This is a genomic window from Streptomyces sp. NPDC052301 (assembly GCF_044593395.1).
Lineage (GTDB): Bacteria > Actinomycetota > Actinomycetes > Streptomycetales > Streptomycetaceae > Streptomyces.
Map to the genome: position 1 here is coordinate 57,672 of NZ_JBIUBE010000017.1, position 107,513 is coordinate 165,184.

The following is a 107,513-nucleotide window of genomic DNA, read 5'->3' on the forward strand; positions in this document are numbered from 1 at the left end:
CGGGAATCCGGCGATGCGCTCGGCGAGGCGCTCGACGTAGGGGATCAGCTCCTCGCCCGGCAGCGTTTTGTTGACGACGCCTATGCGCTCGGCCTCACGTGCGTCGAGGTCGTCGGATCCCAGGATCACCTGCATGGCCTGGCCGCGGCCGGCGAGCCGGACGAGTTGCTGGACGGCTCCCGCGCCCGGGAAAAGGCCGCTGCCCACTTCGATCTGGCCGATCACGGCGTGTTCCAGGGACGCGAACCGCATGTCGCACGCGTAGAGGAATTCCGCCCCCGCACCGCGCGCCCGCCCCTCCAGGACGGCGATCGTGACGGGGCGCGCCTCGCTGAGCCGGCGGTAGAGCGCGCCGAGGCTCATGTCGTCGGGCCCGCCGGAGGTCGCCGCCACCGCCGTGTACTCGGCGATCCGGCGGACATCCACGTGCGGGATGAAGAAGTCGGGATCCGCACTGCGGAACACCACGACCCGTGCGCCGCCGTCGGCCTCCGTGTCGTCGAGCAGTGCGATCAGGTCCGCGACGAACTGTTCGGTGATCAGGTTGAGGGGCGGGTTGTCGATCGTGGCCCACAGGACATTTTTGATCAGTTTCGTTTTGATCGTGCCGTAATTCCGCATCTGGCACCACTCTTCCTGAAACACCGGTTGCAGCCTGAAACACCGGTTGCAGTACGCAAGCTGTCTGCCTTATCGTGACAGCACTGGTTTAAAGTTGCAACTAGAACGGGGAGTGGCCGAAACCACTCGCTGCCATCCAGGACCGTTGCACCGAGCCGTTCGCTGAGGCCATCACCTCTGCGGTCGTCCTCGCCGTCGTGGTGAGGAACCCTGCGCCGACACTCGACCGGCGCGCACCCGGGAGGGCACTGCGCCCTCGATATGACGGTCGACTACGCCAGGTCGACTGTCACCCAGCGTGACGGTCGGCACCCGCGCCAACCGCCGTCAGCCCGTCCCAAGACATCGCCCCCTAATAGGAGAACCACCATGGCCGAACGCACCGACGAGCTCATCCGCCATCCCGACGGCACCGTGCTGCATGCATGGCTGTTCCTGCCGGGCGGCCCCGGACCGCACCCCACCATCACCATGGCGCACGGCTTCGGTGGCACCAAGTACCACAGCATCGAACCCATCGCCCGCAAGCTCGCGGAAGCCGGATTTGCGGTCTCGCTCCACGACCACCGCGGCTTCGGCGACAGTGGCGGCGAACCCCGCCACGACATCGACCCTTACCAGCAGATAGAGGACTGGCGGCGCGTCATCTCCCATCTCCAGACCCTCAGCACCGTCGACGCCAACCGCATCGGCTTGTGGGGCTCCAGCTACTCCGGCGGACACGCCTTCGTTCTGGCCGCCACCGACCGGAGGATCAAGGCGGTCTACTCCCAGGTCCCCACCGTCAGCGGCTCCGAGACCGGCCGACGACGTGTGCCGCCGCACCTCACCCGCCAACTGGAGGAGTCTTTCGCTGCCGACGAACTCGCCCAGGCCAAGGGCGCTCCCCCGGCCACCCAGGCGTTCGTCAGTGACGACCGGTCCACGACCGCGTCCTACCGCGCCACCGACGCCATCGACTTCTACCTCGGACACAGCGCACCCGAAGGACTGTGGGAAAACTGCGTAACCGTCCAGTCTAACCGGCGCTTCAGGTCGTACGACCCCGGCCACTGGATCGACCGGATCTCCCCCACGCCACTGATGATGCTGATCGCGACCGACGACACCGTGGCCCCCACCGACCTGGCCCTGCGGGCCTACGAACGCGCCCTCGAGCCCAAGGAACTCGTCCTCATACCCGGCGGCCACTTCGATCCCTACCTGGACGGCTTCGAGGAAAGCACCGGCGCGGCCATCCGCTTCTTCCGCACCCATCTCCAGGCGCACTAGCCGGCTGGTGCGGCACGCCGGAGACCCCCCTTGACGTTTACATGCGACGGGGGGCTCGGCGGATCGCCCGCCCCGTGCCACCAAGGGCAGGCCAGCGTGTGCGGGGGGCGTCGCTGGACCCTCGTGGCTGGGACGGGCGCCGAACGACTGCCGCCGTAAGTCAACCGCAAGCGGAAGTCGACAGACGGATACGGGGCCGACTGCCGGGATCACCCACGGGATCGAGCCGATCATTCCGTCTTCGCGTCGAAGGGCCATAGCCTTGGTTCGTCGAGGACCTCGGGCGGGGGGCTCTCAAAACGCGCGACGCCGCCAAGAACGCCACCAATCACTGATCGACTCTCGGCCCCGAACAGCGCGCCGGGGAGACACGGCATCCGATGACGCAGGCGAAGGAGCCAGAATGCAGGTAGCAGTAGTCACCTACGACGGGTTCAACGAGCTCGACAGCTTCATCGCCTCCGCGCTGATCAACCGATGCCGCAAGGACGGCCTCGAGGCCTTCATCACGACGCCCACGCCGGTTGTCACCTCGATGAACGGCGTCGAGGTGACCGGGCAGCGCCCGATGGGATTCGTGACCGAGGCCGACGTCGTGCTGATCGGCAGCGGTGTGAAGACGATCGACGTGGTCGGCGACGACCGGCTGCTCTCCAGGCTGGTGCTCGACCCCTCGCGGCAGCTGATCGGTTCGCAGTGCTCCGGCGCACTGGTGCTGGCTCGTCTCGGGCTGCTGAGCAACATGCCGGCGTGCACGGACATGAAGAGCCGACCTTTCGTCGAGGCCTGCGGCGTCACCGTGCTGGACGAACCGTTCCACGCCGAGGGGAACATCGCCACGGCGGGCGGCTGCCTGGCATCCCAGTATCTCGCCGCCTGGGTGATCACCCGAATGCTCGGGGAGAGCGCCGCACGTGACGTCCTGGACTACGTGGCTCCGGTCGGTGAGAACCAGGAGACTGTCGAGCGCGCCATGCGTGCCGTCCACAACGCCGAGACTGCCCTCCGCTGACGACGCCGCGCCATCCACGTCAGCCGTGCTCGCACGACCTGGACTCAGTCGTCGCCCCGTGCTTGATCACGCCCGGGATCCACTCCATCCCGGGCCCGGCGGCCTGGTCTGCGCGTGGTTCCCGAGCAAGGCCCGTGGCCGAGGGTCGACCAACCGACCCGAGGCGGATATTCGTCGTGACGGCTCCCGATGCCTGCAGTTGGCACCACTTGTTCTCAGCTGCCGAGCCCGAGGACGTCCAGCGCGGCCACGACGTCCCGGCGCGCTGATGTGTCCAGGCCGCGCAGCGGACGCGGCAGATTCGGCTCCTTCGCCAGGCCCAGGTGAGACGCGACGGCGGACATGACGCGCAGGGCGCCATGACGGCGGAAGAGTACCCACAGCGGCTCGAGTTGGTCGGAGAGATCCGTGGCCGGAGCCGCGTGACCGGCCTGGGCGGCGCGGGTGAGCGCGAGGGCGGTCTCGGGGAACATGCCGCCGAGGACCGAGTACCAGATGTCGGAGCCGGCGTTCAGGCCGCGGACGGCCGCCCAGTCGCCGCTCACACCGATGGTGACCGTGTCCGGGATCAGCGCCCGCAGCGCGTCGATACGGGCCTTGGCCCGGGCGGGTTCGTCGGGCACAGCCGGAATCTTGATCGAGCCTACGTTCGGCAGGCTCGCGATACGGCCGTGCAGCTCGTCGGTGAAGTGCACTTGGGTGGTGCGGGGGTTGTCGTACACGCACAGCGGCACGGACAGCTCACGGGTGACGTCCTCGTACAGGCCGAACACCTCGTCTTCCGTGAGCGGCTGATATGTCATGGGGGCGAGCAACACCGCGTCGGCACCGGCCTTCTGCGCATCCTCGGCCAGTGCGAGGACGTGCGAGGTGCGCAGCGCACCGATACCGACCATGACGGGGACGCCGTCGGCCGCCTCGACAGCGATCCTCGCGACGCGGGCGCGCTGTTCACGGGTGAGATAGGCATAGCCACCCGTGGAGCCGAGCGCCCCGATGGAGTCCACACCGGCGGCCGCCAGGCGGGCGACAAGCGCGGCGTACGACGTGTAGTCGATGCCCTGCTCGTCGGTGGGCGTGAGGGGGAAGGCGCTGAGGCCGCGGAACATGACGGCTCCTGGAAAGCAAGGAGAACGGGCGGTGGTCATCCGGCAGCCGTGTGCCGCCTTCGGTGTGGCGCGTGCAGGCGTGACGGGAACCAGGATGCTTGGGCCTCGTGGCATCCACCTCAGTGTGTCTGACCGCGGCATTGCCGGGCGGCACAGCGGCATCCGTGGATCGGGGTGTCGCCGCCTCCCGGTGGATCGAGGGGTGAGTACAGCTTGTTTAATATTGAACCTAGCATCACGTCAACCTTGCCGGTTCAAGCCAGGTGACCACGGACACGCACCGGCCCTACGTGGTTTAATAGTGCAACTGAATACTTAGGGAGGAGGGCGACCATGCGCAAGACGGACCTCAGCGGGGCTTCCTGCCCTATCGCTCGCTCATTGAGTGACATCGGTGACTGGTGGTCGCTGCTCATCGTCCGGGACGCTCTGGCCGGCATGACCCGGTTCAGCGAGTTCCAGCGCAGCCTCGGCTGCGCCAAGAACATCCTCAGCGCCCGCCTGGCCAAGCTCGTCGAACGCGATGTGCTGACCCTTGCTCCGGCGTCCGACGGCAGCGCCTACACCGAGTACCGTCTGACGGACAAAGGGAAGGCCCTACGAGTCCCGCTCGTCGCACTGCGGCAATGGAGCGAGGACTACCTGTTCGACACCGACGAGGAACGACTCGACCTCGTCGACAAGCGTGACGGCCGACCAGTGGCTCGCCTCGAACTGCACGCCCACGACGGACGGGTCCTGACCCCCGACGACATCGAGACCCGCACCTCCACCGACTGACCCAGCCACTGCCTAGCCTCGCGCTCTCACGTGGCAGGATGTCCGGCGATCGGTACTCCGGTGGCCTTCGAGGCCGCCTACGGCTGGGGGTGGCTGGCGGAACCGCTGGAGGACTACGGCTACCAGCCGCACCTCGTGCATCCGCTGCATGGCGCCGACCACACCGGCCAGACACCGAATGGGTGCATGTGAACCCCACGCCGACCACGCCGCCTCGAGAGCCACCCCCAACGCGAACGACCACTGGCCCACCACAACTTCACCCCAGGAACGCCCGATGCTCTCGGGCTGACGCCCACACACCCAGAACCCGAGGCCAGGGACCCACTACGCGCTTGACAAGCCCGGCCCTCATGGGTGCAACGATGGGACTTGTCTAACGACCTCGTGCATGGTTGGCCGTGGCTCGGCGCCTGGGTAGCTCGTTGAACTGTCCATGATGGGGGCTGGGGCGCGTGAGTTGATCGTGGCGGAGTACCGGGTCACGGGACTGTCGCCCGTGGTGATCGCTGAACTCATCGCCGAGGTGGGGCCGTTGTGGCATGAGCAGCATCAGGCTCGGCTCGCGGCTCGGCCGCGGCAGCGGGCTGTAGGAGCGGGGGCGAAGCACAGGTTCGTCTTCCTCGACCGCCTGCTGGCCACTCTGGTGAGCCTGCGCCATGGCACCACACACGACGTGCCGGCCTGCTGGTTCGGTGTGGACCGCTCCACCATCACGCGCGCGATCGGCGAGGTCCGGCCGCTGCCGGCGCAACGAGGGTGCACTGTCGCACGAGGCATCAGGTTGCGCACTCTCGCCGAAGTCCTCGAGCACCTGGGCGCGAGTGATCAGAGCGGGATCATCGACGGTACGGAGATCAGGGTGCGACGCCCGACCGCAGGCCGGAAGGACCGGGACAAGTTCGTTTCCGGAAAGACCAAGCAGAATGCCGTGAAGTCGATGGTCCTGACGGATGCGGAGGGGCGAGTGCTGTTCTGCAGCCCGGTCCGGCCGGGCAGCTGCGCGGACATCACTCAAGCCCGGCAGCTTGGTCTGGTCAAGCTCCTGTCCGAGGGCCCGTTCGTGGAGATCCTGGCAGACGCCGGCTACCAGGGAATGGGCGCGCAGACGGGCGGACGGGTGGTGACACCTCCACACTGCAAGTTCAAGAAGGACGCTCCCGCCTGGTACGAGGAGATGCACGAACGACAGCGCAAGACGCATTCCTCACGGCGCATCCGCGTCGAGCACGGCATCGCCCATTTGACGAACTGGAGGGCGCTTTCCCGTCACCTCGGCCGCCGCGAGCACATGAGCGACATCGTCCAAGCCGTTGCCGGACTGCTCTCACATCAGCAGACCGCCACCCTCCCCGGCAGCCGTCCAGCGTGAAAGTGTGCTGGCACTGCAGTTCTCGACGGGCCACGGCCAACCATGCACGAGGTCGTATGTGCTGCACGCCTTCGCGAGGGCCGCCGAGCGCGGTGTCCTGGTGCTCGGGCCGAACACGCGGTTCCTCGACTCCAACTCCCAGGTGCCGCTCGCGGGTGCGCTGTCTGACCAACCGGGTCCCGCGCGTTGGCGGGGTAGCGCGAAAGGTCAGACCGCTGTGGCGAGTGCCCGGGCGGGCTGCGTCTGCTCGTAGGCGTGGCCTATCCGCAGGAGGGTGGGCTCACCGAGGGGCCGGCCGAGCAGCTGCATGCCGATGGGCATGCCCCCCGAGTCGTGGCCGACCGGAACAGTCAGAGCGGGCACTCCGGTGATGTTGGCAGGGGCGGAGAGGCGAACGTAGGCATCAGAGACGCCCTCGACCGTGCCGTCGGGCCAGGTGACCGTCTCCTCGTCGGCCCCGACCGCGGGCATCGGGACGCTCGGGGCGGCGACCACGTCGACCTCCTCCAGCATCCGGGCCCACTCGGCGCGCATGAGCGTGCGGGAGCGTTGAGCGCGCACGTAGTCACCGGCGCTCATCAACTCGCTTGCCTCCAGGAGGATGCGGACGTCCTCCTGGTACAGCTCGGGCACCGTTCGCAGGCTGCCCTCGTGGTAAGCGCCGGCCTCCGGCACCATCAGGCCCCACTGGGTGGCCTGAACGTAGCGGGTCATCGGGATGTCGACCTCGACGAGCTGTGCGCCCAGGGCTTCCAGCTGCCCGATGGCGTGCCGGACGGCGCTCTCCACCTGCGGCTGGACGTTGTCGAAGTAGTACGTGCGCGGCAGGCCGATGCGCAGCCCCGTCAGGTCCGTGTCGGCACAGGGCCGGTAGTCCACGACGGGAACGGACAGCGAGGCGGGGTCGCGCGGATCGTGTCCGGCCAGCGCGGTCAGGACCAGGGCGGCATCCCCGACGCTGCGGGTGACCGGACCGACGTGGTCCAGCGACCAGGACAGGGAGGTGACGCCGTGACGGGGCACGAGACCGTAGGTCGGCTTGAGACCGACGACCCCGTTGAGCGCGGCGGGCACCCGGATCGACCCGCCGGTGTCGGTGCCCAGGGCGAAGGTCGCGGTGCCCGACGCGACGGCGACCGCCGAGCCGCCGCTGGAACCACCTGCGACCCGGCTGCGGTCCCAGGCATTACGGGTCTGCGGAGTGGTCAGGCCAAACGCGAACTCGTGGGTGTGGGTCTTGCCGATCAGGATCGCGCCGGCTGCGCTCAGCCGCTCGGCGACCGTGCTGTCCGCTGTCGCGCGATGGCCGGCGCGGACCCGGGAGCTGGCCGTGGTGGCCATCCCACCGACATCGATCAGGTCCTTGAGCCCCATCGGGATGCCGTGCAGGGGTCCCCGGTAACGGCCTTGTGCCACTTCGTGTCCGGCTGCCCTCGCCGCCCGGCGCGCCTGCTCCGCGGCGACCGTGACGTAGGCGCCGAGGTGCGGCTCCACCTTCTCGATACGGTCGAGGACGGAGTCGACCAGTTCGACGGGGGACAGTCGCCGGCAACGTATCGCGTCCGACGCGGCGTCGAGGGACAGCTCATACGGCTGCATCGTGCTTCTCCTCTCCGGCGCGGTAGGCGGCGGCGGGCGGGACGTCCGCGAAGTCCAGCTCTCGCAGTACCGCGACGACACTGTGGATGTGGTTGGCGACCGCGGCGACCGCGGCGTGGCGCTCGGCGGGCAGCACAAGTCCGGCGCGGGCGGCCCAGCGGGCGGCCTCCGGCGGTGTGAGTTCGGCGGCGGACATGGATGTTCTTCCTTTCGGTGGACGGGGGAGCGGCGGAGTGGACCGACGCACTGAAGGCCAAGAGTTCGCTTGGGACAGCTGCAGACGCCGCGGCAGCCCGGCGGCCCGTGCAGGAGCGGCCGAGCGGGGCCGGTCGCGCGGTCAGGCCGTGGGGGCCGGGATCTCGACGCCGTGCTCGGCGAGGAGCCGGTAGCGGCCAGTCTCCCGGCGGACGGTGCCGGCCGTGGGCCGCGGGAAGTGGGTGCCGAGGAGCAGCGCGTCGGTGTCCGCCAAGGCGTCGAGCAGCCGGGCGCGGGTACGGATCGCCTGCGCGGGGTCGATGTCGACGCAGCTGCTCACGTGCGGGTGGGACAGCTGCACGGGGTGGTGGATGCTGTCGCCGGTGATCAGGGCGCGGCGGTCGCTGCCGCGCAGTTCCACGGCGACCTGTCCCGGGGTGTGGCCCGGGGCAGGGATCAGGAGGACGCCTTGCGCCACCTCGTACCCTTGCGCGTGCACGTCCACCAGGTCGTACTGTCCGGCGTCGCGGATGGGGGTGACGGAGTCGCGGAACATCTGGCGGCGGGCCTCGTCCAGATCGGTGGCGGCCCAGTGGTCCCATTCGGTGCGGCTGGTGAGGTAGCGGGCGTTGGGGAAGGTGGGAACCCAGTCCTCACCTGCGAGGCGGGTGTTCCAGCCGACGTGGTCGGTGTGCAGGTGCGTGGTGATCACCAGGTCCACGGACTCGGGCGGGAAGCCGGCCGCCGCCAGGCGCCCAAGGAAGTCGGTGTCGAGACCGTTCCAGGCCGGGTTGGCGCGCGGCTTGGCGTTGCCGATGCCGGTGTCCACGACGATCCGCAGCCCGCCCGCCTCCACCGCGAAACCATGGCTCGCCAAGCGGGGAACGTCGGCGTCGGCGAAGTCGGGACGCAGCCACGATGCCTCGTCCAGCACCTCCCTGGTGGCGTCCGGCAGCAGCCAGGGTCCGGTCTGGCGCGGCAGTTCGATCTCCTCGACGCGGCGTACGGTGATGTCGCCGAGGCTCCATCCCGTGCTTGTGGAGAAAGTGGCCTGACGGGGCGTGGCCGTGCTCATCGGTGGGTCCTTTCGGATGGGGCGGGGCGGTGCGGGAAGACGGGACTCGGTCAGCCGGTGCTCGGCTGCCGCACGGCGCGGGCGAGGCCGATCAGGGTCAGCAGGACGACCGTCACCGCGTAGAGCGAGACGGCGGTCTGCAGGCCGTACAGGTTGGTCAGCAGGCCGGCGAGGACAGCGGGGATGCTCATGGCCAGGTAGCTGAGGACGTAGTAGGCGGCGAGCGTGCCGGCGTGTTCGCCCGGGGCGGCCGGGGACATCAGCAGGCGCAGGGCGCCCTGGGTGACGGCGCCGAAGCCGGTGCCCGCCAGGGCGGTGCCGGCGAACAGGGCGAGCAGGCTGTGCAGGTGGGGCCCGCTCAGGGTCAGCAGGGCCCCCGGGATGAGGACCGCGGTGCCGGCGGAGCTCGCGGTGTGGGCGGGCAGTGGCCGAGCGGCGTGGACGGCTAGGCCGGCTGCGGCCGTGAGGGTGAAGAAGACCAGGCCGCCGGTGGCACGGGCCGTGTGCGGGGCGATGAGCCGGGCGAGCGAGGGACCGAGGGAGGAGTAGAACCCGCCCAGACCCCATGCGGCGACGACGCCGGGGGCGAGAAGCCTCATGGCCGGGCGGGAGGCGGGGGCGACGGCGATGCCGGGACGCAGGGACCGCCACGCGCCGGCGTGGGGATGTGCGGTCTCGGTGGTGAGAAGCACTGCGGCCGCCTGCGCGGTGAACAGCAGGAGCAGCAGGAGGTAGACGGTACGGGTGGGAGCGGGGGTGTACTGCACGAGGACGGTGGAGGCCAGCACGCCGGCCGCCATGCCGGCCACTGGGGTGATGCCGTTGGCGAGCATCGCCCGCCCCGGGCGGTCGGGGTCCTCGAAGTCGAGCAGGGCAGCTCCGGCGGCGCTGGTGGCCACGCCGGTGGCCAGACCCTGCAGGATCCGGGCGGTGATCAGCGCCGCCACGCCCTGGGCGGTGGCGAAGACGGCCATCGCTGCTGCCTCCGCGAACAGCGCACCGGTGAGGACCGGGCGCCGGCCCAGGTGGTCCGAGAGAGTGCCCGCAGTCAGCAGTGCCCCGAGCAGGGTGAGCGCGTAAGCGCTGAAGACGACGGTGACCGTCATCGCCGATAAGTGCCATTCGGCCTGGTAGAGGGCGTAGAGCGGGGTCGGCGCACTTGAGGCGGCCAACAGGCCGACGAGGACGGTGGCGTGAAGGAGGAAGGCGCTGCGGCGGCCCAGCACGGGCAGGCGACGGGGCGGGGACGGCGGGGCTACGACGCTGAGCACGGAGCACCTCTCATACCTAAAGGCAAACGCTTTGCGTTAGGCAGATTAGACCCCACGCCCCCCAAAACGCAAACTCTTAGCTTTTAGGGGTGGGGGGAGCGGGACTCCGGCCGAGCACCGTCGCCACAAGGCGGTCGGTGTAGGCCGCCGACAGATCCGAGGGGCGGAACAGGATGCGGTACATCAGCGGGGCGACGACGACGTCCAGCAGGGTCTCCACGTCGGGCACGGCCTCCCCGCGCCCGGCCGCGCGCACCCCGATGGCCTTCAACTGCTCGGCGGCGTAGTCGGAGCAGCGAACCGCATTGCCCTGCTCGGGGTCGCCCAGCAGGGCGTCGCGGATGTACGTGCGGCCCGCCGTCGAGGACATCTCCTCCGCGAACTGCACTGCCCACGCCTCCAGGTCCGCCCGCAGGCTGCCGTGGTCGGCCGGGGCGCCATCGGGGCGCAGCCGTTCGACGGCCACGTCGGACAGCAGTTCCCGCAGGTCCCCCCAGCGCCGGTAGACGGTGGACGGCGTCACTCCCGCGCGGGCGGCGATCAGCGGCACGGTGAGGGCATCTCGCCCCACCTCCGACTCCAGATCGCGGACGGCCTGGTGCACGGACTGCTGGACGCGGGCGCTGCGCCCGCCGGGGCGTGTGGTCGCTCGGGCACTCATGCACACAGCTTAATGCGAAGAAGTTGCGTCTCGCCCGACCAGGTCCCCAGAGCTCTGTCCGTGCAGAACACAGGTCGGTATGGCGAACTCTCTCCATACACCCGAGTTCGCTCCGAAGCGTGATCGTCGAGCGCGAGTGGCTGACAGTGTTCCCGCCCACGCGGTGCGGAACCGCCTTCCCTGCCGTCTGCGCGCTGTCTTCGCCGATGTGCCGCTGGTGTCACCTGCCTCCGTCTGCGTACCTCACACACCACGATGTACAGCCAATCCCCGTCCAGAAGTTCAGCGAACATCACCCTGACGAGCCGAAGTCAGTAACCGTCGTCCTCGCCCTGTACCACCCGGCGCTCGGAGCAGCGATCGGCATCGGCGTCGTCGTTGTCACCCTGCTCAACGAGCTGATGGGCAGGTAGCCGTCGGCCATACCCTGCGGACACGGGAGCGAGGCCCTGACCAGCTCTGGTCCGGGCCCCACGAGTGTTCGGGCGCGGCTGCTACAGGTCGAACTCGAGGTGCTCGATGTCCGTGAAGCGGACTTCCTCCAACTGGCCGGCGCGGCGGCCGCTGTCCTGGAAGTACACCTCCTTGAGCCCTTCGGCGGCGACCTCCCGCAGACGCTGCTCGGTGGCGCCCTGCTCCTGGGCCTCGAAGAGGCGGGCGGCGTAGCGGGGCGGCAGCGCGACGGTCAGGTGCCGGAGGCGGTCCTCGTCGGTGGAGCCGATCGGCGCGATGTAACCGGGGCGTTGAACCGCTCGCGGACCCCTTCGTCACCGAGGCCGCGCTGCAGCGCTACGGTCTGCCGGTCGCCCTCATGGAGGATTGCAGCAGGCGCTCGCCTCGCACGCGGTCCTCGACCAGGCCATCAACGTGCCCGTCCACCGGGCCCGGAACATCAGGCGCGCGCCGACTGGAAGCTGACGAAGCGCGGGTTCGGGCCGTGGGCGCGGGCGTAATTCATGCCCGAATGCCGGGGCCCGGATTTCATATCCAGGGCCCCGGCATTCCGGCATGCTAGGTGTTCGGGCAGGTTGTGGGTTCAGCTGCAGACCGAGGCGATGCAGACATTGATGTTCTTGATCGTGACGGTGGGGTTGAAGGACTTGTAGGTGTTGACCGTCACGTTCTTCAGAGCTGTCGCGTTGACGGAGGCGTTGTTGAGGTTGTTCTCCAGCACGCTGAGCTCGTTGTTGGTCAGCGTCCGGTTCCCCGTGATCTTCACGATCACCGGGCCGACGTCCGTGGCGTTGCAGGTGACCACGTTGGCGAGGCCGTTGCTGCAGCTGTAGTGGCCCGTGGCGGACGCAGTGGAGGCACCACCCAGCAGAACGGCCGGGATCAGGCCAATGAACACAGCGGCGGGGACAAGCAGCTTCTTCATGACGGGTAACTTCCTCTCGTACTTACCGCCCTCCCCCGGAGCGCCCCGTCCCTTGCCTGCACTCACGCAGACGGGACGTAAGAGAACCCCAGGGGCTTCCAGGGCTTGGTCTTGCCAACCGCGCGCCACTCACACCCCGACCCGGAAGGCGCCACTCAGATAGGTGACTTCAATTCGCCCTGTTCGAAAAGGAATTGCTGGCGTTTCGTCATCCCGTTCGTAGAACCCGAGGCCGCTCCCGGCTGAGTCGGCTCCCGGGCTCCGCTTCCGCTGCTCTCCTCCGGTCGTGTGTATGACCTGCGGATGCCGATGTAGGCGCGCTGCCGTCGGCCCGTGGCAGGCCGGCAGCGTGCAGGAATCAGGGGAGGGAAGCATCATGACGACAGTGACTGCGGCGAAGACGGACACGAACGTAGCCGGTCTGCCGGAGATCGCCGACCCCTCCCAGGTGGCGCCCAAGGACGCCCGGCAGCTGGCACGCCTGTTCTTCGACCAGCTCGCGGTGCTGGAGGAGGGCACGCCCGAGCACAGTTACGCGCGCAACACGCTGATCGAGATGAACATGTCCCTGGTCCGCTTCGCGGCCGGCCGGTTCCGCAGCCGTGGGCCGGAGGAGATGGAGGACATCGTCCAGGTCGGCATGATCGGTCTGATCAGCTCGTCGGCCTCGACCAGATCATCGACTGCTACCCCACCCTCCGCCACGCCCTTGACGCCTGACGTCCCTCTGCGCACGCAGCGCCCGCTCTTGCTGGCGTAGGCGGGGCCCGAGATGGTTACCCGGGGGCATGGCGAAGCTGCATCTCCCAGGGCGGAAAGCGGATCACAGGAGCGACGAGGCGCAGGAACGCGCGATGCCCACGCCCGAGGAGGCCTGGCCCGGGCCCGAGGTGGAGCGCCGGGCGCCGGACGCACCGACGAAGCTGACCAAGCAGGCCTGGGGCGCCGTGCTCAAGGGCGCGCTGCGCGAGTTCAAGGACGACGAGCTGACCGACCGCGCGGCGGCTCTCACGTACTACGGAGTGCTGTCGTTGTTCCCGGCCCTGCTGGTGCTGGTGTCACTGCTGGGCATCACCGGCAAGTCGGCCACCGACTCGGTGCTGGCCAACATCAAGAAGTTCGCCCCCGGCTCGGCCAGGGACATCATCACCCGGGCGGTGGAGCAGCTGCAGAGCAACGCCGGCGTCGGCTCGATCATGGCGATCGTCGGCATCGCGCTGGCGGTGTGGTCCGCCTCCGGCTATGTGGCTGCGTTCATCCGCGCGGCGAACGCCGTCTACGACATGCCCGAGGGCCGCCCGGTGTGGAAGATCCTTCCGGTGCGCATCGGCGTGACGGTCGTGCTGATGGTGCTGGCCGTGGTCAGTGCGCTGATCGTGGTGTTCACCGGCAGCCTGGCCCGCCAGGCCGGCACCGCTCTGGGCATCGGGGACACGGCGCTCACGGTGTGGTCGATCGCCAAATGGCCCGTTCTCGTGGTCCTGGTCACCGTCATGATCGCGATCCTGTACTGGGCGAGCCCGAACGCGAAGGTGAAGGGCTTCAGGTGGATCACCCCGGGCAGCTTCCTCGCCCTGGTCATCTGGATGATCGCCTCAGCCGCCTTCGCGTTCTACGTCGCGAACTTCGCCTCCTACAACAAGACCTACGGCACCATGGCCGGCGTCATCGTCTTCCTCCTGTGGCTGTGGATCACCAACCTGGCCATCCTGCTGGGGCTGGAGTTCGACGCCGAGACCGTACGCCAGCGGGCCATCGCGGGCGGCCATCCGGCCGAGGCGGAGCCGTACACCCAGCCCCGCGACACCCAAAAGTGGGACGAGGAGGACCGGCGCCGCCTGGAGGAGACGTGACCCGCCACCTGATGATCTTGGGTGTGGGTCGGTGACCTCGGGATACTTGCCTCCCATGAGGCTTCTGGCGGGGTTGCGTGACGCTGATCGGTCGTTGACCAAACACGCGGCCTCCCGCATCCCGCCCGGCGTCGGCAAGGTGCTCTCAGCGGTGGAGGAGAGCGCCGAGAACACGAAGCTGTGGTGTGGCGCCGCCGCCGCGATGGCGTGGGTGGGAGGGTGGCGCGGCCGTAAGGCGGCGGTGGCCGGACTGGGTGCCCTGGTGATGGCACAGCTGATCTCGAACGGCTTGTGCAAGCAGCTGGCCGACCGGCCCCGGCCACCGAAGGCGTGGTTCCCCCACGACGAGGTCGAGGACCGCCCCGACTCCTCCTCCTTCCCCTCCGGACACACCGCCGCCGCAGTGGCATTCACCGCCGCTGTCGCACCCGCGTGGCCGGCCGCCGGAGCAGTGTGCGCAGTACCCGCCGCCATGGTGGCGCTCGAGCGGGTGCAAAGCGGCGCCCACTACCCAAGTGACGTGGCCGCCGGCGCCGCCATCGGCCTGGCCAGCGCCTGGCTCACCCGCCACGCCCCACGCCTGATCCGGCGTCACTGGCTCCTACGCTGAGGGGAACGGCCGCATCTCCAACGATCAGCAGGCCGTACATCCGAAAGCGTTTCAGCAAGCCGAACCGATGCGCCTCGTCGATGACGTCGCCGTAGAACACCGTCTGTCTGCCGATCATCACAGCCTTCAGCTCGGGGAACGCTTCGGCGGCGGCCTCCCGGACGCAGTCGACGACACGGAACTCGTATCGTGCCGCACTTGTACCGGGCATAGCTTCACGTTGAGCCGGGCCGGGCCCGACAGACATCACCCGCAGCGGTTGGGCCCGCCCCTCCTGTGAGGCTCCGCGGCTCCTTACCCGTCCGGCTGGGCTGCCGCGGCTCCGAACGCTTCCGCGGTGCCGCCTTCGGCCTGCTGGGAGGAGGGGGTGTCGACGAAGCTGTAGGGCGGCAGCGGGCCGTTGACGCGCAGCTCGAGATGCGGATGCTCCCGGCGGAATTTGTCGACCGCGGCCAGGAATCGCTCCGCTGAACCGCGCTCCACCAGGAAGGAGAGGTTGGCCAGCCAGCCACTGCTCTGCGGACCGGCGCTGACTTCCTCGGCCAACGGCTCCAGCGCCTGGTGGAGCAGCTCCGCGTCAGCCGCCTCGCGTGCCTGGACGGCAGCGACGATCATCTCCCCGAGCCGGATCTTCTCCTCCTGTGTGCCGCCGCCGGCCTCGCGGTTCGCTTCCGCCACAGACCGGATGTCGTCGTGGTCGGCCATGATCAGGCGGAGCACGCCCTCTTCATCGTGATTGGCCTTGATGTTGTACTCCGCTGTGCCGTCCAGCGCCCGTAGTCGCTCGAGCAAGTGCTCCGCACGCTAGGCGAGCACCTCGGTCACCGTGTCGTCGTCCGGCGAGGCGCTGGCGAACCGCATCGGCAGGACCACGCCGCCCGCTCCGGCTTCGTCCAGTACACGCTGGTGGGCCAGCAGGTCACGGCGCTTGGGCCGCATCTGATCGGGGGCGTCGCTGACGATCGCGGCCAGATCGCCTTGGCGCAGCACGCGTACCGACCGCGGGGGCTCTCCGATGCCGGCCAGGTCCTCACGGAGGGGGGAGTGCTTGGCCCGGATGATTCCGTAGACGTAGGTGCTCATCTCTCATTCCCCTCTCCGCCGCCCGGCCCGCTCGCCCTGACGCTCCCGGCCGTCGTCACGTGTCTGCTGGAAGACGCCGGAGATCGTCTCCTCGGCGCCGGGCAGGATTCCCTTGGTCTTGCCGGGGGCGCCGGACTGCGTGAGCTCCGTGAGCCCGGCCGGTTTCCCCGGCCCCGCTTCCAGGTCGAGGCGGTTGCACGCTTCGGCGAAACGAAGGTAGGTGTCGACGCTGGCGACGACGATCCGTATGTCGATCTTGAGTATCTCGATACCGAGAAGGGAGACCCTCACGTAAGCGTCGATCACCAGCCCGCGGTCGAGAATGAGTTCCAAAACGTCGTAGAGGCCGCTGGAACCGCCTCCGCCGCCCTGCTGCGTCGCGACGGTCATCGCGACCAACCCCTTGTTCGTCTGCCTTTGCGCGGTCCCGTCGACGCAGTCCCTCGCTGCGACGCAGGCTTCCGGGGCCGAGTAGCCGCCACCACCTGCGACCAAACACACGTACGAGCGAGTCAAATCCCGCAGCACCGCGTCCGTCCAGGCTGCGATCAGACCACCCCCGCCCGCCCTGAACTCGTCCGCTCGGGGTACTCGCGTGCCCATCGGATGGCCGGGCCCATGAGACAGCCCGGCCTGCAGGAACGCACAGGGACGGGAGGTGACCGCCGTGTCGAGCACGCAGTCGCACTATGCCGAATCCGAACACAGCACGGACCGCTCCGGCCAGGAGCCGGTGAGCGAGCTGGTGCAGCGCGCCTCGCAGCAGCTGACCGAGCTGGTACGCGGCGAGCTGAGGCTGGCCCAGGCGGAGATGAAGGAGAAGGGCAAGCGCTACGGAAAGGGCGGTGGCCTGTTCGGCGGCGCCGGAGTCGTCGGCTTCCTGATGCTGCAGGCGCTGGTCGCCACCGCGATCGCCGCGCTGGCGGTGCCGCTGCCGGTGTGGGCGGCGGCGCTGATCGTCACCGCGGTGCTGGGTGTGATCGCCGCGATCATGGCCATGAGTGGAAAGAAGCAGGTCGATCAGGCCGCGCCGCCCGCACCTGAGCAGACGATCGAGAACGTGAAGGCCGACGTGGCCGAGATCAAGGAGAGTGCCCACCGATGACCCAGCCGCCTCACGACGAGCCCACCGCCGCCGGCCCCGACGAGCTGCGCGAGCAGGTCGAGCAGACCCGCGAAGAGCTCGGGCAGACGGTCGAGGCGCTGGCGGCCAAGACCGACGTCAAGGCGCGCGCCCAGGACAAGGCCGCCGAGGTCAAGGAGCAGGTCGGCACGAAGGCCGGCGAACTGAAGGAGCAGGCCGCGGTCAAAGCCGGGGAACTGAAGGCAAAGGCCGCCGACCTGGCACACCAGGCGCAGGACAGGCTGCCCGACCCGGTCAAGGACAAAGCCGTCCAGGCCGCCGGGCAGGCCCGAGCGAAGGCGGCCCAGGCCGGGCAGGTGTGGCAGGAGAAGGCGCCTGATCCGGTGCGGCAGAAGACGGCCCAAGGGGCGCAGCTGGCGCGGGACAACCGCACGGTGCTGCTGGCGGCCGCGGGCGTGGCCCTCGTGGCGTGGCTGGCCTGCCGCCGCCGGAAGGGGTGAGCCGGGTGAAGGCATCAAAGATCGCCTACAAGCCGGTCGGTCTGGCGCTCCGGGCCGTCAGCGGAATCGACGCAGGATCGCTGTTCAGGCAGGTGTGGAAGATGCTGGGCCACGACGAGAACGCCCCGGACGCCACCGACGAAGAACGCTCCTGGCGCGAGGTGCTGCTCGCTGCCACGCTGCAAGGGGCGTCTTCGCCGGTGTCAAAGCCGCCGTCGACCGCGCCGGCGCCACCGCCACCCGCCGCTTGACCGGCACCTGGCCCGGCTGACGTATGAGGAGGAGCAAGGGCCGGTACGACACGGACCGGCCCTCTCATCGCCCCCGGCACGTACCCGCACGAAGGACGCCCACAGTCATGTCCGATCAGCATGCGGCCACCGCGCTGACCGCCGCCGCAGTCATCGCCACGGTCTTGGTCGCCCGTGCCGTCGTCCTTCACCAGGGCGACCGAAGGCGTGTCGCGCGCGTAGCAAACCTCGTGCGCCGTCGCACCGCACCTCGCGCGGACAAATCCGCGTCATCTGCGGCCGCAGTGTCGGACGCCTCCTCCTGCGCCGTACGAGAGGCTGAGCAGCACGTCCACCACTGCTGGCGGCAACTCCAAACGCGCGCCGACCCATCCGAGTGACCCGCCCGTGGGCGCAGTCGGCGATGCCCCGGCGCAAGCACGCAGCGGTCGGCGGTCGGCGGCACGTGCGGGCGAGAGCACGGGCGGGGGCTTACCGGTGTAGCGTCAGAGTCAGCTGTCATGGTTCCGAAGTACCGGTCGCCCGTGAGCGTGCGCACAGGCGTTTCTGCTGTTCAGAGTGTCTGAGGACCAAGGCGATCACCTCCCGGTTCCCGCGCGGTGCAGGAACCGATTCCCAGTCCCCTTGGAGGACAGAATGGCCAGCGGAACCGTCAAGTGGTTCAACTCGGAAAAGGGCTTCGGCTTCATCGAGCAGGACGGCGGTGGCCCCGACGTCTTCGCTCACTACTCCAACATCGCCAGCTCCGGCTTCCGTGAGCTCCAGGAAGGCCAGAAGGTGAACTTCGACGTCACCCAGGGCCAGAAGGGCCCGCAGGCGGAGAACATCACCCCCGCCTGAACGGCTTGATCCTCCACGGCACCCGCCCGTCACCTCGTTGGCGGGTGGGTGCCGTGCGCTCTGCAGCGGCAGAGCACCAGCTGCACCCCCGGGCGGACGGTTGCCGTCGCGCGCTCGCCGTGCACCGTGGGTTCGCGCCGCCGTGGCCCTGGCTGCTGCCCATCCCGACGACGCTGCCCTGTACTGCGACGTACTCCTCAACATCGACCCCGAGGCGCTCAGGAAGCCTACGCGCAGCTGGCGCAACGCCGGCACGACCAAGGTCAGCACCACGTGGGGTTGTCTCGCGCCGGAGGTCACCTCCACCTGCGTCGTCTTGTACCGGATGTTTGACACAAGATCGCAGCTAGGGCATCTTGTGCTTGCCACTTGGTACAAGATGATGCGAGGGGGACCCTCTATGCTCGACGCCGCCCCGTTCCAGCGCCGCTTTCTCGATCACGCGAACTACTACGCCCGCTGGTCCGGGCTGGCCATCGGTATCGTGGCCGCACAGGCGCTGTCCACGCTGGGGCACATCGAGTTCGAGCAGCGCTTGGTCTTCTGCATCACGGCCTTCGGTCTGTGCGCGGTGGCGGGCGTGCTTCTTGCCGACGCGCTGACCCTGCTACCTCAAGACCCGGTACGCACCGCAAGTCTCGCCCCGCGCCTGGTCAGAGACCATGTGCCACCCCGCATGGGCCCCCTGATCGCTCTTCAGGGGGTTTCGCTCGCAGTGCTGCTGGCCATCACATCTGTCATGGCCTCCGTCGACCCGCACCGCATTTTCAGCACGGGCAAGGTCATCGCCGTCACCTGCGACGGGGTGCCGGCAACGCTGGGCCCCTGGCCAGGGATGTACTACAGCCTTCCGACGTTCGGCGCCCTGGCCATAGCCACCCCGACCTGCATGTGGGCTCTGCGCCGCATCGTTCACGGGCCGGGCGGGGCGCAGCAGCGTCGTGACCGCGCGTGGGCGGTCACTGGGGCCTGGGGCCTGCTGGTGTCGAGCCAGCAGCTGTACGCCGTGCTGATGATCTCCGTCTCGCTCACGGAGACGGGCTGCACCGGTGCGATGGGCGCGCTCACCTTCTGGGTGTTCTATCCCTTGGCCCTGCTGAACCTGTTCACGGTCGTCTGGTCGCTGATCACCGTGGTGGCCCCCCGGGCCGTCGATGACGATGCGGTGAGGGGGCCCCTCGACGATGAATGAGCCCGCCGTCCGCGTCGATACTGCCAGCCAGGTACCGCCATACGCGCAGATCCGCGCCCAACTCGGCGCGCTGATCGTCACCGGCCGGCTGGCCGAGGGCGACCGGCTGCCGACCGTCCGCCAACTGGCCACGGACCTCGGCCTCGCACCAGGCACCGTGGCCCGCGCCTACCGCGAACTGGAGACCGCTGGGCTGATCCGCACCCGCCGCGGGGCGGGCTCCCGGGTCGCGGCACCCCCAGCCGGCCCGACCCGTCCATACGCCTCCGAACTCGCCACCCTTGCCCGCGACTTCACCTCTTCCGCCCGCGCGCTGGGCGCCGATGCCGAGGCCGTCATGGCCGCCGTCCGCGACGCCCTGGGTCCGGACCGTCCCTAGCTACTTGCTCCTGCGGAACTTCGCACGTACCTCTGGGCAGAGCTGGTGGGGGGGCGTATGGCCACAGTCGCTCAGCCGCCCGCATTCGGCCCGCTGCTCTTCTCGCGGAGCGTGAACGACTTGGGTGCGCCGCACGGTTGCGGCTTACGTGCTCTTGGCGTGCTTGCCGCGTGCGGCGGGCTCGTGCCAGCCGTTGATGATGACCGGGAAGTGCATGTCCCCGCGGTTGCTCAATCCTGCCCCCTCACTGGCCGGTGGTAGCCCCCCTTCCCGCCCTCATCCAGGCCGGCGGGGGACTACGGCCACCCTTCGAGACCCCTGGCGAGTCAGTCCTTCAGCGAGCGCCCGCAGGCCGCGGCGCGGGCCCGGACAGAGAAGGCGCTCTCGCCGCCCCGCAGGCGATGCTTGACACGCAACCCGTCCAGGACGACGCCCATCGCTGACAGGGCGATGCCGGCCCTGCGGCAATCCCGGACGACAGTGGCACCGTCCACGCCGACGGCAGCGATCCACGCCCGACTCTCCACGGGCCGCAACCCCACCCGGGCCCAGGCCCGCGCCCGATTCCTCAGCTCGGAGGTGCCCAGGTGCGGGGCCTGACGGCTGACCAGGGTGAAGGCGTGGGACTCCAGCGAGCGTCCATCGCCGCGGCGGCCTGACCGGTCCGAGCTCCGCCGGGCAGTGGCGGCGCGGGCGGTGCGCCGGCGGACCGCGGCGAGGTCGCCCGCCAGGTCAAGGCCCTCGCGGGCGGCGATGGCCCGCCGGCAGCTGCGCGAGGGCCGCCGCCCGGATCTCGGGAAATGACGTCCTTCAGCTGGGTCTTGAGCAGCCACAAGTGAGTACGTCTACGCGCTTGGATGAGTAGAGCGCCTCATGAAGTGCACGAGTGCTGGCGACGATCATCAGCTCATGAATCCTCAGACCTATGCGAAACTCTACGGCCCGTGGAAGCCGGTACCGTCGGCCAGACCCCATCCAGGGGTCACGTTGCTGACGGCTCTGCTCGGCGTTGCCACGGGCTTGTCGATGGCATGGCTGACTTTCCTGGTCAGCATGGTCGCACTGTGGGGTGCGGCGGAAGGGGCGGCCGTCGGGGGTCTTCTCGCGGAGTACGCGGCGGGCGTGGCTGTCGGTGCCGCACTGCTCGCCGCGCTCGCTTTCGTGCCCGGGGTACGTCGCATGGCGCCGGCTGAACGGCGGCTGTTGCTGACCGTGGTGGCGTGTCCTGTCCCACTTGTTCTGGCTGTCGTGACCTGGTTGGGCGTTGGCTGACCCCCTCTCCTGCCTGGCATCGAACGATCGTGGGGCGGATCACCTTGCACAAGGTGATTCCTCCGGCGCGAGACGGGCTGCGGTACGTCAGCAGCGCCCGGTTGTGGGCGTCGTCGCAGGATCTCCGAGGCCTCCAGGTCGATACAGGCGCTTCTACGGCCGCGCCGTCCTGCTCAGGCAGCTTGGCCAAGCCGGTGCGCCTCCCTAGGAGCGCCGGCGCTCACCCGGAGGGGCCACCAAGCAGGCACGATTACAGGCTGTGCCCTAGCGTCGGAGTGCCTTGCGCTACTGACAGGACGGGCAGGGCATGGGCGGCCCCACGCCTCGCGCCCTGGTCGAGGGGCCGCCCGTCCGTCTCAGCTCCATGACAGCCAGCTTGGCCAACTCGACACGGCGGCCAATACGGAGGCCGGCGGTGGGGACGGTCGGAACACCCTCGCGTCGGCAGGGAGGGCTGGGTCGGCGAGAAGGTGGCTTCGTTCACGAGAACGGGCAGCAGATGTTCACCACTTCGGGAGGCGCCACAGCACACCGAGAATTCGAACACTGAGTGAGTCGCTTGCCGTAGTCAGAGGCGGCGGCTGGCACTTGCCCACGCCTCGTTGATACTCCACGACGGCGGCAGGTGCCGTTGCCGCAATGGATGCGAAAACATGTTGGCGCCAGACCCTCGACCTCCCAAAGTGGTCGACATCTGGTGTCCAATCTCATGAACAAAGCCAACCCGGCCATCGCCGAAGCGGTGGAGCGGCAGACCGCCGCGCTGCGGGAGCTGAGCCGCTGCGCGTTTCCCGAGCCGGACGCCGTCCCGGACGACGCGCCGGCCCCGATCGAGGCGATCCGGAACACGGCCTGAGGGGGGTACAGCTCCCTGTTACTGGTGGCGGGAATCCGGCAGCGTGTGGAGCCGAAGGCTCATCCGTCGGCTTGGCAGCCGTCAGGTGGGCCGCCGACGGGCTTGAAGGCCCCATGGCGTGGCGTGGCCTAAGGTTCTACAGTCCCGAAGGAGTTGTCGCAGAGGGGCATATGGCCAAGAGGAAGTACGTCAACGCCACACTCGCCGGGCTGATGACCCAGCCCGCGTGATCATCGGTTGGTGTGTGGACAAACGAAGATCGTGATCCGCCGCAACCGCACCAGTGGTGAACTCGGGGGCCGCGCCAGCCATCCCCGACCGGTCCACCCTGCAGGCTGGGCACTCCACCCCCAAGCTCGCGCACGAAGCGCGCCCCGCCGAGTAGCGTCGTACTGGCAAAAGCTGCTCGGACTATCCCTGGCCTTGGCACCGGTGCCCTGCCTGGCCGAAGCCGCAACGTCATCAAGGACTCGGCAGGCCAAGGCCCCTTCTGCGGACTGCTGAACGTGACACGCGCTCAGAGCCGAACCGCGTCTGTCCAGGTCGTCGAATTCTCCGATTGTGTCGGCGAGCTGGTCGCCGACGATGTGCTGCTGGCCGACTCGCCCGAATGTCTCAACGCACTGGTCGCGCTGAACCCACCAGTCCACCGGGGATGTGTTTGAGTCCCTTGAGCTGGGTGTCAGTGCGACGTTCCGCCTGTTCACAGCCCCTGCCCTGGATGTGGGCGAATCGTTCGGGTACCCAGGCGTGGCCCTCCTCCCGGGAGGCGAGGGGCTGCTGCGCGGGACCTCGTCCAGACCGCCGAACTGGCTTGCTTCGACGCACGCTGCTCGGGACGACGCCCTGGCGTGTGGCGGAGCTCACCAAGCGGTCGCCCGGTACGCGGCGTAACCCGCCAGCTCAAACGCTCACCCGCCAACTGCAGCGTTGGAGATGAGGCGGTCGATGCGGCCGGCCGTCGGATCCGCAGCCGGGGCCCGGGACCAGTCCAGGTCCGTCCGCCGGAGCTTTCGTCGCCGGCCGGCTGTATGCCGGTGACCGCCGTTGGCGGCAGCGCGACATCGAGGGGTAATCTCACGCTCGCATTGATCACGTTCCGCCACTCAACGACGGGGATCCGCAGGCATGTCGACACCTCCGCCGCAGTACCAGAATCAGCCGCCGTACGGGCAGCCGCAGCAGCCCTACGGGTACCCGCAGCAGCCACAGGCCCCCCATGGTCACCCGCAGCAACCGCAGCCTCCCCGTGGGGCGCAGCGACCGCAGCCGGGCGGTCTGGGGCGGATGCTGCGGTCCGCCGTCATCGTCATAGCCGTGTTCGGCGCCCTCGGCTACTGGGTCTGGGACTACAACACCGACCCCAACGGCGGCAAGGCGAAGAAGGAGGCCGAGGCGGCATCGCACAATCCGTCCATCGGCGACTGCGTCAAGGTGGAGGACCCTCAGGGCAGTCCGGTACCGACGGTCGTCGACTGCGACTCTCCCGAGGCTGAGTACAAGATGGGCGACCTGGTGGTCGCGGGCCAGCGGTGCGGGTCCGAGTACGACTACGGCATCAAGGTAACCCGCCGGGGCCTGGGCCACACGATGTGCTTCACCAAGCTCTGAGCCTCTGATCCCGTTCGCGGCCGCCGCTCCCAGGAGCGGGCGTCGGCCGCGCGGGCACCTCGGGCCAACCGGGCGCTGATGTCGGCGGCCGTCGGCACCGCGCCAGGAACCACCACGGCCAAGGCCGACGCCGCACCCGTGCTTCGGCCAGGCGGGCCACCCGCTGGACGGCGGTGGCGAAGGCAACCCGGTGGCCGGTCTGACGGGCCCGGTTGCCGAGCCCTGCGGCCAGGTGGGTCTTGCCGGTGACGGGCGGCCCCCAAGGAAGAATGCGGCAGCATCCAGGTGCTGGTCGGGTCGGCCACCCCGGCCCCCGTCAAACGGCGCAGGGCGTCGGCGTGGGTCAGTCGGCGGTGCAGGAGTTGCGGACAGGTGCGCGACAGGCACCTGTCAGTACGTCACCGCAGGGGTCCCGGTCAGGACCCGCCGGGACATGAGCGTCGACTCCGCAGAGCAGGCCGCCCTCGCGGATGAGGTCAGCCGCTGCCCGGACGCCCCTGTCGCCGTCACACCGGCCCGCTGACCAGCTCGCAGCACCCGTGTCCGCCGTGCGCCGTCGCAAGCAGTGCTCATGACACCGAGGCCGAGCTGCCGACGTTGCGCGAGTCTCCCGCTGAGTCATGGATCCGCCTGCAGACGACGAACCCATCGAGTCGACCTGCGTGACCGTCCGGCTGCCGACCGAGGTCACCAACGGGGCCGACTCCCGCGCTGCCGCCCTCGCGATTGTCTTCAAGCTCGTCGAGTACGCCCAGCCGCGGCGGAGGGCCGTGAACGCACCCCGCCTCGTCGCCCTCGTCCGAGCCGGAGCCCGCTTCGAACGAGGACACTTCGTTGTGCGGCGGCCCGGCTGCGCGACGGACCGCCGCCCTCGTGGCATGAGTGATCCCAGGACCACTGAGCCTGCATTCCCGAATGATCGTTCGTCAGGCAGCTCGTATGCGCAGTCCCCCTGCATGACGAGATCGGTCTCCGCCACCCGACGGAGGCGAACGCTCCCCATGGCTGACGTACTCGGGCAGGGGATGTCCGAGGCTGGGGTTCCACTGAGGAAAGGACATCCACGTGGAACGCTGGGACCGGGTCGGCCGGTGCGCTGGATACGGGGCGGCCCTGGCCGTGTCGCCCTATTTGTTGATCAAGGTGTCGTGGGTCGTCGGCTCGCTACTGGGACTGGCGCCGATCGGCGAGGGCTTCAACCTGGCCGGTTGGGTCCTCCTCAATACCGTGACCATCGCCATGGCGGGCATCGGGATCTCCCTGGCGCTCGCCCTGGTGCGCCCGTGGGGCATGCTGATACCGGGGCGGCTGGTGGCCTTCTGCGCCTGGACGGGGGCAGGGTTCCTGGTGTCGATACTGCCGTACGCGGTGGTCAGCACGGTGCTGGATGCTGCGCGCAGCGGCGCGTCGAACAGCGGGGACGACCACTCCGCCATGCCTGGCTGGGAAGGCGCGCTGATCCAGTTCAGCTTCATCGGGATGGGGCTGGGGCTGGCCCTCGCGCTCCCCGCCTACCTGCGGCGTCGCTGGCCGGAAGCCTTCACCGCGAGAGTCGCGGACGGTACCCGTACCGCTGTGCCATGGGCTGCTGCTGTCGCAGCCGTCATCGGTCTTGCCTGGCTGTACTGGGCAGTTGGCGGCACCCTCGGAGTCGCACACCCGGCGGAGCGGGACATCAAGGGATACCTGCTGACGGGGCTGGGTGCGCTGTGGGCGCTCGCCGGATCCGCCGCCGTCTGGATGCTTGCCCGACGGCGTCCTGTCCGAATCCCCCACCACCTTCTGCTGGCGCTCGGCTGGCTCGGGTCGGGCTCGCTCTTCGCGTGGAGCGGCTGGAAACTGCCCCTCACGCTGTTCGTGGCACTGGCCCACCCCCGCGACGCCGCCTTGCCGGAAAACCTCGCCGTCGCTGCGGTGCTGCACGCAGCCGCCGTTGTGGCGGGGGTCGGCATGTTGAGAACACTGGTCGGCTCACGTCCGCGCACCCGCGCCGGCACCCCCGCCGGCCCCAGCCCGGCACCCCTGCACACGTAGAGCTGGGCGATACGGAGGGGGCGAAGCCCCCCAACGCAGGCATCCAGTCGCACCCACCGGTCGACAGGAATCGACGGTCACTCGCCGTCGCGCCTCAGGCGCTGACTGGTCCGGCGCAAGGGGCCTTCGCTGCGATCGCTGTCGCAGCCAGAGCCCCTTCGGCCGAGGCCACGGTGCGAGCATCAGTTCCAGGGCGCTGCAGTCGTGGTCCCGGGTGTCGGTGACGCAATGCCGTGGAACTGCCACACGGGCGGGCCGCCAGGACCGCCAAGCCACGTAGCCGTCGGGCAGGAGGCGCGATGGGCGCTGTCCTCGGTGATGGCGCCGGGCACTCACCGTGGAACAGGACCTGCCCGCCGCGCAGTCGGTTTCTGCAGCCTGAACACGCTGACCAGCCGGCCACGTCACAGCGGTTCGTGGTCGGTCCGTCGTGCCGATCTCCTCAGCACGAAGGGCAGGAGAACGCGGTTCTGTATGCGGAAGTACAACGTGAGGAGCCTAATCTGCCGGCCGTAGGCCATTTCGCGGATGTCTGTTTCCAGTCTGAGGCGGTCCTCCTCCGAGCGCACCCGAAGCGGGATCCCCTTGTGGATCATGGACCGGATGATCTTCGCGCGACGACGGTAGTAGCGATGAACCTGCGCGTTCTGCGCCAGTGAACGCAAGAGCTCCGGTGCGCGCTTGTCGTCATGTTCGGCGAGAACTCTGGCTGCTTTGACGTGGACGAAGGACTTGATCAGACGACTGCAGTCCGAGCAGCTGGCAGGATTGGCCAGTTCCCGAAGAACGGTCCGGGCCCGCGAATCCCCCAGCCTGGACAGCGAGTGTGCGGCGTTGACACGCGATACGGGATCGAGGCCCCGGTCGCGGGTCATGGCCACGAGTATCGCGCGGGCGCGCGGGTCGTCGAACCGGACCCCCAGCAGGCGGGCCGCAAGGGCACGCCCGGAGCCCTCGAAGCGGCTGTCCCTGGCCAGGGACAACAACAGCTCCTGGGCGTTGTCGTGACCGAGTTGGGAAAGGCCGCCCGCCGCGAAGACCCGGGCGAGCGGATGGAGACCGTCTCCGTGCACCAGTTCCAGCAGAATCTTCGTCCCGCGCTCGTCCCCGCCTTCGGCGACCCTGAACGCCGCCTGGACTCTGGCCAGGCCGTTGAACAGACGCATGAGGTTCCCGGCTGCCTCGTTGGACCGGATGACGGGCAGGGGTGAGAGGCCGCCCGCGTTCGTGTCCCGGGCGATGCCGAGGAGGATCGACTGTGCACGAGCGTCATTGAGGTCGGCCAGCGCCAGGGCCGCCCGGAGCGACGAGTCCTGCAGGAGATTCGGCCCACCGGCTCTCGAGGCGAGCGCTTCGGTCGCCGTCGTCACGGTTTCTCGCCTCAGCCGGGTCCCCAGCCGTGCCTGGGCCGCGATCAACTCCAGGTCCGAGAGCTCTCCGTCGCGGGCCAGCCGGTGCAGCGTACGGCTGCCGCTCCCGTCCGCCGCTTCAGCGTCCAGCAGGAACCCGATGTACGACATGTGAGCGGTGCGACGGGCCGTTCGGGCTCGGCGACCACCCGGCAGCTCAGGAAGGAGGCCGGGGCCGAGGAACGCGCGGAGCTCCTTCTTCCATTGCCGCGCGGATCGGGTGGCGGCTTCGGCCGCGAGGTAGTCGGCGAGTGTCTGGTGGAGAAAACGGAACCCGGATTCGTCCTCCGTGAACAGGCCGCTGTGTCTGAGGAGATCGCCCAGGAACTGCAGCCAGGTCTCCTCCGGGACCGGGTCGGGCCGTGCCGCCTCCGGGCGCCCGCGTACGGCGTCCAGGACGCTGAAGTCTCTGCGGACCGGGGCGGCCGGCGCGATGAGGCCGGCGGACATGGCGATCTGCCTGGAGGCGACCTCGGCCACCATCACGAAGAAGCTGTCGACGGTCAGTTGTGCCCGGTGCAGTACCTCGTCTCCATAGCGGCCGAGCGCCTGCCGTGTCTGCTCCTTGATGCCCGCGAGCCCGGCGGCATGATGGCGGTCGGCGAGAGCGCCGACGAAACGCCGGAAGAGGTCGCCTCGGTCAGCCGGCAGAGGTCCGTCCGGTGCTGCCTGGCGAAGAGCACACAGGAGGGCGCCCATGAGGGGGACCGTACCCATACCGTCCGTGGCCCCGGGGAACGGTGCCCGTCCTCGCGGCATCGGCTCGGTACTGACACGGCTGGAAGCGCGGAACCAGTTCGCCGCGAGCTGGTGGAGTTCCATCGCGTCGAAGGGGAGCAGTTCGAAAGCTTGAGTGTCCGCTCCCAGGATGCTCACTTGGTCTTCCGGGAGAGGCCTGGTGGTGACAAGGAATCGGAAGGGACTGGTGCCGTGTTCGGCCCGGCAGCCGAAAGCGGCGATGGTCTGCAGTGCTTCGCGCCGGTGTTCCGGCAACAGGATCTCATCCAGGGCGTCCACCATCACCAGCCACGGAACGCCACGTTCCGGTTCGGTGCGGAAGACGTCCGGGGATGGCTCCTCCAGCAACCCGAACCTGCTCAGGTCTCGGGTGACGGCCCGGCAGATGGCCTGCGGTAACGACTCCTTCCTCACCAGGTCGCTGGCTCGGAGGAGAACCGGCAGCACATGCACGTCCTCACCTGCGAGACGTCGTGCGGCCAGGGACGCCAGCACCATCCGCAGCAAGGTGGACTTTCCGCCTCCTGGGCCGGCCGTCAGCAGCGTCACACCCTTGGCCCGGTGGAGCAGGCGATGCATCAGCTCGTCCGCGGACAGTTCGGCCGCCACGATGGCAGCGGCCCCTGATCCGCGCGGGCGGGCTCGCTGGCCGACATGGATGTCGGCCAGCGGTGGTGCCTCGCCCAGGATGCTGCCGACGTAGGGGTGTTCCCTCGTCGAAGCGAGCGCCGCAGACAGGTAGGCGTGAATACGCTGTGCCCGCGGGTCGGTGTCCGTCAGCCTGCCGGGGTGGCGAGGCAGGCCGATCAGGGTGTGGAGCGTGTCGCGTTCCTCGCGGGAGAGCTTCTGATGCCACCGGTCGATCCGGCTCGCGGTCAGAGTCCCCGCCCCGTCGGTGGCGCGGTGCTCACTGACGACACCGATCAGGCACCCCCCGCTCCACACCGCGGCCCCGGACATGCCCTCCCAGGGCGAATGACGGCCGGAGTCCGGGATGTCGCCGGGAGGTTCGACGGTGATCTCGAGCGTGCCTTCGCGTCGCCCCGACAGACCTGCTGCGTGCCCGTACGCTTGCCGGGTGTCGCGGTACTCCATCCCGCCGGCGCGCGTGCCTCCTTCACGACGGAGCTTGAAGAGGGGAAAGCCCATCGCTTCGCACGGCACGGCACCGCTCAGCCGCCCGTACCGCGTAGTCCCCTGCACCCGCGGGGGGACATCGTCACCGCCGGCGCCCGACACCGGACGAAGCTTCAAGACGGCGACATCAAGCCCGAAGTGCAGAAATTCCGTGTCCGCGTCGATGTCGCCGGGGGCGCCACCGTCGTCTAGAAAACGAACCCGGACATGGCGAGCACCGTCAAGGACATGCGCAGCGGTGAGCACCCGGCCCGATGCGACCTGATAGCCGGATCCCCGTCTGCCGCCACCGTCTTCGCTCACCGTGACGATCTGGACGACCTGACGATCGTCCAGTCCGCTCGGAGCGAGGAGTCCGCCGTCACTGCTCATGGGAGCCGGCCGTACCGGACACGAAGGGACGCGTTCTGACACCACCCGACTCGACCGTGGGCTGCAGGGACAACTTCACCCGCTGGACGGCATTGTGGTTGAGCGAGCCGTCCACGCCGAGATCCACGACCCAGAACTTCACCTTCGCAGAGGTTCCGGCTTTCCTCTCCAGCGCGAGCGACACCTCCAGTTCGACCGATCCCAGTTCGAATTTGAGGGCCTGGCCGTTGGCTGCTGCGATGGACTGCTCAAGCTCTTCCCGCAGATCTCTCAGAACCGCCGACAGCTCGATCATGGCTCTTCCCCCTTGGACCGGCTTGAACTCCGCGCACTGAAACGGTACGCACTACGCGCGCGGCATGCCGACGGTTTCGGCACAACGCGGTAGGTTCCCGCAGATTCTTCCAGTCGCTCAGTTCGCCGCCGGGGTGACGGTGCGGGATGCCCAGCCCGGTGGTCTGGTGGCCGCCGTCGGCGATGTGGGTCGTCCTGCCCACCGCTGCGGCGGCACCCGGGGTCGGCACCTGCAATCATTACCCTGTACCGCAGCGGCACCCTTCCAGCAGCCGCCCGCCGGGAACGAGCAAGGGATTCACCTGCCGGCGGCTGGGATCAGCCCTGGGGCGAACCTGTATGAGATCGACTCCATCAATGGCTTTCGCTTGGTGTTGTGAAAGGCCGTGATGCGCCACTTGCCGTCGTCCTGCCGGACCAAGGTGTAAGTCTGCAGCTTGGTCAGTTTGCGCGGCTGCTTCTTCTTGTACGTGTCTCCACGGCCGTTCACCACGGCGACGTCCGGGCCAGTGAAACGGATCGAGATCACCTGGTCGGCGAGTCTGGTGCCTTTGAGGAAGCTCGCGAACAGCACGCGGTGACAGTTCACGATGTCCTGGCGGCCCTGGTACAGGGTGCCGACGTAGGTGACGTACGTGGCGTCCTCGGTGAAGAGTTCACCGTACGCGTCTGCGTCGTGCCGCTCCCATGCGGCCACGAGTTCGTCCAGGACGCCGGTGACTGCGGCGACGTCACGGGTGACTGTCGACATGGTGGATGCCCCCTCAACTGACTACACTGATGCAGATTCTGCTCACATGCAATATCTGCTTCGATGCAGCTAATCTAGGAGAGGACTCTCGACGATGGCAACCCCTTCGGGCGGCGGGAACGAGCACGTGATCTTCCGTCAGTACCTGAACGCGGTCGGACTTCAGGGCCTGGCCAGCGCCGAGGCCGCCGGTCTGCATACCTCCGAGTGGTACGCACTCAGCCTGATCTCTCTGGAAGGGGGGCTCACCTCGGGCGAACTCGCCGTGAGGACCGGACTCACCACTGGTGCCACCACACGCCTGATCGACCGTCTTGAGCGGGCCGGCTACGCACGCCGCACCGCGGACCCCAAGGACCGCAGACGCGTGATCGTCGAGCCGATCCCCGACGCACTCGACCGTGTTCAACAGGTCGTGCAGGCCGCCCGCCACCACGTCGCCGAGGTCCTGGACCGCTACACCCCGCAGCAGCGCGAACTGCTCTTCGACTACTTCCAACACGCCGCACCAGCCTTCCGTGCGGCAACGGAGGAAATCCGGAGGACGACGCCCCCACGGCGCAAGAGGGTCACCGGCAGCCAGGACGGCGAGTGAACACGAACGCCCGGCTCTGACCGATGCACCCACGCGGCGGGGACGGTCGGTACGGAGCAAGCGGCGACGGTGGTGGGGTGGCGGAGAGCAACCAGATCCAGCTCGCCCTGTGGGCTGGGCCGCACGTCCGCACGCCCTCACCCTCCTCGGAGAATCGGAAGGGGTGCAGCGGGGCCGGCCGCTCGGCCCTGCTGCAGACGGCGCTCCTGAAGCGCTCGGTGGCGTACAGCCTCCGCACCGTCATGGCCTTCCACCGAAGGTCGAGGCAGCGGCGGCATTCGCAGAGACGATGCCGAAAGACTCCTGCGCAGCAGTACGTCAACGGCGCCTCCGGCGAGGACCCGACGGTCGCGGACCGGCTGGCGAAACCGTGTCAGGACCGGTCGACCTCAGCGCGCAGGGCGTTGTAGTCCGCGAACGCGGACTCCACGTCGCCGTGGGTGAGGCCGTAGCGGGCCAGGTCGTAACGGTGCGGCCGGCTGCTGTGGGGACGGGAGACGATGTCGGGGAGGCGGGCGGCGTCGGGTTCGGTCCAGCGGGCGCCGACGGCCGCGTAAAGCTTCGGCGCGCCCGCGGCGGGGTCGGCGCCGAGCCAGGAGTAGGGAACGTCCACCAGCGACTCCGGGGGGATCGCGGGACGGGCGGCGAGGCCGCGGGACACGGAGCGGCTCAGCAGTTCCAGCCAGGTCGCGCCGATGCCGTGCAGGTCCACAGGACAGGTGCTCACTTGCATGCCGTGCTCGACGAGGCTGCAGAACGAGGCCACCGCGACGGCCGGGTCGCGGTGCGTCCACACGATCGTGGCGTCCGGGAAGACCGTCCGAAGCGCGTCCAGGTTCTCCAGGTGCAGGGGGGACTTCAGCACCCAGCGGCGGCGGGGGCGGCCGTACTGCAACACTTGGTAGACCTGCTTGAGATGGCCGTAGTCGGGCACGAAGTCCCGACCGTCGTGCCACGCCAGGTACTGCGGGATGCGTGCCTGCGACAGCGGCATCACGGTGTGCGGAAGCGCGAACGTGCACTCCTCGGGGCCCTCAGGCCGCAGCGGGTGGATGTCCCGGAAGCGCGGCGAGAAACGGTCGATCGAGCCGGTCAGCGTCCGGGCCGTCCGGATCGACTTCGCGCGCCCCTCCGGGCCTCTGTCGAGGTCGGGGGTGAGCAACTCCCAGAGCAGCGGACAGCGGTGCTCCGCGGACAGCGACAGCACCCCGTGGGTGAGCGTGGTGGCGGTGCGCGGCAGACCCACCACGAACACCGGGCGCTCTACCGGCTCGGCCGCGATCTGCGGGTGCTCGGCCAGGATCCGCCGTATCCTGGCCCGGTTGGCCAGATGCCGGGCCACATGCCCGCGGGCGGACACCCAGCCCACCGGGGTGAGGTTCTCCGCGCCGGCCCACCAGCGCAGCACGGTCCGGAAGTCGTCCGCGAACTGTTCGTCACCTTCGCGGTACCCCGCCTTGGCGAGCAGCCGGTCGAATGCCCGGACGGTGGGATCGGAAATCCAGCCGGAGCAGCAGATTGGCGAGCGCGAGGGAAAGAGGGCCGGAGGACACGAGGGGTCCCTTCTGCGGACGGCGGGGAGACGGAAACTACCTCGCTGGCCCCGGTAATTGACCCTCCGTACCGGCCAGTTGAGCGACCCGGCCGACGGCTACCGGAACGCCCTCCGCTCTGGACCCGACGGCCCGCCCCGTCATCCCGTCGCCGCCCGTTCGGCTCAACCGGCCCCACCTGTCCCGCCCGAGTCGTTCTGGCGGACCACCCCGGCCGAGGGAGTGTCGTGCGACTCAACTTTGCTTATTGCGTTGCTCGTTCGAGCTGTGTCGTGGTGAAGTCTCGTGCCGGCCTCGGGTGTCGAGGCTCGCACACCGCGCCTCTGTTGACCCTGGGGCGCGCCGATTCACAGGGGGAACTCTTGGGTTTCGATACGTCTCGCACGGTCAAGACGGCACTGACCGCTGTCCTCGCCTCATCCGCTCTGCTCCTACCGGCGGCTGGTGCCGCGTCCGCTGCCACCACGGCACCGGCCCCCGCGCGTGTCACGGCCAATGCGGTAGGCCCCAACGCCGTCAGCGCCACTGCCGTGAGCGCCGACACCATCGACGCAACGTGCCGGCACCACAGCCGCACCTACATCGTCCGCACCTACTACCGGGGGCCCTCGAAGTACACGCTTCGCTGCGGCACCAAGACCTGGGGATGGCGGCACATCAAACTGGGCCACGGATGGAACAGCACCATGGACCGGCGGATCAGTGCCGCGATCTGGTCCGGACAGCCCAACGGCCGTGGCGGGTTCTCCACCTACAACGCTGCCTGCCCGCCGGTCGAGAAGTTCCGCACCATCATCGGTACCCCGGCGGGTCGGAACGATCTCCTGACCGCGTACAACGTCGACTGACCAGATCGCGTCGAGGCACCGACGGTTAAGCTGGCTCGGGGCTCGGGAGTAATCCCGGGCCCCTCCCATGAGCTAGCGATCCGTGAAGGGGTACGTGGCGCACATGACCGCTCGCACGCCTGCCGAGCAGGAACTTGCTCGCTCCTACACGACCGGTGACGGCGCGATCAGGTTCGTCATCTCCGACCTGGCGGTCGATCACCGTGCGGACCGCAGTGCGACCTTGACGTACTGGCTCACCGCCGTCCGACCGGGCCAGGAGGACGAACGCTGGGTGGTCACCCTGCCCTGGGACGACAAGTCCTTCGCGGACGTACTCACCTCGCCGACCCCCGATCCCGAGCGGCTTGCCATGCTCGTGCATCTGGTCCACGCGCTGCTCGAGGAGTGGTGGGACACCAAGAAGCACAACCGGCACTCGGCACGGATGGGGCGGCGGCGCCCCTGACCAGAGGGCCTCGCCCAAGGGGCGGAGTTCCAGGGGATGCGCTCGTCCGGATTCGAGGCACGGCCCGGTCCAGGGCGCTGCGCTCAGGAGCAATTGTCATTATGCGTGGACGAGCGGCCGGCTGATCCTGTTCCCACCGCGGAGTCGGCCCGACCCGCAGGACGGGTCAGCCAGTGCGCGAGGACAGGCAGACTCCGACTGCGGGTGAGCGTGCACGGCAGTCATCCGGGAGTGGGCGGACAAGGGCAGCTCATACGCCCCTCCCGTTCGTCGGCCGGCTACCGCCGTTCCCGCCACGACGTCCGAGACCCCCGAGAAGGATGCTCCCGGAGGCCTCGGCAAGGCACGCTGCCGACGCCTGCGACAGGCGGCTGCCATGCGAGCCACAGGTTCCGGACCCGTCAGACGTGCAAGGCTGGGACAAGGGGATCAGGCCGATCCCCTCGCCTGTCCAGCGACGACAGCACCCACTCGGTTGCGGACGGGAAGTATCCCGGAGCAGCCGCCGGCCGGCTGGGGCCGCTGTCCCTGGCGTGCCCCGCCACCGACAGCCAACTGCCGGGCACCGCCCCGACGTCACCCATTCGCGGGTCGCGTGTGGGCTTACAGGTGCGATGCCAAGGCGGCATAGACCCGCTGCCAGGCGTCCGCGCCGGCCTCGGGGTCGTAGTCGGCCGGGCGGTCTGCGCAGGCGAAACCGTGCCGGGCATTCGGATAGGTCACCAGTTCATGCGGCACCTTGGCCTCGGTGAGTCGCTGCTCGGCTTGCTCCCACTCCTCGGCCGCAATGATGTGGTCCAGCTCGCCGCGAAATCCCAGCACGAAGGCGCCGCCCGCGGCGATCCGCTCGCTGGTCTCCAGCGGCGGCACCGGGCCCACCAGCGGGAAGCCGCTGTTCAGCAGCCAGCCAGGGTAGAAGACGGCGGCCAGCTCGAAGCTCAGCTCGGTCGCCGCCCGCACCGCGATGTGCCCGCCCATGCTGAGCCCGAGGAAGGCCACGCCCCGCTCCCTGGCCTCGGCACGCGCCGCCGCGAGAGCCACGGAAGCGTCGGCCACCAGTTCGTCCCGGTCCAGGGCGCGCATCAGCACCAGACCGTCCTCGCGTTCCTCCGCCGAGTACCCGAGCTGGGTGCGGCGAGCGTTGCGCCAGTAGAAGTCGGGCGCCAACGCGACGTACCCGGCCGCCGCCAAGTTCGCGCAGGTGTCGCGCACATACGCGTTCACGCCGTACAGCTCGGAACAGACCACTACAGAGCCTTGCACCTGACCCGCCGGGCGGTGAACGTAAGCCTCGATGCCGCCCGGTTCACCGAGCGTCTGCCACTGTCCAGTCACACCAATCCCCCGTGCCTCGATCGCTGAGTGTCGCCTCAACTGTAGGGCCTCACAAGTGATTTCCCTTCAGCCGTGACTCACGCAGGTCGTCCGGTACCGGTCACCCGGTCGGTGCCCGGGTGGCCGGAGCGCGGATCGGGTGCAGCACGGCGGCCAGGGTGCCGTGCTCGGCGCTCCTGCTGCCCACGCCTTTCCCCGGCCCGCAGCCCGCAGCCCATCAGCCCGCAGGCACACCTTCACCGTCCCGGCCGACGAACGCAGTGCCATCCGGCGACTTCGCTCAGTCGGTGCTCTCGATGCGCTGCGGGGGCAATACCCGGGGATCAGCTTCTCCAGCGAGCCCGGGCCGGAACGAGTGAGGCCACCCAGGTCGCGACCGGCGACTGCCCGACGCTCCAGCCGGGCCGGCGCCACGCCGGCCAGGAGCGTCAGCTCCCGTCGCTCTCCTCCGGGTCTCGGTATCGCTCCCGCACTCGCGAAGCGGGCTGGTAGTTCGGCCCTGCGGTCTCGTCCACGCGTGCGAGCAATAGTTCGCAGGGGGGTTCGAGGCGCTCCGCGAACCTGTGGGAGACATCCCTGCCGAGCAACTGCCACGGCAGGGCCGTCAGTTCGTCAGTGAGGTCCTCCAGTTGCTGACGCAGCCGCAGAGCCACGGGAAGGAGTCTGCGCTGTGCCGCGAGTCCCTTCCGTGACAGCGCGTCCCAGCCTTCGTCGATCTCCTGCTCGCTCTGGCCCCGCGATCTGCTCAGCCAGTCGTCCTCGTATCCCAACCATTCGTTGTGAACGATCGACGCCTCGGAAGATGTCAGACCGGCCGAGGCCAGCAACGCCCAATGCGTGTCGCCCCGCCATTCACGGATCGCGTTCACGGCGTGCCAGCCCGACAGCAGAGGGTTCTGTGGACGAGGCATGGACACGGTCGCACTGAACAACACGCGGCCCAGCCTCGGGAGGCGGTCGACGGCGGACCACAGTGCCGGCCCCATCTCGACGAGCGGGTCGATGATGCCGGGCGCGTACCGGCGCAGCCCCTCGTCGACGGCCTCGTCGCGCACCTGCCAGAGTTCATGGAAGGCGGCCGCATCTCCCTTCATGAGGTCAAAGGTGAGGGCGATGCCGGCCGAGCTGATGGAGCCGAACGCGGCCGTCAGTGCCTCCGGCCCGGCAGGCGCGAGTGGCGCGCCCCGGGAAGCGATGTATCCCAGCGGTCCGGGGAGGCCACGCGCCTCGAAGCGCGCCACGGCTCCGGGATCCCAGAAGATCCATCCGATGGTGGTCTGCACGGAGCGCGCGTTGCGACGGCTTGTCTCGCGCCAACCGCCGTCGGTCTTCCGGCCGTGCCATCGATCGTGGATTGTCGTCATTTCCTGACCTGTCAGCAGTTCCGGGGCCAGAGGGTGTATGCGCCAGGTGTGTTCATCCAGTCGAAGGTGGTGGCGCTGGAGTGTCCTTGCTGGGCCAGGTACTGGACCCGTTGGGCTGCGGCGGTGGGGTCGGGGTTGGTGTCGTCGAGTGCGGGGGCGACGCTTTCCGCCGAGCCCTCGACGGTGAGGTAGTGGCTTCGGCAGTACCACGACATGGCGTACCCGTCGTTCAGCCAGTGGGTGGCTTGGGTGTCGAAGATGACGAACCAGGGACGCAGGGCGTCCGCATAGACGAGACGGGGGTCGCCGGTCGGACTCGGTTTGGTCATGGCGGGCCACATCGAGGCTTCTTCGAGCCGGCCGCCTGCCGAAAGGTCGGCCACGTGCTGGGCGTATTCCTGTTCGGTGGAGAGGTTGTCCAAGTCGTAGCCTGCGAGCTTGTTCTCTATGGTGCCGGTGATCGGGAAGACGATGAACTTTCCTCGGAGCTGGTTCCAGGTGGGCCAACTGCCGGCCCGCGCGGCGGCGTCGAGGGTCTGGTACGTGGTTCCCAGCATGTCTGCGGGTGTGAAGAGGTGGTCGGCACCGAGGTGTTTGGCCACCAGCTGGTCCAGCTGGGCCGGTCCCATTCCCGCACGGGAGCGGAAGCCCCATTTGAGTTCGAGTTTGAGGTAGACGGGATCGTGACGGGGGTGTGCGTCGCTCCAGGCCCTGAGGTCGTCGAGGCAGGTTCTGAGGCTGCCGTTCCGCCACGTGGTCTTGAATGCGCCCGATCCGGTGGTGTAGGTGCAGTTGTTGTCGTTGACCAAGGGATCGGAATGGCTGACGACCCAACCGCCGGGATTGCCGTACGTGCTGTACGCGTCGATCTCCAGGAGGTGCGCTCCGCGATCGAGCCCCGTGGTGATCGACTTTGACTTGCTCTTGTCGTAGGCGTTGTGCAGTCCCGAGACGGAGATCTGATTCAAGGCGGCATTGTCGAAGACCGATGTGTCTCCGGTCGGTTCGGCGGCCGCGGCGGCGTGGCCGGGGGTTGTGGAGATCCAAGGCGTGGCCAGGCCGAGCAGGGCGGTGGCGGCGAGCGCGCAGACCCTGCGCCGCCGTGGACGGACTTTTCCGTGGTCGGGGGACATCGGGGCTCCTTACGTCTGGGAGAGTCGTCGCCGGCATGGCCCGGCCGCAAGGCGGATCCGCCCCCCGGCCGGCCACGCACGGGTCACGGTTTGTCGGTGCACCGTTCGCGTGACTCGTTGGCGGCCCAGGTGAAGATGGACTGGGCCATCAGGGAGGACTCGAACCGGGCACGCGCCTGGTTGACGTCCGCGCGTACGGCGTGCAGGGCGGCGTCGTCGGGGGCGGCCTGTACGGCGAACTCCGCGAGGTGCCCGGCGATGCGCAGCTCGCCCGCGTCGGCGTAGCGTCGAGCTGCTTCCGACAGGGCGGCGGCACCCCCCGCGAGCTCCGCCAGCGCGGTCGCGAGTCTGTCCTCGGGAGCCGGTTTGAGGTGCGCGGGGTTTCCGTCGTACCACCCGGCATACCGCCGCCACAGGTTGCGCACGATGAACTCGGGTTCGTCGTAATTGGCTCGCAGGTAGACACGATCGGCCAGATGGGCGGGCGGACGCACGGAGTGGATGAGATCGTCCAGCCGCGCACCTGAGTTGAGTCCGTCCAGCGTCTGCTGGACCAGACTCTCCAGCCACTCCGCGGTCTCGGTGAGTGCCTGGCGGATCCGGTCGGCGCCGAAGACCGGTGCTCCGTGCGAGGGCAGCATGATCTGCGCGCCCAGGGCCGCCATGCGGCGCAGCGCGAGCGCCCACTCGCGTGGGTAGCGCTGCACCTTCTGCGGATTGCCGCAGTTGGGGCTCGACCAGATGAACATGTCACCGGGACACAGGATGCGGTGTTCGGGGATCCAGGCGACGGTCGCGTCGTCGGTCTCGCCCTCCACGTGGAAGAGCTCGAAGGTCAGCCCTCCGCGGGTCAGGGTGAGCGCCTCGCGGTACGTGAGGTCGGGCCTGCGGTACTGGCGCGGCCAGGTCAGGTCCGGTGCCTGGAACTGCCGTTGGTTGATGACCGCGTTGTAGCCCCTTGTCAGTAGGTAGCGGTCGAACCTTTCACCGATCCTTTCGTGGGCGAGCACGGTCGGGCGTGGCGCGTCCTCCGCGTCGAAGGGACCCATCCCGAAGACATGGTCGATGTGACCGTGGGAGAAGACGGCTGTGGTCACCGGCAGTCGGCTCCAGGCACGAACGGCCTGGTGGAGTGTGTCGGCGGCCAGCGGGTTGCCGGTGTCCACCAGGATGATCTCGTCGTCGGTGCGGAAGGTGATGACGTTACCGAAGCCGGGGTGCCAGCCCACGCCGTCGACCACCTCGATGACGCCGGAGTCCGCTTGTCCGGCATGGACGATGCTGTCGTCGACGGCGCCGTGCCAGACCTGGTCTGCGTAGTCGGTGAGGGAGAAGCGCATGGTGCCCATGGCACCGTGAACGCAGGCACGCAGCAATCGGGCGCGGGGCCACCGAAGGCTGCCTACTGTTGTGACATGTCACAACCAGAAGCTGCGCGGGACGGGGCGGTGCGGCTGGCCGCACGCCTCGAACCGCGGGTCAACCACCTGGCCAGGGCCATCGTGGAACGCCAGCGGGCCATGGTGCCCGGCTTCGATCTCCTGCCTGAGGAGATGCGGGACGTGGAGATCGCGGCAACAGCGCGCCATGCGATACGTGAATTCCTCCGCCATGTGCAAGGCCTGCCGGACGTCGACATCGGGCCGTTCCGGGAACGCGCCGCCGAGCGCGCCGAGGAAGGCCTGCCCCTGGTGCAGTTGCTCAGGGGGTACCACGTCGGCGCCGAGGTGCTGCTGGACGCGCTGAGCGAGTTGGCCCGTCCCGGCGAGGAAGCGGCACTGCAGTCCTTGACCCGGATGCAGCTCAGAGCGCTCCAGGCCATAGTCGAGAACGTCACCGAGGCCTACCTCGTGGGCGTCGCCGACCAGCAGGGGGCGGCACGGGAGCTGGCCCGTGCATTGATACGTGGTGACGAGCCCGCCGAGGTCGCCGCCCGCTACGGGCTGTCCCTGGAATCCGGCTACCTCGTGCTCAGCGTGCGGGCCCCCGAGCCGCAGACACCGGTGGCGGCACGCAGGCTGCTGCGTTGGGCGCTCGCCCGGCTCGCGCCGCTGACCGAGGGCCGCGTTCTCAGCCTGCCGGAGGAATGCGGCGGCTGCGTCCTGTTGCCCTCCGGGATCGCATTCGACGCCGTGGCCGAAAGACTCTCCTCCCGTCTCCCGGCAGCGCCGATCGTGGGCGCCGCAACCGCAGACTCCCCGGAGGAGGTTCCGGCAGCGGCCGAGCGAGCACGCCGCATCGCAGCCGTGGCGGACACACCGGGGCTGCACCGGTTGCGGGACGTGCTGCTCGAGTACCACGTGGCGGCAGCCGCGGACAGCGCATCCGAACTGGGCGCCCTGCTGGAACCGCTGGTCCGCCAACCCGGTCTGGTCGCGACCGTGGCCGCCTTCCTCGACTGCGACTTCGACCGGCGCCGTACGGCTCAAGCACTTGACGTGCACCCCAATACGGTCGACAACCGCCTCGGGCGCGTAGCCGAGTTGACCGGCCTCGATCCGCGCACCGCCCGCGGCGTCCAGCTGCTCGGCGCTGCCCTGACCCTGCACCGGCTGGCCGGCCGGGACCACCGGTAGCAGGGTGACCTCGTGCTCGCGGGCGATCCTGAGGATCAAGGAGGGGCTGGTGCTCGTCGTTGCCACGATGACCGGGACCAGCAAGTCCGGTGACCGGTACGCCTTTGAGGCGAACTCCTGCACGCAGAAACGCGGGGCGGAAGCCCGCCGCCGTCCCCGACCGGTCCCGTGACCCCGTCGGCCGTTCGTCGTGGAGCTTCCCGGTGTACGGCTTGCCGGTCTCGGGCGCGTTACGAGCTTCCTCACGGTCAGGCGCCTTCCTCCCAGGGCAGCGACGGCTGGGGGCACTGCTCCACGAGTCGCCATACTTCTTCGGGGGTTTCGCGGGTCAGGGCCACGGCGGCGAGGGAGGCACAGGCGTCGCGGCGCAGTCGTCGGATGCGGGCGCGGACCTCGTCGAGGGCGGCGAGGCCGACCGAGAGGCTGTCGCAGCCAAGGCCGATGAGCAGGGGAGTCACGAGCGGGTGTGCGGGGGCGCCACCACAGACGGAGACGTGACGGTCGTGACGGTGGGCGGCCGTGACGACCTGCGAGATGGCGTGGAGTACGGCGGGGTGTGCCGCCATCGCGGGGGTGGCGGTGGGATCGCGCCGGTCCAGGCCCAGGATCCGGCAGGTGAGGTCGTTGCTGCCGATGGAGAAGAAGACGGCTTCACGGGCCAGGTCGTCGGCCGCGGCGACCGCTTCAGGGAGTTCCACCATGATGCCCAGGGGTGGTACCGGTACGCCGGCTTCGGTGGCCGCTTCCTCAAGAAGGCGTCGGCAGGCGCGCAGTTCGCCGATGCTCGCCACCATGGGGATCATGATGCGCAGGTCGGTGTCGGCTCCGGCGCTGAGCAGGCTGCGGAACTGGTCGGCGAAGGCGTCCGGCTGGGCGAGCATGAGGGGGAGGCCGCGGCCGATACCCGTGCCCTGGAGGGGGGCGAGGAACGGCGGCAGTTTGTCGTCGACGAAGTCGAGTGTGCGGGCCGTGACGACCTGACCGGCGAGAAGCGCGCAGGACGGGGACGAGGGCGGCCGCGTGCCGCTCGCGGCTCGGCCAGGCGCGGTCGTTGAGGAAGGGCAACTCGGTGCGCAGCAGACCGATACCTTCCGCGCCCCTGGTCACGGCCGCGCGGGCCTCGGCCGGGGTGGCCACGTTGGCCCGCAGCACGATGCGGTGCTGGTCGAGTGTCTCGGCGGCCAGGTGGCGCTCTTCGGCGAGGGCGAGCCTGCGCGCTCGGGTGGCCTCCATCGCCTGCAGGGCCCTGGCGCGTTCCTCGTCGTCGGGGTGGGCGACCGCGCCGGCCCGGTCGGCGTCGAGCAGGATCTCCTGCCCGTCCGGCAGTTCGAGCAGCTGAGGGTCGACGCCCAGGAGGAAGGGGATGCCGCAGGGGGCGACGATCGCGGCGTGGCTGTTCGGACCGCCGGTCACGGCGATGGCGGCTGTCACCGTCAGGCCGGGTTCCAGCAGGTCGGCGGCGCCGATCTCGTGGGCGACCAGGACGAGCGGCTGCTCCGGGGCGGGGCCGGTCTCGCCGTGCAGGTGGGCCAGGATCGCGGCGGCCGACCTGCCGGACGTCCGTGGCGCGTTCGGCGAGGGTGGGGTCGTCCAGGGCGGCGATGGTTCCGGCGTAGGTGTCGATGGACTGACGGACGGCGACGGGTACCGGCCGGCCGTCTTTCGCCCTCTTGACGGCCTGGTCGCGCAGATCCTGGTCCTGGGCGATGTAGCCGTTGACCTCCATGATGTCGGCCTGGTCGTCGTTGCCCTGTTGGCGCAGAGAGGTGGACAGGTCGAACAGGCGGGCTGCGACGGCGTCGAAGGCGTCCGTGATCTGCTGCGCGGGGTCGCCGCCGGCGCGGTGGGGCAACGCCGTACTGCTGAGTGGCCGGTCAGTGCGGTGGACGACGCCGAGGGCCATGCCGGGTGCGGCGGCATGCCCGGTGTAGGTGCGGCGGTCGGTCATCGGGCCCCCAGTGACCCGGCACGGGAGCTGGCTGACGGCTGCTTGCTCACCACCCGAGGACACGCCAACTAGGTTGCAGAGCAGACTTGTTGATAAGGATCACCGACCGAGGCGTTGAGCCTTCTTCGCTTCCGCCTTCGCCTGCAGCGCGAGGGCCTTCGGAGAGTCGCCGTAGAACCACCACGTGTACCAGGTGATCGCAGCGAACAACGCAGTGAAGCTGACCGCCCATGGGACCACCGCAGCTGACGAAGCACCCCGACTCATCCAGAACGCGGCAAGCACGACGACCATAGCGGCCCCTCTGGCGGCAGACACCAGAGTGCGCTTCAAGCGGTTCGACATGGCGCGCACTGTGACAGCAAATCGAACAGGTCACGGCTGTCGAGCAGCAACCCGACCGGGCCCCCGCCCCCAGGGGAGAGGCAGATGCTGGACGCCGAACTGTTGAAGCACCCCGTGGTCCATGACTGCGTCGATGCGCTCGCCGACGGCCGGGGCGGACTGGTTGTTTATGAGCAGGGACTGGGCGGCCGGGAGACGCTCGTGGCCGCAGCCGTGAGGATCGCGCACGCCACCGGCAAGACGCTGACGATCGTCGACGCCGAAATCCTCAGAGAGGCAACTGCCCACCTAGCCAGACAGCGTGGCCTGGCCGCGCACACGTTCCTGTCTCCCGCGCAGGCTGCGAGCTGGCCGACAGGATTCGATCCGGACGGAGTGCTGGCCATCCACGGAGATGTCCTGCGCAACCGGGACCTGGTGGAGCCGTTGCGTGCCGCGGCCCGGGACGCCGGCGTCCATGGACAGCTCGTCGTCGCCCGCCACTCCTACGGCAGCGCCAGCCTCGACACCTACACCGCCCAGCTCCGCCAGATCACCGCAACTGCCTTCACGCCGGCGCCCGGAGCGGGGGACAGCATCGGCGCGCAGACGCCGGGGCCTGTCGCACAGCGAGCGCAATCCGCGTCCTGAAGCCTCAGCGCAAGAGTGGGCTGCGGCGGACTCCGAGATGGGCGCGTATTTCGCGATGGCTCCCGAGGCGGTGGAGCTGAACGGTGTCGAACTCGACCCGGTGGCCGCGGCGATCACCCAGGCTCTGTATCCGGACGCGCCGGATACCGGCCGGGCCTCCGTCCAGCCGGACTCCGAGGGAATCCTCCGGGTGACCCAGGACGGATCGGCACGGCGCCCGGACATCTGGGCGGATCTGGAAGCCGAACGGCAGATTCTCGCGGCCCTGCCCGCGGCCGGGCGTACCAGCACGGCACAAGACCAGCAAGCTGGTACGGCCGCGGATCAGACGCACCCGGAATCGATACCGGAGGACTCCCACGCACGCGCCATCCGAGACAGGCTGGCACACCTGATTGAGCAGTCCCGCGCGCGCCGGAACGAGTCAGAACAGGCCCTCGCCAGGCCGTTCCAGGATCGCCAGGTGATCGCTTCCGGCCCGCCCCGGCGCGCACGATCCCAGCCAGCGACAAGCCACCCACCACTCCCAGCACGATGCCGGACCGCGCCCCCCACGGGTGCATGGACGATCGTCGTGGACAGCGGGCCGCCAGCCGCGTCCGTGGACTGCCGTCCCCGCGTCGCGGGTGCGCTTGAGTCCGCGAGCCGCCGGGTGGGATGCCCGCGGGCGCGTCAGTCCTTCGGCTTTGCCAGGGGCAGGGAGACCGCGGCGCTCGCCGTGCCGTTGCCGGCGAACCAAGTCTCCGACCACGGCGCGTACATTCAGCGTACGAAGCGCGTTCACTCTGCGGACGTTCGGTGACCCTCAGGCGGGTGCCGCCGGTGCTGGACGCAGCGATGCGAGCGGGGAGCGCCGTCCCTTCTCCCTCGTGCGCACCTTAGGAACAATTGGACTGTCTCAGAGGGCCTGCCGTCTCAGCCGAGACCACGGCGTCGAAGCGTTGGCACCGGCCGGACGACCAAATGATCTGTCTCAGCGTGAATTGAGCAGCTTCATCCCTTCGTGGCGGAGCAGACCTGTTCACCGTGTCCGTGCGGCGCAGGGAAGCGGTGCGTCCGGCGCAGTGATCGTGCCCGTCGGGCTCTCCGTCGGCGGGTTCGCAGTGCCAGCTGCTGGTGAAGCCGAGTCGGGGTCCCAGTGCTGTAGCTCCTGTCGGAGCTGGGCCAGTGCCCGGTGCAGTGTGCTTTTGACCGTGCCGGGCGCCATGCCAAGGGCGGCGGCCGTCTCGTTGGTGGACATCTGCTCCCAGTGGCGCAGCACGACGACAGCGCGTTGCTGGGGTGCCAGCGTCTTGATGATCTCCATGAGCAGCGCACGGTCGGCGTGCTGCCCGGCGGTGTCCTCGACGCTCGTGTCCGGCAGCTGCGCGGAGGCGAGCTCCTGGAGCTTCTGGGCCCGCCACCACTCCGTGCGCGTGTTGATCATGACGCGGCGCAGGTAGGCGTCCGCGAGGTGCTTGTCCGCTATGCGGTCCCACCGGGGGTACGTGCGCAACAGCGCGGTCTGCAGGAGATCCTGGGCGTCGAGGGGGTCCCCGACCAGGCGGCGGGCGCTGCGCAGCAGGGCGTCGTGCCGCGTACGGACGTACTCCTCGAAGTCCAGCACCATGGTGCGGGGTTGGCGGGGGTTCATGCGTGCGGTTCCTTTCGTGCGTGGGCGGCGGCGCCGGGCGGGCTGGTGGGCCCGGCGCCGCCGCCGTCCGTTGCTCACCGCCAGGGGCGCTCACCGCTAGGGGAGCGACGCGGTGCACCTGGTGCGGCCGGCGTGGTGGCCGCATGCCTCCGCTTCCAGATGGAAGCCGTTGCCGTAAACGGCCTTGACGGCTCGGGTGTTCTGCGCGCCTCCCGAGTGGACGGTCGCCGAACAGGCGCCGCTGTCCCGCCAGGACCCGCCGTGGTCGATGTCCCAGTAGAGGGTGACCTTGTCGCCCCGGCTGGCGTGCGTGATCGTGGCCCAGTAGTAGCGCGGTCCTCCGGGCCGGTTGCCGTAGCGCAGTTGGATCCGAGTGCTGCCGATCCAGGCCGAGCGGCCGGCGTGCCGCATCCCGGGGCGGAAGTAGGTGTTGGGATTGACGCTACGGCCGCAGGTGCTTGCCACCGTCCGGCTGTCCGGCGTCGTGCCGGGTGTGGCGGCTGCTGCCACGGCCGGAGTGCCGATCAGCAGGGTGGCGGCGACGGCCGCCGCGGTCGTCTTCCCTGTAAGCATCACGCTGTCTCCCGTTGTGTCCGTGTGTCGTGACGCGTGTGTCCGCGCCTCTGAGGGGGGAGCGGGCCGGGCGGCGCGGCGTGCGGCCGCCCGGGCCCGCCGGGTGGCCGGCGGTCAGCGGCGCAGGTAGTCCCAGGTGTGGCTGCCGACGATGCCGTCCGCGCCGCCGGCGATGTCGTGGTGGCTCTGGAGCCACACGACGGCCGCGCGGGTGTTGGGGCCGAAGCTGCCGTCGACGGACAGCCAGATGGGGTAGTCCGTGTGCCGGTTGATGATGTCCTGGATCTCCCTGACAGCAGCGGCGTTGGAGCTTCCCTCGCTGATGGTCGCGCTGCCGTAGTAGTAGTCGCACGTGTAGCCGACCGTGGAGCGGTACATGCAGTCGTGCTCGGCGGCGGCTCGCGCCGTCGACGCCGTCGATGCGGTCGGCGCGGTCGCGTGAGCGCTGGGGGCCGCGTGAGCAGCGGTCACGGGTGCGGTGACGAGCAGTCCTGCGGCCAGGACCAGGGTGCTGACGGCCCGGGTACGGGAGGACGGCATTCGGATGGGCATGTCTGTCTCCTGTCTGTCTCGTGGGAGGTGAAATCGCTGGGCGGGAGGGGCCGGTTGTCAGCAGCTCGGCAGGTGGGGCACCTTGGGTGCCGCTCCGCGCACGTAGTGGTTGCTCACCCAGGCCGGGTCGCTGCCGCGCAGCAGGGTGACCTTCGTCCACCACGTGTTTCCCGAGACCTTGCTGGTGTGCCGGTTGGTCTGGCAGTACGCCCGGAGGGTTGTATTGGACACCCATGTGGCGACCCCGCAACTCTTGCGCGCACTCCCGCAGGGCCACGTGCGTGCCCTTGGTGTGGATCTTCCTGACCGCGGCGGCCGAGGTGTCGGACACCGGCGTCAGCGCCGGGGTTCCGGTGGCCGCGGGCCGTGTGTCACGCGCGTCGAAGTGCGCGGGACCGGCCACGGCAAGGTTGCCGGCCAGGGCGAGGCTGCCGGCCAGGGCAAGGGTGGTCGCGGCGAAGGCGAACCCGTTGTGCGGCATCGCGGGCATTCCTGTGGTCCTTTCGGGTCTGTCCGTTCGGGCCTGTCCGGTCGCCGGGCGGACTGCTGGCCGGTCCCCTCGTGCCGGCCAGTTGCCGTGCGGGCGACCGGTGAACAGCCGGACCCGATATGCGGTCCGTGCCGTACGACCTCGACTTTTCCGGCCCGTGAATTGAATGGGCAGCCGGTCTTGCCACCCTGATCAATGGCCGCGGCGCAGGTCGCGGGCGGGCCGGGCGGGCACTGGTGGTTGATGCCATGGGCGGGGGTGCGTAGCTTGGCGTTCGGTCGGTCCTGCGTCCACGGGGGAGGCGGGGAGAGGGGTGACCGATGGCGGGGCGTCCTGAGAGCCCGCTGGATCCGTCCGCGGGTCCGGTGCAGCGGCTGGCGTTCGAGTTGCGCAAGCTGAGGGCGGAGGCCGGCAGTGCCACGTACCGGGTGATGTCCCAGCGCTCCGGCCAGGGGGCAAGCACCCTGTCTCAGGCGGCGCAAGGTGAGCGGCTGCCGACGTTACCCGTCGTGCTCGGCTACGTGCGCGCCTGCGGCGGCGATGAGACGCAGTGGGAGGCGCGGTGGCGTGCGGCGGCCGCGGAGGTGGCTTCCGAACCGCGCACCGAGAGTGCGGATGCCGAGTCTCCGTACCGGGGTCTGGCCCGCTTCGAACCCGGCGACGCCGATCTGTTCTTCGGCCGCGACGAGCTCACCGACCGCCTGTTCGAGCTGACCCGCGTCCGTCGGTTCACTGCCGTGTTCGGCCCCTCGGGCAGCGGCAAGTCCTCTCTGCTGCGCGCCGGCCTCATCCCCCGCCTCCGCAACCCGGACCAGGCCACCCCACAGCCAGCCGCGCTGCGCATGGCGAGCACCCCCTGCGCACCCACGAACAGCGGCTGGCACCGAAGGACGGCGACGGGGACACGTGGCTGATCGTGGACCAGTTCGAAGAGCTCTACACCCTCTGCCACGACCCGGCCGAGCGCGACCAGTTCATCGACCGGCTCTCCACCAGCCTGCAGGCCCGGCGCCGCGAGCGAACCCGTCCGCGCATCCTGGCTACCGTGGTGTCCGTCCTGGTCGCGCTGGCCTTGACGGCTGGAGTGATCGCCTGGCAGCAGAGCCGGACCAGCACCGTGCAGCGCACCGAGGCCACCGCCCGCAGGGTCGCCGCCCTCGTGGACAGCCTGCGCTACACCGACCCGGCCACCGCCATGCGGCTCAGCGTCGCCGCCTGGCGGATCGCCCACACAATCGAGACGCGCTCCGCCCTCATCGGGGCCCTGGCCCAGAAGGAACAGGACACCTTCGTCCCCTCCGGCGACGAGGACAGCCAGCACTTCATGAGCCCCGACACTCGCACCCTTTTCGCCACTGGCAGTAAGCACGTCGTGCGCTGGGATATCAGGACGCACCGCAGGACCGGCACCTTCCCTGGTTTGGGTGAGGACCGTGCGCTGGAGGCTTCGGAGATCAGCCCTGACGGGCGGCACCTGCTGCTGGCACGGGCCACGGACAGTGCCCGCGTGTGGGATATCGCCAGCTGGCCGGTACGTTGGGGCCCCTATCCACCTCAGCCTCGCATACGGGGAGTTCGGCCCCAGCGGGCACACACTCAATATCCTGGGTGGGCGTGAAACCAACGACGTTCAGGTATGGGACTGGCGACGGCATCGGCTACTGTTGCGGCCCTCTTGGAAGTGGGCAGCCCTTGGGTGGTGACCAGGGTATTGCTCAGTTTTAACTCCACCATTGTCCGCGCGCATCAGCATGCGGCCGGCGCCCGCACCGATCCGCCTCCGGCCGCGGATCAAAGGGGGGCCGCGGGGGTGGAACACCAGGACGAGACGTCATGGCAGAGCCTCGTCGCCCGCTTGGGGGAAATGGTGCCGGAAGTGAGGGCCTGGGCCGCTCGCGGGGCGGGTTCACCAGCAAGCTCCACCTGAGCGCGGAAGGGCACTGCCGCCCACTGTCCCTGGTCGTCACTCCAGGGCAGCGTGCGGACTGCACCCAGTTCATGTTGGTGCTGGAGAAGATCCGGGTCCCCAGACCTGGCCTGGGACGGCCACGCAAGAAGCCGGACAGTCTTGCGGCCGACAAGGCTTACAGCAACGGTTCTACCCGCGAGTACCTGCGGCGACGGGGAATCCGCCACACCATCCCGGAGAAGACCGACAGCCAGGCGGCCCGCCTGCGCAAGGGCGCACGTGGCGGACGGCCACCCGGACTCGATGAGGACCGCTACAAGAAGCGCAACACCGTCGAGCGGACGATCAACCGCTTGAAGCAGTCCCGGGCGGTCGCGACTCGCTATGACAAGCGCGGCTACGTCTTCCTCGGCACCGCCACCGCGGCATCCGTCGCCATCTGGCTCCGAACATGACCTCCTGCGCAACCCAGCAGTAGACGCTCTGGTTCTGGCGCCGGGCGCTGCTGATGAGAACAGCCAGATCACTCACGATCGCGTCGGCGATCTCCGTGACGTGTTCGGCTGATCCCAGCAGGACCGGTCTCACAGGCGCGCGGGTATGACTCAGGCCGAGACAGACGTACGGGACAGGGCGGTGCGCAGCGCGAAGACGCCGAGCAAGCCGCCCGACGCGAACCGCTGAGCGGTCATCACGCGGGGCCGGGCGGCCAGAAACCCCGACACCCGTGCTGCGCCCAGCATGACCAGAGCGTTCACGGAGATCCCCACGATGATCTGCACACCACCGAGCTGGAGCAGTTGCGCCCAGTCCGGGCCCGCCTGCGGATCCATGAACTGGGGCAGAAGAGCGGCGTACATGAGAGCGATCTTGGGGTTGAGCAGGTTGGTCAGGAGCCCCATCGAGAACAGGCGGGCGTCAGACACCGGGGGCAGGTTCTGGGCCGGGGCGAAGGGCGAGCGGCCACCGGGCTTGAGCATGCCCCAGGCCAGGTAGGCCAGGTAGGCGGCCCCGGCGAGCTTGACCACCGTGAACGCCAGCGGCACGGCGGCGAACAACGCGGACAGGCCCGTGGCCGCGGCCAGCAGGTAGCACAGGAATCCCACGGAGGTCCCGCTCAGGCTGACCAGGCCCGCCCTGCGGCCTTGGGTGATCGCGCGAGAGGCGAGGTGGATCATGTTGGGTCCCGGAGTCAGGGCCATGCCCAGTTCGACCAGAGCCACTCCCCCTACTGCGGCCAGACTGATCACCGGTCAACTCCTGAACGTGTGCCGGGTACCTGGTACCCGGAGTGGGGCGGCGCCCGGCTGCGACGGGCGGCTGCGATGCATCGGCAGTGCCTGCATCGTCTGCCTCAGGATACGGCCCTGCCGTTCGGTGTCTCCGTGCACCCTGACTCCAGCCGGCCGACGACATCAACGACTGCAGCCGGATCGCCCACGATCGCGTCGGCGGTCTCCGCGTGTTCGGCCGGACAGGTCCTAGAAGGCCTGGGCGTGCTGTTCACGGCTCCTGGCTGTCTGATGGCCTCGCATACGGTGGCCCGCAGCGTCCTGGACATCGCCACTAACTGATCGTTTCAGAATGAGGTTCGCAGGCGGCGGAGGCATATGAGGCTGCAGGCCAGCTCGAGCAGGCCCTGGTGGAGATCAGCGCGTCGCTCGTAGCGGATGCGGAGCCGTTTGAACTGGTGCAGCCAGGCGAAGGCGCGCTCGACCACCCACCGCACCTTGCCCAGTCCTGAGCCGTGGGCGACACCGCGTCGGGCGATCACCGGCTTGACGCTGCGCTTCCACAACAGGCGGCGGTACCTGTCGAAGTCGTAGCCCCGGTCCGCGTACACCCGCCGGGGCTTGCGGCGGGGGCGTCCCCGTAGGCCCCGGATCGGCGGCACCGCGTCCAGCAGCGGTAGGAGCTGGGTCACGTCGTGCCGGTTGCCGCCGGTGAGCCTGACGGCGAGCGGGGTCCCGTGGCGGTCGACGATCAGCTGGTGCTTGGAGCCGGGACGACCCCGGTCGACGGGCGAGGGGCCGGTGTGATCCCCCCTTTGAGCGCCCGGACGTGCGAGCCGTCCACCGCGCAGTCGTCGAGGTTCAGCAGGCTGGCTCGACGCAACTCGCCCAGGAGGACGGCGTGCAGGCGTGGCCAGACGCCAGCCTCGGTCCAGTCCCGCAGCCGGCGCCAGGCTGTCACCCCGGAGCAGCCCACAGTCTCCGCGGGGACGTCGCGCCAGGCGACACCGGTCCGCAGCACGTACATGACGCCTGCGCGTGCCACACGGTCCGGAACGCGAAGCCTCCCGGGATGCCGGCGGCGTCGATCGGGAGTGGGTGGCAGCAGCAGGGCCAGCCGCTCCCACAGGTCGTCCGGAACAAGATCAGCACGCACGCGGACACCCTGCCGACCAAGATCACCGAGCGCAAGACCCACAGCTCAACTCATTTTGGAACGGTCAGGAAGCCGCCGACGTGGCCGTTCAAGACGTTCGGCGGCCCGCGCGGCTTCGGTACCTACTGGCGTGACAACGGCATGAGCGGCAGCTAAAAGGGCCGCCGGGACTGCGTGGAGGAGATCCTCCGCCCGACCAGGGACGCGCTGGAGGAACTGCAGGAGCTGGGAGTACGAGAGCCGGTTCCGCAGCGGGCCGGCAGGCAGCTTCAAAAAGGCGGCGGCCGGAAGCCGGCCCGGCACGGCCCTCTGCTGCTCATACGGCGTGAACGGAGCAGTCGCGGGTCGGCAGGGCCGCCACGCGGTTGGTCTGAGCGGGCAGGAGCTCGAACGGCGCACTGCAGGTCATCAGACCCGCGGCGCGCGGCGTCAGCCGCGACTCCTCGTCCCCTTGCCGCAACACCGTCTCTCCGGTGAGCGGCAGCAGGAACCGGTAGTCCTCATCCGGATCCTGGCGAACCTGACGCGGAGCGCGGGTGTAGCCGACCGTGTCCGACCAGCATTCCACGAGCTGGTAGGCATCGGCGCGCTGAAGGATCATCCCACCGCGGAAATCGTCGGTGCGCACATGCCTACAGCCCATCTGACCTGATGGCCCAAGCCACAGTCCTTGGCCGCGCGTCTTTTCACAGCTCAGAACCTGCTCAATCGCTGCTCACTTGGGTCCGCGGCGCCCCGGCCCGGTCCGCGGCGGTGTTTGACTGCACGGGAGTCGAGCGAGAGGAGTGGACCCACCATGGGTGACCAGACTTCCGTGAGCGTCGGCGGTGTGACCTACCGGGTGACACCGGAGTACCTGGCCAACGCCTCCAGCACCACCTCGTCCACGGCGGCCGAGATCTCCGGGCAGTTGAGCGAGCTGAAGACGTACGTGGCCAGCCTGGAGGCGAGCTGGCAGGGCATCGCCCACAACCAGTTCCAGACGCTGATGGCCGAGTACGACATCTACGCGCGGATGCTGAATGACGCCCTGGAGGGGATCTCCAAGGGGTTGCAGGGCAACTACGTCAACTACAAGGACTCCGAGCAGCAGAACGTGAACAACCTGATCGCGCTCGGCGACGACGTGCCCAAGCCCTCGACGGGCACCAACTTCTCCTGACAGCCACATGTTCCTCCGCCCATCCCGGCGTTCTCACTAGGAGCGATTCATGGCCGATGTCGACGGCACCCCCATCTACGTAGGCGAAGGGCTCGCCGCGGCCGGCGGCTGGCTGAACGCCAGGGCCGGCGAGATCTCCGACGAACTCCAGGGCCTCAAGGCCCAGCTGGCCCCGCTGGCGGACGCCTGGCGGGAGAGCCAGGCTGCCACCTACTACCAGGACATGCAGAACGAGTGGGACTTGGCGGCCAACGGCCTGTTCGGACCCCACGGCGTGCTCGGCCGCATCGCTCAGGCCATGCACGTGAACTGGAACAACTACAGCGACGCCGAGTGGTCGAACATCTCCACCTGGCGGCACTGACTGCCCTGCGGCGCGCGAGTCCTGCCACGGTCCGCGGCCATGAAGCTCGACACCACCGAAGGAATCGCCCGTGCCCGATGAACGCTGCAGGGTCACCGTGGTCGGTGAACGGAGGCGCGTCGACCTCGCGCTCCCGGCGCAGGCGCCGATAGCCGAGTACGCCCCTCGGCTCGCCGTCCTGTGTGGCCAGCCCGAGTCCGAGACGATGCCTCCCCTCTGGTCGCTGGCCGAGTCCGGGGGCTCCCCACTGGCCCCCGGCGACTCGCTGGCCGACGCGGGCGTCGTGGACGGCGCCACGCTCTATCTGCGCGACCACCGGGCCGGCGAGTGGGGCGAGCTGACCATCACCGACCTGGACGAACAGGTCACCGCGGCGCGTGCGGACAGCGGTCTGTGGAACGCCTGCCGCCGCGCGCAGGCGGTGCTGGGTGCGGGTCTGCTGGTGACCGTCGTCGCTGCGGGATGGCTTGCGGCGCACCGCGTGGCCGGTCCGGACGCGCTGCTCCCCGCGTTCGCCGCGCTGGCCTCGGCGGGGCTCGCCCGGTACGCAACCCGTAAGAACTGGCCGCTGCCGGGCGCCGTCCGCCAGCTCCTGGCGCTGGCGGCCTGCCCGTTGCTGGCCTGCGCCGGCCTTGGCGCACCACCGCACGGGCCGGTGGCCACCCCGGTGCTGGTCTCGGTCGCCGCCGCACTCGGCGCGCTCGCCGGGCTGGTGGCGCTTGCGACGCCCTCGACCGTCGTACTCCAACTGGTCACTGCTGTGGCGGCGTTGTTCGTGGTGCCGCTGACCGCGCTGCACGCGGGCCGCACCGGCTCTGCCGCCGTACTGGCCGTGTGCCTGTATCTGGTGGCCGGACTGCTGCCCCGGGTCACCAGCCAGATTGCGGTACTCGTGCCCATCGGGCCGGACACGGGCGCGTCGGCCATGGACAGCGGCGACGTGACCACCGTGGTGCGCCGCGGCAATGCGCTGCTCACTCTGCTCAGCGTGCTGACCGCGACGGTGCTCACCGCCGCGCTGCTGGTCCTGAGCGCCTCGCCGGGCGCCTGCGCGCTCGCCCTGGTCGCCGTGGTCGGCGTCGGGCTGCTGCTCCAGGCGGGCTCGGTGCGGATGCTGACTGCTGTGCTGTCGCAACTGGCCTGCGGCGTCATCGGGTTGATGGCGCTGGCGATCCGGCTGCCCGAGTATCTCTTCGGCTCCCGCGCCGCCGGGCCGCTCGCCGCCTTCGTGGCCGGGCTGGTGCTGGTCTGCTGCGGTCTTTTCCTCGCCTTCGGCGCCGCGCTGCGCCCCGTCGAGGAGGAGCGTCCCACGTGGCCGTCGACGGTGGCCACCTTCTTGGCGGTGGTCGCTCTGCCGCTGGCCGTCGGCGTCTTCGGCTTCTTCGGCTGGCTGGCAAACCTGGGGAGCGGTCTGTGACCGGCCGCCGCGTGCGGGCCCGGGCCACGTCGGGGGTCTCGCAGTGAAGGCGGCCGCGCAGCGGGTGGCGCCCGGCAGTTGGGGCGCGCACCGCACCATCGGCGCGGCGGTGCGGGGCGCCCGGCCGGGCGCCGTGATCACCGTCCAGGCCGGTACCTATACCGAGAGCGTCGTGCTCGACAAGGATGTCAGTCTGGTCGCCAAGGGCGAGGTGCGGCTGGTCGCCGCGCGGGGCCCGGCCGTGACCGTGCACGCCGGCCGCGCCGAGCTGCGCGGCTTCGTGCTGTGCGCCACCGCGCCCCGCGAGGCGGCGGTACTGCTGCGCGGCGGTGAACCGGTACTGCGGGACTGCGAGATCACCGGCGGCGGTATCGAGGTCGTCGGAGCGGCGGCGCCGCTGCTGACCGGGTGCTCGGTTCGGCAGGCCGAGGGCGCGGCGCTGTGGCTGACGGGAACCAGCCGTACGACGCTGGAGGGCCTGACCGTCGTCGGCGGCGTCGGCAACGGCCTGGCGGTCGGCGACGAGGCGCGGGCCGAGCTGACCGACGCGCTCCTCGACGGGGTGACCGGGCATGGTGTCTTCCTGACCGCCGGCGCCCACGTGACCCTGACCCGCTGTGAGATTCGAGGCAGCGGGGCCGCCGCCGTCTTCGCGGAGGGGCACGCGGGAGCCGTGCTGCGTGAGTGCCGGATGCACGAGTCGGGCGGCCATGGGGTCTGGCTGAGCGGCACGGCGGGCCGCCGCGCAGACGGCGGCCCCTCTCCGGAGAACGACCCGGATCCGCAGAGCAGGGGCTCGGCCCTACCCCCCGGGGGCGAGCCCCGTACCACCCGCGCCGCCCATGGCGTGCGGCTGCGTGGCTGCCAGATCTTCCGCACCGCCGGGGCGGGCGTGCTGGCGGACGGCGGCAGCGCCGTCGCCCTGGACACGTGCCATGTGCACCACACCTCCGGCGCCGCGGTGCTGGTCACCGCCGAGGCCGCGGCCGAGCTGACGGCGGTGCGGGCGGTCGACTGCGCGGACACCGCGCTCGTGGTCAGCGGCTCGGGCACGGTCGTCGCGCACGACTCCACCTTCGCCCGCGCCGCCGCCAACGGCCTGTACGCGATCGGCGAGGCCGATGTCTCGTTCACCGGCTGCACCGTCCGCGACACCGCCTACAGCGCCCTGCACCTGGGCGGCGGATCCCGCGCCCGACTGCGCGGCTGCACCGTCTCCGACAGCCCGGAGTACGGGATACGGGTGACCGAGCGGGCCGAACTCCTCGCGGAGGACTGCGAGGTGACGGGCGCCGAACTGGCCGGGGTGTGCGTGGAGGGCGGCGACGCCGTTCTGCGCGGCTGCCGTATCGACGCGACCCGGGAGGGTGTGCGGCTGTGCACCTCGCACCGTCCGCTGCTCGCCGACTGCGAGATCACCGGCACCTCGCAGACCGGTGTGCGGGTCGGCCGGGACACCGGAGCCCAGTTGGAGAACGTGACCGTCACCGGCAGCGGCACCGCCGGACTGCTGTTGGAGGAGGGCAGTACGGCGGTGGTGGACGGCGGCGCGGTCCGCGAATCCGCCGGCAGCGGCATCGTCGTACGGTCCGGAGCCCGGCCCCGGCTGCGCGGTACGACGGTCGCGGCGGCCGCCAAGAACGGGCTGTTCGTCGAGGAGGGTGGAGAAGGCCGCTACGAGGACTGCCGGTTCACCGGAAGCCGCTTCCCCGCCGTCTACGCCGGTGCCCGCTCGCGCTTCCTGCTGCGCCGCTGCACCGTGGAGGGCGCCGAACAGGATCTGCTGCGGGACGAGGACGCCGAGGTGACGGCCGAGGACTGCCGGGTGGAGGGCGTCGTCGAGCCGCTGCTGCCCACGCTCGCGCCCGTGGGGGAGGGGCGCACCGCCGTGGCCGCCGTGGCGCAGGCCGCGCCCCCGTCCGACGGTGAGGAGGCCGGATCCGGCGGCGCCGGCCAGGCCGAGGAGCGGCTGGCCGCCCTGCACGCCGAACTGGACCGGCTCGTTGGGCTCGACGGCGTCAAACGGGACGTGCTGAACCTCACCAGGCTGATGCAGATGGTCAAGGTACGGCAGGACGCGGGGCTCGCCCCGCCGCCGCTCAGCCGCCATCTGGTCTTCGCCGGCAACCCCGGCACCGGCAAGACCACGGTCGCCCGGCTCTACGGCGGCTTCCTTGCCGCCCTCGGACTGCTCGGCCGCGGCCACCTGGTCGAGGCGGACCGGGGCGACCTGGTCGGCGAGTACGTCGGGCACACCGCGCCCAAGACCACCGCCGTCTTCAAACGGGCGCTCGGCGGAGTGCTCTTCATCGACGAGGCGTACTCGCTGGTGCCGCAGGGACATCTGACGGACTTCGGCTCGGAGGCCGTCTCGACGCTGGTGAAGCTGATGGAGGACCACCGCGACGAGGTGGTCGTCATCGTGGCGGGCTACCCCGGTGAGATGAGCCGGCTGCTGGAGTCCAACGCGGGCCTGGCCTCCCGGTTCACCCGCACCCTCCACTTCGAGGACTACTCCGCCGCACAGCTGGTGAGCATCGTGCGGCACCAGGCCGACGGCCACGAGTACACCGTCGCGCCCGAGACCACCCAGGCGCTGCACGGCTACTTCGAGACGCTGCCGCGCGGCGAGCAGTTCGGCAACGGGCGCAGCGCCCGGCAGGTGTTCCAGCTGATGACCGAACGGCATGCCCAGCGGGTGGCCGAACTGGGCCTGAGCGCGGCCGACCTGGCCGCGGCGGACCCGGAGCTGCTGACCACGCTGCTGCCCGCCGACCTCCCACCCGGGGAGACGTGATGACGGGACCAGACTCCGTACTCGGTGAAAGGCAGGTGACCGCAGATGGCGGACCAACCGACTCCGCAGGACTGGAAGGCGCACCTCAAGGCGCTGAATGACGCGATCGGCTCGGTCAAACGCGAGGCCGCGGCCATCTCCGCGACCATGGGCTCGATCGACGCCAAGATGAAGGGGATCGGCGCCGACTGGAACACTCCGGCCTACATGACGTTCGACGAGATCACGTCCTGGTTCCACACGACGCAGCACGACCTGGAGAACCTGCTGGCGGACATCGTCAGCCGGATGACCACCAGTTACCGGAACTACCACCACGCGGAGTCCGCCAACTACGTGAACCTCAAGGACGGGCCCAAGAGTGCCTGACCCGAGGTTCACGGCGGCCGCCTCAGTGCGAGGCGGGCGGGTCCGGGAAGCGGCACTGCCGGTCGGTGTGCGCGTAGACCTGCCCGGAGTGGTTGATCAGCGCGATGTATTCGCCCAGCTTCTCCAGCGCCATGCCCGCCTGGAGCAGCGCCCGTTCCATCGCCGGGTTCATGTCGGCGGCGAACTGCTCGCCGGCCGGCGCGAACGGGTTGTCCTTGCCCGGGACGTAGTTGTCGTAGCTCTTCTCATTGAGGTTCCTGTAATGCCCGTCGGTATGCGCACCCTGGCCGAAGACGGTGTCCTTCTTCGCCATGACCTGGGCGCGGACCTCCTCGTACGTGGCGACCGCGGCGCGGGCCTCGCTGAGCATCGACTTCTCCGCGGTGCGCATGGCGCTCAGGTCGATCCTCAGGTCCCCGGACGGGGCCGTGGGCGGGGGGCTGTCGCCGCCGCCCTGGTCCTTCGGGATGGCCTGCGGGTCGGTGTTGAAGGAGGGCGGCTCGCCCCAGGCGACCTGGTCGGTCGGCACCAGACCACTGAGGTCCTTGCCGTGGTCCGGTCCCGGGTCGCTGCCGTCGCCCTCCGGGTCGGGCAACGGGGTCGTGTCGTACTGCGAGTTGATCGGGTCGGTCACGGTGTCTCCCTCGGCGTTCTCGCGCCGGCCTCGCGGTCCGTGGGCCGGGCTGCCAGGTCTATCACTTATATGAGTAATTGTCAGCATTTTCGGCGTTCCACCATTTCCAGCTTCCGAGGAAGGCGACTCATGGCTGATCACGGCAAAGCCGACTACGACGTCTGCGTCATCGATGTCTCCCCGAGCGGCATGCTCACCACCGCCACTCAGCTAGTCGACCTCGCGCAAGACGTCGAAGACAGCCTGGGTCGCATCCACAAGATCCTCGACGCGCTGCAGATCGCCTGGCAGGGCAGGTCCGCCACGGACGCCGAGGAGGTGAACCGGGACTGGGTGCGGGTGGCCACCGAGCTGTTCGGCACCAAGGAGGACCCGAAGAAGGGCGTCCTGCCCACCCTCATCAGCGGCCTCGGGAGCGTCGCCACCAACTTCACCACGGCCGAGGACGCCATCGCCAAGGCGTTCTCCGACTTCCGCAACAACCTGGCCCCCGGCAGCGGTGGCAGCGAAACCGACGACACCCCGCCCAAATCCGTCACCGACACCAACAAGACGGCGATCACCATGACCTTCGGCTGACCGCCGCCCGCCCCGCCCCCTCCACCCCTGTCAGCCCCGTCAGTAGGCAGCCCCCGTGAGTCGCATACCCTTCCACCGCCCCGTCCGCATGACGCCCCCGCCGATGCCGGACGGCAGCACGACACTGGCCGCCCCGCCACAACGCCCGCAGCAGCAGGGCGCGGCAGGCTGGCTGATGCTCCTGCTGCCACTGCTCTCCAGCGTGAGCATGGCCGCCTACATGGTCGCCTACGGCAAGGCGTGGATGATCCTGCTGGGCGTCGCCTTCGTCGTGGTGTCCGTCGGCATCACCATCGGCGTGCGCATGCAACTGCGCGGCAGCCGACGGCGCAACCAGTACCGGCAGCGTGAACGCTACGGCGAGTACCTGGCGGGCGTCCGTAAGCAGGCCATGCACGCCGGTGCCGCCCAGCGCGCCGCGGACGCCTGGCACCACCCGCACCCCGACCGGCTGTTGGCCATCGCCACCCAGCGCCGCCGGGTGTGGGAACGACGACCCGGCGACGCCGACTTCCTGCACCTGCGCATCGGATCCGGCACGATGCCCTCCGCACACGGGCTGAAGATGCCCGCCCAGAACGACCCCACCGTAGACCTGGACACCCGCTCCCAGCACGCCGCGGCCGAACTCGTCCGCACCCACGGCACCGTCGACGGCCAGGCCGCCTGGCTGGACCTGCGCGCTGCAGGAGTCGTCAGCCTGCTCGGCCCGCGCGCCCGCACCCGCGAGACGGCCCAGGCGCTGCTGCTCCAGCTGGCGGTGCTGCACGCCCCCGACGACGTGCGCGTCGCCGTCGTCACCGGCGGCGACCAGACCTGGGACTGGGTGAAATGGCTGCCGCACGCACATCAGCCGGACGAGACGGCCCCGCGCCGCGAGCAGGAGGTCGTCCCGCTGCTCGCCGACGACCTGGCAGGACTCCAGGACCATCTGCAGAGCAGCCTGGACCAGGCCGCCGCCGCGCGGGCCGAGCGCAGCAGCCGTATCGTCACCCAGCGCGACACAGGCGCCCGCCGCCACCTCGTCGTCGTGCTCGACGGCTACGACCCCCAGGCGCCCTGGACCCGTACCGCCCTGCTCGCCGACCTGCTCACCGAGGCCGGGCCCGACCTGGGGCTGCACGTGGTGTGCCTGGTCGAGGAGGAGGGGTCCGAACCGGGCCGGGTGGATGTGCGCGCCCGTACCGACGCGCGCGGCGGACTCGTCCTGGAAGGCCGGATGCCCGCCCTGTACACGCCGGTCGAGAAGGCCGTCGCCGACGAGACCGCGCCCGCCGTCCGGGAGGCGACCGCGCGCGCCCTGGCCCCGCTCCGGCTCTCCGGCGAGCGCGACCAGGTGCTCTCCGAGCACGTCTCCCTCTCCGGGATGCTCGGCGTCCCCGACATCGCCGTCTTCGACCCGACCACCGCCCGGCGCGCCCCGGACCGCAAGGACCTGCTCAGTGTCCCGATCGGGGTGACCGGCACCGGCGAACCGCTCTGCCTGGACCTCAAGGAGTCGGCACAGGGTGGTATCGGCCCGCACGGCCTGGTCGTCGGCGCCACGGGCTCAGGCAAGAGCGAACTGCTGCGCACCCTGGTCACCGGCCTGGCCATGGTGCACGCGCCCGAGCATCTGGCCTTCGTCCTGGTCGACTTCAAGGGCGGCGCCACCTTCGCGGGCGTCACCGAACTGCCCCACGTCTCCGGCCTGATCACCAACCTCGCCGACGACCTCGCGCTGGTCGACCGGATGCGCCAGGCCCTCCGGGGCGAACAGCAGCGCCGCCAGCGGATGCTGCGCGAGGCCGGCAACGTCGACTCGGTGCGCGAGTACCAGCTCCGTCAGGCCGCCGGCGGCACCGACGCCAACGGCAAACCGCTGGAGCCGCTTCCGTATCTGCTGATCGTCGTGGACGAGTTCGGCGAGCTCCTCTCCCAGCGCCCCGACTTCATCGATCTGTTCGTGCAGATCGGCCGTGTCGGCCGCTCGCTCGGCATGCATCTGCTCCTGGCCACCCAGAGGCTGGAGGAGGGCCGGCTGCGCGGCTTGGAGTCGCACCTGTCGTACCGGATCTGCCTGCGCACCTTCAGTGCCGCCGAGTCGCGCGCCGTCATCGGCACCCCCGACGCGTACACACTGCCCGCCATTCCCGGCTCCGCCTACCTCAAGGTCGACGAGTCCGTCTACGAGCGCTTCCGCGTCGCCCACGTCTCCGCGCCCTACCACGAGCGGGACGCCGGGGCCCCGGGCACCGCCCTGGAACCGGTGCCGTACGCCGTGTACGGCGACCTCGCCCCGCTCACCGCCGAGGAGAGCGAACCGGCCGGCTGGGAGTGGGATCCCGACGCGGGCGCCACCGAACTCCAGATCGCCGTCGAACGCCTGCTGAACAAGGACTCCCCGGGACACCAGGTGTGGCTGCCGCCGCTGCCGCCGCGGTTCCCCCTCGAACCGATCCTCGGCGAACCCGAGACGGACCCGGACCACGGCCTGCGCTGCGACCAGTGGCCGTTCGCGGGCGAGCTGAAGTTCCCCGTCGCCGTCATCGACGTACCCGCCCGGCAGGAACAGCGCCCTCTGGTGCTGGACCTCACCGGACGGCAGGGGCACTTGGCCCTCGTCGGTGCGCCACAGAGCGGCAAGTCCACCTTCCTGCGCACCGCGATGCTCAGCGCCATGCTCACCCACACCCCTGATGAACTGCAGTTCTACGCCATCGACATGGGCGGCGGTACCCTGCACGGGCTGGCCGACGCGCCCCATGTGGCGGGCGTCGCCGGACGCCGCGACGAGGAACGGGTGGGTCGGGTGCTGGCCGAGGTCGGCCGACTCGTCACCGCGCGCGAGCAGATGTTCGGCGACCTGCGCATCCAGTCCGCCGCCGAGCTCCGCGCCCGCCGCGCCCGGGGCGAGCTCCCCGAGGGCGCGCGCGCCGCGGACATCGTGCTCGCCGTCGACAACTGGGCCGCCCTGCACACCGCGCACGAGACCGCCGTGGAGTCCCTCACCGAGATCACCACCCGTGGCCTCGGCGTCGGCGTCCATCTGTGGCTGACGGCCAACCGCTGGGCGGAGATCCGTGTCAACCTGCGCGACAACATCCCCGGCCGTCTCGAACTGCGCCTCAACGACCCGACCGAGTCCGAGATCAACCGCCCCGCCGCCCGCGCACTGGGCCAGAGCCTGCCCGGCCGCGGACTCGCCTCACCCGGACTCACCTTCCACGTCGCGCTGCCCCGGCTCGACGGCGCCGACGGCCTGGACGGACTCGCCGACGCCGAACAGGCACTGGTCCGCCGGATCGCCGAGAACTGGCCCAAGGAAGCCGCCCCGGCGCTCCGCGTGCTTCCCGAGAAGATCACCGTCCGTGAACTCGCGGCGGCCGCCGCCGAGCCCTCGCCCGCCGAACGCTGGGACGGCCACGGCCCCGGCCTCGGCGAACGCCAGGTCCCCATCGGACTGCGCGAGTCCGACCTGCGCACCGTCGGCCTCGACCTCACGTCCGGCGCCCCGCACTTCACCGTCTTCGGCGACTCCGGCTCCGGCAAGACCGCCTTCCTGCGTGCCTGGATGCGCGGCCTGGCCGCCCGGCACTCCGCGCGCGAGGTGCGCTTCATGGTCGTCGACTACCGGCACAGCCTGCTCGACGTGGTGCCCGAGGAATACATCGGCGCCCGCGGCGGCAACGCCGACCTGGTCGCCGCCCAGGCGCAGGCCCTTGCCCAGACGCTGCGCACCCGCGTCCCCCCGGCCGACCTCACCGCCGCCCAGCTCGCCGAACGCGGCTGGTGGCAGGGCCCGGAACTCTACGTCGTCGCGGACGACTACGACCTCGCGTCGGGCAGCATGGGCCGCGGCCCGCTCGCCGCCCTGGCCGAGTTCATCCCGCAGGCCGCCGAACTGGGCTTCCACCTGGTGCTGGCCCGCCGCGTCGGCGGCGCCGGGCGCGCCGTTATGTCCGACGCGCTGCTCAGCAAGCTCAAGGAGATGAGCACCGACGGCCTGTTGCTCTCCGGCGACCACCGCGAGGGCGCCCTCATCGGCGACCAGCGAGCCCGCCCGCGCAAGCCCGGCAGGGGCCTGCTGGTACGGCGCAGCGCCGAACCGGTACTCGTCCAGATCGCGCTGGACGAACGCGACGCGCACCCCGAGCCCTCCGGTCCCGTACCGGCACGGACTGCCGACACCCGAGCCTAGACAGCAGCACAGCGCCCAGGGAGGGCGGCCGACACCATGGAAACCGCGGAATCCGTACTCGACACCATCAGCCTGGACGACATCATCGATCTGGGCAATGCCTGGATCCGGCTCGGCGACGAGCTGCACGAGCGCAGGGTCGCCGTGGGCGGGCACCTGGGCGGCCTCGGTATGACCGGCGAGGCCGGTGACCAGGCGCACCGGGCGTGGGACGAGGCGCTCGGCAAGACCATCGACGACGCCGCGGAGACCGCCTGGACGATCGGCCAGACCATCCACCGCTACGCGGAGGAGCTGCACAAGGCCGCCGACGAATACGCGAAGAAGGTCAACGCCTCCATGTGGGCGAGCCTGCTCGGCGCCATCGTCGGGCTGGCCTTCCTGTTCGTCGGGCCGCTGCTCAGCAGCCTGCTGTCGATGATCGGCGCGCTGCTGAGCCGGCTGATCCCGGTGCTCGCCCAGATGGCCGCCCGTCTCACCCCGATCGGCAGGGCCATCGCCGAGGGCCTCGGCGGCGCTGTGGCGGGCGCCGCGACCAACCTCGGCATCGATGTCGCCGTCGGCGAGGCGGGCGCCGCCATCGCGGGCACCGACTACGACATCGACTGGGGCGCCGAGGCCTTGAGCATGGGCCTTGGCGGGATCCTCGGCGGCGGCTTCGGCGCCTACGCCGGCTTCCGCTACAAGCCGAACCCCGCCAAGCCCGGTCCCGTCGCCGACACCACCGTCCCGAAGGTGACCATCAGCGCCGAGGCCGAGCCGGGCCGGCTCAGCGGAAACAACGGGCCGTTGGGTGCTGCGCCGGGTCAGAAGTTCGTGGTGAATCCGCTGAAGGGGCCCGAGGGCGGTTTGGGCGGGTTCGAGGGCTACAACGGGCGGCTGGACGGCAAGCCGCTGGAGCAGCCGACGGCGCCGTGGAAGCCGTGGACGCCGTGGACGTCGGGTCGTTCGAGCGCTTCGGGGAAGTCGGGAGCCGAGGGCGCCTCCGGAGGGCGCGGGCTTGAGGGCTACAACGGGCGGCTGGACGGCAAGCCGATCGAGAAGCCGGCGGCGTGGACGTCGTGGAAGCCGTGGAAATCGGGAGCCGACGGCGGCTCCGGGTCGGCCGCATGGTCGCCACGGGCGAAGTCCATGCCGACGACGTCGAAGCAGAGTGAGCCCCAGGGCTCCACGCCCAGCCGGCCCAGGCCTCTCGGCGAACGCCCGAAGGACTCGTTCGGCCACCTCCAACCGCGCCCGGCCCACGTGAACCGTCCCGGGGAGCCCACTGCCGCCTCCGCGAAGCCCCCGGCTTCGGGAGTGGGCCAGGAACGTCAGGCTCCCCTCGGCGGGTCCGGAGGCAGCGTGCGCGAACCCGGCGAGGGCGTTGGGAACGTGCGCCCCGACCAGGGTGGCAGGGCCTCGGTCGGGGCGGGGCCCGAGGGTTCTCGTTCGGGTTCGGGTGAAGGCGGCGGCGTTCGTGCCGATGAGGGCAACAACGGCTCCGCTGTGACGCAGCCGCCCGGCTCACATCCGGGGGTCAGCGAACGTACCGGAACCGCTGGGGACGAGGGACCGACGCCCTCGTCCGGCGCTGCGGCTTCAGGTTCCGCTGCTCCGGAAGGTGCGGCGGGGCGCAGCGGAGCGGCGCACGCGGCTCCGACGCAGTCCGGTCGATCGGGAGGCGGCGCGTCCGCCGACCAGTCACACGCGACCGGCAACGGAACCGGCGCCGCCCGCCCCACGAGCACCGACATGCCGGACTCGGGTGCGCGTGCAGGTCAAGGTACGGCTGATTCGAAGTCGGGTCCTGGGTCTGCGAAGGCGGGTTGGCAGGGGGAGAGTCCGGCGGGGACGGATCCGAAGTTGGTCGGTGGCCGGCAGTTGAACCGCAGTCCGGATGATCCGAACGGTACGCAGAAGAACGTGTCGTTCGCGAATCCTGCGGCGGGCAACAAGGATTCGTTTGCGGTCGGTGGCCGGACGACGGGTGACAAGCCCGGTGACAAGTTCCCGACGAACCTGCCGAAGCCGGGTCGGTCCGAAGGTGCTTCCTCGGGTCATCCCGTGCCGACCAAGTCGTCCCGGGGGTACGGCCGTCCCGCGACGTTGGGCGATCGGCCGTCCGACGCGACCGGCGGCGGTAGTGGCGGCACGACGTCCAGCGGTCCCAGGCCCTCGCCTTTCGCTTACGGCGGGCGCAGCCTGAACGAAGGGCAGAGCGTCGGCGGCGCCGGTGGCCGTGGCGACGGTGAAGACGGCGGTGGCGTTCAGGCCGGCGAGGTCTCGTCGTCCTCGTCGGGCACTGCCGGTGGTTCGCTTCCTGTGCCGAAGTCGGGTCCTGGGTCTGCGAAGGCGGGTTGGCAGGGGGAGAGTCCGGCGGGGACGGATCCGAAGTTGGTCGGTGGCCGGCAGTTGAACCGCAGTCCGGATGATCCGAACGGTACGCAGAAGAACGTGTCGTTCGCGAATCCTGCGGCGGGCAACAAGGATTCGTTTGCGGTCGGTGGCCGGACGACGGGTGACAAGCCCGGTGACAAGTTCCCGACGAACCTGCCGAAGCCGGGTCAGTCCGAAGGTGCTTCCTCGGGTCATCCCGTGCCGACCAAGTCGTCCCGGGGGTACGGCCGTCCCGCGACGTTGGGCGATCGGCCGTCCGACGCGACCGGCGGCGGTAGTGGCGGCACGACGTCCAGCGGTCCCAGGCCCTCGCCTTTCGCTTACGGCGGGCGCACCCTCGACGAACCGATGGGCGACCTGTTCGGTCACAAGCAGCCGCGGCCGGACGGCGCGATGCGCTTCGGCACGGAGACGCCCGGCGTCGTCAAGCCGCCCAAGCCTTCCGGAATCGGCTACGACCGCCCCGCCACGCTTGGCGACATCCCCGACGGCGCGGGCGGCGGCGGTGGCCGTGGGGCCGGAGAAGGCGGCGGGAACCTACGCGCCAACGAGGGCAGCAACACCTACGTCGAGACGCAGCCGACGGGAGCCCGTCCAGGCCCGTCCGAAGGCGACGGGAAGGGGAACGTCCCTGTCGACGGCGGCGAGGGCGCCTCGGTCGAGACGCAGCCTCCCGGCTCCCGCCCCGGTCCGGAAGGCGTCGTGGCAGGCCCCCCCACCGCTGAGCACGACGGACCCTCCGCCTCGTCCGGTGGCGGCCGGCCTGTCGGCAACCGTGAGCAGAACACTGGCCAGAGCACGACCACCACTACCACCACCGAACCGGGCCCGACCGGGCCCACGTTCCCCGAGACCAGGACACCGGAGCGCTCAGCGCCGGCGGTGACGGAGGGCCCGGTCGGCGGGGGTGCTTCCGGCATCCGTCACCCGGGTGCGGCGCGGTTCGACATCGACACGGCGCGGGCGCGGCTCGACGACCCTTCGGTGCCGCAGGAACGCCGGGACACCTCTCGCCAGTGGGCCGAACAGGCGGTGACGAGGCGGATCGCTCAGGTGGCGCCCGGTGAGCGGCCGGAGGGTGTGTTGCCGCGGATGGGCGAGGTCATCGACCTGGTCGCGGCCGAGTACCTGCGGGGTGGACACCTGCCCGCCACCGCTCTGTTGCACTCCCTGACCGGTCAGCCCCAGGCCGCACCTCCGGCGCACGCGACGGCCCGGACGACACCGGCCGCCCAGGCGACGCCCACGACACCGACTCCCGCCCCCGCCGTGCTGCCGGCTCCTCCCGCCGACCTCGCCGCCCGCCTGCCCGGGATGACGCCCGAAGAACGGACCCGGGAGCTGACGCTGCTGCCGTCCGGTCAACTGGACGCGCTGGCCGCCGACCCGGCTCTGATCGCCGACCTGCGGCGACAACTACCGCCCGCGGACTTCGCCGACACGGCCGCCCAACTGCTGGTACGGGTGCCCGACGGCGTCGAACAGCCGATCTCTGCCCGCAGGGAGGCGCAGGCTCTGGTCACCGGGATGCTGGCCGACTCTGAGGTGACCGAACGCCTGCTGGCCGGGGGCACCCGGCTGTTCGTGGTCCCCCGGGACACCCCGCTGACCGCGCTCGGACCGTTCGCCGACCTGTACGGCGCCCGCGCCGACGGACGACCCTACTCGACCGTGCGCGGCATCCACCACAACGGCCAGGTCGCCGTCCCGGAGGAGAACCTGCTGGGCGAGGCCACTGCGGTGCCCGGCGACGGCGTCTACGCGGACGGCTACTCCACCCTCACCCACGAGTTCGCCCACGCCATCCACGAGGGCGGGCTGAGCCCTGCCGACCGCGCGCTCATCGAGAGTGCCTACCAGACCAAGGTTGCCGAAGGCGACGCCGCGCACTGGCCCGACGGCCCGCTGCGCGACCCGTCAGGCGTCCGCCCCGGCACCAACTACTCCTCCCACGACGCGCATGAGTACTTCGCCCAGCTCAGCAACGCCTACCTGGGCGCGAACGAGGGCACCGACTGGTACACCGGAGCCGTCCGCAACAACGGCCCCGACTGGGTACGGCAGCACGAGCCGGAACTGCTGCCCCTGCTGGAGCGGCTCTACGGCCCCCGGAACAACGGGGACGTTCCGGTGGTCAACCCCGTGACGGCGGTGCAAGCCGAGAATGAGGTCTGGGCCTACTTCCGGGCGATGTGGGATGACACCGAGCAGCAACTGCACCCGCAGCCCCACGCCCAGGCACCGCGGCCCACGGCCCCTCTGGACGTCGCCCTCGAGACGCACTCGGCCCCCGTCGCGGCGGCCGTACCGTCCGGACACCCGCGGCTGGCGCCGCCCACGAGCACGACGACCATGCTGGAGGAACCGGCCACCCAGCCGCCTGCGGAGGCGGCGCCCGTCTCCGCTACGGCGCGCCCACGCCCGGACACAACCACACCGAAGCAGCCGGTCACGGAGACAAAGGCTTCCGCTGCTCCGCCCACCGAGGCCCCGCCCACTCAAGCCCCGGCCACCGAGGCCGCGCGCACTCAAGCCCCGGCCATCGAGGCACCGGCCGCCCAAGCTCCGCCCACCCACGCCACACCCGTGCGCCCAGCCGACCTCGCGCGGCTGCGCTACCAGCACGAAGCCGAGGCGTACGAGCGTAGGCTCGGCGACTATCTCTCGGAGCATCCGCAGGTCATCGAGCAGATGGCCGCGTTCGCCCGCGTCCTCTGGGAGAGGACGCCCCCGGCGATGCGGGGCAGGCTCGGCACCCCCCAGAACGTCGTTCCCGGTGCAGTCGGCACCGATCCACAGGCGCTCGAACAGGTCGCCCGCCACGGCAACTTCCGAGAGCAGTCGACTCTCGTGTGGAACGCGTTGCGATACGGCGTCTTCGGCACGCTGCTGGGTACGTCGCTCTCCCACCCGCCGGTGATCGCACAGGAGCGCCGCTGGCGCGGTGCTCCGTCCGACGGTCCGTTCAACCGGCGCGCCCCGCACGAACTGCGTCCGCCGCTCAGTTCCGCAGAACGGGCGTTCTCTTCGGACGGCGCCACCTGGAAGCCGGGTGAGGAGCAGTCAGGCATCGATCACCGCCCGCCCATGCCGACGGCCGGGGACACCCGGCCGCTCACTCTGGAGGACTCCCCGCACGCGACCGCCCAACGCAGCGGGGGCCTGATCCTGACCGGCACCTCCGGGACCGTCTACAACCTGCTCGAAGCAGCCGAGGCGGCCAACGAGCAATGGGACGCGGGCCTGGACCTGCGGTGGATGCGGATGGCGGCCGTCGGAACGCTGCTGTCCAACCGTCATCACACACTCCATGAACTCCTTGCGGCCGCCGAATTGTGGGGCAACGAGGCTGCCCATCCGGACCGCCGCGGTCTGGGCTTCGACTACGACGACAACTGGGGCCGCTACCACCGGCTGCCACCGCTGTCGGAACAGGAGTTGCGGGAGCACGTCGCGGTCGGCGGCCGGTTCCCGGACGAACGCGTCCAGGAGTTCTACGCGGACGCCCGGACGGGGGTCACGCCGGGCTCCACGGCACCGCCGCTGTCGCGCCTGCTGCCGGAGAGCTCGTGGTGGCGTCTGTTCATCGACCCCAATGTGCATGACGAGGCCTTCCGGCGATCTGCCGAGGACGTGGGCGGTCACCTGGACGCCACGACGTACCCCGGCTACCGGCAGGGCATGACCGCGGCGTACCGGGAGGTCCTCGACGGCGGGCGGATCGGACGGGACTGGTCGCGCATCGACGCCGACGCGTACGAGGAACTGCACAACATGGCCACCCGGTATCTCGTACCCGGCACCGGGCAGAACACGGCGACCACGTGGTCGGGCCATGAGGACGGCAGGACCACGATGCGCGGCACCGGCGTCGACCGCGTCGCGCCGGACATCCACGACGATCTGCTGCTCGGCCGGCGGCTGCTGTTCGCCGTCGGCGAGCGACGGCAACCGGGGACGCCGAACCCACTGGTGGTCTTCCACCACGGACAGCAGGGCGGACAGGTCTCCATCGACTACTCCCCCCGAGAGGCGCGCTTGGTGGTACAGGCCGCGCTGGACCGCTACTACGGCGAGGTGGCGGTCGCGGCAGGGCCGGACGACAAGCTTCGGGCCATCGCCCGGGTGACCCGGGCGCTGCAGGTCCTTCAGCCGTTCACGGATGCCAACAGCCGGGTCAACGTTCATCTGCTCATGCAGAAGTTCCTGCTGGAACAGGGATTCCGGCCGGCGGTCCTGATGAACTCGCGCTCGCTGTTCCTCGGCGGGTTCACGGTGGAGCAGATCGTCGAGAGTCTCAAGGAGGGCATGGAGCGGTTCGACCGGCATGTCCGCTGGGCGAGTTGGGACGGGTTCAACCAGCCCCAGGGACCGCCGGCGGAACAGGTGGACCAACTGGCCGCGGACCTGGGACTGACCGGCGGCACCCCGGAGGAGCGTCGCCGACAGGTGACGGACACGGTACGGACGGCCCGGGCACTGTTCGGTTCCGAACTGCCCGGCACCGATGAGCAGGACACGGCGCGGTTGGCGGCGATCCGGTCGCTGAGCGGGCCGGCCGGGGCACGATTCCCGCACGGCACCGCATCCCTGGCGATCACCGAGTACACCCGGGAGGTGTTCGGGATCGACTCCATGGACGAGGTGAGCCACGCCCACATCGGCGCGCTCGTCGATGCCGCCCTCCAGGCGTCCGCAGACGGGCGGCCGTTGGACATCGACGTCCTGCGCTCCCTCGCGCAGCGGCCACCGGTCGACGAATCCGGGCCGGATGCGGCAGCCGGCCGATCGGGGTCCGTATCGCCGAGTGCGGAGCCCGCATGGGACGTGCTTGCCTACGAGCCCCCGTCCGACGGCATCACTCCGCTGGTGTTCCTGGTCTCGGAGCTGACCGGAAACGTTCCGGTGCGCGACGCCGATGAACTGGGGGCAGCCCTGCTCCCCGCTATGAATACGGAACCGCAGGGTTCGGTCCGGATCGTGCTGCAGGCCGCTGCCCGGTCGTTCAGCAGCGATCCGGTCGAGACCGTCTCGGAGCTGGCGGACAGCCTGGGCGCTCCGGTGGACCTGCTGCTGGCCGGCCCCGACGGTGCCGTACGGCTGCTGCGGTTCGACGTCCGCGGCGACCACAAGGACCTTGGCCTGGTGCCGGAGGCGCACGGCCCGAACGGCGAGGCGGAGCAGGGCGGGAGTCGGCTCGACGCGGGGGACCTGTCCATCCTCCTCGCCGAGGTGATCAGGGAAATGCGGCGCCTGAAGGGGCTGGGGCGCAACGACCCGGTGGATGTGGACGAGCAGACCGTGAGGAGGTTGCACGGTGAGCTGACCTCGGATCAGCTGCGGCGGCCCATCCGGGCGCGCGGCGAAGTGATCGCCCAGATCATGGTGTCGGGCAAGTCCGGCGGATTGCTCGGCGGCGCACCCACGGCCACCACGACCGAGCTGGAGGAGCCGGCCACTCACATGCCGCCCACGACGGGGACGTCCGCCCCCGCTGCGGCGGAGGCCGGGCGCGCCTGGCGGGGCCCCGGCCGGACCGTGGGCGGCGGTTCCGTGACGGAGCAGCCCCCCGCCGCGACGGCCGCGCAGCCCGCAGCGGCGGAGCCGGTGCCTCCGGCGGCCACGACCGCGCCGGCCGATCCGGCCACTCACGCCCCGGCCGCCCACACCACGCCAACCCCCGCCACGTCCGTGACGCAGACCTCCGCCGCCGCACCGCCCGCCTCCGTGGAGGACCAACTCGCCGAACGCGGACTCCTCCCGGTGCCCGTCCTCGCGGGTGGAGACGCGCTGGCGCACTCGCTGATCGCCGTAGCGTCGAAGGAGAGCGGGCAGATGGTCGGGCAGGGCCGGCCCGCCACCCCGGCGGAGCTGCGCGCCGAGATCGCCGACGCGGTCGCGGCCGACCTGCGCAGGGCGCCCGCCGCACGCACGCTGCTGTCCACGGAGACGGTGCCGGACGGGCCGGACGGCGCGTCCCGGCTGCCCGGGACGTCCCACGAGGGCAGTGCGGAAGCGGTCGTCCGCGGGCTGCGGGCCGGTAACGGCCCCGAGTCCCTGGACTGGCTGACCATCGGGGTCGCGGCACGCGGGCTCGAGTTGCGGATCACGGTGCTGACACCGGGCCGGGCACCGTGGACCACCGGACCCGACGACGGACGATCCGTCGTCCTCGTCCGGCAGGAGCGGTCCGGACCCCATACCGGCCGCTGGGCGGCGACCGAACCCGTCGCCGCGGCCGAGCAGCCCCGGCGCCCCGGACCGGAACGCGCGGGCGAGACCCCCGGTTTCGCCTGGGGCGACACGACCTCTGGCACCGCCCGGCCGGCCGCGACCTCCGCCAAGGCCTCCGGCCCCGCACAGCCCGCGGTGTTCTTCGGCGCCGACCCCCGGCCGACGCGACAGACCACCGACGAAAGCGCCCCCGCCGCCCACGATCCCGGCGAAGGCAGCTCCCGCGGTCCTGCGGCCGGCGGCAGCGGGGCAGGTGCCGGGACCGGGTCTGGTTCCGGTGCCGGGTCTGGTTCCGGTTCGGGTGGGCCGGGGTCCGGGCAGGCCCCCGTTGCGCAGAGCGGCGACGGCGACGGCGAAGTCAGCACACCTGCGCCCCGCACTCTGTCGCGGTACGCCCGCGCCTACGGCTCCCGGCACGACGGACTGATCGGACTCGTGCCCCACGAGCCGCTTCCCGACGACGTGCTCGCCGCCCTCCACCAGCAGGTGCTGACCGCCCTCGGTGTGCCGTCGGGCAGCGACGCGGAGGCGGCTGCGCTCCAGCAGCTCCGCGAGGAGCTGAGCGCGGCGGAGATCGGGCTGCACCTGCCGTACGTGCGCAGCACGCGGGGGTATCGCGTCACGGTCACCGTGGACGGCACGCAGCACACGGTGGACGTCCGGCTGCGCCTGACGGACCCACAGCCGGCCGCCCGGGGAACCCAGGGCGGACTGCCCCGCGACACCAGGCTGGAGCGGCAGAGCGAGGGCACGCAGACCTCCTCCACGGCCGACAGCTCCGGCACCATGCGGACGATCCCGATCCCGTGGTCCGCGCTCTACAACGGCCCCGCCGGGCCGCTGCGCTGGTTCGACGGGGCGCTCACCCTGAACTTGACGCACAATCAGCTCGCGCAGTCCGCCACGGTCAGCGAGGGCGTCATGACGACGTCCATGCAGCGCGCCAACGACCAGGCGCACGTACTTGAGTTCACCGGCCAGTGGCAGGTGCGGGTGGACGCCGGGGGGAGCGCGCCGACGGACGGCTGGGGCGCCGAGCAGAGCCACGGCTCGCTGACCGTCTGGTTCCCCGAGTACCGGGCCTTCGGCCACGGCGGCGCCCTCGGCCCGTTCCCGGAGCCGGCCGGGCTGGACGACCTCCAGCTGTGGGGCGTGGACGCCGTGGCAGAACCGGGCAGGCTGCTGGACGACCTGCTCGCCGACAACGCCTTCGCCGCCCTGCGGAACCTGAGCGAGGGCTCCCACGGCGAGCTGAGGGAGTTCCTCTCCGAGGAGATGCTGCGCAACACCCTCAGCATGCAGCGCGACCGCGGCGTGTACTCGCCGCTGCTGGTGGACGGCAGCGGCAACGCGGTCGGCGTCCTCCGGCTCGTCGCCGCCGTGCGGCCGGGCAGCGCGAGCGCGCAGACCCCGAACGGTGACTTCAGGCTGGAGTCCTGGATCACCCACACCACCGGCGTGGACCGTTCGGCGCGGCTCACCAGCGGCGTCGGGCTCGACGGCAGCGGCGGGCCGTCGTTCACGTCCGATCACGCGAAGGGCCATCCAAACGCCGCGCGTCGCACGGGCGGGGGGGTCTTCGGCAAGGCCGGCCTGTCCTGGCAGTCCAGCGACGCCCTGAACACCAGCAACAAGGCGTCGATGATGCACGCCCTCTACACCGACGCCTCGCACCTGCACGTCCCGGCGGACGTCACCTACGAGATCACGCTCGTGCGGGCGGGCGGCGGCCGGATCACCGGCTCATACGGCCCGTGGCCGGAGAGCGTCCAGCTGCGGGTACTGCCGCGCGGCACCGGTCACGCACCCACGCGGCAGGAGCTGCGCGCACTGCCCGGACACCTGGAACACCTCGAAAGCGTCGGCTTCTCCGCCGTACCCCTCGCCGTCCACGGCGTGGACCGCATGTTCCACCGGGCCGAGGAATGGCTGCGCCGGGAGGGCTTCCTGCCGCCGGTCGAGCACCACGGGCTCGAGTGGAACGAGGCGCGGACGCGGGCGCAGTTGGCCAACGTACGGCGGCTTGAGCAACTGCGGTCCAGGCTGGGGCTGGCCGCCGCGTTGCCGGACGCCGTCGAGGGCGGGCGGTCCGTCTGGTTCGAGCGGCCGGGTCTGATGGGCGGCATCCGCCGCGTCCAACTTCGCTTCACCGCCGCCCGGGACCGGATTCCGCGCCCCGGCGAGGCCGGCACCCCGGCCGCCACGCACATCTGGCGGCTGCCGGAGGTGCAGACCGCGGGCAACACCTCCTTCGAGGCGCGCGGCACCCGGCAGCGCGCCAACCAGTTCGGCGGCACGCTGGGCTTCGGAGGCGGGCCGCGGTGGGCGCTGGCCGGCGGCGCGGCGGCGCTGGACACCACCGGCGAGTACGTCTGGGGCAAGCAGCACTCGGCCTCCGCGTCCGCCGGATCCTCGCAGGGCGGCGATCAGACCACGATCACGTCCAGCGGCGGCACCGAAGTCTTCACCGTCCCGGCCCGGTTCGCGCTGAACCTGTACGAGGGCAGCGCCGAGGACCCGCTGGTGCGGTTCGCAGACCCCGCGTCCGACCCCGCGTCCGAACACCCGCGGCCCGCCCCGGTCGGCCCGCTGGGCCTGCGGGGCCCCGCCCCGCAGGCACCGGAAACCATCGCCGGACACATCACACTGGCCGTGCCGCACCAGCGGACGGTCCCGGTGGAGGGCCGGATCGTGCCGGCACCGGCCCGGAACGAGATCCGCGCGCCGCGCACCGGCGGGGCAGCGACGGACGACTCCGTGCGACTGCGCCTCACGGACCCCGCCGGAGCGCCGCAGCCGGGCCTGATCCGGCTGCCGGACGACGCGATCGTGGACGTCTTCCGGGCCCGCGCCGCGCTCAGGGAGGCGTTCCGGCAGCTCGCCACCGGCACCTATCCCGGCCGCCCGGCCGCCGGCGCGCTCAGCCGCGGGCTGCACACCTTCAGCAGCCGGGTGCCCCACGCGGTGACCGCGCCCGGCGTCTGGCTGAGCGAGTATCTGACCGGCCCGGTCGCCGGAGACCAGGGCGCCTTCGCCGGCGAGGTCCTGAACCAGCACCTGAGTGTCGCCAACCTGCTCGCCCGCGCACAGCAGATCTTCAGCGGCGTCTACGTCATCGAGGGCCTGGTCCTGCCAGGCCTCGGCGCCGACCAGGAGATGTCCCTGGAGATCACCGGCTATCTGCACAACGCCTCGTACAGTGGTTCCTTCGGCAGCCACGGCCAGCGGGACCTGAACGCGACCGACACGTCCAGCCGACAGCGCTCCGTGGCCACGTCCCACCAGTTCGGCGGTGGAGTCCTGGCGCTCCAGGCGTTGCCCACCGCGCCCGCCGGCAGCCCGCCGCCGCGGGTCGCGCAGGCCAACCCGAGTGTGCGGGTCGCAGGCAGCAGGCGTACCGAGGCGACGGTCGAGCACTCCGCGAGCACCTCGGTCGTGCGGATCCCGACGGACGCGGCCGACCAGTACCTGATCACCGCCGACGCCACCGTGCTGGTGACGTTGCGGCAGGGAACGCGGAACTTCTTCGGCAACCTCGTGGGCTACGGCAGCCGGGGCGGCGTCACGGTCGCCATAGACCTGCCCCGCGCCGTCGAGTTCACCATGGCCCCCAGCCATCTGGCCCGTTACGCACGCTGGTTCGCCGACGTGTCCGGCCTGCCCCGGCCTGCCCCGGCCGATCCTACGCTGCCCCCGCCGGACCACTTCGTGCGCACCGGCGAGATCGGCACCGGCAGCGTCCTGTCGCTCACCCAGGTCGACGACCCGGTGCGCCGCAACGAGGTCCGCGACCGGCTGCACCAGGAGCTGGTGGCGCAGGTGGAGCGGGCGGCGCCCGGCGTGACCCGGCCCGGCCACTCCGCGTACCTGCCGGGTGTGGCCACCCGGCTCGCGGACCTGACCGCACCGCCCGCGCTGCGCGTCCTGCCCGCCCGGGGCACGGTCCGGATGTGGTTCCGGTACGCCGCGACCGGCGGCGCCCGATTGATAGAGGTCACCCTGGAGGCCCGGCCGCAGGCGGGGCCCCCGGCCCGGGCGGCGCTGCTCGGGCGGCCCGCGGGCGAGAAGACAGCCGTGGAGACGACGCAGATCCACGCGCCGGAGAACCGCTCCGACACCCAGGGGATCAGCCGGACCCTGCAGGTGACCGCGGCCCCCATCTCCCGGTACCCGCGCCCCGGCGGCAGCTCGGGCCGCACGGACCGGACCGGCCCGACGCTGACCGCCTCCGTCACCCGGGGCAGCGCCACGCGCAACGACTTCGGCGCCGACGACCGGCAGTGGACGCGGACCGGCAACGCCGCCGACTTCGACGACATCGTCTACGACATCACCGGCACAGTCCGCTCCGAACTGATCTGGGACTGGCCGCCGGACCTGCTCGGCGGTCTCCTGGACCAGGGCTGGGTCTCCCTGACCGAACCGGGCGGCGGACCGCTCGCCCAGCGGCTCGCCCGGATGATCCGCGGCCCGCGGCGCCCTCAGCTCAGGGTCCCGGCGCTGGTTGACATCCGGTTCGTCGGCTCGGAAGCCGCCACCCCGCGCCCGCACGATCCGCCGGTGTGGCCGCGCGTCACCCATTCCGATCCACGACGGACCGCGTCGCACACACCGGCCCCGGACGGCGGGCGGCCCTTCGTCGCCGGGCCCGCACTGGTCCCGACCGGTCCGACGCCGGTGACCGGGTTCAACGGCTTTCCACAGCTCGCCGAGGCGCTCGCGGCGGTTGCGCCGGACTCCGCCGGAGCCTGGGGTCTGTCGGCGGACGCGACGCCGGAGGCCGCGGTGAGCCGCCTCGGCGAACTCATCCAATCCGGGCGCATCTCCGTGGGTATGACCGGCACGGCCGCGGGACTGACCACCACGATGCCCGGTTCCTGGCCGGGAGAGAGCGACCCCGCGGAGACTCCCGCCCTCCAGGTGACCCTGCACAACCCGCGGTCGATCACCCACGCCGACGACGTCGCCGTGGACCGGCTGCGCAAGCCCGTGCGCTCGACCAGCAGTTCCTCGGTCATGAGCACGGCGGCGGGCCTGGGCTACCAGTCCACCCTGAGCGGCAACCGGCCCAACCTGCACGTCGTCGGCTTCACCGCCCCGCTGCTGGCCCGGCAGCCGAACGCCCGCACCGGCGGGGCCGCGGTCTCGGCCGGACAGCGGGAGCGGATCAAGACCGGCAACACCAGCCGCTCCTCGACCGGCGCCGACACCCGCAGCCACCAGATACTGGTGGACGCGGTGATCACGGTCACCGGACCGGAGGGCACCCGGTACGTCACCGGCACTGCCGGCGTCCGGATGTTCGAGCGGGAACTGCTCGGGCACGGTGTGATCGGCCCGCGGGTCGCCCCCCAGGTCTACGACCTGCCGGCGATGCTGGCCGGGCAGCCCAGCGCCCCGCTGCGGGACTGGTTCACCCACCCGGTCACCGAGCTACCCCGAGCGCTGGCCGGGGCACTGGACGGCGCGGACGCGGGAGCCCAGCTCTGGCTCGACCTCGGGCCGGACCCCGACGGCAGCCGGCTGGCCCGCGCCCTGTACGTCGGCTCGCGCACCGCCGTGGCGGCGAACCGTCCGGTGGAAGTCGTGGTACGCGGCGGAACGGGGCTGCGGTTCTGGCCGTTCGACGCCGACGGACGGCTCGCCGACCTCACCCCGGCCACGACCCCCACCTGGGACGTGCTGCGCACCGCGATCGTCACCGCCGACGACGCGGCCCAGGCCGAGGCGGACGCGGCCGCCCGCGAGACGGAGCTGGCGCCGAAGGAAGCCCGCACCGCCGATGAACTGGCGGCGGCGAACTCCGCGTTGAAGAGGGCGGTCGACGCCCACGACGCCGCGGTCAAGGAGCTCACCGAGGCGCGGCTCGAACGGCAGAACCTCACCGAGCGGCTCGGCGACGCCGAGCGGGCCCAAGCCGAGGCCGACAGCGCGGTGGGCGAACGGGACCTGACCGTCACGGCGGCCGAGGAGCGGCTCACGCGGGCGGAACAGAGGCTGCGCGACCTCCGGGAGGAGGCCGCGATGAGCCGGCCGTCGGCCTCCGGTCCTGCCGGGACTGCGGCGGCGCGTACCGACCCCGGTCCGGACGCCGTGTCCGCCGCGGCGTCCGAACGCGATACGGCCCGCTCGCAGCGGGACGTCGCCCGCGGCCGGGCGGACGAGGCGCGGGCGGCCGCCGAGCGCGCGGCCCGTACGCTCGCGGAGCTGAAGGACCGGCTGACCACTGCCGAGGAACAGGTGAGCGCCGCCCTCGAAGAGGAACAGGTCAGGGCGCAGGCCGTCGACGAGGCCGAAGCGATCCGGAACACGCGGTACGAGGAGCACCGGCTGTTCGTGCGGGAGCTGGAGGGCGCGCGTCAGGAACAGGTCGACCAGCGGGCGCTGTCCAACGACGCCTGGGCGCAGCTGCCCGGTCTGGCCGCGATGCTGGCCGCCGACCGATGCCGGGAGATGATCGGCGCAGCCCGGTTCCCGCTCGGCTCGCTCGGCAAGGCGCCCGGCGGTTCGGGCGCCTGAGACGTCGACGGCCCCGGCGGAGGATTCCGCCGGGGCCGTCGCACATCAGCCGGCCGCTCGGCCGGTCAGTGGATCGTCGGGTCAGTAGATCAGCCGCCAGACGCTGTCGGGGTCGCTGCACCGGTCGATCGACGTCCAGCTCGTGGACTTCGGGCTGTCGCCCCAGACCTGCAGACACAGCTGGTCGCTCAGGTAGTTGTGGATCCTGACGTTGCCGTCACCGGCCGGGGAGATCCACCACAACTGGTTGTCATCCAACGAGGACTGGCAGTTCGCCTCCTGGACCAGCATGTTTGCCGGCTTCGCCGCCTTGTCCGGAGCGTCGATGCACAGCCCGTCCTTGGCGTTGACCAGCAGGACGAGCGAGGCGCCGCCCGGGCCGGTGTCGCCGCGGTGGACCTGCACGGTCCACTGCTGGTTGTCCCCGTCGGAGCCGTCGCAGTGACTCTGCATGATCGGCATGGTGGAGTAGCCGGGACCGGTATTCGGAAGGTCGGCGCACAGTCCGGTGGCCGCGCTCTTCAGCAGCACTCCGGACCGGTCGGAGGAGAACACCAGCGGGCTCGGTCGCTCCTTCTTCGGCTTCTTCTCGGACTCGGGCTTCGACTGCTGCTTCACAGCGGACGCCGGGGGAGCGGCCGGAACGGCAGCCGGGGGAGCGGCCCGGGGAACGGACTGTGCGGGTTTTGCCGGCTTCACCGGCTTCGCGGAGGCCGACCGGGACAGGGACGGGGAGGCGGTGACCTTCTTGAGCGCCGCCGTCTGCCCGGCGGCCCGCTTCTGCCCCTTGGCCTCCTCGTCCGCCTGATAGCTGCGCCACGCGCCCAGTCCCAGAGTGCCGCCCGCCGCCAGCGCCAGCACCGCGGTGGCCCCGGCGACCCGGACGCCCAGCCGGGAGTGCTCTCCCGGCTGCCGGGCGGTGCTCGTCAGCGTCTCGACGAACCGCGCTCGCTGCCGCCGCTTCGCATCGTCCTGCTCGATCTCACTCAACGCCCGTCCCCAACTCGCCAGAAAGTGATCGAATATTGATCGAAGGTTGTCGCCAGGCCCCGCACGGCCCCGCTTCGGGCTTGCCAGTCAACCACCGGGAATCCCGCGCAGACCCCCTCGGCGAGCGGGGTGAGCACGGGATGAGCAAGAGGTGAGCAGCCCTCGGCCGGCTCACCGCGGCACCGCCCCGTACAGCTCGCGCTCCCGCAGCAGTTCCGCGGCTTGCGTCAGCGCGGCGGAGAGCCGGCGCCGGTAGGTGCTGAAGGACAGTGCGGCCCTGCTGGCCGCGGCCTGCTGGCTGCGCGGCCCGCCCAGGTAGGTGATTTCCAGTACGTCGCCCAGCTGGCGCTGCCCGGGATGCGCGCGCAGTTGCGTGACCGTCTCGGTCAGCACCTCGCGCAGCGCCGTCACGTCCGCGCCGGGCGCCACCAGCCGGGTGCCCATCAGCGCGTTCTCGGCGAGCTGCCGGGGGTCCCGCACACTGCGGTAGGCGTGCTTGACGGCGTCGACGAACTCCGGCCAGGGCATGGTGGGTTCCACCGCCGCCGCGATCGGCGCGGGCGCGCCCGCGGGCTCGTCGCTCAGCAGCCGTACGCGCAGTGCCGCGGCCCAGCGGTCGAACGGCGCGCCGCGCCAGTCCCGTACGAAGGGGAGTACCCGCTCGCCGTCCGGCCCTTCGGCGGGCGCCGTCCGCTGCTGCCCGTACAGCTCGAGCAGCGACGCGAGCCCCGACTGCTGCTCGGCCGTACACGTCCAGGTCATGGCCAGGCCGGGCGTGGTCGCCCACAGCGTGGTCAGCGCGCAGCAGACGGCCGCGGCACTGCCGGTGCTCCACCTGGCCAGCAGAAGTCGTTCGGTGCGGCGCAGAGGCGACCGGCCGACCGTGTGCTCCAGGGCGGCGCGGGCCACCGGATCGTCCGGCAGCCCGGTGGCGCCCGGCTCCAGGCACGGAGCGACGAGTACGCCGACGAGCCGGCGGCCGTCCTCGGCGACGGTGAAAGCGGCCGGTTGGTAGGCCCACCACCGCCGGGCCAGGGCGCCGGCCGCGACGCCGTGCTCCTTCTCGATGGCGGCCATCGCCTCGCCCAGATCCTCCGGGCGGGCGGCGCGCAGCCGGATCCGGTCCGCGCCCCGCCAGTCCACCGATTCCCGTGCCACCGGGTTGGTCCGGCTCAGATGGGCCAGCCCCGCGCCGGACGCCCAGCGGTCGCCGAGGCGCCGGCCGAGCCGCTCCGTCAACTGGCAGTGCAGGCGGGCGAAGAGGGACTCGTACTTCTCCGGACCGCGCCACCGCAGATCGGTCAGCAGCGCCTCCCGCATCAACTCGTGCGGCACCAGGCCCTCGGCGGTGCTGCGTACGAACGACAGGCCGCGCAGCCAGGTGCACAGCGCGTGCGCCTCGGCGAGCGGCACTTCCAGCGCGTGCCGTACCGACTCCTCGGTGGTGACCCGGGCCAGCGCCAGCACGTGCAGGGCGTCTGTCTGGGCCAACGACGGGCTCTCGCGCAGCATCAACTGCAGCAATTCGCGTACCAGGTCGGGGCAGTCGCGCAGCTCCCAGAAGCGGCGCTGCGCCACAGAGCGGTCGGCGTGTTCCCGCGCGTCGGCGAACAGCACCAGCGCGAGCGGCAGCCCATGCGCGGCACGCACGATGTCCGGGACCTCGGCCTCGTCCACGCCACGATGGCGCAGCAGCAGCGCGGACTCCGCGTCGTCCAGCCCGGACAGCTCCATGCTGCGCAACGCGTGCCACCACTGCGGATCGGTGCGCCACTCGGCGGACGGGGGCCGGCGACTGCCGACGACGATCAGCGGGCGAGAGGGCATGGCGGGCAGGAAGACGTCGCGCAACCACTGCTCCAGGGGGCCCAGCGACTCTGCGGAGTCGATCAGCAGCACCTGCGCGTCCTCCGGCGGCCCTTGCGCCTTCAGCGCGGCCAGGAACGCCTCCGGCGTCGCGTCCGCGTGCCGCAGATCGACACTGTGGGTGACCTGGCCGTGTGCCTTGGCCTCCTCGGCGAACCGGCGCAGCAGCGTGCTCTTGCCGACGCCCGCCATGCCGTGCAGCCACACCACGAAGCAGCCGCGCCCGCCGTTGAGCATGAGCTCCTTCAGCAGCCGCAGTTCGGCCGTCCGACCGGTGAAGACCTTCCTCCAGGAGGCCGCCGGCACGTCCCCGTGCGGTTGCACCGGCGAGGGTGTGGGAGACATCTGCATCGTCGTACCCGGAGTCCCTTTCTGTGTGACGACAGCGCCGGGCCCCGTGGTCGGCCGGACCGGGCCTCCGTTGCCGACACGTGCAGCGCGGGGTACCTTCGCGGCTTGTCGGGCCGGCGCCTACGGTGCGGGACCTGCACCATGCTCGTATGAGTGATCTTCAGCCGCACAGACGGCGAGCTGATGGACGCCGCCGGCGTCGCGCACTTCGCCTGTGAGGAGTTCAGCCTCGTGCGCGGCACCACCGGCGCCAGGCCCCATGTGCACGAGGGGCCTGACGAGTACTTCTACGTCCTCGAAGGCGAGTTGCCGCTCCACACCGGGGACGGCGAGGGCATGGCCGCTCCGGCAGACCTCCTCGCTGCGACCCGCGGCACCCGCCGCCTTCCATGCCCGGTCGGCGTCCCGCACCTGGCCGAGCCGCCGGTGCTGCTCGGCGACGGCGAGCCCGCAGCGGGCCGCTTCGTCGCGCGGCCCGGCACGCTCTGCCTCCCGCAACTGCTCGGTGCCCGCGGCCAGTACGTCGACCAGGGAGGAGTTCGCGGACAGGGTGGTCAGGGCACCCTGGTAAAGCCTTGCCGTACATGATGCCTTTCTATACGCGGAGTGTATACATAGCGACTAGACGCTCGATGTATACATGGCGTGTATAGGTCAGGGCGATGCCCCAGCCGCGACGGCCGGGGCATCGCCTTGTTGTGGATCAGGACGCCGACGACAGCGGAGGGGTTGCTTCGAGACGCGGATCACTCCGCGTGTCAGTGCTGCTGCGCCTTCTGGGGCGTCAGCTCGCCGGGGCGGACCATGACGTACCCCTCGCCCTGCAGCATCAACTGGACGGCCTCATCCGAGCCGCCGCGCAGCAACAGGCCGTAGCGGGACGACACACCGGGATCAGAAGACCTTAATGTACGTCAGTTCTTGTTCGAGACCTTCGACGTCCGTTATCGAACTGCCCCTCTCAATGGTGTACTTCCTGCCACCAAGTATGACCTCGACCCGGTTGTTCCCTGCCTCCACCTGATTCACGCGGTAGATGTGGACGTTCTGTTCGCCTGCGTTGGCAAAGCAGAGTGTCTGGCGCCAGTTATAGTTCGTGATTTTGACGAAGTCCGTGCGGTTGCCGCAGTCCGTACGGTCGACGGCTGCTGCCGAGCTCAAGGGGATGATCGCGGACAGAGCCGCCGTGGCCGCGACAGTTAACGCAGTCTTCTTGAGCGGGTTCTTCATCGAGCGCTCTCCATTTCTGAGATTCTTCGCCAGAGCGATGGACCATAGAAGTCGTCACATCGATCCGCTGGCCCATTGTGCAGATTCGTGCAACGTTTCCCTTACGGGCACCGCTTCATTTCTCCGCGTTGACAACCGTCCGGTGGTCCCCTCGGGGGTTCGGCCCGAGCGGCCTCCTTGCCGCCCTTCCCAGCGATGTACGGCGATGGATCAGAGGGCCGCGACACCGGCCGCCACCAGCGGCCTGACGTAGGTACGGGATGCGGGGAACTTCACAGCAACTCCTCGTGGGGCACGCATCGGTCGTCTCGGACGCGGATCATTCTGGGACGCGGCCGGCGGGTCCCGATGCCGCTGAAAGACCGCTTTCACCGAAGCGACACTGGCCGAAAGTACGCATCCGCTCTCCCCCTCCGCGGGGACGCGAACCGCGTCTGTCCTCCACGTCATGCCCCTCTCGCTCTCGCGCACCGCACCGGAGGCCGTGGCCGCGGCATGCGTCTGCGCGCTGCTGGTGGTTCTGGAGGCGGGTGTGGTGAGCCGCAGCGGCATCGGGCTCGCGATCGTCGCGAGCGGCATCCTGGCGCCCATGCCTGCCGGGCTCCTGTGGGCGTACCGGGCCGGCCGGCGGTGGGCGGCCTGTGCGCTGTGACCGCTCCGGGTCTGATGGAGACTCGATTCCCTGAGAGGACCGAGTCATGGCACGTCCGTCCCCCTAGCTGCCCGAGCTGCGTGAGCGCGCGGTGGGCATGGTCGCAGAGATCCGCCCCGATGCCGAGCGCTGCGAGCTCGCCGTGGATCCTACGGTAGCCACAGGAGATCGCCGCTCAGCAGCTTGCCGCCATTGGCGGTCACCGTAGTGCCCGCAGTGGCCCGCAGGTTGCGGATGCCTTCGCTGATACGGGCGCCTGCTGCCGCAACAGTGGGGCGACCTCTCCAGGGTGTGCGAAGCTCGGTGCGCAGCGCTGCCGCAGGCGCGCTCCGCTCAGTTCACGATGCCGTTTTCCCAGGCCCACGCCGCGATCTCCACTCGGTTGCGGGCCGGGAGTTTGTTCTGGATGCGGCTGAGGTGGCTCTTGATCGTGCTGAGGGACAGCGTCAGGTCTTCGGCGACCTCCTGGTTGGTGCGGCCGCGGGCGACCAGCGTCACCACTTTGAGCTCCTGCGGGGTGAGTCGTCGCGCGGCCGCGTCCCTGGTGTGGGTGCGGGAGGGTCGGCCGAGGTGTTCCAGCAGCCGTACGGTCACGGAAGGGGAGATGAGGGAGTCCCCGTTGACGGCGGCGTACACGGCCTCGATCAGCAGCCGGGGGCCGGAGTTCTTGACCACGAAGCCGCTCGCGCCGGCCCGCAGCGCGCCGTAGACGTACTCGTCGAGGTCGAACGTGGTGACGACGACGATCTTCGTCTCGTCCTGGCGCAGCAGTTTCGTCGCCTCCAGGCCGTCGAGCCTGGGCATGCGGATGTCCATCAGGCAGACGTCCGGCCGCAGCCGCCGGACTGTCTCTACGGCCTCCACACCGTCCGAGGCCTCCGCGACCACGCGGATGTCGTCCTGGCTCTCCAGGATGAGGCGGAAGCCAGTGCGCACCATCTCCTGGTCATCGGCAATCACCACTGACACGCTCAAGGCGTCGTCTCCTCACTCCGTCTTTCAAGGCGTACGGGATGACGCACGCGAAGGGTTGGGCCCCGTCACTTCACGGGGAGCGAGGCGGCCAGTTCCCAGCCGCCCTCGGGCATCGGTCCACTGGTGAGCTCACCTCCCAGTTCGGCCACACGTTCGGTCAGGCCGACCAGTCCGAAGCCGCTCGCTCTGAACCGCATCCGGCCGCGCTGCTGACGGGCTGCGTCATCGCGCACGCGGACCACCAGCCGATCCTCGTCGCCGGTCAGCAGGACGTGCACGGTGGTGGCCGAACGGGCGTGTTTGCGGATGTTGGTCAGGCCTTCCTGGACGACGCGTTCCACGGACCGGGCGAGCTGCGGGGACCAGGCGGTGCCGTCCAGGCCGTCCTCGACGTTCAGCCAGGCGTGCTGTCCAGGAGTGGAGAAGCGTCGGACGAGGTTCTCAACGGCGGTCATGGCGGGGGTGACCGGGGCCTGCTGCTCGGCGCCGGGTTCGCGCAGCAGCCGGACCATGCGGCTCATGGCTGCCAGTCCCTCCTGCCCTGTCTTTTCGATGTTGGCGAACAGTTGTCGTGCGGTGTCCGGGTCGTGTGCCGCGGTGTGTTCCCCGGCCTGGGCCTGGACGACGATGGCGGTGACGTAGTGGGCGACGTGGTCGTGCAGGTCACGGGCCAGGTCGAGCCGCTCGGAGTGGCGCACCCGCTCGGCGGCGGTGCGGCGTCGGCCGTCCTCGGTGCGCAGATAGCCGCCGAGCAGTGCGAGGGCGGACGGCAGAAGCGGGAACAGGCCGTCGAGCCGGTCCAGCACCGGCAGGTACGACAGGGAGGGTGCCCGGCCGGTCAGCCGCACGACGGCTGCGAATGACGCGAGGCCCGACAGCGTGAGCGGCAGTGGTCGGCCGTACCGGCACGACAGGCACAACACGCCGAGCAGGCCGACGAGTTCGGCCCAGCCGGGGGTGCGCTGCAGCACCGTACCTTGCACCAGAGATGTCGTCAGCAGCGAGACTGCCGCCGCGGTCACGGACATCGCGCAGGCCGTCCACTGGCGGCCGGCCCGGTAGGCAGGCAGGACGGCGGCAGCCGCACCCAGAACAAGTGCGCCGCTCGCGACGACTGCGAGGCCGATTTCGGTTCGGCTGACCACGCCCGCGTCGATCACCAGCAGCAAAGTACATACGCAGGCAACGGCGAGGGCCTCGGGGGCCGGCGGTCTTAGGAACCGGAGCACGGGCGACATGGCGAGGAGGATAGACGGGCCGCGTGCGGCGCTCACGCGTTGGGGGGTTGAGGCTGCATTGCCGGCGAGGGACTTGTGGCTGCGCCGCAGGCTGCGGCGGGTAGCGGATCGGCGGATCCCCCCTCAGCGATCATGCGGGTCTTCGAGATGGGCTGCCCTGCAAGCTGAACGCGGCCGAGGACCTGGGACCTACGTCGGGCTTGGTCTCGCCCCGGCCCCGCCGGCATCGCGGCCAACCGAGGGGTACGTGCTTTCAGCCGATGCCCGGAGCACACGTACCGTCTTTCGGTGGCACCACCAGCGGCCGGTCGGCTCGCAGAATCATCGGCGTACCGACGAACAGTCCTTCCGATCTTCAGGAGTTGTTATGAAGTCCGGTTTCCCGCGATCCGGTGTCACGTCCCTGCTGGCGGCCGGCGCCGCCGCTATGGCGGCTGTGTCCCTGACCGGCTGCGGCCTGTTCGGCAAGAGCTGGGACGTGAAGCTGGAAGTGACGGGCCCTGGGGTCGCGGACATCTCCTACAGCTTCGCCGGGGACAACGACGAGACGGTGAGCGCGCGGAACCTGCCGTGGAGCCGCGCGCAGAACGTCGGGTTCGGCTTCAACCAGATAGGGGTCGTGCACGCCCCAGATGGGACGAAGTGCCGCATCTACGTCGACGGACAGCTCAAGATTGAGGAGAAGAAGCCCGACTCCCACGGCACCGTGTCCTGCTTCGTGAACCTCCAGGAATGATGGGACGGGGAGCTGTCCATGAACACGGCCACGCTCACACGCGTGACCGTCCGGGCCAGGGCTATCACCAAGGTGTACGCAACGGGCGGCGGAGCAGACTCCGGGTGCAGGCGCTGTGGGGGAGGGCGACCTGGACATCACCCAGGGCGCCTTCCTGGCCGTCATGGGGCCGTCGGGGTCGGGCAAGTCGACACTGATGCACTGCCTGGCCGGGCTGGACCGGCCGACGTCCGGGACGATCACCGTCGAGGACACCGATATCACCGCTCTGTCCGAGCGGCGGCGCACGGACCTGCGGCGCGAATCGCATCGGCTTCGTGTTCCAGCAGTACCACCTGCTGTCCGAGCTGAACGGCTCCGAGAACATCCTGCTGCCGCTGCAGATAACGGGCCGCCGGCCCGACCAGGCCTGGCTGGAGGCCGTCGTGGACGCCCTGCCCCTCGGCGACCAACTCTCCCGGCGCCTGTCGGAGTTGTCCGACGGCCAGCAGCAGCGCGTCGGGCTCGCCCAAGCGCTGGCGGCCCGACCTTTGGCAGGAGGGCCGCCGTGGGGCTTCTGGAGCGGGTCGTCATCAGACCGGGAAGGGTGCGCAACGACCAGGTCATCGTTCCCTCACCCCAGGACGTGGCCGGTCGTCCTCAGCCAGGAGTTTCGCAACGCAACATCTGGGACCACGTCTACGAAGGCCCCGGAGTCGTCATCAGCCCAGGAGGGTTCACAACATCTGGCGGGCGCCGTACATGAGCTGGTCGAGAATTGTCGTCACGGGTTCGCAACGCGGCGTTGACCTGGGTGGCGGAGGTGAGGACCAGGGTCGTCATCAGCCCAGGAGGGTTCGCAACAAGATCGGGGCTCGGCGTGTCCAGTCGACGGACTTGGTCGTAATCGGCCCAGAAGGGTTCGCAACGGGAACGTGGGACCGGCGCGCAGCACCGGCCGCCCGTCTTCATCAGCCCAGGAGGGTTCGCAACGCGGCCTCGTAGTCGCAGATGCCCCACTCGCCCGTGTCGTTATCAGCCCGGGAAGGTTCGCAACGCGAGGACGCCGGGAACGGCCCAGGTGAGCTCGCCGGTCGTTATCAGCCCAGGAGGGTTCGCAACTTATAGCAGGCTGGCCGTGCCGCAGACACACCCGCCGCCAGTACGGCAGATACCGCACCGCCCGCACCGCCTCCCCGGTGCGCCGCGCGGTGCACAGCCGGCACCCGAACGCGGCCGGCCCCGCTGCCGTGCCCGCCGCCCGCCATCGCGCCTGCGGCGCACCGACCTCCGGCCCGGTGCTGATCTTCCGATCGTCCACAGTGAACCCCAGTAGTGCCCGCGCCAGCGCTTCCAGTCCCATTCCGCACAGCTCGGCGAGCACCCCCCCCGGCCCTCGTTGAGCACCACCTCCGCATCGGCCCGCACCACCGCTCGCGTGCCAGGGGAGTTGCGGCATGTCCACAGCCGCAGCACGCCCGCGGCCCGGTGGATCAGCGACGCTGTCAGCTCCCCGGCCAGCGGCACGGTCCGTAACGCCCCTGCTGCCACAGCTCTCCTCACGCGTGACAGGGCGCCGGTCACTTGCCGCGCCGCCCGCGGCCGAAGCGTGCGGGCTGCGTCGGCTGGGCTGCCCATCCTGGGTGTATGTCCCCGATCTGGTCCAGCTGTCGGTGGAGGACGCGCGGTCCATTTGACAGGGGAGTTGCCGCGGGCATGGAATTGTCGCGGGCGGTCCTGTCACCAGTGCAACGGGCGGCCCCTGAACGCAGTCCCGGCGAGGCGCCGCTGCTGCGCACCGTTTGGTGCGGTGGCGTGCCAGCCCGACCTACAGCTCGAATTCGAGGTCGATCAGGTCGGTGAGTTCGACTTCGAGGCCGTGGGCGCGGTGGCCGTTGTCGCGGAAGTAGATCTCGCCCAGGGCCTCGGCGGCGATCTGGCGGAGCTGGTCCTCGGTGAGACCGGCCTCCTGGGCCTGGAAGAGACGGGCGGCCTGCTGTAGGGGCAGGGCGAGGGTGAGGTGACGCACGCGGGCGTCGTCGGTGCTGCCGGGGGCGGCGCGCGTCCGGCCACCACCCCGGTCGAGGAGGCGGACGAACGGCCCGCACCGCGGATGCACATCCTGCTGGCCGCCAACGTGGTCTACGTCTTCTGCCTCAACGTCCCCGAAATAGCGCTTCCGTTGGTCCTGGTGACGCAGTTGCACGCATCCCCGGTGTGGTCGGCGGCCATCTTCGTCGCCAACACGGTGCTGGTGGTCACCCTGCAGGTTCCGGTGACCGTCCTGATGTCCCGCATCTCCCGGCACACCGCGCTGGCTCTCGCCGGCGTGGTACTCACCGCGTCGTACGTCGGCTTCCTCGCGGCCGGTTCACAGGGGCCCGGCCGGGGTGCTCCGGCCCTCGCCGCGGTGTCCGTGATCTGCACCATCGGCGAGATCATCTATGCCGGGAGTGCCACCGCACTCGTCACCCACCTGGCCCCGGCCCGGGCTCTGGGACGTGCCCTCACCCGCTTCCAACTGTCCACGGGCCTCGGTCTCGCCGTCTCCCCGGCGGTCATCACCTCTCTCGCGCCGCACGGCCCGGCCGCCCTCTGGGGCAGCCTCGCCGCAGCCACACTCCTCTCCGCCTCCGCCATCGCCACCGAGAAGAACCGGCAGACCCCGCTCAGCGGTTACTGCCGCCAGGCGCGAGCGAACTCGTGAGTTCGGCAGACGTTGCTCCTCGGGGCCGACCGGTCCGGTGAGCGCGGCCTCGATGGCGTCGCCTGTCATTTCGATGACCAATCTTCCGGCGGGAATGCGTCATGGTGCCAACGTCGAACACGCCGCCGATATGGGGACGATGCACCCTGATACCGCGAGACGGTCGACCGGACCCTGGTGTCCACGAGCAGTTACCGTCGGAGGCCGGGAACTCAGGCGACCGATCGCTGGAACGGATCGGTGGGGACGATCCCGGCCTCGTCGAAGAGCTTCTCCAACGCCTCGTGTCCGTGTCGTCCGCGGAACTCGATCTCGGCGGTCGTCACGGGCAGTGTTCACAGGATGCGGGCGTGTCCCCGGGGAAGCGGACACTCGGGCACCACCTCCCGCCGCCCTGGCCCGAGATCGTAGTCGACGACCTCCACGGAGTGCCCTTCGAAGAACGCCCGGACGTGTGACTCGACGGCCTCGGCGGCCGGCATCCTCGCAACACTCACCGCGCCATCATCCCAGACCCTGATCGGCCGCCCGGAGTGGCATGTCAGGGTGGACGCCTCCAGGATTGAAGCGGAGAAGAACCATCCTGGAAGGGTTTAATTGTGCCCAAGCAAGTCGTAGACCTCCCCGTTGGTGGCTACGGAGACCACGAGACCGAATTCAAGGCATTGTTCGATTCTTTGAATTCGAGACTACAGAATTTGATCTTCGATGAGGTGGTGACTCCGGCAGCATCAGCGGAGGCCGCATCGACCGGTCAGTTCTGCGCGATCATGGTCCTCGGCCATTCGGACCGCGTGGACACTCCCGGACTCACTTCTGAGCAGCGTCGCGCCGACGAGCTGGCTGCCAGTACGAGTCGTGCCGAGAGCGCCAGAGACTGGCTTTTCGATCAGATCGCCGAACTCGTGGTGGCGCAAGGAGGCGTCGTCCCGGCCGACATTTCCTCCCTGCAGAGCGTTTCTCTGGCGACCGCGGCATGTGGCTCCGCCGACCTGATTCACCTCACTCCGTCGAGCCCGGACGAGCGAGCCGAGAACCGTCGAGTGCATTTCTTCGTCTCCACTTTCTCACCCGGTTCACCCTGAGTGCCCAGGCGTGGCCGCCGCTGCCGTGCCCGGTGGCGTGGGTCCTGCCCGCTCGTTCCGACCGTCCTGCGGGTAGCCGCACAGGTTACGGGTGACCAGTTCGCCGGAGCGGCCGCGGGCGTGTTCGCCGGGGCCGCCTTCTTCGCGCCCGGGCGGCGCGAGACCGTCGCCGGCCGGGACGTCGCCGCCGGGGCGGGGTGGTGTCTACGCCCGCGGGCGCAGGGACGAAGGGATGTTCGCGGGCGGCCCCGTTGGGCAGGGGCGGGATGCTCACTCTCGGGGGTTGAGTCGTTCGGGCGGGAGGTGTTCGCGGCCCGTGGCGTTGGTGGTGTCGTTGATGTGGACGGTGAGCTTGTCCAGATCGGCGAGTGGGGCCAGGTCGATGGGTCCTTTGCAGTCCCACAGATGAAGGCGGGTCAGGTGGGGAAGTTCCTTGAGGGGGGCGAGGCTGGAAGCCCTGGTGCAGCCACGCAGAGTGAGGCTGGTCAGTTCCTGGTGGCGCTGCACGATGGTGAGGTCGAGGGCCGACTGTTCTTCGATGAGGAGGCTTTCGAGGCGGAGCGGAGAGGTCAGGCGGCTCAGCTGCGCGCCTTGGGCATCGCCCACGATCATCAGCAAATTGAGCGATGGCCAGTGGTCCACTCCGTCGAGCGTGATGTCCTGGCTCTTCTTGGTGAATACCAGGCCGGTGAGGCTGGGGCCGGCGGGGATGTCCGCAGCGCGGGTGGCGTCGGCAGGGAAGCCGAGGGTCAGATGGTCCAGAGCGGGCATGTCGGCCAGAGGGGCGAGAGACATACCGCGTGCAAGGTCGTGGAGGTAGAGCTTCTGCAGGCTGAGGCCGCGTAGGGGCTCGAGATCCTGGACCGCTGGGCAGCGCATGATCACGAAGGTGGTGAGGCTGGGTAGCTGCGACAGAGGAGACAGGTCGCGTAGCGAACGGTCTCCGTCGAGGCCCAGGTATTCCAGCCCGTCACGCTGGAGTATCTCGGGCGGGAAGCCCTGGAAGCCTTCCAACCAGATGCGCTTCAACTGCGGCAGACGTGGCAGTTCGGCAAGCTGCGCGGCGGTGCTCACGAAGGCTTGGACCTCGGGCGTAACAGTGCGTAGCACTTGGTCCGCGTACTCCCTGGCGTTGAAGGACGTCCATGCTCTGGTGAGTTCACTGGCCACCGCCGACCGGGAGTCCGTGCGGAACCGCGCGATCACGGCGAGAGCGGCGTCTCCTCCGATCAGGCCTGCAGTCTTCACGACGGCGCTCGCTGCGGCGCTGTCCAGTCCCTCGGGGCCGGGAAGCAGTTCCAGCACCAGCTCGCCTGCCTTGGCGAGTTGCTCGGCCTCGGCAGCGGAGCGTGGGGGGACCAATTCGGCTGCCCGGTGCTGCACTTCCTGCCGCACGCCGGGGTCGAGTTCGGGCGCATGTTCGAGGCTTGCTGCAGCAAGGAGTACCAGCCGTTGCCGGTAGCGCGGTGTTCTGTCCGCCCGGCGCAGCAATTGCCGCAGCAGCCGCGTCCGTTCCTCCATGCGCGCGTGCCCGACTGCCATGCGTACGACGTCGTCCCACTGGTCGTCGTGGGCGTTGCGGACCAAGACGCCGAAATCGCGTGCCTCGATCGCCGCTTTCGCGCCCAGATAGTCCTGGAAGGAGCGGTGCACGAAGTCGACATAGCCGGGGAGCGGTTCGCGTAGCAGACCGCTGCGGATCAGCAGATGCGAGAAGACCTGGCTGGCATCGCCCTGCTCCCGTATCTGCGGCATCGTGGCCAGCCACTCGTCCAGCATCGTGACCGCCTCCTCCCGGGCCGCCTCCGCTTGACCGTTGCGGATCATCCAGTACGCCAGTCGCTGAAGCGGCACTGTCTGTTCGTCCCGGGAGAGGGCGACCCCCTCCATGGAGGTGATTTCCCGCTCGGTGTCGCGGCGGACCAGCAGCATGTCCAGAGCCGCGTCGTACAGCTCCTTGCGAGCTCGGGGGAGGTGCATGCGGCGGTCGTGGTTGAGCGCGCACAGCAGGGCGCACATCAGCGGGTTGGTCGACAGCCGCCCCAGGTCGCGGCGCGTCGACACCGCATGGTTCAGGCTCGCCTCAACCGCTCCAGTGACTCGCGCTCGGCGTCCGCGATGCACTCCCGGCGAACCGCGTCGTGCCAGTGCCGGACGAACGCCCGGATGTCATCCCGTCCCATCGGCAGCAGCGTGTGCGTCGTGAAGCCCTGCTCCGCCAGCCAGTCCTCGGGCACGGCGGACGGCCGAGTGGTCACGACATACCGCGCCCCCGGAAACACGGTGATCAGCCCCTTCAGCCACTGCTCCGTGCGGCTGCGCAGCCTCGGCGGCACCTCATCGACACCGTCCACGAGCACCAGCGCCCGCCCGCCCGCCTCCGAGGAGCTCCTCGGCCCACCTTTCAGGAGCGCGCAATGGCACGCCGGAGGCTGACAGGAAGTCCTCCGGCATGGGCAGCCCGTAGGGCGTGTTGAAGGACCTCAGCCGCAACAAAAACGGCACGTACCGGTTGAGATCCGCCAGCTCCGGGCCGAAGCTCTGCCGTGCCGCATTCAGCGCCAGCCACTGCACCAGCGTCGACTTCCCCGACCCGGCCGGTCCCCGCAGCACCAGCCGGTCGCAGCCGGCGAGAGCCTGCTCCACCTTCACCGAGGTTCGCGTGGCTTCCGGGACACCGAGCGCTTCGTGGTGAGGCTCATGAGCGCGCTCGTCCTCCACCGCCAGGCTGATGTAGGCGGTATCCAGCGGCCATTCAGCGCGGCGCCGGCCGCCCAGGGGTGACCCCGAACAGCTCTAGACGCGCATGCGTCCCGGCGACGAAGTCCGCGTACTGCTCCTCGAAACCGAGCGCGGCCTGCCCGCCCGCTCCCGTCACGGGCCGTTCCCGTAACAGTGCCCCGGTCCGCCGCGTGTGCTCCACCGCCGCCCGCGCCGCAAACGTCGGGTGAGTCGTGAGCTGCTCCACCAGGTGCACACAGCAAGGATGCGGAGGAGGAGTTGTGAGGCGCGGGCGAAGGAGGTACGGCCTTGTGGGGGGAGGTGGGAGCGGGCTGAGGTGACTGGTTTCCTCAGCCAAGAACGGTCGCATGCGCTCGGGAGCTGGACAGCGTCCGACCAGCGGTGTCCTTGATCAGGCCGGTCCGGCGGCGGATCAGGTCAACCAGCAAAGTGCCGAACTTCTCCACTTCCCGGGCCGAACCCCTTCTTTTCTCGATGCCTTACGGCACAATACTGCCGGGGGAGGACCGCTGATGAGTATCGCTTTGAAGCAGAACGATTTCGAACGGCTGGTCGGAATTCACGGCGGCATGCCGGACTTTCGTACCGTGCAAGGGCGCATGGACTTTGTGACGCATGTGTTCGCCGGGACTCCGCGCCGCCACGACCTGATCGCCTCGCTCAACGTGGACGGTACTCCACGGGCCGTCGCGGTCCGGTTCGTGGACCGTCTGCAGGCCTTCGGCCAGGACGAGCCCGGGCGTGAGACCCTGGGCGTCCTTGTCAACAAGATGCTCTCCTATCTCGGCGGCACCGAAGACGCCCGCTACCTGAGGGAGTTGATGACCCGCTACCCCTTCCACACCAGACCGACCGCCGACCGGGGGGCACCGGATGACTGGGCCGGCCAGGAGTCGCCGGACCAGGTCACCGAGAAGATCATCGGTGAGAACACCCTCCGGGACATCGCCCTGCTGGAAGTCGCCCTGGAAGCGGCACGGGCCGTCAGTCGTGTGAAGACGCCCGTGAGCGTGGGCTGGAGAACGGGCCGGGAAGGGGGATGCGCCAGCGCAGCCGCATGGCATGTCCTTTCGATCAGTTCGTGGCTACTTGCCGATGCGCGACGGCCGAGCCTCACCGCGTGGCCCCGGCGCTCCTCAGTTCACCCCACGTACATAGGTGATCGTTTGGGACCCAGTGGTCGAGATGGTGCGGTTCAGGATCGCCGCTGTTCCAGCAGTACCAGTAGCCCTCGATCTCGTCGTCGGGCAGCGAGGGGTTATCGATGACGAACGGGACGGCCGGGGTGCTGGCCGTGGGCTTCGGCTCCGAAGGCGCCCTCCCCGTCTCGGTCACACGGGCCACAACGGCGCCGATCACGATGACGGCGCCTGCTACACCAACTAAGACGCCATTTCACTTGGTCAGTCTGCGGTGACATATGAGAGTTGCGGCGATGGCGGTGAAGGCGAGGAAGTGTTCCGGCTTGCGTTCGTAGCGGCGGTGCAGGCGTCGGCAGCCGGACAGCCAGGACACGGTCCGCTCCACGACCCAGCGGTGTCGGCCCAGGTGCCGAGATGACTCGATGCCTTTGCGGGCCAGGCGATGCCGAATGCCACGGGAAGCGAGCCATCGGCGCAGGTGGCGGTAGTCATAGCCCTTGTCACCGTGCAGCTTCCCGGGGCGCCTGCGCCGTGGGCCACGACGGGAGCGGATGGGCGGGATGCCACGGACCAGGGGGATGAGGGCCTGGCTGTCGTGGAGGTTGGCGGCGGAGATGCCGATCGACAGGGGCAGTCCCTGGCGGTCGACGATGAGGTGGATTTTCGATCCCTTCTTGCCGCGGTCGGTCGGATTCGGTCCCGTCAGCTGCCCCCTTTGAGGGCCCGGACGCTGACGGAGTCGATCGCGCACCGCGACCAGTCCAGCTCGCCCCGGGCGCCGAGTTCGTCCAGGACCAGGCGGTGGAGTTTGGCCCACACCCTGGCCTCGGTCCACTCGGTGAACCGCCGAAAGGCGGTGATCCCGGACAGGCCGAAGCCTGGCGGGAGTTGATTCCAGGTGCAGCCCGAGGTGGCCACGAAGATGATCGCCGCCAGCACCTCGCGGTCCCCGCGCCGACGATGTCCTCCGCCTTGCGGTCGGGCCGGCGCCGGCGGCACCACCCGCTGAAACAACGTCCACAGCTCTTCCGGCGCCATCCGCTCGACAAGCGCAGCAGTCATCACCCCAGACTGCCGCAAGATCACGCCAACTGAAATGGCGTCTTAGCCTCACTTGGAGTCCGGTCCGGATCATGGGCGTGAACGCGGAAGTGCCTTCTGAGCTGGGACGGTGAGCCGTGTCGAGGGGTTCTGTCGGTCCAGGTGAAGGCACTTTCCACGTGCAGGGTATCGGTTCGCGTCCCAAACTCCGTGTTTCTGCCGACGGTGCGGGGGTGGTCGGTTACGCCGGTGCACGGCTACTGGCTGATCTGGCTGATGCCACCAGGCTGACCAGCTCGTACTCCACCGCGCTGAGGCCACTTCGACCACGCGGTACCGGTCATGACCCGGGCCGGATCGCCACCGACCTCGCGGTCATGCTCGCCGACGGCGGCGAGGCGATTGCGGATCCGGCCGTGCTGCGGGACCAGAGCGAAGTGTTCGGCCCCGTCGCCTCTACACGGACTGCCTGGCGGCTGCCGGCCACCGTCGACGAACGCGTACTGGACCGTCTGCGCTCAGCCCGGGCCCGGGCCCGGGCCCGGCCCGGGAAGTGGCCTGGCGTCAGGCATCCGAGACCCGCTGCGGCATAGCGGCGGCGAAAGCCGGCGGACGGGAAGTGCCCGGCCTGGTCGGCCCGGAGGTGTTGGAGCCACCTGCGCGGGGCCGTGTCACTGGTATCTCGTAGGCTTCCGGCCATGAGCGACGGGGAATCCGGCAGACGGGTCATAGACGGGCGCTTCGAGCTGGAGGCGCGGCTCGGTGGCGGCGGCATGGGCTTGGTATGGCGAGCGCGCGATCTGGTCCTGGACCGGGCCGTGGCGCTCAAGGAGGTGCGGCCGCCCGATCCGGGTCTGGCCGAATACGACCCGCAGGGCGCGGCGATGCTCAGAGCCCGGGTACTGCGCGAGGCACGGGCACTCGCCCGTGTCGACCACGCCAATGTGGTGACCATCCACCACGTGGTGGACGGCGGGGAGCACACTTACCCGTGGCTCGTCATGGAGTTGGTGACCGGCGGATCGCTCCAGGACAGGCTCGGGAAGGGGCCGATGCCGCCCGTCGAGGCCGCCCGGCTCGGCCGCGAGGTGCTGGCCGCGCTGCGCGCCGCGCACGAGGTGGGCATCCAGCACCGGGATGTGAAGCCCGCCAACGTTCTGATGAGGCCCGACGGACGTCCCGTCCTCACCGACTTCGGTATCGCGGCCATCAGGGAGTCGACCGCCCTGACCGCGACCGGGTCCGTCATCGGCACGCCCGATTACATGGCGCCCGAGCGTATCTCCGGCGGCGAGGGCGGCCCGGGCTCCGACCTGTGGTCGCTGGCGATGATGCTGTATGTCGCGGTCGAGGGGCATCATCCGCTGCGCAGGGGAACCACGCTCGCGACGCTCGCGGCCCTTCTGAGCGAGGAGCTTCCGCCGCCCGTCCAGGCCGGGGTGCTGACTGGCTTCCTGAACGCCGTGCTCGTCAAGGACCCGGCTGGCCGGGCTGACGCGGAGGCCGCTGACCGGATGCTCGCGGAAGCGGCCGAAGGCAGGGATACGGCTCCGACTGCTCCGCACGGGGCGGCCGGGGCCACCTCGTACAGGCTGGCACCTCCGCCGGGGCCGACACCCACACCCTCCGCACCGGCCGGGTTCGGGCCGCCTTCGGGCTTCGGGCCGCAGACGGGCTTCGGACCGTCATCTCCGCACGACGCGGTGCCCGGCCTCATCGGGCCGCCGGCCCCCTACCCGATGGGCCCCACACGGCCGACGCCGCCGCGGCCGGGCGGTCGTGCGAAGAGCCGGATCGCGATCGTCTCGTCCGTCGTGGGGACCGTGCTGGCAGGAGTCCTGGTGTGGACTCTGCTACCGCAGGGAGGCGACAAGGAAGGGGGAAAGGCCGCCAATTCACCTGGCTCGTCCTCGACCAGGACGACGGACCCCACTCCCACACCGCCGAGAGCGTCCCCTTCGGCGTCGGCGCCGCAGGCCGATGCGAAGACCGGCCTGCTCACCCCGGACGGCATCCGGACGGCGGTGAAGGAGATCAAGGCCGCGACCGGCACGGACCGGGCGTGCGACTTCACCGTCTATCCGGACTACGTGTCCGCGGAAATCATGGTCAAGGGCAGCGACACCAAGTACGACAGCTACACCTACCGACCGGGCCAGGGCGTCGAGAAAGGCATCATCAGCAGCGCCCTCATCGGCGGCGAACGCCCTTTCAGCCTGGGCAACTTCGACTGGGATGTCCTTCCCGCCCTGCTGAAACGGGCGGAAAAAGACCTGAACGTGAAGCGGCCGACCATGCGCTACGTCCTGGTCCGCCCAGCCGACACCACGTTCAGCACTCCGCTGGGACTGGCCGTCTATCTCGCCGACGACCACGTCACCGGCTATCTGAACGCCGACCTGAAGGGCAAGGTAACCCGGGTGATGCCGGCCCAGGACTGACCAACGCCGCCCGACTCTTGACCAAGGAGGCCGCCCGCAAGGCCGCCGGCGGCACCGACTGGCTATGTTCAGCAGTTTCGACAGCACAGGTCGCCAAGGCCGGCGGCCCCGGTGACGCCTCCGCGAGCGCCTGGACTACCTCGCGAACCGAACGCAACGCGGCCCGCAACGTCGTTCATGATTAAACCGCCGTCGCTACTGGCGGTCACGTCGACCAGCTGCACGGCGTCGACGTACAGGGGCGCTGCGGTCCGAGCGTCCACGGCCGCGTGCAGCGCGCGCTTCCGGGACGCGCGAAGGGCTGGCCCGGAAACCGTTGGTCCGAATCGACAAGTAGGCAAAGCTCATGATCTTTCCTCTGGGTGGGGGTGAGGGGTGAGGGGCGAGGAAGAGAGCTGGGAAAGGGCGGAGGTTCTACTGGAACCACTCCAGGGCCGCGGAGCGCTGGGCCTCGTCGGGAAGTCGGTCAGCTCCCACGGCACCGTCACCGCCGGAGTTGAATTCGGGCCTTCGCTGCACAGGAGGCCCGCTGGGGCGCTGCTGCGGCCGAGGGCGCTCGGCGCCTCGGTGAGTTCGTGGCCGTCTGCTGGGCGATGCGGTGCTGCGGCGGACTGCTCACCACCAGCGTGGCGAGGCTGTCGTCGCTGAGACAGCACAGATGGAGCATGGTTCGTCCTCGGATCGCTTGAGGCACGCCGGGGAAGGGGTGCGTTCGTTCGCCTGTCAGGCGAGGTGCTCGCGGAACCAGGCGCGGGCGGCGCCGCTCGCCTGATCGAACTGGCTGGTGTACGGGTCGAAGTGGCCGCCAGGGATCAGCTGCAGCCGCTTGGGCTCAAGGGCACGTTCGTAGGCGGCGAGCGCCAGGTCGGTCACGGTCGGCGCCGGAATGCCCCATGTGCAGCAACGCCGGCACGGTATCTTGGCTGCGTGCTGGGCCTGGAGGGGCAGGCGGTTGAGCTGGTCGTTGCTGGGCGGGAGGGTACCGGGTCAGGGGTGTGCAGACAGGTGTGGCGACTCCGATGAGTGCGACCAGGCCGTTACCGCCGATGGGTGGGGCGAGTTTGGACAAGTTGTGGGCAAGCCAGACGTTGCCGGACCGGTCGAGCTGGATGGCGGTGAGGTGCTGGATGGAGCTGCTGCGACAGCCAGGGGCGGCGTCAGCAGGGAGCCCGAGCGGTTACACCGACTGCCGCACCGATTTCACCCGATTGCACTGGGTGAGCTGGCCGGCCATCGCCCCCACAGACCTGGACGCCCCCCCCTGAAAACCCACAACCCGCCCCGCAAGGGCCTGGCGGCACTCATGCAGGATGCAAGGCGTGCGGCACGCCCGCCGAGGACGGAAACCTGCGGTGCCACGGACACGTGAAGCTGATTGCGGTACAGCCTGACGGCAGGCGAGAACAGAATGAGTGCGGTCCATGGCATACGACGCCACAGACGGCGTCTCCACGGTGCGGCAGCCGGATTCGCCGTCGCCGTCCTGTGCGCGGTTCCGGCAGCACCGGCTGCAGCGGAAGGCGGGGCAGGCAGCGTCAAGCCCACCATCGTGCTGGTACACGGTGCCTTCGCCGACGGGTCCAGCTGGAACGGGGTGATCACGCGCCTGCAGCAGGCGGGGTATCCGGTCATCGCTCCGGCGAACCCGCTGCGTGGACTGGCCAGTGACGCGGAGTACATCCACAGCGTGCTGAAGAGCGTGCACGGACCGGTCGTCCTCGTCGGTCACTCATACGGCGGCTCCGTGATCAGCGAAGCTGCTGTCGGTGATGCCCATGTCAAGACGTTGGTCTACGTTGCTGCCTTCACCCCCGTAGGGGGAGAGTTCTCTGGAGCTGTCCAACAAGTTCCCCGGGAGCACTCTCGGACCCACCCTCAAGAACGTGTCCTTCCCCCTTCCCGGCGGGGGCACCGGCATCGACCAGTACATCAAGGCCGACAAGTTCCACCACCAGTTCGCCGCCGACGTGCCCAGATCGGTGACCACCTCATGGCCGCCACCCAGCGTCCCGTGGCCGCCTCGGCGCTGCAGGAGAAGGCCACCAAGGCCGCCTGGAAGACTATCCCTTCCTGGACTCTGATAACGACCCAGGACCGCAACATCCCGCTGGCCTCACAACGCTTCATGGCCCAGCTGTGCCCATGCACACACCGTCGAGGTCAAAGCGTCCCACGCCGTCGCGGTATCCCAGCCGGGCGCGGTCACCCGCCTGATCGAGCAGGCCTCCCAGGCCACCGGCACCACGACAACCGCGGCCGATCCTTCCGGCCCGACCCTCGCGAACACCGGCTCAAGACGGCAGACCACGCACGCCATCACCCTTGCCGGCGTAGCCGCCGTGGCGGTGGCCACAGGTTCGGCCATCGTGCTCCTGGGCCGCCGGGGGCGATCGGAGAACAACGGTACGCTGTAGGCCATTGCAGCGTCGGAGCCTTCAGGAATAGCCCCGTTCACCGGGCCGAGCCCACGTCAGTTCGGCAATCTGATCACCGCGCTGCGGGCCGCTGACCGGGGTCTCCAGGCGGGGCGGTCGACGGTATCCGGTAGGTGGTGTTGTACGGCACGCATGCACGCCGTGCGCGGCCGGCACTTCGGCCCGGTCGCCGGACCCGGAAACCGCACCTCCTTTGCGCCCCGCATCGTTGGCGGAGCCGTCCACCGACATCACCAGCGTGTCATCACCGAACGCACCCTCGAACGGGATACGTTTGCGCCGTTCGTGAGCGTCGGTAGTGGCATACCTCCGAAGGGTGCGCGAGACGGTGACGCGGGTAGATGACAAGCACGCCCAGCTGTTGGCGTCCGGTCTGAACCTGGGCGCTCCCGTGGGGCCGGAGGAGGCCCTGTACGACGGGGGCGCCATGCGCCCCTACGAGTTCGGTCGGATCCTGTTCCATCCCCGGAACGGCGAGGCATTCGAACTGCACGGCTTGATCCTAACCACCTACCTGGACCTCGGCGCGGAGTACAGCGGTCTCGGCTATCCGGTCACCGACGAGATCGACGACGCAGCCGTCCCGTTCGGGCGCATGAACGTGTTCGAGCAGGGATCGCTGCGCTTCGATCCCGCTGTCGGCGTGACGCAGGAACTGTTCGAACGCGAGCTTGTGCCTTCGGTGACGGTGAAGGTGGTCGACGGCACCTTCGTACCGCTCGGTCCGGGCGGTGCCCTCACTCTCACCGATTTCGCGAACGCGGTGGTCGGGCCGGGGTTCGAAGCGGTGATCGCGGTGATCGACTCGCTACTGCCGAACCTGCGGCTGCGCCGCGTCTTCGACACACACACCAGCGACGAGATCCAGGTGATGATCGACGAGGCCCGCACTGCGGACCCGGACTACCTGGCACCCGACTTCAACAACTTCCTCGCGATCGACTGCCCGCCAGGATTCGACACCGACGGACTGGCCGCGGTGTTGTCCCAGCTGACCGGCACCGTGGAATTCGCGTACACCACGCCGCTGGCGTCCGACCCTGTCGTCGGCACCCCGAACCCGCTGTTCAACCAGCAGGGCTATCTGCGACCGGCGCTCGACGGAATCGGCGTGCAGGCGGCGTGGGCGAAAGGTGCCGACGGCTCCGGCTTGCAGTTCATCGACGTCGAACAGGGCTGGTTCCTCGGCCACCAGGACCTGCCAGCCGGGATCCAGCTGCTCGGCGGACACAACATCGCCAAGAGTTTCCCGCACGGTGCCGCCGTGCTCGGCGAGGTGATCGGCACCGACAACACCGTCGGAATCTGCGGCATCGCGCCAGCCGCGTCCACTCGGGTGATGTCGTACAACCAGACGAATCCGCCGTTCAACTCCTTCCAGAGCCGCCAGGAGATCGCCAATGCGGTGATGGTCGCTCAGGCGCAGCTGCGACTCGGTGACGTCCTGCTGCTGGAGGCCCAGATCGCGGCGACCATCGGCGGCACCAACCACTTTGTCCCGGTCGAGACCGACCCCGCGGTGTTCGCCGCGATCCGGCTCGCGACCGCGCGCGGGGTGAGCGTCATCGAGGCGGCCGGGAACAACGGCGCCCCGCTCGACCAGTTCGTCAATCCGCAGGGCCATCGGATGCTCAACCGACAGAGCCCGGACTTCCAGGACTCTGGAGCGATCGTGGTCGGCGGCGGCTCCTCCGCGCCCCCGCACGGGAGGCTGGCCGCCCCAAATCCGGTGACCAATGGGGTGGTGAGCAGCTTCGGTACTCGTATCGACTGCTATTCCTGGGTGGAAAACGTGGTGACCTGCGGCAACCCCACGGCACCGACTAAGGTGGACGGCTATTGGACCGCACCGCCGTTCGGAGGGACCTCGGCGGCGGCACCGGTGATCGCTGGCGTCTGCTTGTTGGTGCAGGGCCTGTTCCAGACCCTCAACCCGGCGACCGGGTCGCCGGGGAGGATCTCCGCGCGACGGATGCGCAGCGTGCTGACTCGCCCGCTCAACAGCAGCGCGGGGGCTTCGGGCGCCTTCATCGGGGTGATGCCCGACCTGCACAAGTTGATCGCCAACGAGTTCGTCTAGACCGGCAGGAGTACCCACATGCCCGCGGACGAGGTACCGGCCGAGATGGCGGCCGCGCTCAACGAAGCCGCCTTCGGCCTACTGCAGCTTGAAGGTGTGAACGGCATCGACGTCGGGGTCGATGAGGCCGACGAATACACGCTGCGACTTCTGGTGAACAATCCGGACGACCCACCCGGGGGGCTGCCGGACTCCATCGGGGGATTCGCGTACATTCTCGTCGCCGGCACACCGCAACTGGAGCAGGCCGGGATTCCGGACCAGAAGACCTACGGCATGCCGGGCAGCGATCCGATCATGGGCGGAATCCAGCTCGGACCCGCGGCGATTATGGGCGGAAACGTCCACGCGGGCACGCTCGGTTGCGTGTTCCTCGACCCGGCAGGGTTGCCGGTCGCGGTCAGCAATGCCCACGTCATCTGCGGTGCGGTCGGTGATGCGATCCAGCAGCCGGCGCCGCAGACCGATCCGGCACCGACGATCGAACGGCTCGGCTCGCTCCACCAGTGTCTGGCGCCTGACACCCCATCACTGTTCCCCGGCGGTCTCGTCTCCGGCTTCTTCGACGCCGCGCTGTGCTCGGTCGACGGCACGCGTACGGCGGAGGTCGGACGGATCGCGGACATCGGTGTCGCGACCGCCATCTCCTCGCCGCGGATCGGTTCGGTCGTCCGTAAACGCGGGTATCGCACCGGGGTGTCGCACGGGGTGGTCGAGGGCACGCTCGGCGCCTACAAGGCACACAACCACGACGGCAGCGAGCGCTGGATGCTGCTCGGCCAGGTGTCGATCGTGATGATCCCCGACCTCGGGCTGAATCCGCAGGGGGTATGGTCGCGGTCCGGGGACTCCGGGTCGGTGGTGGTGAACGAGAGCAACGAGATCGTCGCCCTGCACTGGGGTGGCGACGGGATGCGCGGCTACGCAACGGATTTCGCCCCGATCGCGGTCGCGTTCGGGCTCGGGCTGTAGGCGGGCACTGTGGCGATCTTCGGCAAGCCCGGGGCCAGTTACGTGGGATCGGCGGGCGTAGCCAGTTCTGCGGGAGTCACAACAAGACCTTCCTGGACAGAAGGTGTTTCGGAGACGGCGAAGAATTCCTGGCGGAATCCTCCGAGATTGCCGGGTCGGCCCACATCGAGTACGGCAAACAGGTGTGCCCACGTGCGCGCTCCGTTCCGTCTGTGTGCCCGCCCGCAGGGAGTCACCGCGTCCTCGTACCGGCTCCGGTCCCCGACCACTGTCGCTGCCGTGTTGCATCCCGCCATCGCAGCATCGTGGGGCCGCCCACCGCGCTTCCCCCTCTGAGCGGCCCCACACCGGCGCGTGACATCCACCGCGACCAGCGCTTTTGTCGAGCGCTGCGATTTCCAGACGGATTGCGAAGAGGCCGCCGCCCACTCGGTAGTCCGCGGTGGAGCTGCGCTCCGACGCCTCCAGCGTGACCAGTCGGCTCGCGGAGCACCAGACCGGGTCGAGGGCAAGGACAGCAGATGACGACAGCCCCAGACGACGCACCAGCCCCAACCGGACAGGACAGCAACAGCGACAGTGCGGATGCGGCCGCGCCACCGGCGGCCGCGGGTATCGCCGAGACCGTGGGCCGGGTCCTCGCGATGGCCGCCGCCGCAGCGAGCCCCTCGCGGCCCGGCGATGCCGCAGAGATCGAGGCCATCACCGACGCGATGATCCGGCTCCTGGTGGGGACGCCGCTGCGCTCCGACGGCCAGCTGGCCATCAAGTCACTCGCCCAGGAAGCCGACCTCCCCAAAGGGCTGACCGACGCATGCCCGTTCGAAGCACTGTACGCCCGCGACGCTGAAGCAGATCTGACCGACTGACGACGTCGGCTCCGGCCCACGTCGAATAACGTGAACCGGAGCCAAACGGGACACGGGAAGGTGATGGTGGTCAGTCCACGGACCGCACGGTGGGCATGGCGAGGGCGACCGGTCCCGTGCCGGAGCCGCTCTTGCAGGAGTCGTGGCAGTCCTTCTCCAGGCTGCAGCACAGTGAGCAGATCGCCCCGGCGTGGAAGTGGCAGTTCGCCACGTCCGGCCGCTCGAAGTCGGTCGTGCACACGGTGCAGGTCAGCATGGCCGCGGAGGGCAGGCCGTCCGCCCCGAGCAGCGGCTCCTCCAGGTCGTCGACGCGGGCGATGTAGTACTTGCCCTTCGTGAGCACCGCGAACAGCGGTGAGAGGACCATCGCGAGGAACAGGGCGATGAAGGGGGAGTATGCCTTGCCGTAGTCTCCGAACGCCTCGAAGTAGGCCGCGATGGAGACGGCCGAGGCGATGAGCATCGATCCGAAGCCGACCGGGTTGAAGTTGTACAGGTGCGCGCGCTTGAACTCGATGTACGAGGGACTGAGCTTCAGCGGTTTGTTGATGACGAGGTCGGCGACGACTGCGCCGATCCAGGCGATGGCGACGTTGGAGTAGAAGCCGAGGACGGTGTTGAGGAAGCCGAAGACGCCGCCCTCCATCAGGGCCAGCGCGATGCCGACATTGAGGAAGATGTAGACGACCCGGCCGGGGTGGCGGTGGGTGAGGCGGGAGAAGAAGTTCGACCAGGACAGCGAACCGGAGTATGCGTTCGTCGAGTTGATCTTTATCTGGGACAGGATCACGAAGAAAGTGGCCAGGCCCAGGGCGACGGGTGCGGCGAGGGTCTTGAAACCGTGGACGTACTGCTGGATGGGCTCGTTGGCCTTGGACAGGCCCACGCTGCCGGCGATGTAGAAGGCGAGGAAGGCCCCGCCGATCTGCTTGGCCGCGCCGAGCACCACCCAGCCCGGGCCGGCGGAGAGGACGGCCCCCCACCACTTCCTGCTGTTCTCGGGCGTCTTGTCGGGCATGAAGCGCAGGTAGTCGACCTGCTCGCCGATCTGCGCGATCAGCGACAGGGCCACGCCCGCGCCCGCGCCGACGCCTAGCATGCTGATGCTCGAGCCTGTGGGGGAGTTGCCGGCGAAGTGCGTGAACTGCGAGAACTCGTCCGGCTCCTGGATGGCGATGGACACGAACGGCGCGACCATCAGCACCAGCCACACCGGCTGCGTCCACACCTGCATCTTCGACAGCGCCGTCATGCCGTAGATGACCAGCGGCAGGATGATCAGCGAGCAGATCAGATAGCCGACGGCGAGCGGGATGTGCAGCCCCAGTTCCAGCGCCTGGGCCATGATCGAGCCCTCGAGGGCGAAGAAGATGAAGGTGAAGCTGGCGTAGATGACCGAGGTGAGCGTGGATCCGAGGTAGCCGAAGCCGGCGCCCCGGGTCAGCAGGTCCATGTCGATGGAGTACTTCGCCGAGTAGTACGAGATCGGGATGCCGGTCAGGAAGATGACGACCGCGGCGGCGAGGATCGCGATCATCGCGGAGGAGAAGCCGTTGGAGATGGCGATCGAGCCGCCGATGGCGAAGTCGGCGAGGTAGGCGATGCCACCGAGTGCCGTGGTGGCCACCACGTAGGGGGTCCAGCGGCGGAAGGACTTCGGCGCGTAGCGCAGGGAGTAGTCCTCCAATGTGTCGTTCTGCGCCCAGTTGTTGTACGTCCGTCCGCCCGTACTCGCCGGCGGTGCTTCCTTGTCGACGATCTCCGTCACGACATTCCCTCTTCCCAGCACTGGGGACGACCCGGGCGACCCCGGGTGATTGCACGGAAGAGTCACGCCGCACTGTTTCTTGAACGTTTCGCTCCCTTTAAGGGAAAAGTCTTTAACGGGCCTTTATTCGATGCGCGTAGATAGCACGCCAGCAGGAGCGAAACCGCGTGGGCCGGGGTGCCCGTCCATGGGCGACTGGTCGCCGCCTGCAGCCTCGATGTCCCGGCAGCATCAGCGTCCTGACCCGCTCGCGCCCAGCGACGCACCTGCCCAATCGTTGGGCAGCAGAGCCTGTGGGAGCCGTCGCAGTCGACCAGCAGCGCCGCCAGCCTGACGCGTCCTCACGGATCAGGGATGCGTCCGTTGCGGCGCGTCACTGCCGTTGGTCGTCGGGCGGATGAGCAAGAGGGCGATGTCGTCATGGCGGGCGACGCCCCGTTCGGCGTGTCGGATGAGGGCGTCGGCGATGTCGTCCAGGTCCTGGCCCTGGGCCTGTGCGAGGTGCTGGGCCAGGTCGTGGGTGGTGTGGTCGATGTCGGTGCCTGGATTTTCCACAAGTCCGTCGGTGTACAGGGCGAGGACGCAGCCCGAGATCCTTCTCAGCGCCAACCGCTGCCCCGCTGATCCCCGACGTCGAAAACGCTCTGACCTGCGGAAGTGGAGGGTCGTGGTGGGTTTCCCGCTAATCCCCGTTTAGTTTGCGGCATTGAGGACGACTCAGAGCGACGGTGCCCTAAGGGACCGTCAGGAACCGGGCCCAATAGGGCAGTAGCCGCTGGAGCCCTTCCTGTGGGGCGGTCCGGCGAGCAGAAGTGCCAGAGGTGTGCGGCAGACCCGTCTCGCCCAGACCGCCGGTCTAACCGATGTCCAGCAGGAGATCCTCTCCACCGTCCGCAACCTTGAATTGATCACGGTGGGTCTGAATCACCCGTCGGTAAGTTGATGGCAGGTAGAAGGCCATGATTCAGGGAGATCTGAGGAATCTTCAGGCCGTTGGGTAGTCCAGGCGCGAAAGTGCCAGAGGTGTGCGGAGTTCGCCCTGCCCGTCCTCGCGGTGCACGGCGACCCCAACGACCATCTCGCGACGTATCGCTGAAACCTTCACCACGAACACGACACGACAGGCCTGTGATGAGTGCAGGTGGAAGGCTGGCTAGGCACATCGACCTTGCAGCCATTGTCGCCCTTTTCCTGGGTGGTGTGGCTGTCTACTTCGCCTACCGGGACCCCAAGCTCGGTGTAGCCATCGGTGTCGGTGCAGCAGTGATCACGCTGCTCTGGCTGTTGTTGGGTATGTAGGGGCCCAGGGCGGGGGGCGTCGGCAAGAAGCTGAAGGGGGTCATGCAACGGGAGGAAGCCCGGCTCCTTCCCCGCTACGGCTTCCCGTCCGAGATGTTGAGCGAGAGGTCGCGCAGAGGCGTAATCCAGCTGGACCCGTTCGGCTGGCTCCACCGCTCGCAGCTGGGCACCAGTACTCCAGAGTTTTGGTGGATCACCTTCAGGAACTTCGTGGTGAAGTCCCGGGAGTGGGCCCCGTTCGGGACCTACACGGACGGGAATTCCCTTCGCGTCGCCGTCGCCCACGCCGCCGCCGGACTGGCCAAGCCCTCCACCGTCGGCGCCCGCCGGGTCCTCAAAGGACACGAGGCCGAACGTAAGAAGAGCACGGACTTCCGCCGCCGGCCCCGCCGGGCCGCCGCCGCCACCCCGCCCGTCCTGCGGAAGATGGTAACCGCCACCGACACCACCACCGCCATCGGCCGCCGCGACGTCGCCATCCTGCTCCTGGGCTTCGCCCTCGCCGCCCGCCGCTCCGAACTTCGCCTGCTCGACTGGGCTGACCTCGAGGAGGTCGAGGAGGGCCTGGCCGTCCAGATCTGGCGCCCGAAGGTCAACCACGAGGGCCCGCTCGGCGTGCCCTACGGATCCAACCCGGCGACCTGCCCCGTCCGCGCCCTGCGTGCCTGGCGCCAGTACCTGACCGACCACGGACACCAGGCCGCAGGCCCCCTGTTCGTGCGCATCGACCGGCACAGCCGCATCGCCCACCCCATGCACCGCAACGGCCAACCGATCGGCGACCCCACCGGCCGGATCACCGGCGAAGGCATCGGCGACGCCATCACCCGCGCCGCCACCCGCGCCCAACTCACCGCCCCCACCGAGCTCCTGCCCGACCTCCCACCCCGCTGGAGCGGACACAGCCTGCGCCGCGGCTTCGCCACCGCCGCCAAACAAGCCGGCAAAGACCTCATCGAGACCGCCCGCCACGGCGGCTGGGTCGACGGCTCGAAGTCCCTCGCCGGCTACTTCGAACAGGCCGGGATGTGGGACGAGACCAACCCGCTCTACGGCATCGGCCTCTGAAAGAAGGCGGGATCAGGAGCCACGCTCTGCAGAGACCCGCGGGCATGTAGTCGCGATCGGAGTCTTTGAAGGCGTCGTTGTTGGGCACTGGAGGCCGTCACTGAAGTGTCCTGTCTGTTCGACACCGCGCTCCGCACCCGTCGTCCCATCCTCGCCTTCGCCGCGCGTGCCTGCGCCCCGAGCCACCTTGGTCTTTGGAGGAGATGCGCCCCCCGGGGGGCCCGGGGGGGGGGGCGGGGGGGGGGGGGGGGCCCCCAGCCCCCACCCGGTTTAGTTTTTGTA

83 protein-coding genes and 20 pseudogenes (1 of these 103 only partly in view) are annotated in these 107,513 nt (G+C 69.9%); 51 read left to right on the forward strand and 52 right to left on the reverse strand.

Annotated features, from left to right (window positions below; all coding sequences use genetic code 11):
- Positions 1-621, reverse strand: the 5' portion of a protein-coding gene (locus tag ACIHEJ_RS34840) for an enoyl-CoA hydratase/isomerase family protein (RefSeq protein WP_400141619.1). Its footprint begins 204 nt before the window's first position; only the first 621 of its 825 coding nucleotides appear in the window; it begins with the start codon at positions 619-621; its stop codon lies off the left edge, out of view.
- Positions 622-990: 369 nt separating this feature from the next.
- Between ACIHEJ_RS34840 and ACIHEJ_RS34845 the strand changes: the two genes are divergently transcribed.
- A complete protein-coding gene (locus tag ACIHEJ_RS34845; RefSeq protein ID WP_400141620.1) occupies positions 991-1,893 on the forward strand; it encodes an alpha/beta hydrolase in 903 nt (300 codons plus the stop codon).
- A 403-nt stretch (positions 1,894-2,296) separates the two neighbouring features.
- Positions 2,297-2,905 (forward strand): DJ-1/PfpI family protein, encoded by a 609-nt coding sequence (locus ACIHEJ_RS34850; protein WP_400141621.1) that lies wholly within the window; start codon positions 2,297-2,299, stop codon positions 2,903-2,905.
- A gap of 215 nt (positions 2,906-3,120) precedes the next feature.
- Here ACIHEJ_RS34850 and ACIHEJ_RS34855 read toward each other — a convergent pair whose 3' ends face one another.
- Positions 3,121-4,014, reverse strand: a complete 894-nt coding sequence (locus ACIHEJ_RS34855) for a dihydrodipicolinate synthase family protein (RefSeq protein ID WP_400141622.1) — start codon at positions 4,012-4,014, stop codon at positions 3,121-3,123.
- A gap of 333 nt (positions 4,015-4,347) precedes the next feature.
- Between ACIHEJ_RS34855 and ACIHEJ_RS34860 the strand changes: the two genes are divergently transcribed.
- The 3 genes from ACIHEJ_RS34860 to ACIHEJ_RS34870 all read left to right on the forward strand — a co-directional run bounded on the left by ACIHEJ_RS34860 (position 4,348) and on the right by ACIHEJ_RS34870 (position 6,166).
- Positions 4,348-4,794 carry a winged helix-turn-helix transcriptional regulator gene (locus tag ACIHEJ_RS34860; RefSeq protein WP_400141623.1) on the forward strand — a complete coding sequence of 149 codons (447 nt, stop codon included), beginning with the start codon at positions 4,348-4,350 and terminating at the stop codon, positions 4,792-4,794.
- Between the two features lie 30 nt (positions 4,795-4,824).
- Positions 4,825-4,986: a hypothetical protein gene (locus ACIHEJ_RS34865; RefSeq protein ID WP_400141624.1), complete on the forward strand. Its 162-nt coding sequence runs from the start codon at positions 4,825-4,827 to the stop codon at positions 4,984-4,986.
- Positions 4,987-5,260: 274 nt separating this feature from the next.
- On the forward strand, positions 5,261-6,166 hold the full coding sequence (locus ACIHEJ_RS34870) for a transposase family protein (RefSeq protein WP_400141625.1): 906 nt from the start codon (positions 5,261-5,263) through the stop codon (positions 6,164-6,166).
- 207 nt (positions 6,167-6,373) lie between these two features.
- On the opposite strand, the gene ACIHEJ_RS34875 is transcribed toward ACIHEJ_RS34870, so the two are convergent.
- From ACIHEJ_RS34875 to ACIHEJ_RS34895, 5 genes are all read right to left on the reverse strand, one after another.
- Complete coding sequence (locus tag ACIHEJ_RS34875) at positions 6,374-7,765, reverse strand: amidase (RefSeq protein WP_400141626.1); 1,392 nt, start codon at positions 7,763-7,765, stop codon at positions 6,374-6,376.
- Positions 7,752-7,961 (reverse strand): hypothetical protein, encoded by a 210-nt coding sequence (locus tag ACIHEJ_RS34880; RefSeq protein ID WP_362267978.1) that lies wholly within the window; start codon positions 7,959-7,961, stop codon positions 7,752-7,754. The genes ACIHEJ_RS34875 and ACIHEJ_RS34880 overlap by 14 nt, the downstream gene beginning before the upstream one ends.
- A gap of 141 nt (positions 7,962-8,102) precedes the next feature.
- Positions 8,103-9,035, reverse strand: coding sequence for an MBL fold metallo-hydrolase (locus ACIHEJ_RS34885; protein ID WP_400141627.1), 933 nt, complete (start codon positions 9,033-9,035; stop codon positions 8,103-8,105).
- A gap of 50 nt (positions 9,036-9,085) precedes the next feature.
- Positions 9,086-10,306: an MFS transporter gene (locus tag ACIHEJ_RS34890; RefSeq protein ID WP_400141628.1), complete on the reverse strand. Its 1,221-nt coding sequence runs from the start codon at positions 10,304-10,306 to the stop codon at positions 9,086-9,088.
- A gap of 76 nt (positions 10,307-10,382) precedes the next feature.
- Positions 10,383-10,967 (reverse strand): TetR/AcrR family transcriptional regulator, encoded by a 585-nt coding sequence (locus ACIHEJ_RS34895; RefSeq protein WP_400141629.1) that lies wholly within the window; start codon positions 10,965-10,967, stop codon positions 10,383-10,385.
- A gap of 119 nt (positions 10,968-11,086) precedes the next feature.
- Here ACIHEJ_RS34895 and ACIHEJ_RS34900 point away from each other — a divergent pair, with 119 nt between their 5' ends.
- Positions 11,087-11,380 (forward strand): hypothetical protein, encoded by a 294-nt coding sequence (locus ACIHEJ_RS34900; RefSeq protein ID WP_400141630.1) that lies wholly within the window; start codon positions 11,087-11,089, stop codon positions 11,378-11,380.
- 81 nt (positions 11,381-11,461) lie between these two features.
- Here the strand turns inward: ACIHEJ_RS34900 and tpg (ACIHEJ_RS34905) are convergent.
- Positions 11,462-11,710, reverse strand: a pseudogene (gene tpg, locus ACIHEJ_RS34905) (telomere-protecting terminal protein Tpg); the annotation flags it as partial.
- Between the two features lie 293 nt (positions 11,711-12,003).
- Positions 12,004-12,345 carry a hypothetical protein gene (locus ACIHEJ_RS34910; protein WP_400141631.1) on the reverse strand — a complete coding sequence of 114 codons (342 nt, stop codon included), beginning with the start codon at positions 12,343-12,345 and terminating at the stop codon, positions 12,004-12,006.
- Between the two features lie 376 nt (positions 12,346-12,721).
- On the opposite strand from ACIHEJ_RS34910, the pseudogene ACIHEJ_RS34915 reads away from it, so the two are divergent.
- The 3 genes and pseudogenes from ACIHEJ_RS34915 to ACIHEJ_RS34925 form a co-directional block, all read left to right on the forward strand.
- Positions 12,722-13,006 (forward strand): annotated as a pseudogene (locus ACIHEJ_RS34915) (RNA polymerase sigma factor SigF); the annotation flags it as partial.
- Between the two features lie 193 nt (positions 13,007-13,199).
- Positions 13,200-14,198 (forward strand): YihY/virulence factor BrkB family protein, encoded by a 999-nt coding sequence (locus ACIHEJ_RS34920; RefSeq protein ID WP_400141632.1) that lies wholly within the window; start codon positions 13,200-13,202, stop codon positions 14,196-14,198.
- Between the two features lie 55 nt (positions 14,199-14,253).
- Entirely contained in the window at positions 14,254-14,808 is a 555-nt protein-coding gene (locus ACIHEJ_RS34925; protein WP_400141633.1) for a phosphatase PAP2 family protein, read from the forward strand.
- On the opposite strand, the gene ACIHEJ_RS34930 is transcribed toward ACIHEJ_RS34925, so the two are convergent.
- The 3 genes and pseudogenes from ACIHEJ_RS34930 to gvpJ form a co-directional block, all read right to left on the reverse strand.
- Positions 14,759-15,019, reverse strand: coding sequence for a hypothetical protein (locus ACIHEJ_RS34930; protein ID WP_400141634.1), 261 nt, complete (start codon positions 15,017-15,019; stop codon positions 14,759-14,761). The two genes, ACIHEJ_RS34925 and ACIHEJ_RS34930, sit on opposite strands and share 50 nt — an antisense overlap.
- A gap of 83 nt (positions 15,020-15,102) precedes the next feature.
- Positions 15,103-15,891, reverse strand: a pseudogene (locus ACIHEJ_RS34935) (GvpL/GvpF family gas vesicle protein).
- A gap of 3 nt (positions 15,892-15,894) precedes the next feature.
- A complete protein-coding gene (gvpJ, locus tag ACIHEJ_RS34940; RefSeq protein ID WP_400141635.1) occupies positions 15,895-16,281 on the reverse strand; it encodes a gas vesicle protein GvpJ in 387 nt (128 codons plus the stop codon).
- A 343-nt stretch (positions 16,282-16,624) separates the two neighbouring features.
- Here gvpJ and ACIHEJ_RS34945 point away from each other — a divergent pair, with 343 nt between their 5' ends.
- The 9 genes and pseudogenes from ACIHEJ_RS34945 (at position 16,625) to ACIHEJ_RS34985 (ending at position 23,876) form a co-directional block, all read left to right on the forward strand.
- On the forward strand, positions 16,625-16,996 hold the full coding sequence (locus ACIHEJ_RS34945; protein ID WP_400141709.1) for a phage holin family protein: 372 nt from the start codon (positions 16,625-16,627) through the stop codon (positions 16,994-16,996).
- A complete protein-coding gene (locus ACIHEJ_RS34950; protein ID WP_400141636.1) occupies positions 16,993-17,475 on the forward strand; it encodes a DUF3618 domain-containing protein in 483 nt (160 codons plus the stop codon). Before ACIHEJ_RS34945 ends, ACIHEJ_RS34950 begins: the two co-directional genes overlap by 4 nt.
- A 5-nt stretch (positions 17,476-17,480) precedes the next feature.
- Positions 17,481-17,746 (forward strand): annotated as a pseudogene (locus ACIHEJ_RS34955) (DUF4235 domain-containing protein).
- A gap of 616 nt (positions 17,747-18,362) precedes the next feature.
- On the forward strand, positions 18,363-18,566 hold the full coding sequence (locus ACIHEJ_RS34960) for a cold-shock protein (RefSeq protein WP_010982331.1): 204 nt from the start codon (positions 18,363-18,365) through the stop codon (positions 18,564-18,566).
- A gap of 400 nt (positions 18,567-18,966) precedes the next feature.
- A complete protein-coding gene (locus ACIHEJ_RS34965) occupies positions 18,967-19,758 on the forward strand; it encodes a hypothetical protein (protein WP_400141637.1) in 792 nt (263 codons plus the stop codon).
- The gene (locus ACIHEJ_RS34970) at positions 19,751-20,137 is read left to right on the forward strand and encodes a GntR family transcriptional regulator (RefSeq protein WP_400141638.1); all 387 of its coding nucleotides are present in this window, start codon (positions 19,751-19,753) and stop codon (positions 20,135-20,137) included. Before ACIHEJ_RS34965 ends, ACIHEJ_RS34970 begins: the two co-directional genes overlap by 8 nt.
- A gap of 909 nt (positions 20,138-21,046) precedes the next feature.
- Positions 21,047-21,409: a hypothetical protein gene (locus ACIHEJ_RS34975; protein WP_400141639.1), complete on the forward strand. Its 363-nt coding sequence runs from the start codon at positions 21,047-21,049 to the stop codon at positions 21,407-21,409.
- 724 nt (positions 21,410-22,133) lie between these two features.
- A pseudogene (locus ACIHEJ_RS34980) lies at positions 22,134-22,253 on the forward strand (DUF721 domain-containing protein); the annotation flags it as partial.
- A gap of 1,140 nt (positions 22,254-23,393) precedes the next feature.
- Positions 23,394-23,876, forward strand: coding sequence for a hypothetical protein (locus ACIHEJ_RS34985; protein WP_400141640.1), 483 nt, complete (start codon positions 23,394-23,396; stop codon positions 23,874-23,876).
- Here the strand turns inward: ACIHEJ_RS34985 and ACIHEJ_RS34990 are convergent.
- Entirely contained in the window at positions 23,863-24,147 is a 285-nt protein-coding gene (locus ACIHEJ_RS34990; protein ID WP_400141710.1) for an ATP-binding protein, read from the reverse strand. The two genes, ACIHEJ_RS34985 and ACIHEJ_RS34990, sit on opposite strands and share 14 nt — an antisense overlap.
- 794 nt (positions 24,148-24,941) lie before the next feature.
- On the opposite strand from ACIHEJ_RS34990, the gene ACIHEJ_RS34995 reads away from it, so the two are divergent.
- Complete coding sequence (locus tag ACIHEJ_RS34995; RefSeq protein WP_400141641.1) at positions 24,942-25,910, forward strand: hypothetical protein; 969 nt, start codon at positions 24,942-24,944, stop codon at positions 25,908-25,910.
- Between the two features lie 404 nt (positions 25,911-26,314).
- Here the strand turns inward: ACIHEJ_RS34995 and ACIHEJ_RS35000 are convergent, their stop codons facing one another.
- From ACIHEJ_RS35000 to ACIHEJ_RS35015, 4 genes and pseudogenes are all read right to left on the reverse strand, one after another.
- Positions 26,315-29,566, reverse strand: a complete 3,252-nt coding sequence (locus tag ACIHEJ_RS35000) for a trypsin-like peptidase domain-containing protein (RefSeq protein WP_400141642.1) — start codon at positions 29,564-29,566, stop codon at positions 26,315-26,317.
- On the reverse strand, positions 29,556-29,861 hold the full coding sequence (locus ACIHEJ_RS35005; protein ID WP_400141643.1) for a trypco2 family protein: 306 nt from the start codon (positions 29,859-29,861) through the stop codon (positions 29,556-29,558). The genes ACIHEJ_RS35000 and ACIHEJ_RS35005 overlap by 11 nt, the downstream gene beginning before the upstream one ends.
- Before the next feature lie 106 nt (positions 29,862-29,967).
- Positions 29,968-30,078, reverse strand: a pseudogene (locus tag ACIHEJ_RS35010) (IS5/IS1182 family transposase); the annotation flags it as partial.
- An 80-nt stretch (positions 30,079-30,158) separates the two neighbouring features.
- Positions 30,159-30,611: an SgcJ/EcaC family oxidoreductase gene (locus ACIHEJ_RS35015; RefSeq protein ID WP_400141644.1), complete on the reverse strand. Its 453-nt coding sequence runs from the start codon at positions 30,609-30,611 to the stop codon at positions 30,159-30,161.
- Positions 30,612-30,705: 94 nt separating this feature from the next.
- Between ACIHEJ_RS35015 and ACIHEJ_RS35020 the strand changes: the two genes are divergently transcribed.
- The gene (locus tag ACIHEJ_RS35020; protein ID WP_400141645.1) at positions 30,706-31,206 is read left to right on the forward strand and encodes a MarR family winged helix-turn-helix transcriptional regulator; all 501 of its coding nucleotides are present in this window, start codon (positions 30,706-30,708) and stop codon (positions 31,204-31,206) included.
- A 373-nt stretch (positions 31,207-31,579) separates the two neighbouring features.
- Here ACIHEJ_RS35020 and ACIHEJ_RS35025 read toward each other — a convergent pair whose 3' ends face one another.
- Positions 31,580-32,614, reverse strand: a complete 1,035-nt coding sequence (locus ACIHEJ_RS35025) for a sulfotransferase family protein (RefSeq protein WP_400141646.1) — start codon at positions 32,612-32,614, stop codon at positions 31,580-31,582.
- 675 nt (positions 32,615-33,289) lie between these two features.
- Between ACIHEJ_RS35025 and ACIHEJ_RS35030 the strand changes: the two genes are divergently transcribed.
- Both ACIHEJ_RS35030 and ACIHEJ_RS35035 read left to right on the forward strand, forming a co-directional pair.
- Positions 33,290-33,607 (forward strand): hypothetical protein, encoded by a 318-nt coding sequence (locus tag ACIHEJ_RS35030; protein ID WP_400141647.1) that lies wholly within the window; start codon positions 33,290-33,292, stop codon positions 33,605-33,607.
- Between the two features lie 103 nt (positions 33,608-33,710).
- The gene (locus ACIHEJ_RS35035) at positions 33,711-34,055 is read left to right on the forward strand and encodes a hypothetical protein (RefSeq protein WP_400141648.1); all 345 of its coding nucleotides are present in this window, start codon (positions 33,711-33,713) and stop codon (positions 34,053-34,055) included.
- Positions 34,056-34,658: 603 nt separating this feature from the next.
- Here the strand turns inward: ACIHEJ_RS35035 and ACIHEJ_RS35040 are convergent.
- The 4 genes from ACIHEJ_RS35040 to ACIHEJ_RS35055 all read right to left on the reverse strand — a co-directional run bounded on the left by ACIHEJ_RS35040 (position 34,659) and on the right by ACIHEJ_RS35055 (position 39,236).
- Positions 34,659-35,390, reverse strand: coding sequence for a dienelactone hydrolase family protein (locus ACIHEJ_RS35040; protein WP_400141649.1), 732 nt, complete (start codon positions 35,388-35,390; stop codon positions 34,659-34,661).
- 428 nt (positions 35,391-35,818) lie between these two features.
- Positions 35,819-36,754 (reverse strand): hypothetical protein, encoded by a 936-nt coding sequence (locus ACIHEJ_RS35045; protein WP_400141650.1) that lies wholly within the window; start codon positions 36,752-36,754, stop codon positions 35,819-35,821.
- Positions 36,755-36,765: 11 nt separating this feature from the next.
- Complete coding sequence (locus tag ACIHEJ_RS35050; RefSeq protein WP_400141651.1) at positions 36,766-37,887, reverse strand: Ca2+-dependent phosphoinositide-specific phospholipase C; 1,122 nt, start codon at positions 37,885-37,887, stop codon at positions 36,766-36,768.
- Positions 37,888-37,970: 83 nt separating this feature from the next.
- Entirely contained in the window at positions 37,971-39,236 is a 1,266-nt protein-coding gene (locus tag ACIHEJ_RS35055; protein WP_400141652.1) for an alkyl sulfatase dimerization domain-containing protein, read from the reverse strand.
- 66 nt (positions 39,237-39,302) lie between these two features.
- Here ACIHEJ_RS35055 and ACIHEJ_RS35060 point away from each other — a divergent pair, with 66 nt between their 5' ends.
- On the forward strand, positions 39,303-40,463 hold the full coding sequence (locus ACIHEJ_RS35060; protein WP_400141653.1) for a PucR family transcriptional regulator: 1,161 nt from the start codon (positions 39,303-39,305) through the stop codon (positions 40,461-40,463).
- A gap of 248 nt (positions 40,464-40,711) precedes the next feature.
- Here the strand turns inward: ACIHEJ_RS35060 and ACIHEJ_RS35065 are convergent.
- From ACIHEJ_RS35065 to ACIHEJ_RS35080, 4 genes and pseudogenes are all read right to left on the reverse strand, one after another.
- Positions 40,712-41,440 (reverse strand): annotated as a pseudogene (locus ACIHEJ_RS35065) (putative PEP-binding protein); the annotation flags it as partial.
- A gap of 25 nt (positions 41,441-41,465) precedes the next feature.
- Positions 41,466-42,155: pseudogene (locus tag ACIHEJ_RS35070) on the reverse strand (putative PEP-binding protein); the annotation flags it as partial.
- Positions 42,091-42,411: pseudogene (locus ACIHEJ_RS35075) on the reverse strand (phosphoenolpyruvate-utilizing N-terminal domain-containing protein); the annotation flags it as partial. The pseudogenes ACIHEJ_RS35070 and ACIHEJ_RS35075, both read right to left, overlap by 65 nt.
- Before the next feature lie 99 nt (positions 42,412-42,510).
- Positions 42,511-42,756, reverse strand: coding sequence for a hypothetical protein (locus ACIHEJ_RS35080; protein WP_400141654.1), 246 nt, complete (start codon positions 42,754-42,756; stop codon positions 42,511-42,513).
- Positions 42,757-42,840: 84 nt separating this feature from the next.
- On the opposite strand from ACIHEJ_RS35080, the gene ACIHEJ_RS35085 reads away from it, so the two are divergent.
- The gene (locus ACIHEJ_RS35085) at positions 42,841-43,386 is read left to right on the forward strand and encodes a hypothetical protein (RefSeq protein ID WP_400141655.1); all 546 of its coding nucleotides are present in this window, start codon (positions 42,841-42,843) and stop codon (positions 43,384-43,386) included.
- A gap of 37 nt (positions 43,387-43,423) precedes the next feature.
- Positions 43,424-44,188: a hypothetical protein gene (locus ACIHEJ_RS35090; protein ID WP_400141656.1), complete on the forward strand. Its 765-nt coding sequence runs from the start codon at positions 43,424-43,426 to the stop codon at positions 44,186-44,188.
- Between the two features lie 219 nt (positions 44,189-44,407).
- Here the strand turns inward: ACIHEJ_RS35090 and ACIHEJ_RS35095 are convergent, their stop codons facing one another.
- From ACIHEJ_RS35095 to ACIHEJ_RS35110, 4 genes are all read right to left on the reverse strand, one after another.
- Positions 44,408-45,019, reverse strand: coding sequence for a SigE family RNA polymerase sigma factor (locus ACIHEJ_RS35095; RefSeq protein ID WP_400141657.1), 612 nt, complete (start codon positions 45,017-45,019; stop codon positions 44,408-44,410).
- A gap of 96 nt (positions 45,020-45,115) precedes the next feature.
- Complete coding sequence (locus ACIHEJ_RS35100) at positions 45,116-45,592, reverse strand: hypothetical protein (protein ID WP_400141658.1); 477 nt, start codon at positions 45,590-45,592, stop codon at positions 45,116-45,118.
- A gap of 114 nt (positions 45,593-45,706) precedes the next feature.
- Positions 45,707-46,144 (reverse strand): peptidoglycan-binding protein, encoded by a 438-nt coding sequence (locus tag ACIHEJ_RS35105; protein WP_400141659.1) that lies wholly within the window; start codon positions 46,142-46,144, stop codon positions 45,707-45,709.
- 57 nt (positions 46,145-46,201) lie between these two features.
- Entirely contained in the window at positions 46,202-46,375 is a 174-nt protein-coding gene (locus ACIHEJ_RS35110) for a hypothetical protein (protein ID WP_400141660.1), read from the reverse strand.
- 690 nt (positions 46,376-47,065) lie between these two features.
- On the opposite strand from ACIHEJ_RS35110, the pseudogene ACIHEJ_RS35115 reads away from it, so the two are divergent.
- Positions 47,066-48,252, forward strand: a pseudogene (locus tag ACIHEJ_RS35115) (hypothetical protein).
- 93 nt (positions 48,253-48,345) lie between these two features.
- Positions 48,346-48,998, forward strand: a pseudogene (locus ACIHEJ_RS35120) (IS5 family transposase); the annotation flags it as partial.
- Between the two features lie 150 nt (positions 48,999-49,148).
- Here ACIHEJ_RS35120 and ACIHEJ_RS35125 read toward each other — a convergent pair.
- Together ACIHEJ_RS35125 and ACIHEJ_RS35130 are read right to left on the reverse strand one after the other, a co-directional pair.
- Complete coding sequence (locus ACIHEJ_RS35125) at positions 49,149-49,793, reverse strand: LysE family translocator (protein ID WP_400141661.1); 645 nt, start codon at positions 49,791-49,793, stop codon at positions 49,149-49,151.
- Between the two features lie 329 nt (positions 49,794-50,122).
- Positions 50,123-50,931 (reverse strand): IS5 family transposase gene (locus ACIHEJ_RS35130; protein WP_400141662.1). Its coding sequence is split into 2 segments (ribosomal slippage): positions 50,123-50,592 and positions 50,592-50,931, totalling 810 coding nucleotides; the frame shifts between segments, so codons are not numbered across the junction.
- On the opposite strand from ACIHEJ_RS35130, the gene ACIHEJ_RS35135 reads away from it, so the two are divergent.
- Positions 50,848-51,087, forward strand: a complete 240-nt coding sequence (locus tag ACIHEJ_RS35135) for a hypothetical protein (protein ID WP_400141713.1) — start codon at positions 50,848-50,850, stop codon at positions 51,085-51,087. The two genes, ACIHEJ_RS35130 and ACIHEJ_RS35135, sit on opposite strands and share 84 nt — an antisense overlap.
- A gap of 160 nt (positions 51,088-51,247) precedes the next feature.
- Here ACIHEJ_RS35135 and ACIHEJ_RS35140 read toward each other — a convergent pair whose 3' ends face one another.
- Positions 51,248-51,559 (reverse strand): hypothetical protein, encoded by a 312-nt coding sequence (locus ACIHEJ_RS35140; RefSeq protein WP_400141663.1) that lies wholly within the window; start codon positions 51,557-51,559, stop codon positions 51,248-51,250.
- 168 nt (positions 51,560-51,727) lie between these two features.
- On the opposite strand from ACIHEJ_RS35140, the gene ACIHEJ_RS35145 reads away from it, so the two are divergent.
- The 5 genes from ACIHEJ_RS35145 (at position 51,728) to ACIHEJ_RS35165 (ending at position 57,040) form a co-directional block, all read left to right on the forward strand.
- Positions 51,728-52,093, forward strand: coding sequence for a WXG100 family type VII secretion target (locus ACIHEJ_RS35145; RefSeq protein WP_400141664.1), 366 nt, complete (start codon positions 51,728-51,730; stop codon positions 52,091-52,093).
- A gap of 49 nt (positions 52,094-52,142) precedes the next feature.
- Entirely contained in the window at positions 52,143-52,457 is a 315-nt protein-coding gene (locus ACIHEJ_RS35150; protein ID WP_400141665.1) for a WXG100 family type VII secretion target, read from the forward strand.
- 70 nt (positions 52,458-52,527) lie between these two features.
- Positions 52,528-53,874: a type VII secretion integral membrane protein EccD gene (gene eccD, locus ACIHEJ_RS35155; protein WP_400141666.1), complete on the forward strand. Its 1,347-nt coding sequence runs from the start codon at positions 52,528-52,530 to the stop codon at positions 53,872-53,874.
- A gap of 43 nt (positions 53,875-53,917) precedes the next feature.
- Complete coding sequence (locus ACIHEJ_RS35160) at positions 53,918-56,671, forward strand: right-handed parallel beta-helix repeat-containing protein (RefSeq protein ID WP_400141667.1); 2,754 nt, start codon at positions 53,918-53,920, stop codon at positions 56,669-56,671.
- A 45-nt stretch (positions 56,672-56,716) separates the two neighbouring features.
- Positions 56,717-57,040 carry a WXG100 family type VII secretion target gene (locus tag ACIHEJ_RS35165; RefSeq protein WP_400141668.1) on the forward strand — a complete coding sequence of 108 codons (324 nt, stop codon included), beginning with the start codon at positions 56,717-56,719 and terminating at the stop codon, positions 57,038-57,040.
- 22 nt (positions 57,041-57,062) lie between these two features.
- On the opposite strand, the gene ACIHEJ_RS35170 is transcribed toward ACIHEJ_RS35165, so the two are convergent.
- The gene (locus ACIHEJ_RS35170; protein ID WP_400141669.1) at positions 57,063-57,674 is read right to left on the reverse strand and encodes a hypothetical protein; all 612 of its coding nucleotides are present in this window, start codon (positions 57,672-57,674) and stop codon (positions 57,063-57,065) included.
- A gap of 129 nt (positions 57,675-57,803) precedes the next feature.
- Between ACIHEJ_RS35170 and ACIHEJ_RS35175 the strand changes: the two genes are divergently transcribed.
- From ACIHEJ_RS35175 to ACIHEJ_RS35185, 3 genes are read left to right on the forward strand one after another with little or no spacing between them, the layout of a single operon-like run.
- Positions 57,804-58,253, forward strand: coding sequence for a WXG100 family type VII secretion target (locus ACIHEJ_RS35175; protein ID WP_400141670.1), 450 nt, complete (start codon positions 57,804-57,806; stop codon positions 58,251-58,253).
- Between the two features lie 55 nt (positions 58,254-58,308).
- Complete coding sequence (gene eccCa / locus ACIHEJ_RS35180; protein WP_400141671.1) at positions 58,309-62,433, forward strand: type VII secretion protein EccCa; 4,125 nt, start codon at positions 58,309-58,311, stop codon at positions 62,431-62,433.
- 36 nt (positions 62,434-62,469) lie between these two features.
- The gene (locus ACIHEJ_RS35185; RefSeq protein ID WP_400141672.1) at positions 62,470-77,565 is read left to right on the forward strand and encodes a hypothetical protein; all 15,096 of its coding nucleotides are present in this window, start codon (positions 62,470-62,472) and stop codon (positions 77,563-77,565) included.
- Between the two features lie 81 nt (positions 77,566-77,646).
- Here ACIHEJ_RS35185 and ACIHEJ_RS35190 read toward each other — a convergent pair whose 3' ends face one another.
- The 5 genes and pseudogenes from ACIHEJ_RS35190 to ACIHEJ_RS35210 all read right to left on the reverse strand — a co-directional run bounded on the left by ACIHEJ_RS35190 (position 77,647) and on the right by ACIHEJ_RS35210 (position 82,002).
- Positions 77,647-78,555 (reverse strand): RICIN domain-containing protein, encoded by a 909-nt coding sequence (locus tag ACIHEJ_RS35190; protein ID WP_400141673.1) that lies wholly within the window; start codon positions 78,553-78,555, stop codon positions 77,647-77,649.
- Positions 78,556-78,726: 171 nt separating this feature from the next.
- Positions 78,727-80,766, reverse strand: coding sequence for a hypothetical protein (locus ACIHEJ_RS35195; RefSeq protein WP_400141674.1), 2,040 nt, complete (start codon positions 80,764-80,766; stop codon positions 78,727-78,729).
- 369 nt (positions 80,767-81,135) lie between these two features.
- A pseudogene (locus tag ACIHEJ_RS35200) lies at positions 81,136-81,384 on the reverse strand (hypothetical protein); the annotation flags it as partial.
- Positions 81,385-81,530: 146 nt separating this feature from the next.
- A pseudogene (locus ACIHEJ_RS35205) lies at positions 81,531-81,644 on the reverse strand (AIM24 family protein); the annotation flags it as partial.
- 22 nt (positions 81,645-81,666) lie between these two features.
- Positions 81,667-82,002, reverse strand: coding sequence for a beta/gamma crystallin domain-containing protein (locus tag ACIHEJ_RS35210; protein WP_400141675.1), 336 nt, complete (start codon positions 82,000-82,002; stop codon positions 81,667-81,669).
- A 448-nt stretch (positions 82,003-82,450) separates the two neighbouring features.
- Here ACIHEJ_RS35210 and ACIHEJ_RS35215 point away from each other — a divergent pair, with 448 nt between their 5' ends.
- Entirely contained in the window at positions 82,451-82,654 is a 204-nt protein-coding gene (locus tag ACIHEJ_RS35215) for a hypothetical protein (RefSeq protein ID WP_400141676.1), read from the forward strand.
- Positions 82,655-82,987: 333 nt separating this feature from the next.
- Here ACIHEJ_RS35215 and ACIHEJ_RS35220 read toward each other — a convergent pair whose 3' ends face one another.
- Together ACIHEJ_RS35220 and ACIHEJ_RS35225 are read right to left on the reverse strand one after the other, a co-directional pair.
- On the reverse strand, positions 82,988-83,593 hold the full coding sequence (locus ACIHEJ_RS35220) for a response regulator (RefSeq protein WP_400141711.1): 606 nt from the start codon (positions 83,591-83,593) through the stop codon (positions 82,988-82,990).
- 101 nt (positions 83,594-83,694) lie between these two features.
- Positions 83,695-84,867, reverse strand: coding sequence for a sensor histidine kinase (locus ACIHEJ_RS35225; protein ID WP_400141677.1), 1,173 nt, complete (start codon positions 84,865-84,867; stop codon positions 83,695-83,697).
- Between the two features lie 367 nt (positions 84,868-85,234).
- Between ACIHEJ_RS35225 and ACIHEJ_RS35230 the strand changes: the two genes are divergently transcribed.
- The 3 genes and pseudogenes from ACIHEJ_RS35230 to ACIHEJ_RS35240 all read left to right on the forward strand — a co-directional run bounded on the left by ACIHEJ_RS35230 (position 85,235) and on the right by ACIHEJ_RS35240 (position 86,391).
- Entirely contained in the window at positions 85,235-85,603 is a 369-nt protein-coding gene (locus tag ACIHEJ_RS35230; protein ID WP_400141678.1) for an MmpS family transport accessory protein, read from the forward strand.
- A 163-nt stretch (positions 85,604-85,766) separates the two neighbouring features.
- Positions 85,767-85,841: pseudogene (locus ACIHEJ_RS35235) on the forward strand (ATP-binding cassette domain-containing protein); the annotation flags it as partial.
- A 79-nt stretch (positions 85,842-85,920) separates the two neighbouring features.
- Complete coding sequence (locus tag ACIHEJ_RS35240) at positions 85,921-86,391, forward strand: ATP-binding cassette domain-containing protein (RefSeq protein WP_400141679.1); 471 nt, start codon at positions 85,921-85,923, stop codon at positions 86,389-86,391.
- A 1,019-nt stretch (positions 86,392-87,410) separates the two neighbouring features.
- Here ACIHEJ_RS35240 and tpg (ACIHEJ_RS35245) read toward each other — a convergent pair.
- Positions 87,411-87,641 (reverse strand): annotated as a pseudogene (gene tpg / locus ACIHEJ_RS35245) (telomere-protecting terminal protein Tpg); the annotation flags it as partial.
- Positions 87,642-87,677: 36 nt separating this feature from the next.
- Between tpg (ACIHEJ_RS35245) and ACIHEJ_RS35250 the strand changes: the two are divergent.
- Both ACIHEJ_RS35250 and ACIHEJ_RS35255 read left to right on the forward strand, forming a co-directional pair.
- Positions 87,678-88,289 (forward strand): annotated as a pseudogene (locus ACIHEJ_RS35250) (MFS transporter); the annotation flags it as partial.
- Positions 88,290-88,888: 599 nt separating this feature from the next.
- Positions 88,889-89,374: a hypothetical protein gene (locus tag ACIHEJ_RS35255; protein ID WP_400141680.1), complete on the forward strand. Its 486-nt coding sequence runs from the start codon at positions 88,889-88,891 to the stop codon at positions 89,372-89,374.
- 270 nt (positions 89,375-89,644) lie between these two features.
- Here ACIHEJ_RS35255 and ACIHEJ_RS35260 read toward each other — a convergent pair whose 3' ends face one another.
- The 5 genes and pseudogenes from ACIHEJ_RS35260 to ACIHEJ_RS35280 form a co-directional block, all read right to left on the reverse strand.
- Positions 89,645-91,438: an NACHT domain-containing protein gene (locus ACIHEJ_RS35260; RefSeq protein WP_400141681.1), complete on the reverse strand. Its 1,794-nt coding sequence runs from the start codon at positions 91,436-91,438 to the stop codon at positions 89,645-89,647.
- An 8-nt stretch (positions 91,439-91,446) separates the two neighbouring features.
- Positions 91,447-91,728, reverse strand: coding sequence for an NACHT domain-containing protein (locus ACIHEJ_RS35265; protein WP_400141682.1), 282 nt, complete (start codon positions 91,726-91,728; stop codon positions 91,447-91,449).
- A complete protein-coding gene (locus ACIHEJ_RS35270; RefSeq protein ID WP_400141683.1) occupies positions 91,712-92,095 on the reverse strand; it encodes an NACHT domain-containing protein in 384 nt (127 codons plus the stop codon). The genes ACIHEJ_RS35265 and ACIHEJ_RS35270 overlap by 17 nt, the downstream gene beginning before the upstream one ends.
- 34 nt (positions 92,096-92,129) lie before the next feature.
- Complete coding sequence (locus tag ACIHEJ_RS35275; protein WP_400141714.1) at positions 92,130-92,252, reverse strand: hypothetical protein; 123 nt, start codon at positions 92,250-92,252, stop codon at positions 92,130-92,132.
- 51 nt (positions 92,253-92,303) lie between these two features.
- Positions 92,304-92,465 (reverse strand): annotated as a pseudogene (locus ACIHEJ_RS35280) (hypothetical protein); the annotation flags it as partial.
- A 163-nt stretch (positions 92,466-92,628) separates the two neighbouring features.
- On the opposite strand from ACIHEJ_RS35280, the gene ACIHEJ_RS35285 reads away from it, so the two are divergent.
- Positions 92,629-93,384: a hypothetical protein gene (locus ACIHEJ_RS35285; protein ID WP_400141684.1), complete on the forward strand. Its 756-nt coding sequence runs from the start codon at positions 92,629-92,631 to the stop codon at positions 93,382-93,384.
- Between the two features lie 127 nt (positions 93,385-93,511).
- On the opposite strand, the gene ACIHEJ_RS35290 is transcribed toward ACIHEJ_RS35285, so the two are convergent.
- A protein-coding gene (locus ACIHEJ_RS35290) for an IS5 family transposase (protein WP_400141685.1) occupies positions 93,512-94,320 on the reverse strand; the annotation gives its coding sequence in 2 pieces (ribosomal slippage) (positions 93,512-93,970 and positions 93,973-94,320; 807 coding nt in all).
- A 116-nt stretch (positions 94,321-94,436) separates the two neighbouring features.
- On the opposite strand from ACIHEJ_RS35290, the pseudogene ACIHEJ_RS35295 reads away from it, so the two are divergent.
- Positions 94,437-94,933, forward strand: a pseudogene (locus tag ACIHEJ_RS35295) (IS1380 family transposase); the annotation flags it as partial.
- 64 nt (positions 94,934-94,997) lie between these two features.
- A complete protein-coding gene (locus tag ACIHEJ_RS35300; protein ID WP_400141686.1) occupies positions 94,998-96,740 on the forward strand; it encodes a serine/threonine-protein kinase in 1,743 nt (580 codons plus the stop codon).
- A 723-nt stretch (positions 96,741-97,463) separates the two neighbouring features.
- Here ACIHEJ_RS35300 and ACIHEJ_RS35305 read toward each other — a convergent pair.
- Entirely contained in the window at positions 97,464-97,613 is a 150-nt protein-coding gene (locus ACIHEJ_RS35305; protein WP_400141687.1) for a hypothetical protein, read from the reverse strand.
- A gap of 535 nt (positions 97,614-98,148) precedes the next feature.
- On the opposite strand from ACIHEJ_RS35305, the pseudogene ACIHEJ_RS35310 reads away from it, so the two are divergent.
- Positions 98,149-98,835 (forward strand): annotated as a pseudogene (locus ACIHEJ_RS35310) (alpha/beta fold hydrolase); the annotation flags it as partial.
- A gap of 18 nt (positions 98,836-98,853) precedes the next feature.
- Here the strand turns inward: ACIHEJ_RS35310 and ACIHEJ_RS35315 are convergent.
- On the reverse strand, positions 98,854-99,105 hold the full coding sequence (locus tag ACIHEJ_RS35315; RefSeq protein WP_400141715.1) for a hypothetical protein: 252 nt from the start codon (positions 99,103-99,105) through the stop codon (positions 98,854-98,856).
- A gap of 52 nt (positions 99,106-99,157) precedes the next feature.
- Here ACIHEJ_RS35315 and ACIHEJ_RS35320 point away from each other — a divergent pair.
- From ACIHEJ_RS35320 to ACIHEJ_RS35335, 4 genes and pseudogenes are all read left to right on the forward strand, one after another.
- Positions 99,158-99,241 (forward strand): annotated as a pseudogene (locus ACIHEJ_RS35320) (IS5/IS1182 family transposase); the annotation flags it as partial.
- Between the two features lie 250 nt (positions 99,242-99,491).
- A complete protein-coding gene (locus tag ACIHEJ_RS35325; protein WP_400141688.1) occupies positions 99,492-101,255 on the forward strand; it encodes a S8 family serine peptidase in 1,764 nt (587 codons plus the stop codon).
- A gap of 18 nt (positions 101,256-101,273) precedes the next feature.
- Positions 101,274-102,227, forward strand: coding sequence for a hypothetical protein (locus ACIHEJ_RS35330; protein WP_400141689.1), 954 nt, complete (start codon positions 101,274-101,276; stop codon positions 102,225-102,227).
- A gap of 521 nt (positions 102,228-102,748) precedes the next feature.
- Positions 102,749-103,096 (forward strand): hypothetical protein, encoded by a 348-nt coding sequence (locus ACIHEJ_RS35335; protein ID WP_400141690.1) that lies wholly within the window; start codon positions 102,749-102,751, stop codon positions 103,094-103,096.
- Between the two features lie 70 nt (positions 103,097-103,166).
- On the opposite strand, the gene ACIHEJ_RS35340 is transcribed toward ACIHEJ_RS35335, so the two are convergent.
- Together ACIHEJ_RS35340 and ACIHEJ_RS35345 are read right to left on the reverse strand one after the other, a co-directional pair.
- Entirely contained in the window at positions 103,167-104,864 is a 1,698-nt protein-coding gene (locus tag ACIHEJ_RS35340; RefSeq protein WP_400141691.1) for a purine-cytosine permease family protein, read from the reverse strand.
- 348 nt (positions 104,865-105,212) lie between these two features.
- Positions 105,213-105,473 carry a SpoIIE family protein phosphatase gene (locus tag ACIHEJ_RS35345; RefSeq protein ID WP_400141692.1) on the reverse strand — a complete coding sequence of 87 codons (261 nt, stop codon included), beginning with the start codon at positions 105,471-105,473 and terminating at the stop codon, positions 105,213-105,215.
- A 732-nt stretch (positions 105,474-106,205) separates the two neighbouring features.
- On the opposite strand from ACIHEJ_RS35345, the gene ACIHEJ_RS35350 reads away from it, so the two are divergent.
- Positions 106,206-107,231 carry a tyrosine-type recombinase/integrase gene (locus ACIHEJ_RS35350; RefSeq protein ID WP_400141693.1) on the forward strand — a complete coding sequence of 342 codons (1,026 nt, stop codon included), beginning with the start codon at positions 106,206-106,208 and terminating at the stop codon, positions 107,229-107,231.
- Positions 107,232-107,513: the final 282 nt, after the last annotated feature.

What these genes read in the sequence shown, in the direction of transcription:
- ACIHEJ_RS34925 (WP_400141633.1), top strand. Translation starts at nt 14,254, where the DNA reads ATGAGGCTTCTGGCGGGGTTGCGTGACGCTGATCGGTCGTTGACCAAA.
- ACIHEJ_RS35300 (WP_400141686.1), top strand. Translation starts at nt 94,998, where the DNA reads ATGAGCGACGGGGAATCCGGCAGACGGGTCATAGACGGGCGCTTCGAG.
- ACIHEJ_RS35145 (WP_400141664.1), top strand. Translation starts at nt 51,728, where the DNA reads ATGGGTGACCAGACTTCCGTGAGCGTCGGCGGTGTGACCTACCGGGTG.
- ACIHEJ_RS35045 (WP_400141650.1), bottom strand. Translation starts at nt 36,754, where the DNA reads ATGACGACAATCCACGATCGATGGCACGGCCGGAAGACCGACGGCGGT.
- ACIHEJ_RS34885 (WP_400141627.1), bottom strand. Translation starts at nt 9,035, where the DNA reads ATGAGCACGGCCACGCCCCGTCAGGCCACTTTCTCCACAAGCACGGGA.
- ACIHEJ_RS35335 (WP_400141690.1), top strand. Translation starts at nt 102,749, where the DNA reads ATGACGACAGCCCCAGACGACGCACCAGCCCCAACCGGACAGGACAGC.
- ACIHEJ_RS34965 (WP_400141637.1), top strand. Translation starts at nt 18,967, where the DNA reads ATGCTCGACGCCGCCCCGTTCCAGCGCCGCTTTCTCGATCACGCGAAC.
- ACIHEJ_RS35220 (WP_400141711.1), bottom strand. Translation starts at nt 83,593, where the DNA reads ATGGTGCGCACTGGCTTCCGCCTCATCCTGGAGAGCCAGGACGACATC.
- ACIHEJ_RS34960 (WP_010982331.1), top strand. Translation starts at nt 18,363, where the DNA reads ATGGCCAGCGGAACCGTCAAGTGGTTCAACTCGGAAAAGGGCTTCGGC.
- ACIHEJ_RS34880 (WP_362267978.1), bottom strand. Translation starts at nt 7,961, where the DNA reads ATGTCCGCCGCCGAACTCACACCGCCGGAGGCCGCCCGCTGGGCCGCC.
- ACIHEJ_RS35080 (WP_400141654.1), bottom strand. Translation starts at nt 42,756, where the DNA reads ATGTCGAACCGCTTGAAGCGCACTCTGGTGTCTGCCGCCAGAGGGGCC.
- ACIHEJ_RS34950 (WP_400141636.1), top strand. Translation starts at nt 16,993, where the DNA reads ATGACCCAGCCGCCTCACGACGAGCCCACCGCCGCCGGCCCCGACGAG.
- ACIHEJ_RS35175 (WP_400141670.1), top strand. Translation starts at nt 57,804, where the DNA reads ATGGCTGATCACGGCAAAGCCGACTACGACGTCTGCGTCATCGATGTC.
- ACIHEJ_RS35150 (WP_400141665.1), top strand. Translation starts at nt 52,143, where the DNA reads ATGGCCGATGTCGACGGCACCCCCATCTACGTAGGCGAAGGGCTCGCC.
- ACIHEJ_RS35000 (WP_400141642.1), bottom strand. Translation starts at nt 29,566, where the DNA reads ATGAGCAGTGACGGCGGACTCCTCGCTCCGAGCGGACTGGACGATCGT.
- ACIHEJ_RS35100 (WP_400141658.1), bottom strand. Translation starts at nt 45,592, where the DNA reads ATGCTTACAGGGAAGACGACCGCGGCGGCCGTCGCCGCCACCCTGCTG.
- ACIHEJ_RS34930 (WP_400141634.1), bottom strand. Translation starts at nt 15,019, where the DNA reads ATGCCCGGTACAAGTGCGGCACGATACGAGTTCCGTGTCGTCGACTGC.
- ACIHEJ_RS35015 (WP_400141644.1), bottom strand. Translation starts at nt 30,611, where the DNA reads ATGTCGACAGTCACCCGTGACGTCGCCGCAGTCACCGGCGTCCTGGAC.
- ACIHEJ_RS35315 (WP_400141715.1), bottom strand. Translation starts at nt 99,105, where the DNA reads ATGGCCGAACCTGTGGCCACCGCCACGGCGGCTACGCCGGCAAGGGTG.
- ACIHEJ_RS35050 (WP_400141651.1), bottom strand. Translation starts at nt 37,887, where the DNA reads ATGTCCCCCGACCACGGAAAAGTCCGTCCACGGCGGCGCAGGGTCTGC.
- ACIHEJ_RS35330 (WP_400141689.1), top strand. Translation starts at nt 101,274, where the DNA reads ATGCCCGCGGACGAGGTACCGGCCGAGATGGCGGCCGCGCTCAACGAA.
- ACIHEJ_RS34985 (WP_400141640.1), top strand. Translation starts at nt 23,394, where the DNA reads ATGTCGACACCTCCGCCGCAGTACCAGAATCAGCCGCCGTACGGGCAG.
- ACIHEJ_RS34975 (WP_400141639.1), top strand. Translation starts at nt 21,047, where the DNA reads ATGAATCCTCAGACCTATGCGAAACTCTACGGCCCGTGGAAGCCGGTA.
- ACIHEJ_RS35165 (WP_400141668.1), top strand. Translation starts at nt 56,717, where the DNA reads ATGGCGGACCAACCGACTCCGCAGGACTGGAAGGCGCACCTCAAGGCG.
- ACIHEJ_RS34910 (WP_400141631.1), bottom strand. Translation starts at nt 12,345, where the DNA reads ATGAAGAAGCTGCTTGTCCCCGCCGCTGTGTTCATTGGCCTGATCCCG.
- ACIHEJ_RS34845 (WP_400141620.1), top strand. Translation starts at nt 991, where the DNA reads ATGGCCGAACGCACCGACGAGCTCATCCGCCATCCCGACGGCACCGTG.
- ACIHEJ_RS35095 (WP_400141657.1), bottom strand. Translation starts at nt 45,019, where the DNA reads ATGAACCCCCGCCAACCCCGCACCATGGTGCTGGACTTCGAGGAGTAC.
- ACIHEJ_RS35090 (WP_400141656.1), top strand. Translation starts at nt 43,424, where the DNA reads ATGGGCGCGTATTTCGCGATGGCTCCCGAGGCGGTGGAGCTGAACGGT.
- ACIHEJ_RS35350 (WP_400141693.1), top strand. Translation starts at nt 106,206, where the DNA reads ATGCAACGGGAGGAAGCCCGGCTCCTTCCCCGCTACGGCTTCCCGTCC.
- gvpJ (WP_400141635.1), bottom strand. Translation starts at nt 16,281, where the DNA reads ATGACCGTCGCGACGCAGCAGGGCGGCGGAGGCGGTTCCAGCGGCCTC.
- ACIHEJ_RS35215 (WP_400141676.1), top strand. Translation starts at nt 82,451, where the DNA reads ATGCCCCTCTCGCTCTCGCGCACCGCACCGGAGGCCGTGGCCGCGGCA.
- ACIHEJ_RS35225 (WP_400141677.1), bottom strand. Translation starts at nt 84,867, where the DNA reads ATGTCGCCCGTGCTCCGGTTCCTAAGACCGCCGGCCCCCGAGGCCCTC.
- ACIHEJ_RS34850 (WP_400141621.1), top strand. Translation starts at nt 2,297, where the DNA reads ATGCAGGTAGCAGTAGTCACCTACGACGGGTTCAACGAGCTCGACAGC.
- ACIHEJ_RS35230 (WP_400141678.1), top strand. Translation starts at nt 85,235, where the DNA reads ATGAAGTCCGGTTTCCCGCGATCCGGTGTCACGTCCCTGCTGGCGGCC.
- ACIHEJ_RS35020 (WP_400141645.1), top strand. Translation starts at nt 30,706, where the DNA reads ATGGCAACCCCTTCGGGCGGCGGGAACGAGCACGTGATCTTCCGTCAG.
- ACIHEJ_RS35135 (WP_400141713.1), top strand. Translation starts at nt 50,848, where the DNA reads ATGCCGGCGGCGTCGATCGGGAGTGGGTGGCAGCAGCAGGGCCAGCCG.
- ACIHEJ_RS34970 (WP_400141638.1), top strand. Translation starts at nt 19,751, where the DNA reads ATGAATGAGCCCGCCGTCCGCGTCGATACTGCCAGCCAGGTACCGCCA.
- ACIHEJ_RS35060 (WP_400141653.1), top strand. Translation starts at nt 39,303, where the DNA reads ATGTCACAACCAGAAGCTGCGCGGGACGGGGCGGTGCGGCTGGCCGCA.
- ACIHEJ_RS35285 (WP_400141684.1), top strand. Translation starts at nt 92,629, where the DNA reads ATGAGTATCGCTTTGAAGCAGAACGATTTCGAACGGCTGGTCGGAATT.
- ACIHEJ_RS35210 (WP_400141675.1), bottom strand. Translation starts at nt 82,002, where the DNA reads ATGAAGAACCCGCTCAAGAAGACTGCGTTAACTGTCGCGGCCACGGCG.
- ACIHEJ_RS35195 (WP_400141674.1), bottom strand. Translation starts at nt 80,766, where the DNA reads ATGTCTCCCACACCCTCGCCGGTGCAACCGCACGGGGACGTGCCGGCG.
- ACIHEJ_RS35185 (WP_400141672.1), top strand. Translation starts at nt 62,470, where the DNA reads ATGGAAACCGCGGAATCCGTACTCGACACCATCAGCCTGGACGACATC.
- ACIHEJ_RS35105 (WP_400141659.1), bottom strand. Translation starts at nt 46,144, where the DNA reads ATGCCCATCCGAATGCCGTCCTCCCGTACCCGGGCCGTCAGCACCCTG.
- ACIHEJ_RS35085 (WP_400141655.1), top strand. Translation starts at nt 42,841, where the DNA reads ATGCTGGACGCCGAACTGTTGAAGCACCCCGTGGTCCATGACTGCGTC.
- ACIHEJ_RS34875 (WP_400141626.1), bottom strand. Translation starts at nt 7,765, where the DNA reads ATGCAGCCGTATGAGCTGTCCCTCGACGCCGCGTCGGACGCGATACGT.
- ACIHEJ_RS35005 (WP_400141643.1), bottom strand. Translation starts at nt 29,861, where the DNA reads ATGATCGAGCTGTCGGCGGTTCTGAGAGATCTGCGGGAAGAGCTTGAG.
- ACIHEJ_RS34860 (WP_400141623.1), top strand. Translation starts at nt 4,348, where the DNA reads ATGCGCAAGACGGACCTCAGCGGGGCTTCCTGCCCTATCGCTCGCTCA.
- ACIHEJ_RS34855 (WP_400141622.1), bottom strand. Translation starts at nt 4,014, where the DNA reads ATGTTCCGCGGCCTCAGCGCCTTCCCCCTCACGCCCACCGACGAGCAG.
- ACIHEJ_RS34920 (WP_400141632.1), top strand. Translation starts at nt 13,200, where the DNA reads ATGCCCACGCCCGAGGAGGCCTGGCCCGGGCCCGAGGTGGAGCGCCGG.
- ACIHEJ_RS35055 (WP_400141652.1), bottom strand. Translation starts at nt 39,236, where the DNA reads ATGGGCACCATGCGCTTCTCCCTCACCGACTACGCAGACCAGGTCTGG.
- ACIHEJ_RS34895 (WP_400141629.1), bottom strand. Translation starts at nt 10,967, where the DNA reads ATGAGTGCCCGAGCGACCACACGCCCCGGCGGGCGCAGCGCCCGCGTC.
- ACIHEJ_RS35035 (WP_400141648.1), top strand. Translation starts at nt 33,711, where the DNA reads ATGACCGCTCGCACGCCTGCCGAGCAGGAACTTGCTCGCTCCTACACG.